Here is a 115,343-nt window from a genome sequence, read left to right as displayed (position 1 = left end):
ATATGGAACCCGCCTTTCCTATTCGTTTCCTCAATTATACTTCTCTTTTCCCATATGTATCGAACTCAATCCTCAGGAACCGGCTGAAGATGGCAGAAACCAAGTGTTTTTGCTACTATGAATGTAGTATGTCAAACTGAGGGGATACCATATGTCAAAACAACTCTTTTATTTGAAACAAGACCGAGACGTGCAACGATTCACGCTTCATGGCGTGACGTTGAACGATGTGACGGATGCACTTTCGATTACGAGACCGATGATTATTTGTAGAACGGATGTAAAAGGGATGAGGCAGTCCTCGCGGTCCCGCTTCCGTTATATCGAAGCGCATGAACTCTCTTCGTTCTCGTCTAAATATTTGAATAACCAAACAACATTCACAGCAATCGACTTTCCTGATCACAATACGCTCGAAACCTTGTCCGATCATGAGATTGCAGAAATTTTGTTTTTAAGTCATATGGAGCGTGGTCTTAAAAAGCCATTTCTTGATTCGCTCGATAATGAGATTGCCTTTTTTAACGAAGCGAATGATCGGCACAGCAGTCTCTATATCCGAGACTGGTCGACCATCAACCGTTTCGTTCAAAATATGCTGCAAAGTAAGCTTGACCGAGACATTCGCAATATCAGTTTTGTCCCAATTCCACTTCCTGTCATTGACGAATTACTCGATTTAGCTCCTCAAGGCCTCATCATCGACTTTGATCACACGAAACGTAATCTATTTAATCGACAAATTGTGATTTCCTTCTATGTCGCGGGTCGTTACGAAGATATGTCAGTCCTTGAAGAAGATTTTGATGCAAAAAAAGAGTCCATCGCCTTAAAAGGACAACTGTTGTATCGTCGTCGCACTTGGCAAATCGAACGATTATAAGGTCATACATGTAAGAAACACGTCAGAACCTCTTAACACGAGGTTCTTTTTTGTTATTTTCAATCCCATGATTACACGTGAATTCCCTTCATTAAGGGACATGAACGCTATTCTTAAAAATTGATAACAAATTGTCTTAATTTTTTGTTAAATTAACACTTTTCTTTTTCGAGCGAGGCGTTATACTAGGAATAACCTTCTGGAGGAATGGAAGGCAATATAGAGAAAGCGAGGTGAAAATCTATTCATCACGCGATGGATAGATACACGAAATGGAACAACTGAAAGTACAAGGAGTCTCATCGTTCACCAAGTTTGCGACGAATGGAAAAATGCTGAAACTAAAAGATGCTCACGCAGGGGAACAAAGCATCGCATTACAAGATGCGACCGACATTCAAGTCTCCCTGCTCGACGAAGACCATTCGCGCTTCACTATATTTGGTCATGCCCATCCACTTGTGGAGCTGACCCTTCCTCACAATTCTTGTGAAGTCCTCTATGCATGGTTACTACACAAGATGAAAAGACAAAAAATCAAATTGGCCTCTAACGCCTAAAAAACAGGTCTCACCTCCACTTGGGGGGCGAGACCTGTTTTTATGAGAATAATGAAACGAGCCAACTGACCAGTATACCAACGATGGCGAAATCTGAGTCTCCGAATGTCGTGCTCTCAAACCCTAAGTTTCCTAACAGTGGCAACAGTAGTGCAGGTAAGAAACTGATTAAAATCCCGTTAGCAATTGAACCAAAGATTGCACCCCTGCGCCCACCGGTGGCGTTTCCAAATACTCCAGCCGTCGCTCCCGTAAAGAAGTGTGGTACAAGTCCTGGTACAATAACTGCCAATCCGAATAACGGTAACAGAAACATTGAAAATAACCCCGCTGCAAAACTTGCTAAAAATCCAATGATGACAGCATTTGGCGCAAACGGGAAAACCGTCGGGCAATCGAGTGCCGGTTTTGCGTTTGGAACCATCTTATCGGCAATCCCTTTAAAAGCAGGTACAATCTCTGCAATCAACATGCGAACCCCAGCGAGGACGATATATACACCGGCTGCAAATGTGATCGCTTGGATCACAGAGAAAACGATATAATTCGATCCATCTGATAATTCTGTTTCAATGAAAGCCGGTCCAGCAAAAATGGCGACGACCACAAAGAGTAGTGTCATCGTTAACGAGACAGCAACGGACGTATCACGTAAAAAACCAAGTTGTTTCGGCACTTGAATCTGTTCAGTCGAATGTTCCTTATTTCCAACATATTTTCCGATTGTTCCCGAAATAAAATATCCAAATGATCCGAAGTGTCCAACTGCAAAATCATCAGAGCCCGTAATTTGACGAACGAATGGTTGAAGCATTGCAGGGAATAAAACCATGCAAAGTCCAAGCAAGACGGACCCAATAATCACTAATAATGTGCCTTCTAATCCTGATACAGAAAGAATCGCCGCTAACAAACTCGCCATGAATAGCGTGTGATGACCGGTCAGAAAAATGTACTTAAACGGCGTAATTCGAGCAAGTACAATGTTCATGACCATCCCAAACACCATAATCATCGCTGTTTCGACGCCAAACGCATCCTGCGCAACGGCGACAATCGCTTCGTTGTTTGGAATGACTCCTCGAATGCTAAACGCCTCGTCAAACATTTGTCCGAAAATATCAAGCGCTGCAATAATTACTCCCGCACCAGCACCAATAATGACAAATCCCATAATGGTTTTTAGTGTACCCGATACAATCGATGCGATATCTTTTTTCTGCAAGATAAGCCCGATCAATGCGAATAGTCCGACTAATATGGCAGGCGTCCCCAGTATATCTCGCATAATCAAATCAAGCATACGCGTTCCCCCTTAAACGATTTATTCTATTTATACTTTTCCTTCAAGTTTTGATTTAATTTCCTCGATATTCATCACGTTCTCAAGTGCAACTATTTCTTTCGCCCCATCGTCTAACGTTCCGATAATATCTTGCGCACCGAGGTAAATGTCAGCAGGTTCCGTCCGTGCTGTCGCGATATCTGTGTGAGAGACATCTGCCTCTTTCCCCATTTGTTCGAGTGCTTTCTTAACATTCAATTCCATAATAAAGCTCGAGCCCAATCCGTTACCACATACTACTAAAATCTTTTTCATCATTTTTCCTCCTCTGAATATCGATCGAGTACTTTCATAATTTCATCTACTGTACCTGCCTCTAAGACAAGAGTTAGGTCCTGTTCATTCCCTAAAAGCTCCGTCAACTGTGCGAGTGCTTTTAAATGGGTTGTTTGATCAATTGCCGCGAGTACAAAAAATGCTCGTACCGGTTTATCCCCAGGGAATAAGACCGGTTCGTTCAATTTCATCACACTCATTCCCAGTTGGTTCACACCGTCTTCCGGTCGTGCGTGAGGAATGGCGATATGCGGCATAAGAACGATATACGGACCATGTTCGATTACGTTTTCAATCATCGTTTCAATATAACGGGCTTCAATTGACCCATTATTTAATAGTGGTTCGGCCGCGAGACGAATGGACTCCTGCCAATTCGAAACGTGATGTTGAAGTTGAATTTCTTTTTCTGTTACGAGTTGATTTAGCATGGGTTGTCCCCCTTTCCATTCATCTTTCGTAAAATCATCTTTTAAAAGATGGTTCAGTTCTTTTCTCAATTGCGACTCTTGGTGAATCGTCGCATATTTTTTTACTACTTCTAGAATGTCGTTCACTCCCATCCGTGCGAACGACCCGTTTGCGATAAATCGTTGATGAATTTGACGCTTCAAGGCAAGTTGTTCTAGTCTTGTCGGAAGTGTCGGAACAAGCGTCACATGTGCTTGTTGTTGAACTTTTAAAGGCAATGGTACTGTTGTAAAAATCAAATCGACGAGCGGCGCGAACTCTAATACATCGCGTTGCGAGATTGGTGGAAGAAATACAAAGTCCGGAAATTGATTTTTTAAAATGTGGTCTAACATATGCGAAACGCTAATCCCGCTTGGACATACGACAATCGCTTTCATCTTCTCATCTAGACGCTGACCTTGCTGATGAAGGTGAGCCGCAAAGTGCAAAGTGAAATACATGATTTCCGATTCAGGTATAACTGCTTGGATTTGCTCTCGCATCGGATCAAGTGAACGATTGACAATCACATTTAATACACGATGTTCTTTCATGACATATCGCTTTAATTCTTCAGGTGGCAATACTTCGGTATGGACCCGTTTGATTGTCGCTTTTGCATGAAGAACTAACTTCTCGCACAATGCCTCTCGCTCGATGACGCGTGTACAACTTAAAACTTCAAAGCGTTCAATCACCTGAGCCATCGTGGAAGCCAATTTTCTTTGAACCGTTTCATCCATTTCTTCCGATACTTTCTGACCACTTTGAATAAGCATGATAAGCGTGTCCCATAATTGAGGAATATCCTCAAAATGCTTCCGAACAGACTGTTCCACTTGATCGACTACCCAAGTTTTCTCGTCTTGAACGTATGCACTCGGTGCCAGTCTAGAACCAATCATGATAAAATACGCCATTCTCTCACGATGACTTTCTACAAATTGAAACTGTTTAAGACTTTCAAATTGCTCAATTTGTAGAATTCTTTTTACAAAATCGTCCTGCCAATCTTCAAAACACAGATCAAGTATTTGAGAAAATGTTGACTTATCAAGCAATTCCTCAATTGCGCGGTAAAGATATAGCGTGATTGTTTGAAAATGCCCATTAAATCGATAGCCATCTTTTCTCGTATAGGAAAAATCAATTCCAAATTTCGCAGCTTTTCTCTTAACTGCATTTAAACTTTCTTGAGCGGTATATTTAGATACACCTAGCAAGTGTTGAAAATGGAAACTCGAAAGAAATTCATCTCGAGTCATCCCATAAATGGCGATAACTAATTCTCGTTCTTCATCTGACCAAACTAATTCAGCACGCTCAACTTGATCAATCAATACTTCCGTCACAGTCAATGTAATTTTAGTTCCGTCTATCGTCATGTTCGATAAACCTTGATCGACGAGCCATTCCTGTATCCGCTCCAATTCGTACTCAACTGTCCGCCGAGAATAAGGGAGCATCATAGTCAATGTATCCAGCGTCATCTGCTTTTCATGCAGAATGACATTCAGAATTCGTTTACTTTTTTCATTCAGTTGCATAGTAGAGGCCTCCTACATCTGTAGTATAAAACGAAATCGAACAATAAATGTAAGCGGTTACGACTGACTTTTCGGATAGACTTATACAAACTTCAGTCTCAAGCATAAAGGCAAAAAAAAGAGACGAGTGAATCGAATCATTCTTCGTCTCTTCGTACATTATGAAGTCGGTGCAACTGGATTTTTTCGATAAATCGTGATTCCACCGTGTTTAGCTTCTCCTACGACCTCAAATAGCCAACCTTTTTCGATGAGTAACGTTCGAACGGACAGAAAATCCTCTCGTGGCACCTTTACCTCATCCATTTGACCATCTAACAATTGTTGAAACGTATTTTCCCAATCCGTCATCTTAATTCCCCTTACTTTTTGCTTCTTCGTTCATCCATTCAAATAGACGGAGTCCTGATTGTAAACGGTCAGTCGGATCCAACAAGTCATTTGGGACGACACGGGATGCTTTAATTTTTCCATCCCCAGCAAATAGAACAGGTTCATGCATCGTTTGTTCGATATAGTCGATGGCAAACGCTACAATCGACTCTTCCGTTTGATGTCCACTTTCTCGTAATGCGATATCGAACGACTCATCCCGTTGATTGTTGATGACTAACGTACGTCCTCCGTTAAGTAAAGCCATCGGCGGTACCGCATCGACATGAAATACTTCATACGCACGGTAACCGGATTCCTCACATGACAAGAGAGGAACAAACTGTTGTTGGCTCGTCCACTTTTTTAGTTGAAATAGAATTCTCATCGAAGTAAACCATGTTGCGCCTTCGATGTCTTTTTCCACTAAAATTGTAGGTACGGGCGCTTCATCAGCCTCTTTCTTTTGGACGAATAACCATTTCTCTACGTCTACGACGACAATCAATTCATTTTCCTCCTTATGATCCATTCAGAGAGCGCGATGACAGTCAAGGCGACAAGCCATCCTCCAATGACGTCACTGAAATAATGTACGTTTAAGATGACTCGACTGAGTGATACCGCAAGGACAAGACATACGAGCACGATGATAGCGAGTTTCGACTCTCGTCTTTTATAAAGCACGTAAGCCATCAACCCATATAACGCAAGTGAACCTGAAGAATGACCACTTGGGAAGCTATAGGTCGTCGCATCAAGAGATGCATCGATTAGTGGCCGGTCGATTCCATAGACGAGCTTTAAAACTTGTGTCAACAAAAGGGTCCCGACTCCGACAAGTACGAGTCGCCACGCTTCCACGCGTTCGCCTCGCCACAACCAAAACAGTAAACCTAAAACAGAAAGTCCGACAATGACTTGTGCACTCCCGAGTTCGGTCACGTACGCAAAGACTCGATCCGGCAAGGGCTGTAACCATTCATACACGAGTGTATTCATGGGATCAACTGCGCCCATAACGACAAACACCGACACGATCACATACGCGACCGTCCCGGTGAGAACCACCTTCTGCGGTGTCCAGTTCATCAATACAATCCTTTTCTTTCTCGCATTTCTTCTTCACCAAAATCAATCATATCGCGGAGACGATGCGCCAATCGACCTGAAGCGTTCGCAGCAATGGCACCGACGAGGTCGTCCATGAACGTATGCACTTGACCATCATCCATCTTCGTGTCGAGTTGTTTGATAATGCCGATTTTTGCCTTGTCTAAGTATCCGAAAGTCGTCACGGCAATCGAACCATATGTGTTGACGGCCCCGATTGCAATCGTCTCATCCACACCAAACAACCCTTCATCGGATGCGATAATCGATAGGAGCGGTTCAGATAATTGACCTTTTTCAGCTAGCATATCGAGTTCTGAGCCTACAAGAATCGCATGTTGCAACTCTCGCTTGTCAAGAACCGCCTCGACAGAATCTTTGCAATCTTTTAATGAGAGGTGCGGCGAATATGGGGCCTGCATCTGATAGACGATTTCCGCAATTGATTCAATCGTGACACCGCGCTCGAGCAAGCGAGCTCGAGCCGCTTCCCGGACGTCTCTTGAGTGTGGTACATGTTTCATCGTTGGCGCAGGATCGAAATCCCGCTTCACATCCCTTCGTTCTGAGAGTCATCCTCTCTCTATGATATAACCATTATACTGAAAAATCGAAAAAAGACGAACCCTGCTTTGACTTCCCACATTAAATCGTTCATCATAAATATGTAGGTTAAACGATTAAAGGGGGAAGAGGAATGAAGATCGGGGTAGTCTTATTTCCGTCAAAACAAGTGCAAGATTTTGCGAACTCTTATCGAAAACGGTACGACACAAAATATGCGTTAATTTCACCTCACGTGACAATCAAAGAGCGGACCGAGGTGTCAGAAGATGACTTGCCGAAAATACTTGAGTATTTACAACAAGTCGCGGATTCGACAAAACCGATTCAGTTAAAAGTCGATGGCGTGCGGTCTTTCGCACCGACAAACAATGTCTTGTATTTGAAGGTATTGCCGACACGCGAGTTGTCCACTCTTCAACAACGTCTGCACGAAGACGTACTTAGTCAATCATCAAAGTATGAATTTTTACCACACATCACAATCGGCCAAGATTTGACAGATGCCGAGCTGTTCGATGTTCTCGAACGCCTACGTATGGAACAGGTTCACTTTGAGGAGACGATTACACGAATGGCCGTCATGTACGAACTTGAAAATGAAACATGGAACGTCTATGAGACGTTCCGTTTCAAAGGTTAATCTTATATGCTCCGGTCGACATAGCGACCGGGGTTTTTTTCTTGCTCTTCTTCTAACCATTCTTCCCGTCGAGGTCGGATTCGTTGGACACGTTTGATTCGTGTCACTGGTTCGATACTCGCCCGACCGGATGGCTGAACTTGTCTGTTAACATACTGAACGACGGTAAAATCAATCTGATAAGGACCCATGATCTGACCTCCTTCATAGGTCCTTACCCGATTTTTTCATGCGATAATACAAAAATGGCGCATCGCTGCGCCATTCCCCAAACTTATAAAATATGGAACCCGCTATCGACGTGAATGACTTCTCCGGTCACGCCACTTCCCATCCCTGAGAGAAGGAAGAGTCCTGTGGAAGCGACTTCCTCAGCAGAAACGTTTCGGCGTAAAGGTGCTTTCTGTTCGAGTTCAGAAAGGATACTGTTAAAGTCACCGACACCTTTTGCCGACAATGTGCGAATCGGTCCTGCTGAAATCGCGTTGACTCGAATACCGTGTGGTCCGTACTCGTTCGCCAAGTATTTGACGCTCGAATCAAGGGCGGCTTTGGCGACACCCATCAAGTTATAGTTCGGAACGACGCGTTCTCCACCAAGATATGTGAGCGTGATGACCGAGGCATCCGATGCAAAATATGGTTTCGCCGCTTTCACAACCGCTGTCAAACTATAGGCGGAGATATCTAATGCTTGCGCAAATTGTCCACGTGTCATTTCTGAGAACTCACCGCGCAACGCTTCTTTATCTGCGAATGCAATCGAGTGTGCAATCCCTTGAATTTCCCCTGCTTGGTCATGGATCGAACGGAACGTTGTATCAATCGCCTCGTCGTTCGTCACGTCGCACTCAAGTAAAATCGCTTCCTGTTTCAATTCGCTCGCAAGTGATTCAAGTCCTGATTTGAATCGTTCTGCCGCATACGTCAATACGAGTTTCGCACCGGCTTCATCAAGTGTTTTTGCGATGGCCCATGCAATCGATCGTTTGTTCGCGATTCCCATGACGACATACGTCTTATTCGTTAATGTTGGAAAAATTGACATCTTAAGCTCCCCTTTTTAGTACCTGGTAATAATATCTGTCCTCAGATTACAGAAAGGTTTCTGTTTTGTCAACTGACTCATAACGTATTGCGATTTTTTTAAGTTACGGTAAGATAAAATACGTATAGAAAGGGTGACACGACTCCATTATGAATCGCATTCAATCATATTTTAAAAGTTTAGATACGACGTTACTGACGATTGTGTTTATGCTGATGATCATTAGTCTCGGTGCCATCTACACGGCACAACCGATGTTACCGACACGACTTCAGCACATAAACTTCGCTCTTGAACAAGGTATCCGTTATGTGATCGGCTTTTTTGCCATGTTCGCCATCATGACGATCGAATATGAGCAACTCCGAAAAATTCATTGGTACTTATATGCTTTCGGTTTGCTACTGCTTGTCGGTCTCATCCCACTTCGCGATACGTCGCTCGTTCCGAATATTAACGGAGCGTACGGATGGTATAACGTTCCGGGGTTCAGCTTTCAGCCGGCAGAGTTCATGAAACTATTTTTACTCATTTCGATGTCGACGATTGTGTATGAGCACAATAAACGATACGGCTCTTCTCAACTCGATACGTGGCTCCTCGTAAAATTAGTATTAGTCGCCATTCCTCCACTCGGACTGATTGTGACGCAACCTGACTTAGGGACAGGACTCGTCTTGATGACGATGCTCGGCGCCATCATCATTGTCTCAGGAATTGGGTGGAAGTGGTTGCTTGGTCTTTTCAGTGCCGCAGCATTGACGATTGGTACCTTTATGTATCTGTTTTTCACTCATTTCGAGATTCTTCAAGCTGTCGTACCAGGACATGCACTAAACCGATTCCAGGCTTGGATTTATCCATACGAGTACTCGGATGACCTGGCGTTCCAATTGATTAAATCATTACAGGCAATCGGTTCTGGTCAAATGTTTGGGGCAGGATACGGTCAAGGACTCGTCTATTTGCCAGAATCTCAAACCGACTTCATTTTTGCAGTTATTGCCGAACACTATGGTTTTATCGGTGCCGCCCTTGTCATTATCGTCTTCTTCTTGTTTCTCTATCGCATGATTCATATCGCGTTAGAGTCAAGTAGTGCGTTCGGAAGTTACATCGTTACCGGCGTCATTGCCATGTTCACATTCCAAGTGTTCCAAAATATCGGCATGACCATCGGTGTGTTGCCGATCACTGGACTCACCCTTCCATTCGTCAGTTACGGAGGAACCGGAATCATTATGAACATGATTGCCATTGGTCTCGTCATGAACGTAGCTTCTAAATCAAAAACTTACATGTTTGATGATGATTGATTAGACTAACGATGCAAAGGATCAAAGCACAGTTGCTTTGATCCTTTTTAGTAAGCGTCACTCCGCTTTATACTGCGACGCCCTTTTTCGTCCTGTATCCTTGTCATCTCCAAGCTTTTTAGAATCGTAGCATACATCCTCCTCCTCACTTTTCATTTCTCGAATATTCACCGAACAACATGATTTAGCCGCTGGTTTCGTAAGTCGTTTTTTTAAGAAGTTCAACATCTCTCTCACCTCCTTAAGACATCACATTCATACGAGATAAAATATGATTCCTGATATCATCGACATCGACAGAACAGACAATACGAATGCGATAATAAGTTGTTTCTTAAAAATGGCTTTCATCAAGATGATTTCCGGTAAACTGGCTCCAGCCGAACTGATCATCATGGCCATCACAGGACCGAGCGCCATGCCTTTCATAATCAATACTTGAGAAATCGGGATCATGCTTGATAAACGAATATATAAAGGGATACCAATGACTGCGGCAATGGGAATCAGCCACCAGGCATCGTGCCCGAACCACCGCACCACCCATTCAGTCGGCACAACACCGTGAATCAGGGAACCGATCGCAGCCCCCATAATCAAATAAGGGTACACATTTTTAATCAGTTGCCAGGTTTCATTCCAAGCATCTAACCAATTGAACGTATGGCTAGATGGATTGAAACCTGTCATCGTGACGCGTTTGACATACTTCTCAAAACCGAAACGGTCCAAGGTGAAGCCGATGAATATTGAACAAATCGCCGTGATCAACGTGTAGAGAACCGTGATTTCCCATCCCATCACGACTCCCATCACCGTCATGATTGTCGGATCAAGTACGGGTGAGGCAAATAGAAAAACCATCACGATAGAAAACGGAATTTTATTCTTTAATAAATTCACGACGATGGGGATTGTCGTACAAGAGCAAAAAGGAGTGATGAAAGCAAAGACAAGCGCAATCATGCTCGCTGCCATCCGGTTGTTCCCACTCAGTTTCTTTTCAATCGTTCCGTATGGGATGTACGCTTGTAATACTTGAATCACAAAGGAAATAGCGACAAATAAAACGGTCAATTCAAGTGCAATGATGCTAAAACTTTTGAGTAGTTCTATCATTTTGCTTCCCTCCAATTCCATGAGATGAATTCACATTCGACCAATTGAACGCAATTAAATCAAATTATATTGATTTATAAATCAAAAAAAATTGATGTATAAATCATTGGATAGACCTAACAAACATCGTTAGGTCTGAACAAACAACATAATTCTGGAGACAGGAGGTGATTGACTTCCTGTTCGTTGATTTGATAATAACTCCATGTACCTTTCGTTTCTTTCGTGATCAAGTTCGCCGTCAGCAAAACTTTTAAGTGGTACGACAATTTGGATTGTGGCATATCAAAGATTTCTGACAAATCAACCACGTTGATTGGGCCGGCACACAATTGATTCAATATGAGCAGTCGTTTTTGATCGGCCAACGCTTTGAATTTCGCTTCGTAGTGGGCAAACGTATCCTCTAATGGCAAATCATTAAATGCTTTGGTTGAATCGTTCATACCCTCACCTCTTTCATCAACTTTTATTGATTAATAAAATCGTACTTCACCCTGCTAAGAAAAGCAATCTTTTATATCAAAAAAAATTGATTTATCATTCATACATGTGCCTTTATAAAAAAATGTCGAGCAGGTGCCAAATTGCATTGGTCACACCCGCTCGAACATCCGCGTTAGTTAATTGTTGGTCACGTTGAAGAAGTCTTCCGGAATCGGTGCCTCAATCTGAACCTCTTCCCCTGTCATCGGATGAATGAATCGCGCAGACGCACTGTGAAGGGCGTGACGGTCCATACGAGTTGCCCCCCCATACATGGAGTCTCCAATCAGTGGATGACCGATATGGCGCAAATGCACGCGAATCTGATGGGTTCGCCCCGTCTCGAGTCGAATCGTCAATAATGAGCCGCTCCCAAATGGCTGGCATGAGAGGATATGTGTGATGGCGCGTTGTCCCTCAGTTGTCACGACTCGCTCCATAATCGAGTTCTCGGCACGCCCGATCGGTGCATCTATCGTTTGTGGCGTCACTTCTTCTTCAATTAACGCTTTATACGTACGCATCAATCCATTCGCTTTCTGAAGTTCGCTCAATCGATGGTGAACGTAGCCGTACTTGGCAAATAAGACGACACCGCTCGTATCGCGATCGAGCCGATTAACGACATGGATTGCAGATGATAGACCAATTTTTTGATAATAACCGAGTACAGCGTTCGCAAGCGTATCGGTCGGATGTAGACGTGATGGAATCGTGGCAATCCCAGCCGGTTTATCGACCGCCAACAGCGTATCGTCCTCATACAGAATTCGAATGGGCCGCTCTGAAACGACCATATCTAGTGATGGGACTTCGGGTGGGAATCGCACCACCACTTCATCTCCAGGTACAAGTTCATGACGTACGGTGCGGTGCATACCATTCACTTCAATATCCCCTTCATGCTTCACGAGCGTAAGCATCTTTCGAGAAATACCCATATCTTGCATTAAAAAGTCGCGAAGTGGGATGGCTTTCTCCACAACGCGACGAATCGTAAACCCTTGCATTCGTTACTTTCCTTCCTCGATGAACGATTCGCGAACCCGGCGCCAAAATGGGAATGGCCGGAAACGAGCGAACGTCACTTTTTCTTTTGCGACCGCACACCGAATGGAGACGACATCTGACCAAGACAGCGCTTCTTGATGATCAAACGCCAATTCAAACTCAGTTTTCGTATGCGGTTGGATCTTCACTTGATGATGTTTCGGCAAAAGGAGCGGTGCCCCAATCGTCCGATACACTAGGTTGTTGATCGATGCCATCTCGGTCACTTGAATGGCTTCGATCGATGGATGAACAATCGCCCCTCCAAGTGCCTTGTTGTAGGCGGTCGATCCAGATGGGGTCGAAATGCATAGTCCATCTCCACGGAACGTTTCAAAGTAATCATCTCGAATCGATAAATCGCAGACGAGCGTTCGCTTGTAATTCTTAATCGTACAGTCATTCATCGCCAACTGACGGTCCGTCTTTCCGTTCTCATAATCAATGAGCACTTCGACGAGCGGATACGATACTGGTTCAAATGATTCACTCGTGATCATCTCCGTCAGCTCATCCAACTCATCCGGTTGCCAATCGGCATAAAAGCCGAGGTGTCCGGTATGAATTCCGACAAGAAGGGTTTCATCCAGACGGTCAATGTATTTATGAAACGCCTGCAACATCGTCCCATCCCCTCCGACCGAAACCACAATGCGTGGTTCCTCAGAAAGCGTATGCCCCGCCGCTTCAAGTTTTTCAGTCAGTTCTTGGGTAATCTCCGCTGATCGCGCATCTCCCCTCGATACAATCGCAAACTGCATACCGGTTCCCCCTAGTTCTCGTCTGTTTTCACGTTCATTTCTTTATCTCGAAACACTTGCTGCGCGTCTTGAATCTCGACACGGAGTTGACTCATCTCGGCATCAAGGAGAAAGGCCGCCTCCGCTGCACGTCTTAATCGTTCTTGTACTTCAAGAGGCATGTCGCCATCATATTTATAATTTAAAGAATGTTCGATTGTCGCCCAAAAGTTCATTGCGAGCGTGCGGATTTGTACTTCGACAAGCGTCGGAATCTCGCCATGAATCGTCTGGACCGGATATTTGATAATCACATGATACGATCGATAGCCCGAATCTTTCTGATGGGTAATATAATTTCGTTCTTCCACTATTTTAAAATCTGTTCTCCGATGAAGCAAATCCAAAACGTGAACGATATCATCGACAAACTGACACATGATTCGTAATCCCGCAATATCCTGCATGTCGGTCGCCAGTTCATGCTCGGCAATATTCTTTCGCTTTGCTTTCTCGAGGATGCTACCGACCGGTTTCACTCGACCTGTGACAAACTCAATCGGAGAATGGTCATTTTGCGACTTAAATTGCTTCCGAACGGCTTTTAATTTGACTTTTAACTCGTCTACCGCAATTTGATACGGTACTAAAAACTGATCCCAGTTCACTGATTGCATACGCTGTCACCACTTTCGTTCTTTTCCGGAAAAAACGTGTCCTTTCCGTATGTATCCGTTTGTATGGTATCATAAACGAACAATTGTTCATAGAATGGAGCGATGATTCATGACCCAAGAAGTGGAAATTGAATTTAAATCAATGTTGACGAAAGAAGAATACGAGACGCTTCTTCAAGCCTATCAACTTAAAGACCAAGTTCGTTGGCAAGCAAATGACTATTTCGACACACCATCTTTTCAGTTAAAGGAAAACGGGGCAGCGCTTCGAATCCGCGAAAAGAAACAAGGCCAAGTGTTAACATTAAAACAGCCGAACGAGGTCGGGCTACTTGAGACACACGCCATGATCACCGAAGAAGAGGCAGAAGATTTATTTAAATATGGGATTATCCATGACGTTCAAATGAAACAAGCACTTGCTCCGTTTCAACTGAATGCACCACTTGAACATCTTGGGCGACTCGAGACGAACCGGGCAGAGCTTCAGACAGAAGACGGTCTCCTCGTATTGGACGAAAGCCATTATTTGGAGACAACTGACTATGAAATAGAATTTGAAGTGACAAATGAGGAAGCCGGTCAACGCGCGTTTGAACAACTCCTAGCGGAACACAAATTACCTTATCGTCCTGCAAAAAATAAAATTGTTCGATTCATGGAATTAAAAATGAGTCGTTCTGAAGGTTGAGCAGATACATTGCCAACCTTTTTTTTAGGTTGCTACAATGAGTTTACAACGTTAAATGATTTTTTTGACGAGAGGAGGCGACACAAATGGAACTTGAACAATGTAATGGGTCATCCTGTTCATTGGAAGAAACTCCTATTCAAGTAACGTATAAACCATTGGAGTTATTCTATTTCATGGACATCTCGAGTCCTGAGAATTTCCACGTGATGACACTGATTAAAAAATTGGAGATTGAATACGGACATGTGATTCGATTCCGCATGGTCTCTACGGTTCCTAGCTGTGTTGGCGGATGTCAGGAAGAAGTTCGCCTTCTCACCATGATTAAAGCACTGGAATTGCAAGGGAAACGACATGCGATGCGCTTCTTACGTCATTTACATGTAAATGATTTATTCTCTTCGAAACAACCCGACCCGATTGATTTATGGGAAATCGCACGCTCTTTTGAAGAGTACGGTCTTGATTTAAGTGAACTCGAAGCCGATCTTCAATCGAATCAGCTCTTGAACGCACTAGCTGTCGACCATCAAGTGTTGAAAGATTGGGAGATTGATTCATTGCCTGCACTAACGTTCGTAACGCGCGATGAGGCATTGAAGATTGAAGGGGTTTACCCTTATGACGTTTATCAATCGGTCATGACAGAATTGCTAGGATATAGTCCTATCCGTTCGACCGACTGGGACGTAGCGAAAGTATTGGCACGATACGATGCCTCCACGATCACAGAACTTTCGTATATTCTTGACTTGGACAAAACGGTGATTGAACGTGAACTGAAAAAGCTTTCCCTACAGCAACGCTGCCGTCCTGTACCAGGATGTAGCGGTGAGGCGTGGGCTCAAACAAAATAAAAAGAACCCCACGGCCGGGGAGCCGTGGGGTTTTTGACGTCTCAAGCGGGGACAAGAGTCGTCGAACCTTGTGGCCCGGGGAAGGCCTACAAGATGGGAGAAAGTTTACGGTCAATAAAGGGGTTTGTGATTGATTTCACACTTATAATATACCTAGTGTGCAATCATCTGACAACTACTTTGTGTACATTGTCACATATTGTTCACGAGAACAATAATGATTCCATTTCATCGAGAACCGCTTCGAACTGATCGAGTGCTTTCAGTACCGGTTCTTTCGTCGTCATGTCGACGCCAGCTGCTTTTAATACTTCAATCGGATAGTCACTAGAACCCGCCTTCAAGAAGTTATCGATGTAACGACGAACGGCTGGCTCCCCTTCTTCTAAAATCTGTTGCGACAACGCGGCAGATGCTGAGATCCCTGTCGCATATTGATAGACATAGTAGTTGTAATAGAAGTGTGGGATTCGTGCCCATTCGTATGAAATTTCTTCATCGACGACAATCTCATCTCCGAAATAGCGTTTATTCAACTCGAGGTAAGTTTCATTTAAGTACTCCGGGGTGAGCGATACGCCTTCTTGAGCAGCTTGATGAATCATGTGTTCAAATTCAGCGAACATCGTTTGACGGAACAATGTACCACGGAACGTTTCAAGCTGATTGTTCAGCAAGTAGAGACGCTCCTCTTTCGCTGTTCTTGTTTTCAAGAGATGGTCGTTCAACAACGCTTCGTTCGTCGTCGATGCGACTTCTGCCACAAAGATTGAGTAGTCCCCGTACGGATATGGTTGTGATGTACGTGTGTAATGGCTGTGGACAGAGTGCCCGAACTCGTGTGCGAGCGTGAAGAGGTTGTTGACGTTATCCTGCCAGTTCATAAGAATGAACGGCTGTGTATCATATGCCCCTGACGAGTAAGCGCCGCTACGTTTGCCGCGCGTTTCTCGAACGTCGACCCAACGTGACGAAAGACCGTCTTTTATGATTTGGACGTACTCCTCACCAAGTGGTGCCAAGCCATCCACCATCCATTGTTTCGCTTCCTCATACGATACTTTCATCTCGACATCTTTGACGAGCGGTGTGTAGAGGTCATACATATGAAGCTCATCTAATCCGAGCGCACGCTTCCGTAGCGCGACATAGCGATGTAGCAAGTCAAGTCGTTCGTTCACCGCTTCCACGAGGCCGTCGTATACAGACTCTGGAATCGCATTCTGATGGAGTGCTGACTGTCTCGCACTTTCAAACTTGCGCACAGTCGCATAGAAGTTATCTTTCTTCACACTTCCTGACAATGTTGAGGCGAACGTGTTCAAATATTGCGCATACGTTCCATACATTGCTTTAAATGCGCCTTCACGAACGCTACGGTCCGCCGATTCGAGGAACGTGATATATCGACCGTGCGTCAACTCTACCTCTTCGCCTTTTTCATTTTTCACTTTCGGGAATTTCAAATCTGCATTGTTGAGCATACCGAACGTCGAACTCGATTGACCGAGCACATCTCCCGCTTGTGCAAGAATCGCTTCCTCTGCTTCCGTCAATACGTGCGGACGTTCTTGCGCCAACTCGTCGAATGCATGACGGTATACACGAAGTGCGTCATTCTGTTCCATAAAGGCTTCGATTTGCGCTTCTTCGATGGATAAAAGTTCAGGCGTCATGAATGCGAGTTGGGCTGAGATTTGTGATGCGAGTGACCCAGCACGATCATTCAGTGCCTGATAGTGGCTGTTCGCCGTATCTTCGTCATAACGCATATGTGCATACGTGTATAGCTTATGTAGCATGCGAGAAAGTTCGTCCCGAAGCTGTAACGCATCGTATAGCGTTTCCGCCGACTCACCAAGTTTTCCTTTAAATCCGATTAACGCCGGTACTTTCTCTTTGAGTGCTTGAAAATCCGATTCCCAAGCTTCATCATTGCTATAGATCGTCTCTAGGTTCCACGTTTCTTCCACTGGAACTTGTTGTCTAGTCAATACGTCTGACATACGTACACTCCCCTTGTGCTAGTTAAGTCGATTGATCAATCAATCGCTGAAGTCCTTGAAACATGCGTGTATCTTGATATCTCGCTTCTTCATATGAATGTGGAAGCGGCCATGACCTGACGTCACAAGATAGACGACATGCATTCAAGAGTTGTTTCCATTGTACATGAAACGACTGGGAAAAGTCGCTTGTCGGTGTCACTCCAAACTGACGACATGTCTTTTCAATACTCCATTCGACTGAATCCTTTGGTGACTCGTACCGATTCAAATACAGGACGGTCTGAAACGCGATCGGATGAATCCGAACTCCCCATAGCGATGTGAGCGGGAGATAACAGCCAGATGGTAAAAGTGATGGAAGTAGACCGAGTGGATAGAGTCGATTTAAGATCAGATTCCGATTCTGAGGAGAAGGATAGAGTGGCGTCATCCGGTTACGACGAATCATCTCCATCCACTCGTGCGCGTGAAATCGATAGTATGCCTCAAATGGCATCGTCTTCACAGAAGAGGTGACATTCCAATTCCCTTGTCCATATTTAATCGAAGTGGGGAAACCATTAAAACGTACTAACGAACCATTGTTTACAGTCAGAAGCATGTGCCTTCTTGAGAGTTCAAGGCGCATCCACGGTTGAAAAGATTGATTCATTTTCAAATCCATTCCGCTTGCGAGCCAAATCACGTCTAGCCCCGCGCGTCTATAATCAATCGTTCGTTCGTTATACTCTTCCGGTCGTAATGGGGACGCCTGAATCTCAAATACGGTGGTCTTCCCATCTATCGTGGTGATAACGTCTGCTCGACGATTCCCAATCGTCACCTCTTGCTCGACAGGATACCCCCTCTCTTGAAGCCACTGGCATACTGCCCATTTATCCTGATGATGCGGGACGGATTCAGCTCTTCCGCAAGTGTGAAGATGCGCAAAATGTAGCCGTCGCTTCGCTCCTTGCTTCATAATCAACATTTCCTGACAAGTCGGACATCGAAAAGGAGCAAGTTGCTCTGCTCGCATCCGATTTAATGTAAAGGAATCAATGATATCCCCTTCCCGATCGATTGCAAACCGCAACTTGCTCCCCCCTCACAATAGTGGTGAAAACATTCTAGCCAATGATTCTACGAGTTTGATAAAGAATGAGCGCTTGGCGAATTCGTCTAAGACGAGTTCGTGAGACCCTTCAAAATCATGATATAAGTCTTGTTTCAACTGATGAACGGAATTCGTATTATAAAGAAGTGCATTGACCTCAAAGTTCAAATGGAAGCTTCGGAAGTCCATGTTTGCCGTCCCGATTGTAGCCAATCCATCGTCGACGACGATGACTTTTGAATGCATGAATCCTTTCTCGTAGAGATAGATTTTCACCCCAGCGAGTAACAGCTCTTCGTAATAGGATCGACTCGCGTAGAAAACAATCTTATGATCCGGATAGCTCGGCAAGACGATGCGGACATCAATTCCTGATAATGACGCCGTCTTTAAGGCACTCATGATGTCTTCATCTGGAATCAAATAAGGCGACGAAATATAGACGGACTTTTTCGCAGCATTGATGAGCGAAAAGTATATGGATTTCATCGTCTCATATGGTTCATCCGGTCCACTCGCTACGATTTGAACACCTCCGCTCGCGCTTCGTACCGTTTCAAGCGGTTCTAAATAAAACGGAGTGAACAGGCGTTCTCCCGTCATGTAGTACCAATCTTGCAAGAAGATCAATTGTAGCTCAGACACCCCTTCTCCTCTGACGTAAAGGTGGGTATCTCGCCAAAAACCAAACTTAGAGTGTTCGCCTAAATATTCATCTCCGACGTTCAAGCCACCCGTGAATGCCTCCGTGCCATCAATCACGACGATCTTACGATGATTTCGATAGTTCGTCTTACTCGACACGAGCGGAAGGACGACCGGAAAGAACGCCTTCACTTGAACTCCTGCCTGCTTCATCTCTTCAAAGAAAGAACCGCTCGTGTGAATCGAACCGACCGCATCATATAAAAATCGGACCTCGACCCCGGACTTCGCTTTTTCAATTAAGATTTGCTGAATTTCCCGAGAAATACGATCTTCTCGAAAGATATAATATTCAAGATGGATATGACGCGATGCTCCTTTTAAAGCAGGGATTAGCTTCGAAAACTTCTCTCGGCCGTTCGTTAATATCTGCGTATACGTATTGGACGAGACAGGTAGCTGGTTCAAGGAAGACGTGAGATGCAGCAACTTCTCATAGTCGTCATGTGCGAACATGAGTGAAGGAGACAATGTCATCGCCTTTTGGCGATAGGCCAAGTACGTCTCTTCATCGAGCATCGCTTTTTCTTTAAACATTCGCTTCCGGCGATAATTCTGACCGAATACGAAATAGGCGAATAATCCGATGACGGGAAATCCAATCATGACGATTGCCCAAATGAGCGTTCGCTGTGGATTCCGATTTTCAAGTAAAATCACCAACAAAATGCTGAACGTAGTCAAAAAGACGAGAATCGAGAAGAGCCCGATCACTTGTGAGCTCCAGTAATACGATAATATCGCAATGAGTCCTGCGAGCAAAATAAGGGAAAAGAGTACTTGTATGCGTCGCAACATATTATAACCTGACCTCGTTTCTGTCATGTATTATCATTAATTATACATCTTAACGCCAACTTTTTGAGGGGAGCGAATGAATTATGGGGACTTTTCTAATAACAGGTGCGACAAGCGGGATTGGACGCGCCGTCGCCTTACAGTTATCCGAAAAAGGACATCATGTCTTTGGAATCGGTCGTGATGAGGCTCGAGGCGCAGCACTCGAGGCTGATTCAAATGGACAAGCGACGTTCGTTCGATGTGACCTCACATCATCAGAAGACATCGACCGTCTCTTTATCCATTTAAAAGAACAAGGCGCGACGTTGAACGGATTGTTCAACAATGCCGCCACGTTTGGTAGACCGGGCACTCCTGAACGGCTGACACATGAGAGTTATACGGAAGTATTTGACGTCAACCTTTATGCCCTTAACACGGTCACACAGCGCGCCATCCCTTTGTTTGACCACGGTGCAAGCGTCGTCAACAACGCCGCCATCGTGGGACATGTTAAATTCCCACCGATGCTCGCTCATTATGCCGCTTCTAAGGCAGCTGTCATCGCACTGACTAAAACGTTCGCACATCGTATGAAAGGAAAAGTTCGATTCAACGCCGTTTGTTTCGGTCCGATCGATACACCGCTCAGTCACAAGCTCTACGGGGGCGAAGCAAAATTCAAGGAAGCCATGAATCATCATTTCCGGGGACATGCCGCTCTTCCTGAAGAGGTCGCACCCGTCGTTGAATTTTTATTGACCGATGCCTCCACCTATATTAACGGACAAGCCATTACCGTCGATGGCGGATACACCCTCTCTTGAATAGAGACCACCTCTTCTTCATTGAAAAGGTGGTCTCTATTTATGCCTTCAATTGTTTTGCTCGATTCATCTTATTTTGTAAATAGCGCTTTTCTTTCGAGTGTAAATCATCCCACGCGATCACATCTTCAAAATAATCAATCATCTCATTGAATGTTGAATCTAATGTTTCATGTGCTTTTAGACGGGCCATTCGGATCGCCTCGAACACAGCTCCCATCACGAAGATATCTCGACTCGCATATGTCTGCATAGGTGACAAGGATTCAAACAGAATCGTTTCAAGCGCTTTACGTTTCACATGCCAATCTGACGTCCCGTTTGAATAGAGAAAATCGCCATCCGGCAATTCACAAAGTTCCCGCAAAATGTCGCCGATGTAATGAATGGCATGAATCGCTGTATTCGGATCATTAATTCCAGGTGAAATTCCTCGTAGTGCGATCTCACTTAATTTTTCAATCGCGAAAGACGGATCTTGCATCGAAGAGCGGACTTCCCCAATCTCAAACAGTTCAATATCCGGCGCGTCTTCGCCTTTCCAATATCCGAGCAAATCACCTTTGGCGACGAAATCTCCGACAGCTACGATGGATTCGAAGTCCGTTTCACAGTCGCCTTGCTTTTCTCGCAAGAACAAGCGGACATACCCTGTCTGAGGAGCCATAAGTGCTTTTCCTTCGAACGAATGAACCGTTCGAGGTAATACGAGATGAACGTCATCTGACTCGATGGCATCTTTTTGCTCGCTAATCACCGATAAGGCCTCTTTATGTAATGTTGATAACAGACGTTCCGCCTGAATTGATATACTGATCGTCTGGATAAATTTCACGAATGCCCAAATGGAACCGATGACCAAGAGTACGCTGATTCCCGAAGACAAGACGACCCCTTCATCAGCCGTACGAACAAGAAATAAATTGGAGATTCCATATACCGTCGTCATGATAAAAAGACCAAGCGTGTGCTTAGCGGCTGTGTTTGTTAAAAAATTATTGATGGTTCTCGGAGAAAATTGGGAAGAATACGTCGTCAAGACGACTAAGATTGTAGAAAAACTGAATGTCATCATCGTCATGAGACTTGTGAACGTAGAAGATAATACAGATGCAGCGGAATCTAAATCTAGATAAATAAAGTCCGGTAGCAAATCACGGAAGAAATCACCGAATAATTGCGTCAAAGCTGTAAGCACGATTCCCCCTGCACCATATAGGAACGGAACAAACCATGCACTCTCATCAAGTAATAATCGAATTCGTCTCACCATACCAACACCTCTTTACCCTTCGTTTTTGAAAAAATCGCCTGTCCGATTGAACAGGCGATGAATCATTAGAAATAGTGACGCACTTTCGCAAACACGTCGCCATCGAGAATGAGTTTCCCATACTCTTCAAGCATTGGTTGCGTCTGTGTACTAAACGATAAATATTCTGCCAAGAGACTAAGTGCGTTCTCCTCGTCTTCAGGTTCCATTTCGTCCGGGAACTCCACCCACAAGTAATAACGGTCTTGATAATGATATAGTTTCAAATCCAAATCACTGTACGTGTCACCTGCACGTTTGCTCAGTGAAATGATTGCTTCAAAATCATTTGTTTCCATTGCGAGTGGTGCCCAAGCGTCCGCTTCCGCTTCGAGTTCGTCTAGTTCGCTCAATTGGTCGAGTACTGATTGTTGATCCCGTGCTTCATCAATCGCTGAGCGAAGAAGCGAACCGAGTTCAGAATCATCTTCATTATCCATCACATTTTTCGCAATAGTAACGGTTACTTCTAAACCTTTTTCAAAAGCTTGGACTTGAATCCATAGTGGACCATCAAACGAGATATCTTCACGTTCGTGAGCCTCGTCCATCATTTGCCAGAACAGTTGCTCGCCACGTTCTCGGTTGTACCATATTTCATCACGTGCGAAACCACGTTTTTCGATATCTACATACGTAATGAAAAATTTGACGGTATTGTCATTGATGCGCTCAATTTTCACGATTGTCCACTCCCTTCTCACCTCGCTCCCAATTCACATAAGGAGGAGAGGGGAAAATGTCTTGTTATCTTAGTACCCTTTTTGAAATCGTTCAATCTAAAGGAAGGGTTATATCTTTATTTTATAGGAAATAATCGATAATAAAAAGCACACTGCTTAGACAGTATGCTTTCATTCATTCACAAGTCGCTGTGCTTCTTGTAATTGGAATGTCCGAACTTTGCGTGGCAAGAATCGACGAATCTCATCTTCGTTATATCCAACTTGTAACCGTTTCTCATCTATGAGAATCGGACGGCGTAAAAGCCCTGGATATTCTTGAATCAAATCATACAATTGTTGAAGTGAAAGAGCATCAACTGACACATCGATTTTAGAAAAGACTTTAGAACGAGTCGAAATAATCTCATCTGTGCCATCTTCTGTCATGCGTAAAATTTGTTTAATCTCATTCAATGAGAGCGGTTCTGAAAATATGTTTCGTTCTGTAAACGGGATATCATGTTCTTCGAGCCAAGCTCGAGCCTTTCGGCAAGATGTACAGCTTGGAGACGTATATAGTGTGACCATTTTTCTTCCTCCCTGACCGAGTATGCGTCCATCTTTTTAGTGACTCTATTTGTATACCCAAAATCGCATCCACTTAATTATAATAATTCTTAATTATTGAAACTTCAATGATATTCTTTATCAATCGGATAAGAAAAGAGGACGCATTCTTCGTTGAATGCGACCTTGAACGACCTAACTTAAGACGCAGGGATTCGAGAAACCGGTTGAGACACCGTCTCTTTCCCTGGCTTAACTTGTAAGTCTTTCAACTTTTTCTTCAACACTTCTTTTAAAAGTCTCTTCTTCTCTCGTAGAACCTTATCACGTTCTTTCATGGCCTCTCACCCCCATAAAGCGTAAAGAACCACCCGAGCATTACCGATTCTGAAAATCTTGAAGTTGCACTATATCTACAACTAAATTATAGCACATCCGTTTGTGAAATGTGAATCATTCTTACATGTACTTTTTTCATTTTCACATATATCATTTGCAATGATTCAAAAAAAACTGTATAGTTTATAGAAATAACCTTTTTATTTTTAAGGAGGAGAGCGATGATGAGAATCACATTAGAAACCATTATGAAACACCCAGTAACCCAAAAATATTTGACTCGATCTGGCTTAAAGCATGCAGTCGATGTATGTGAACGCGCTCTCGAAATGGCAACGAAACGTGGTCTCGATACGGATTTAGCGACGAAAGCTGCGCTACTTCATGATATTGGCCACTATGAATGGTATACAGAAGGTAAATGGAATTATGATTTGTATCGCCAAAACGATATCCATGCAATTAAAGGTGCGGAACGGGCACATAAATTACTCATTCGTCTCGGGGAAGACCCTGCTCGTGCCAAAGAGATTTCTGTCATGATTCTCTTGCATACTGATTCGTATCTACCACCAAGCCGAATTCAACGGACGCCACTTCAACAACTCGTTCACGATGCGGATACGTATGTTGAACAACCAGGTGGATTGCATCACTATGAAACAATGGAGATTGAAGATGCTTTGGCTCGTGTTCGTCAAATCGATGCCATTGTCGAACGACTCTCGAACTTGCCACGTATTTCGAACGCTTAATTCGTCACCTATTACACTTGGTGATTTTTTTGTACAAAAAATCCTGACCCAGTTATGGGATCAGGATTTTTTACGTTTATACGAGTTGTGCTTTATACGCTTCGTACTCTTCGTCCGTGAGCGAAACAAAATGTCCTGGCTCGACTTCGCGAAGTGGCGGAATGCTTGAATCTTCATCTGAACGTCCAACTGGACCTTTCGACGTAGATTCATATACAATCCGTTTACGTGTACGTTCATGCTCCGGGTCTGGAAGCGGAATCGCTGAAAGAAGCGATTTCGTATACGCATGAATCGGGTTTTCGTAAAGACGATCTGCTGTCGCAAGCTCAACAAGGTGACCTTGATACATTACACCGATACGGTCAGAGATGTATTTAACCATCGACAAGTCATGGGCGATGAACAAATACGTCAAATCGCGATCACGTTGCAATTCTTTCATCAAGTTGACGACCTGTGCTTGAATCGAGACATCAAGTGCCGAGATTGGCTCATCGGCGATGATGAAGTCCGGTTCAACCGCAAGGGCACGGGCAATCCCGATACGCTGACGTTGACCACCTGAGAATTCGTGTGGGTAACGGCTAGCGTGCTCTTTCGTCAAACCGACAGTTTCAAGAAGGTCGTATACGCGGTTCATGCGATCTTCTTTCGTTTTCGCAAGACCATGAATATCGATTCCTTCAGCGATGATATCGGCAACCGTCATACGCGGGTTAAGCGATGCGTATGGGTCTTGGAAGATCATTTGCATAGCACGATTGAATTTCAACTTGTCTGCTTTCGACTTTTTGTCGTGTACGTTTTCGCCTTTGAACACGACATCGCCATCAGTCGCATCGTAAAGACCGATGATGGTACGTCCTGTCGTCGACTTCCCACAACCAGACTCACCTACAAGTCCGAGCACTTCACCTTTGTAAATATCAAATGTGATTCCGTCTACCGCTTTGACGACACGGCCACGGCCAATTTTAAAGTGCTGCTTCAGGTTTTTTACCTCGAGTAATTTCTCGCGTTCCATTATTCAGCACCACCTTTCGTAAACGATTTAGCGAACGCACTGTCCGGACGATATTTGAGAGCGAGTTCACGAATCGCACGTGGCGGATTCACTACTGGTGCTTGCGGGTGCAATAACCAACTTGAAGCAAAGTGTGTATCACTTACCTGGAACATCGGTGGCTCCTTCTCAAAATCAATCTTCATCGCGTAAGGGTTACGCGGTGCAAACGCATCTCCTTTCGGAGGGTCAAGCAAGTTTGGAGGCGTACCCGGGATTGCCGGTAACGCTTCATTGCGGTCATCTGTCGGACGCGGCATCGATCCGAGGAGTCCCCATGTATACGGATGACGTGGCTCATAGAAAATCTCATCTACCGTCCCTTTTTCAACAAGACGCCCAGCATACATAACTGCAACACGGTCAGCCATGTTCGCAACAACACCAAGGTCATGCGTGATGAAGATAATCGCTGTACCCGTCTTTTGTTGAATGTCTTTCAACAATTCAAGAATCTGCGCTTGAATCGTAACATCAAGTGCCGTTGTCGGTTCATCGGCAATCAATACTTTTGGATTACACGCAAGTGCAATCGCGATAACGATCCGTTGACGCATCCCACCAGAAAGTTGGTGTGGATATTGTTTTAAACGCGCTTCTGGGTTTGGAATCCCTACAAGCGTGAGAAGTTCGAGCGTACGTTTCTTCGCATCTTCACCAGTCAATCCTTGGTGCTGTTTCAACCCTTCTGCGATTTGTTTATAAATCGTCATCGTTGGGTTAAGTGATGTCATTGGATCTTGGAAGATCATTGCGATATCGCGACCACGAATTTTTAACATTTCTTTTTCCGAAAGCTTCGCCAAGTCTTTTCCTTCGAACATGATTTCTCCGTTCGTGATTTCACCTGGAGGGTTCGGAATGAGACGCATGATTGCCTTCGACGTAACGGATTTACCTGAACCCGATTCTCCTACGATGGCAAGCGTCTCGCCTTTTTTTAAATCAAACGAAACACCGCGGACGGCTTGAACCGTTCCGGCATATGTGTGGAACGAGACCTCTAAGTCTCGGACTGATAAAATCGTTTCCATGCACGAGTCCCCCTCTGTTTATATTATTTACGCATTTTCGGATCGAACGCATCACGCAAGCCATCGGCAAGCAAGTTGAAGCTGACCATGAGCAAGACGATGATGACCGATGGGATGACAAGAAGGAACGGGAATGTCCGTAGTTCTTTGTATCCATCGTTAATCAACGTACCAAGTGATGCCTGTGGCGGTTGAAGCCCGATCCCGATAAAGCTGAGGAATGCCTCGAAGAAGATGGCAGATGGAATCGTGAACATAAGTGTGATGATGATGGCACCTAATGTGTTTGGAATCAAGTGCTTGAAAATCAAACGCATGCTTGAAGCACCGAGTGTACGTGCAGCCAAAACGAATTCTTGGTTTTTGAGTTTCAAAATCTGACCACGAACGAGTCGGCTCATCCCAATCCACCCTGTGATGGCCATCGCCAAGATGATCGTAAAGACACCTGGGTCAAAGATCAAGATGAAGAGAATGATGAGAATCAAGTTTGGTACACCCGTTAAAATCTCAACAATCCGTTGCATGATGTTATCTGTACGACCACCGAAGTAAGCCGAGATTCCACCATATGCGACCCCAATCAATGTATCGATGATCGCAGCCATTAACCCGATGAAGAGTGAAATACGTGTCCCTTCCCAAATACGTGACCAAAGATCACGACCGAGATAGTCAGTACCGAACCAGAAGTTTTCTTCTACACTTTTCTGTTCGTAAAAATCGATCTCTTTTCCACCGAGTGTTGCCATTCCGTCAAATCCAGCCCATTCGAGACCTGTGACTTTAGGCGGAAGTTTTGCTTGTGAAATATTTTGTTCGTATGCGTCACGTCCCGAGAGCATAGGTCCAAAGAGCGAGAGCAATACGAGAATTAAAATAATCGAAAGCGAGACGATCGCTGCTTTGTTTTTCTTTAAGCGCAACCATGCATCTTGCCAAAAGTTTAAGCTTTTTCCTGCAATGCGTTCGCCAAGCTGTTCATTCATTTTTACAGGTGTGAACATGTCTTGGTCAAACTGTTCGAAATTCTTTTTGTTTTCAATCATCAGTTATTCCCCCCAAGACGAATACGTGGGTCAACAACGCCGTATAGCAAGTCGACTAGTAAGATAATCAAGATGAAGACAGCCGAGAAGAAGAGTGTCGTACCCATGATCACGGTATAGTCATTCAATGTAATTGACGTGACAAACAATTCTCCGAGGCCCGGTACGGCAAAGATTTTCTCGATGACGAATGTACCTGTCAAAAGAGCGGCCGTCAACGGTCCTAAGATCGTGATTGCCGGAATCATCGCGTTACGCACCATGTGCTTCCATACGATTGCGTTTCCACTAAGTCCTTTTGCCTTGGCCAAAGTCACGTAGTCTTGTCCGGTAACCTCAAGCATCTCAGTACGTACAAAACGGGCAATCGATGCGGTTACACCGAGAGAAAGCGAGATTGTCGGTAAAATGGTATGTGCTGGTGAATCCCAGAATGCTACCGGGAGCAACTGCAATTTGACACCTACATAGTACTGTAGAAGGGCTGCAAATACGAACGATGGGACAGAAATCCCGATTACAGATACGAACATCGCACCATAGTCAACGGCTGTATTGTGACGAATCGCTGCCACAACACCCAACAATACACCTAATAGCGTTCCAAGAACTAATGCCTGGAGCCCTAATTGTGCCGATGGACCAATACGTTCCAAAATCAAATCAGTTACTGGACGGTTCGCAGTACGGAATGACACTCCAAGGTCACCTTGTAGCATGTTTCCGATGTACGTGGCATAACGGACCGGAAGCGGATCATTGAGTCCGTAACGGTCATTCAATAATTGAATTTGTGATTCTGTCAGTTTTTCCTGGTTTTGATATGGCGAACCTGGGAGCAGGTCCATCAGGAAGAACGTGAACGTGGCAATCAAGAAGAACGTGATGAGGCCGTAAGTCAGCCGTTGTAGGATATAACGTCCCATGAATAAAAACCCCCTGTTTTTTGTCTAATTCTTTCTACTACTTGCACCAACAGCTTTACTATGACATATGACCTATTTTTCAAATTCACAAAATGAAAGGAATTTTCTGAAAGATAAAGATATACGTCATCTCAAGGCTCTTAGTACAGCGGCTGAAAACAAAGAATATTCTTTTCAAAGATTATTCTGAATTTTCACTGTTACTACATTATACTTTACCAACAAAACATTTGAACAGTACTTTCTCTTACTTCTAGAGAATTTTTTAGAAAATTGGGGACATGCAGTTCGCATGCCCCCTCATTCCATTACTTGATATCAACGTATTTGTACTGGTAATCAGCACCGAACAATTGACGGTTAAAGTTTTCGATGTTTGGACGGATCAAGTACGCCACACCAGCCTGGTAGATTGGCATGATTGCTTGATCTTGTTCAATCAAGAGAGATTCTGCTTCTTTGAACTTGTCGTAACGTGCATCTACGTTCGTTTCAGCAGATGCTTCGTCAATCAACTTGTCATAAGCATCTGATTTGTAGTTAATATCGTTTTGACCATTGTTTGACGTGAAGATCCCGAGGTTTGTAAGCGGATCTTGGTAGTCAGGTCCCCAAAGTGCGAATGACATTTGGTAGTCACCTTTTGCTTCGCGATCAAGTTTGTTGTTGAAAGGTTGTTGAGCGATTTCGACCGTTACGTTCGGCAAGTTCGACTCAATTTGTCCTTTCATGTACTCAGAGATTTGTTTCGATACTTCACTATCAAATGAGAGAAGTTCGATTGTTGTCGCTTTACCACCTGTTGCTTTTTCCCAAAGTGAAGAAGCTTCAGCAGCATCAGTTTTGAAATATTCAGCGCCTTCAGTGTAATCCGTTCCGTCTTCATACTTGATGAATTCTTTCGGGATGAATGAAGTCGTTGCTACAGAACCGTTGTTCAAGAGTTGGTCGATGATCCCTGATGGGTCAACCGCACGAGCGATTGCTTTACGAGCATCAACATTTTTGAAGATTTCATCTTCGTGGTTGAACTTGAAGTATCCGATTGCAGAACGAAGTCCTGTGTTATAGTCCTCGTCTTCTTGGAAGGCTGCAACTTGTTCTGACGCGAGACCTGCGTAATCTACGTCTCCTGCTTCGTACAAGTTAACGACTGTCGATGTTTCTTTTACAACTTTCACATCAACTGAATCGAGGGCAACATTTTCAGCATCCCAATAAGATTCGTTCTTTGTTAAGACATAACCTTGTTCACGATCCCATTTAGTCCATGTGAACGGACCGTTGTAGAGAAGATTTTCAGGACCTGTCGTGAAGTCTTCCCCTTTTTCCGTAGCGAATGCTTCATTGATCGGTGTGAATGTACCGAATGAAGTAAGTGAAAGGAATGATGGGTCTGGACGCTCAAGCGTTACTTCAAGTGTCTTTTCATCAACCGCTTTTACACCAAGCTCTTCTTTCGGTGTATCACCTGTGTTGATGGCTTCAGCGTTTTTAATTGTGTTCATGATGTATGCATACTGTGATCCCGTCGCAGGATCGACTGCACGTTGCCAAGCGTAAACGAAGTCGTTCGCTGTTACTGGTTCACCGTTTGACCATTCAGCATCACGAAGTGTGAACGTATAAACCGTTTCATCTTCGTTTACTTCTGGTTCGCCTTCAGCGAGAGCCGGTACGGCATTCCCATCTTTATCAAGACGGTAAAGACCTTCCATTGTGTTGGCGATCAAGTTGAATGCGACCGCATCTGTAGCGAGTGCCGGATCGGCTGTTGTGATGTCTGACGTATCTGTCAAGCGAAGAACTTTTTCTCCGTTTGAAGAACCGCCGCCATCAGAGTCTCCGCCTGTCGAACAAGCCGCGAGAACTGAACCGAGTGCCAAGATGATTGTCATCATGAGCAAAATCGATTTTTTCTTCATTGCGATTTCCCCTTTCGTATTGAAAAGCTAGCCGATCGTCGAATGAACATCTTACTTTTTCTTTAATTTTCTGAATATTTCATAAAGTATTCGACGAAAGAACGTTAGGGCTATTGTAAGAAATTTTTAATCAAATTGTCAACTGCTGAATAAAACGCTATCATTCATCCACATTTCTTACTCGCTTTCTCCCCTAGCTTCCTAGTATCATAGAAGAAACACGGGATGGTAAACCATTCCTTCTCAAAGTTCGAAAGGAGATTACACCGTTGAAAAAGTTTCGAAATATATTAATTGTTTGGGGGATTGTTACCCTTCTTTATACCGTTTGGTCGATTTTTTCGTATTACCGAAGCGAGACCGTCCTGTTTCATTTAAGCGGCGGCTTATTTGTTTCAGGTATCCTGACCTTTGCGATTGGAATGTTTTCGCATATGAGTGCGACGGGTTTATTTGATGGAATCATGTATGGATTTAAGCGAAGTCGACGAGCGCGTTTAAAAGAAATCGATGCAGATTACGAAGAAGACGAAGAGGAAGATCCGGAAGATCGTCAACACCGAAAGAAAGAGGCATGGAATTGGGTGTATGTCGGAACTGGGAGTGTCATTCTTTCCTTTCTCGTCGCATTGATTTAATCTTTTCGTGATTCAAAACCTATGCTAAACTAGATTCAGAATAAGAACACAATGAAGAAGACAAGTAGTTCGATATCCCTTTTCCCCAGAGAGTCTACGGTGCTGCGAGTAGATGATAAGGTCTTGAACGAATGGACTTCGGAGTGGCTCGCTTGAACAGTAGTATGGCGAGACGGTTCACGCCCGTTATAGCGTTCAAGTGGCATAGTTTATGCAAATTTGGGTGGCACCGCGGTTATTCGTCCCGATTTTTTTCGGGAGGACGACTGCGGTTTTTTTATATTTTTCGGAGGTGTATACACATGGCAACGATTTTTTCTGGTATCAAACCGACCGGCGTCGTGACGCTCGGTAACTATCTTGGCGCGATGAAACAATTCGTCGACTTGCAAGACGACAACAATGCCTATTACTGTATCGTCGATTTACATTCAATTACCGTTCAACTCGATCGAGTTGAGCTCATGAACAACACACGAAAATTAGCGGCACTCTATCTTGCTTCTGGCCTCGATCCTAAAAAAGCAACAATCTTCGTTCAATCTGAAGTAAAAGCGCACGCTCAACTCGGCTGGATGTTGACTTGTATCGCTGGAATGGGCGAACTCGGCCGCATGACGCAATATAAGGACAAGTCTCAAGGGAGTGAGAACGTTGGCGCAGGGCTGTTCGTTTACCCGACGCTCATGGCCTCCGATATTTTGTTATACAATACAGAACTCGTTCCAGTCGGGGACGACCAAAAGCAACATATCGAGTTGACTCGTGATTTGGCGGAACGTTTCAATAAACGATATTATGAGACATTCACGATGCCAGAGCCACTCATTCAAAAAGAAGGCGCACGGATCATGTCGCTCACCAATCCAGTGAAAAAGATGTCGAAATCGGATTCGAACGCCAAAGGATATATCTCGATGCTCGATGAGCCGGATGTCATCCGTAAGAAAATCAAGAGTGCCGTCACGGACTCGAGCGGCATCATCACGTTCGATCGTGATAACAAACCAGGCATCTCGAACTTATTGGAAATTTACTCTCTCTCTACCGGGACATCGATTGACGACCTCGTCAAACAGTATGAGAACTCAAACTACGGAATGTTCAAACAAGATGTCGCAGAAGCGGTCGTTGCGTTGCTCGAACCGATTCAAACTCGCTATCACGAATTGATCGATTCACCAGAACTAGATGAAATCCTCGATGCTGGCCGTGAAAAGGCAGAGGCCGTGGCGAATAAAAATCTCGCCAAAATTGAAAAAGCGATGGGACTCAGTCGCAAGCGTGCCAAAGTGAAAAAGTAATGTTTTCAAGAGAACTCTCCACGTGAGAGTTCTTTTTTCACACAAAAAAGAGAGACAGGCGTCCCTGTCTCTCTTTTTGAAAACTAAATGGATTATTGTTTGCCTTCGATGTAAGCCCACTTGTAAGAGTAGTCCGCACCGAATGCGTGCTCAACGATTCCTTTAACATATGGCTTCGTGAGGCGAGCTGAACCACGTTGGTAAACTGGTGAGATCGCGTTCTCATCAAGAACGATTTTCTCTGCATCTTGCATTTGCTTCCAACGCTCAGCTGGGTCTGTGCTTGCTTTCGCATCAGCAATGAGTTTATCGAACTCTTCGTTCGACCATTTACCACGGTTGTATGGTCCGTCTGTGACGAAGAGGTCAACGAATGTCATTGGATCTTGATAGTCAGGACCCCAACCAGCGAACGTAAACTCGAAGTCCCCTTTGTTTTCAAGGTCAAGTTTGTTGTTGAACGGTTGTTGCTTGATTGAAACGCTCATACCTGGAAGGTTCTTCTCAAGTTCACCTTTGATGAACTCACCGATTTGCTTCGCAGACTCTGAGTCGTAGTTGAGAAGTTCAAGTTCAACTTTGTCTGTTCCGAGCTCTTTGAGCCCTTCTTCCCAAAGTTTTTGTGCTTCTTCTACGTTGTAGCCACCGATGTCGCCATTGCCTTCACGGAAGTCTTTTCCGTCTGGACCTGTAGCGAAATCTTTTGGTACGAAGAAGTTTGCAGGGATTGAACCGTTCGCAAGAAGAGTTTCTGCGATCGCTGTTTTGTCATAAGCGCGGTCAATCGCGTTACGGATTTTTTGGTTGTCGAGTTCTTTCACTTTCGTGTTGAACTGGAGGTAGAAGATTGTTGGTTCAACTACAGTTGAGAAGTCTTCGTTGTCTTGGTATTGAGCAACGAGTTCAGAAGTCAAGCCTGTACGGTCCACGTCACCGTTTTCATACAAGTTAACACCTGTTGATACTTCTTTAACGACTTTGACGTTGATTTCGTCAAGTTTGACTGCATCCGCATCCCAATAGTCGTCGTTCTTAACCATCTTCCAGCCTTGCTCGCGCTCCCAGCTTTCGAGTTTGAACGGTCCGTTGTAGAGAGTTGTCTCTGCAGATGTACCGAAGTTCTCGCCTTGCTCTGTATCGAATGATTCAAGTTTAGGCATGAAGACACCAAAGCTTGTCAATCCGAGGAAGTAGTCAGCAGGTGCTGTCAATTTAACTTCAAGAGTTTGATCGTCGATTGCTTTAACGCCTACAGCATCGCGCTCGCCTTCGCCAGTGTTGTACGCTTCTGCGCCTTCAATGACTGACATAACGTATGCATATTGTGAAGCGTTGTCTGGGTTGAGTACTTCTTTCCAAGCGTATTCGAAGTCGTTCGCTGTGACAGGCTCCCCGTTTGACCAAGTCGCACCTTCACGGATTTTGAACGTGTATGTTTTCCCGTCTTCAGAAACTTCGTGAGATTCAGCGACACCAGGAGTTGGCTCGTCGTTCTCATCCATACGGTAAAGACCTTCGTTTACGTTGTTCAAAACGTTGAACGAAACGGCATCCGTTGCGAGTGTTGGGTTAAGTGAAGGAATGTCTGAGCTGTCGAGCAAGTTGAGGACTTGCTCTTCATCTGCATTACCTTGATTCGAGTCTGTTGATGCGTTTTCGTCGTCCCCTGTCGAACATGCAGCTAGGAATGCACTTGATAGAAGTGTAACCGAAGTTGCTAAAGCAAAACCTTTTTTCTTATTCATTGCGATGACCCCCTGATTTTTTCGTTTTAACGAAGTGAATGATGGTAGAAAATTCAGTCATTTCTTCTGACAGTATTTGTTACCAAAATCCCGTTGATGCAATAATACAATATTCTGATAATTTTGCAAAGTGTTTATTTTGATTTTTCTAAAAAATTTTATCTATAGTCTAAAAGCCCACCTACAGCGGTGGGCTTTTAGCTCAATTTTCGTATTTTTTTAAAAAGGTTAGGACGTACGAAGGACCAATGACCGGATAACCGATTTTGTCATAGCTTTTTTCAATCAAATAGGATCGACCAGCTTGATAGATTGGCATAACAACCGCCTCTTCTAACAGCTGTGCTTCCGCTTTTCGCAAGATTTCATTTCGCTCTTCTAACCGATCCGTTGAACGAGCCTGATTCATCAATTTGTCATATGATTCACTCGCATATCGACTTGAATTCAGCACATCGTTTGTTTCAAATTGAGTTAAATAGGCGGACAACATCGGATAATCGGGTTGCCAACCTGATAAAGAGAAAACATAGTCTCCTGAGACTTCTTTCCTAACTTTTTCTCCGAGAGGTAGTTCGAGGACCTTGACGGTCAAACCATCCAACTGTTCCAAATTCTTCTTTAAATTTGTGGAGATTTGACGCGCTTCATCATCAACAAAGCTAAGAAGTTCGATTTCGATTTCGTCTTTCTTCAGACGTTTCTTCACTGATTCAAACAATTGGTCAGCGTCCCCTTCTAATTGTGCAACAGTATCTTTTTGATCGATGACGAGTAACCGTTCGGTTGGTTGTTCTGCTCGGGCAAGGGAATCTTCGATTGCTGATCGTTCAAGCGTCAACGCGAGTGCTTGACGAAACGCCATGTCATTAAACGGTGCTTTTTCAACATTCGGTTTTAAATAAAAGACGCCACTTCGCGGACTGTCTTTTACTGACATGACTTCTTCATCAACAGATGAGACATCAAAATCATATGGGACGGGTTGCATCCCTTTTGCCTCCGTCAAGTTCGGTTCATTCTTGATCGTAATCGTTTCAAGCGTAACCTTCTCAGCTTCACGATACGTTTCGTTTTTATGTAACGAGACTTTCGTATCACCGATTGTCCCCATTTTAAATGGACCGTTTGTTTCTAATTCTTCCCATGCCTTCACCGAAGACTGCGGTAAAAATGCAGGCATTGCTAGAACCTGTTCGAATCCTTCCATCGGTCGAATCAGTGTCAATTCAAGCGTTTGATCATCAATTGCTTTGACACCTAACGATTCCGGTTCCTCTTGACCGAGTCCAATTTCTTTTGCGGCTTTGACATCGGCGAGCAAGAAGCTGAACGGAGAATTGGTTTCATCATCGACAAGTTTACGGAAATGGTCGACAAACGTTTGGGCAGTAATCGCATTCCCTTCTGTCGTCACACTTTCTTTCAATGTGAATGTATAGACCGTTCCGTCTTCAGATCGTTCTAACTTCTCGACGAGTCCCGGTTCAATCTCCCCATCTGCGCCGAACCGATAGAGTCCTTCATATAGATGTGACAATACCGTTTGGGATGCCGGGTCAATCGCGAGCATGACGTCCGGTTGAGTCGGAAGGGATTCCCCATGAATCGTAATGGTTTGTTCTTCTGGTGGTAATAGTTTGCGCGACTGCTCTCGTTGTTCGTTCCAAATAAATAAAAAAAGGATAAGGACTGAACCTAACAAGGCGGCCACGATGAATAATTTCTTTTTCATTCGTTGCGCTCCTTTCTGTTAGACCAACCCTTATACCCTAACCTTTTTTGAATGATATTTCTACCGTCAGTTCGTCACTTTCGCAAATGCAAGCGTCGCATTGTGGCCCCCGAAGCCTAGTGAGTTACTGAGTGCATACTGAATGTCAAGTTCCCGATTTCCTTCACGAACATAATCTAAATCACAATCTTCCGCTGGTGACTCACAGTTGATTGTCGGATGAATCTTTCCTTCATGAATCGAAAGTGCCGTGATGACAGCTTCAACTCCCCCGGCTCCACCGAGAAGGTGACCGATCATCGATTTCGATGAGTTGACGGCAAGCTTGTCGGCATGTTCCCCGAACACACGACGAATCGCTTTCGTCTCGAGCATATCATTGAGTGGTGTGCTCGTTCCATGTGCGTTGATATATTGAACATCTTCCGGCGTGATTCCGGCATCCCGAATCGCTTCATGCATCGCTTTTGAACCGCCTTCCGCTTCTGGTGACGGTGCCGTGATATGGTAAGCATCCGAACTCATCCCATACCCGACGACTTCAGCGTACATTTTCGCACCACGTGCTTTCGCATGTTCATACTCCTCTAAGACGAGTACCCCGGCTCCTTCACCCATGACAAACCCGTCACGGTTTTCATCGAACGGACGGCACGCCGTGTTCGGGTCCGGATTGGTCGAAAGGGCTTTGTTCGAGCAGAATCCCGCGAATGAGAGTGGTGTGATTGGTGCTTCCGCTCCACCGGCGAACATCGCAATGGCATCGCCTCGTTGAATGACTCGGAATGCTTCTCCGATGGAGTTCGTCCCTGACGCACAAGCTGTCACAGAACAGTTGCTCGGTCCTTTTGCTCCGAGATAAATAGAAACTTGTCCACTTGCCATGTTCGGAATCATCATGGGAATAAAGAACGGACTGACGCGACGTGGCCCACGTTCATGGAGAACAACGGATTGTTTGTCGATCGTCTCGACCCCACCAATCCCGCTCCCAATCCATGTTCCGACTTTGTCGGCGATTGCTTTTACATCAAGACCACTATCTTTGTGCGCAGCATCTGCGGCAAGAAGTGAGTATTGAATGAACGAGTCCATCTTGCGTGCTTCCTTAGGCTCGACCAAATGTTCGATACTCCACTCCTTCACTTCCGCCCCGACTTTGGCCGGGTATTGGCTGATGTCAATTTTCGTCAACGTATCGATGGCGTTATCCCCTTTTAACAGGCGATCCCACATTGTTGAAACATCGTTCCCTAATGGCGATACGACTCCTAATCCTGTCACTACTACTCGTTTCATAAATGATTCCCCTCCGTAATGGTTGCGTGATTCCATGTCAGACAGCTAGCCCCCCAAGTGAGCCCGGCACCAAACCCTGCGATGACGACCGTTTGTCCATCTTGGATTTTGCCAGACTTGACCGCTTCGGCCAAAGCCAGTGGAATGGATGCTGCTGATGTATTCGCATGGTCTTGAATGGTCATGACCACTTTCTCTTCTTCTAAGTGTAAACGTTCCATTGCGGCATCGATGATTCGACGGTTCGCCTGGTGTGGAACGAGGACGTCAAGGTCTTCCAACGTCTTATCGGCTTTGTCTAACGCCTCAAGCACGATTTCCGGCATTTTTCGAACCGCGAACTTGAAAACTTCGCGACCGTTCATGACAATTTTACCTTCATCATTTTCATACAAATGTTTTCCACCCGTTCCGTCACTTCCGAGTACGAACGAGTCAAGCGATGCGATGTCATCTTCCCCAAGTACGACAGCTCCTGCCCCGTCTCCGAAGAGGACGGCCGTCGACCGGTCCTCCCAATCAATCAGGCTACCCATCTTCTCAGCTCCAATGACAAGCGTCTTCTTGAACCCTTTTGAATCCATTAAACTCTTGGCAGTGTCCATCGCGAAGATAAACCCGCTACATGCAGCGCTCACATCAAAGGCGACAGCGGCTTTCGCACCCAGATTCGCTTGAACCACACATGCGGTTGCCGGGAAGGCCGGCGCCGTAGCTGTTGCACAGACAATCGCTTCAATCTCATCGATTGTGACGCCCGCGCTCAGTAAAGCCCGTTCTGCGGCACGTGTCGCCATATCTGCGACGGTTACATCACCTTCAGCCAAATGACGTGCCTCGATGCCCGTACGTGTACGAATCCATTCATCGCTCGTATCCATTCGTTTTTCTAAATCGATATTTGTCACCCGATTGTCCGGTAAGAACGATCCGATGCCGATGATTCCAATATTCATATCGTCGACCCCTATTCTTAGTATCTGGTACTAATATAAGGGAATAAAAAGAGGATGTCAATGCATCCTCCTCGGTATGACTTGGTCAAGATTGTTCTAAACGCTTTGTGACGGCCATGACCATCTTCGCAGAATTAATCGAGGCCGTCTCTAAGAACTCATCAAACGATAAGTTCGCTTCTTCATCCGCACTGTCTGAAATCGAACGGGTGACAACGAATGGGACGCCAAATTGATAGCACGTTTGGGCGATCGGTGCAGCCTCCATTTCAACTGCAGCGACACCATCAAAATGCCCAAGAATTTCGGACACGCGTCTCGAATCGTTAATGAATGAATCACCTGTCACAATCAATCCTTGGTGAACGTTCACATCCGGTAGATTTTCAATCACGTCTTTACAGACACTGATTAGTTTTGCATCCGCCTCATAGGCAGGTGGCATGCCTGGTACTTGACCATATTCATATCCGAACGCCGTCACATCGACGTCGTGGTGGCGAACTTCTGTCGAGACGACGACGTCCCCGACTTTCATTCCTTTTTTGAACCCACCTGCAGAACCGGTATTGATGACTACATCCGGCTTAAATTTATCGATCAACAATGTCGTCCCGATGGCGGCATTGACTTTGCCGATGCCTGACTTCAAGATGACGACTTGCATGTTGCCCAGGTACCCTTCATAAAAGTGATAGTTAGCGATCTCTGTGTCTACCCGTTCTGTCAACTCGTTCCGAAGCAAGTTCACTTCTTCTTCCATCGCACCGATAATTCCAACCTTCATTCCGATTCCTCCTCAGAAAGAGAGCGACTTCCAAAAAGGAAATCGCTCTTCGCATTATTTGATTTCTTTGATTTCGACAATCATGTCGCCGCCCGGTGTTTGTACCGTGACGACATCTCCGATCGTACGTCCAAGAAGCGCCTTCGCGATTGGTGATTCGTTCGAAATTTTCCCTGTGAACGGATCGGCCTCTGCGCCACCGACGATTGTGTACGTTTCATCTTCATTGTCTTCTTGAATGAAGAATGTGACCGTTTTCCCGATTGAGACAATCGAGTTGTCGCCTGCATCATCTTGGATGATGACCGCATTGCGGAGCATTTCTTCTAATTGAGCGATTCGTCCTTCGACCATCGCTTGTTCTTCTTTCGCCGCGTCATATTCCGCGTTTTCTGACAAGTCACCGAAATCACGAGCAATCTTAATATTTTCCACGACTTCTTTACGGCGTACCGTCTTCAGTTCGTTTAATTCATTCTCGATTTTCGCTTTTCCGTCTAACGTCATATAGTGTTGTTTTTCAGCCATTTCTGTCACTCCTTCATTGTCTCCTAGTATATTACAGCTAGGGTTGAATTGAAAACGATTTATTTCCTCACGCGCGATTGCGCTCAGTGAGCACCCAACGGATTTTTGTCACAAGTAGGTCAATGGCAACAAAGTTCTCTCCGCCTTCAGGAACGATAATGTCTGCATAACGCTTCGTCGGTTCGCAGAACTGCAAATGCATCGGGCGGACGACATTCGTGTACTGCGCCACGACCGAGTCGATTGAACGTCCACGTTCATTGATATCACGCTGCATGCGTCGTAAAATTCGAACGTCAGCATCGGTATCCACGAACACTTTAATATCCATCAATTCACGCAAACGGGCATCCTCAAGTGCCAAAATCCCCTCTACGATGACGACATCGACCGGTTCGATCAAAATCGTCTCATCTGACCGTGTATGGGCGGCATAATCATATACCGGCTTTTCGACAGCTTGATGCTGTTGTAATTGTTGGATATGTTCAATTAGCAAATCGTTATCAAAGGCGAAGGGGTGGTCGTAATTCGTTTTGTACCGTTCCTCCATCGTCATCTCTGATTGATCTTTATAATACGCGTCTTGTTCGATCATGACGACCGATTGACCTTGAAACGCATCAACGAGCGCGCGGGCCACGGTCGTTTTTCCTGATCCGGTACCCCCGGCCACGCCAATAATGACGGGTTTATGTTGCATCAAAGTTAAGTCCTCCTCATCGTAATTTACGACTGATTGCTAGGCCATCACCAAGGGGCAAAATTGCAGTATGATAATCGGTCCGTGCCATCAATTGCTCAGTAAACTGTTTTACGAGACGAACGAGCCTGCGTCGGCGTCGGTCAAGTACTGACACATCCTCAAGCAAGACGTCCCCTCGTAAAAACAAATTATCGCTGTAAATCGTACCACCAATTGGTACTAAAGCGCCATACCCATCAAAAAATTTTTGATATTGTCCTTTTGCCGCATCAATAAATACGGCATCGAACTCACCTTCAATCGTTCCAATCAGCTCGACGGCATCGCCATGGATAAGCGTAATCCGATCGTGTACATCCGATCGACCGATGAACCCAGTCGCCTCTTCGAATCGTCGCGCATTTCGTTCAATCGTGACGATTTCCGCCTCTGGTAACAACTCCGCCATGCGAATGGCACTATAACCGATAGCCGTCCCCACTTCAAGGATACGGGCCGGCCGTTGCATCGCCAATAAGGAGAGCAACACTTCCGATCCGGTCAAATCCATGATTGGAACATGATGCACACGTGCGAACGCCTCCATCTCCATCAACAGCGGGGAGCGGTCATTGATCAATTGTTCTACATATCCTTCATAGGATGCATGGTCCACTCGTTCCACCTCTTAATTCTCTTCATTCAAACGACCGGAAGCATCCGCTTCCGGTCGTCCCATCAATTACTGTTTGCTTCTTCAAACGCTTCCCATTCGGAACGGTATTTATTGACGTTTTGTTGGTGAGCCTCATAATCGACTTCGAACAAGACTTCCCCATTCGGGAACCCTTCACGTGGAGGGCGTGCGTAGAAGTAGATGTTCTCTGTATCATTTGGGTTCAACACCGCCTCGAACGCGTCACGGCTAACAGCCGCGATTGGCCCGATTGGAATACCTTCATAACGATACGTATTGTATAGCGAGTCGTTCTCAAGGTCAGCAAATGAAGTGAAAATCGATGACTCCCCAGTACCGTACCAAACGGTCGGGTCAGATTGTAATTTCATCCCGTCGTTCAAGCGATTCTCGAATACACCGGCAATTTCTTTTCGGTCTTCCGTCGACACGGCCTCTTTCTCGACAACAGATGCGAGCGAGAGTGTTTCATGGAACGTGCGTCCGGAATCGGCTAGACGATCTTTGTATTCTTGGTACATACTTTCTGTCGGTTTCAACATCTCATCGATAATCTCGTTGAGTGTGACCCCTTTATTAAACTCATAGGTGGCTGGGAACAGGTATCCTTCAAGCGGATGATAAATCCCGTCCTGCAATACTTCATCCGTCAACATCTCATGCTCATTCACGAGAGACTGAATGTATTCACGGTCGCTCAACTGCTCAGAAATCTCTTCTTTCGGGATTTCGGCAACCTTAGCGAGTCGCGTGATCACCTGATCGATTGTGAATCCTTCCGGAATGACGAGCTTGATATCTGGGACCACTATGACTTTACCTGTTTGCAACGTTTCAATCAATTCATCGATTGATTGTGACGGAGACAACGTATACGTCCCCGCCTGGAACGATGATTCGTTCTTAAAGCGTGTGTAGAAACGGAAAATCGTGCTATTCCTTACAAGCCCGTTCTCTTCAAGTAATTCACCAATATATCCCGAACCGGCACCGAGCGGGATTTCGACCTCGACCGTTTCAGTTGAAGTGGGGTCAATCGGTTCGACAGAGCGCTTCACAAAGACGTAAGCGAGCGCCGACCCTGTGGCGATGACGAGAAGGAAGATGGCAAGGATGACAACCGTAATGCGACGGACGATCCGGTTGCGGGCACGTTTCTCATCTGACATAGATGGATGATTCATGCATTTCTCCCCTGTTCTTTTTATAAAGAGAGGCGACGAGGGATGTTCCCTAGCCGCCCGTCCCCTATTTAGTCTAGACCGACTTCGTCATTGACGATATCGAATGCTTCCATCACTTCGTCAAAGTCTTCATCGTCTTCGACGAGCTTCAAGATGAATTCGCCATCTTCAAGTTCTTCAATTTCAAATGCATACACTTCAATTGTATCTTCATCTTCTGTTTCTGGAGCGCCGACCGGCTCGAGGACAACGAATGTCTTCTTCGTACGGTCACTTGTCATACGGAAAATTTCTGCAAATAAATGTTCGTCTCCATTTTCGTCTGGAATACGGTACATTTCTTCTTCACGACGGATTTCTGCCATGAGAGATTCCTCCTTATTTCCCGGAACGATCCAGGTAGTTTTGTAAAATCATCACGGCCGCCATTTTGTCGATGACCGCTTTTCTCTTTTTGCGGCTGACATCTGCTGAAATGAGCATCCGTTCCGCTTGCATCGTCGTCAATCGTTCATCCACCAACACGCACGGTAACCCTGTCTGTTCCGTAAAGGCCTCGGCAAACGCCTCGGACGCCTCACCACGCGGACCGACCGTCCCATTCATGTTTTTCGGGTGACCGACGACAACTTCTTTCACATCGTACTGCTCGATGAACGGACGAAGGAGACGGACAGCTTCGTCAAAGTCGGGTTCAGTCCAGTAGACCGTCTCCACACCTTGTGCTGTCCATCCCATCAGGTCACTTACCGCGACACCAATCGTCTTCGAACCGACATCGAGTCCCATGACTCGCTTCATATTAATCCTCTCTACGATCGTTCAAATACGATTTGACCAACTCTTCGAGAAGTTCATCCCGCTCAATTTTGCGAATCAAGTTTCGCGCATCATTATGACGTGGGATGTAGGCGGGGTCACCTGACAATAAGTATCCCACGATTTGATTGATCGGTTGATAACCTTTTTCCTCGAGTGCTTGATATACCGTAATCAGCGTCTCACGTGTGTTGGCACGTTGATCATCTTCTGGAAAATTGAATTGCATCGTGCGATCCATTTGGCTCACAAGAATCCACCTCTTTCCGTTTGCACTTCACAGTCTATTATGCCAGTGATTCGACGTAATGTGAAGCAAACTTCAATGCTTCGTCCAGTTTTGTTGCGTCACGGCCACCTGCTTGTGCCATGTCTGGACGACCGCCACCGCCACCACCGCAGCGTGTCGCGACTTCTTTAATGAGTTTTCCGGCATGGAAGCCACGGTCGTTCAAGTCTTTCGTCACACCTGCGACGAGGTTGACCTTCTCCCCATTTGCCGACCCGAGGATAATCACGGCAGAACCGAGTTTCCCTTTCAAATCATCGACCATGCTACGGAGGGCATCCATGTCTTGTCCATCGACGCGTTTTGCAATCAATTGAACGCCAGCGATTGTTTCGATTGAATCCGTCAATGAAGAGGCTTCGATATTAGCAAGCTTCGCTTTGAGCGACTCTGAAGCACGTTCGACTTCTTTGATTTCAGCTTGAAGTGCTTGCACGCGTGCAGGAACTTCAAGTGGTTTCGTCTTCAACAACTTCGCTGTCGCTTCAAGCGTTTCGATTTGCTGGTTCATCACTTCATATGCGCCAGCTCCCGTGACCGCTTCAATTCGACGCGTCCCAGCGCCAATCCCTGATTCAGACAAGATTTTAAAGAGTCCGATTTCAGCCGTGTTGGAGACGTGAATCCCACCACAAAGCTCTACTGAGTAATCCCCTGCTGATACGACACGAACGACATCCCCATACTTCTCACCAAAGAGTGCCATCGCTCCTTTTGCTTTCGCATCCGCAATGTTCATCTCTTCGATGTCGACACCAATCGATGCCCAAATCTTCTCATTCACTTGACGCTCAATGGATTGAAGCTCTTCAGGTGTCACTTGACCAAAGTGAGAGAAGTCAAAACGAAGACGGTCTGGCGTCACGAGTGAACCGGCCTGGTTGACGTGCTCACCGAGCGTATCTTTCAGTGCGCGGTGCAAGAGGTGCGTCGCCGTGTGGTTCTTGACGATGGCTTGACGCGATGCTTGGTCGACAGTAGCCGTGACGGCTACTTCCGCTTTCGCCACACCTGACTCGACTGTGACCGTGTGCAAGTTCTGTCCGTTCGGTGCTTTCGACACATCTTTCACGCGAAGAAGGAAGTCTTCTCCGACGATTTGTCCTTTATCACCGATTTGACCGCCGCTCTCAGCGTAGAATGGCGTCTGATCAAGAATCACTTGTGCTTCTTCTCCGGCAGCGACGACGTCAGCGAGTTCACCGTTGTGAATCAAGCTGATGATTTTTGCGTTCGTTTCAAGATTGTTGTAACCGAGGAACGTCGATGGCATCGTGATGTCCGCGAGTACACCTGACTGAATCTGCATCGATTCCACATCAGCGCGCGCTTGACGTGCACGTTCACGCTGCTCATTCATCGCTTCTTTGAATCCATCTTCGTCGACCGTCATCTGATGGTCTTCTGCGTATTCGATTGTCAATTCGAGTGGGAAACCGTACGTGTCATAGAGACGGAATGCATCTTGACCGCTGATGATGTTTGACCCAGCTGCTTTTTGTGCTTTCGCCACTTCGTTTAAAATCGCGAGTCCGTCGTTCAACGTCTCATGGAAACGCTCTTCCTCGTTCTTGATGACTTTTTTGATGAAGTCTTTCTTCTCGTTCACTTGTGGGTAGAAGTCGACCATGATGTCACCAACAACGTCGACGAGCTCATACATGAACGGACGTTCGATGCCGAGCATCTTCGCATAACGGACAGCACGACGGAGAAGACGACGGAGGACATAGCCACGTCCTTCGTTCGACGGGAGTGCCCCGTCACCGATTGCGAACGATACGGTACGGATGTGGTCCGCGATGACTTTGAAGGCAACGTCTTTGCTGCTGTCTTGACGGTATACGTCGCCACTGATTTTTTCAGTTTCACGAATGATCGGCATGAAGAGGTCGGTATCGAAGTTTGTCGGTACGTCTTGAAGGACGCTCGCCATCCGTTCGAGTCCCATCCCTGTATCAATGTTTTTACGTGGAAGTTCTGTATAGTTCCCGTGCCCGTCATGGTTATATTGGCTGAACACGATGTTCCAGATTTCAAGGTAGCGCTCGTTCTCCCCACCCGGATAAAGTTCAGGGTCTGTCGGGTCGTCTCCAAACGCCGGTCCACGATCAAAGAAGATCTCCGTGTTCGGACCAGATGGGCCTTCCCCGATTTCCCAGAAGTTATCTTCAAGTGGGATGATGCGGTCAGCCGGCATGCCGAGATTCAACCAGATTTGTTTTGATTCTTCATCGTCCGGGTGAATCGTGACCGAGAGACGGTCCGGGTCAAGTCCGTACCACTCGTCGCTCGTCAACAGTTCCCAGCCCCATGTGATCGCTTCTTCACGGAAGTATTCACCGACGGAGAAGTTCCCGAGCATTTCGAAGAACGTATGGTGACGTGCTGTCTTCCCGACGTTCTCGATATCGTTCGTCCGAATCGATTTTTGTGCGTTGACGATCCGCGGATTCGCAGGGATGACGCGTCCATCAAAGTATTTTTTCAATGTCGCGACACCAGAGTTGATCCACAACAAAGTCGGATCTTCAACCGGTACGAGTGAAGCACTCGGCTCCACGCTGTGCCCTTTTGATTTGAAGAAATCTAAGTACATTTGGCGAATCTGTGCGCCAGTCAATGATTTGAGCGGTTTCATGAACAATTCCTCCTTATTTCTGAACGAAACGAAAAAAAGCGATGCCTGCCCCTGTGGAAAGGGACGAAAGCATCGCTTCGTGGTACCACCCTCGTTCGCACGGTAAACACCGTGCCTCGAACATCCGTTAACGTGGATGAGGCGCCCAGGTTGAGTGGGGACTCCAGAATAGCTTCGGTCGGCCGACCTCCATCTTCTCGCAGCCTAGGAAGATGTCTCTGTAGAGGTGGTGACGACGTACTCATTTCCTTCATCGTCTGTATCGTTTCAGTTGTCTATTCGTCATTATCACACGCGCTTATGAAGACGTCAAGACTTCCCGCCTAACCGTTCTACCAATTTCGTCCGTCGTACGGGTTCCTCTTCACGTGTCGCCGCCTCGAGTGCCCGTACGTCCCCGAACAACAGTAAACTTTTCTTCGCCCGGGTCACGGCTGTATAAATCAAGTTACGCGACGACCGGAAGCCACCGTTAAAGAAGACCGGCATGAGCACGATCGGAAACTCGGATCCTTGTGACTTATGGATTGTAATGGCGTATGCGTGGGTGAACTGGTCCCAATCACTACGGTTGTACTCGACCTCTGTCTGGTCGAATCGGATATAAATCTTGTCGACTTTATCGACGTTTTCCTTCGCGTAGAAGATGTTCGTGATTTCCCCGATGTCCCCGTTATAGACGTTCTCCTCGGCGTTGTTGACGAGCTGAAGCACCTTATCGCCATTTCGGTAAATGCGTGTCCCATGCTTCACTTCACGGGCACTCGATTTTGGATTGAATACGTTTTGGAGTGCTTCATTCAGTCCGTCAATTCCACACACCCCTCGATATGTCGGTGCGAGCACTTGGATATCAAATGGTGAATACCCTTTCCGAAGGGCCGCTCCCGCCATCTGACAAATCGCTTGAAGCGCCGTCTCTTGGTTCGCAGTATAGAAACGTCGGTCCGGTAGCGCCGCCAACAAATCGTCTGGCATTTTCTTCGCGTTCAAGGAATGGGCGAGACGAAGGATGCTCGACTCCGACGCCTGACGGTGGACGACGTCAAGGCGGACGACCGGAATCCCGTCCGTCGCCATCAAATCGGCAAGTACTTGCCCCGGTCCGACAGACGGGAGCTGATCGCGGTCTCCAACGAACAAAATCTTCATGCCGTTTGGTACTGCTTTGAGCAAACTTCGGAACAAGAAGATGTCAATCATCGACGCCTCATCGACGATGAGCACTTTCCCGACAAGCGGATTCGTCTCATCGACTTGGAACGAACTTCCGTCGAACTTCAACAGACGGTGGATTGTCGAGGCCGGTAACCCTGTCGACTCACTGAGGCGTTTCGCTGCTCGACCCGTTGGTGCGGCCAAGACGAACGGGAACGGCTGGTTCGGAACGGGGTCTAATTTCCAATCAAAGACGTCACTGAGTGCATGAATGATGCCTCGGACGACCGTCGTCTTCCCGGTACCCGGCCCTCCAGTCAGAACCATGAGTGGTGATTTGAGCGCGAGTTCGATGGCTTCTCGTTGTTGAGTCGCATATTCAATCGAGAACATCTCCTCGACACGTCCAATCGCGTCAAAGATGGTCGTCATGTCCACGTCTTCAGTCGTCGACGTCGCCATGATGCGTGCCAATTCCTCTGCCGCCTTCCGCTCAGCACGGAACACACGAGGGTGATAGACGACCCCGTCATCGATGACGACCCGTTCTTCTTTGGCGAGCGACTCTAATGCCGTGACGAGCGCATCACCCGGATCGGCCCCGATGATTCGAGGCATCTCCGCTTCAAGTTGCTCCGCCGTTACATAAAGATGACCGTTCCCTTGTTCAAGTTCTAATACGTAAAGCACCGCTGCCGCAATGCGTTCGGGATGAATGCCTTGAATTCCGAAGTGCGCCGCAATCGCATCCGCCGTCTTGAAGCCGATTCCCTGTACATCGTACATGAGCGCATACGGATTTTTCTCAATCGTCTCCATCGCCCGTCCTTCGTACTCTTTATGGATTTTTGAGGCAAGACGTGGTGTCACGTCGAACGGAGCGAGAAATAAAAGCAACTGATCGACCCCGTATAAGACGTTCAGGCGCTCGGTGATGACACGCGCCTGCTTTTCTTTCAATCCGTCGACTTCGGACAGGATGCTCGGATGTCTCACGATTTGATCGATACAATCGTCGCCGAGTGAATCCGCAATCTTCTGTGCCGTCTTTTGACCGATTCCAGGGAAAGACCCGTTCGTCAAAAAGCGGACGGCAGCTCGTTTCGTCATCGGGACGACACGGCGAATCCAATCCGCCTTCATCTGTTTCCCGAATCGAGGATGATCAACGAGACGACCGTGCGCCTTATACGTCTCGCCTTTCTCGATGCCAACCCCGACGCCTGCGATGACCATCTCGGTCTCGTCCGTCTCAAAATTCTTTTCTTTTATACGTACGAGCGCAATCGTATGCGCCTCTTCTTCTGATTGAAACAGGACTCGAATGACTTTTCCAGTCAACTCATAAGGTGCTGCCATCATATCCGACACCTCCAGCTATTTTTCCACCATCCATTATAGCCCGAGATGAATCGATTGAACAAATACCCTAGTCGAACAGACTCAAGATTTGCTCGATTCGGTCGAGATCGACGACTTCCAAAATACGAATGAGTTGTTCAAGGTCTACTCGGTCCAAGATGCGTTCGACTTGTTCTAGGTCCACTTCTTCCATTAAACGCTGAATCCTATCCAAGTCCCCAGACGCCTGATATGCCTCGAGTTTTGTGAAAAGCTCGGTCTTTTCAATGCGAATCGAGTCCTCAAGCATCCCCCTCGCCCCAAACAAGACGAGTCCGATGACCATTAGTTGAATCAACCAGTTCGTCACGACTTTCCAAAATGGGACGGTCTGATGGATGAATGGGATGAGCGGGATGAACGTCAATTGTAAAAGTAACATCCCGACTTGGACGTATACGTTCGGAATAAGGAATCCGAGTACTGCAAGAATCAATGGAACGACCCACCCCACACCGACATGTTCAGACGTATCCTGCCAAGACTTCTGTTCACTGTACACATAATGAACAATCCATCCGACAATGAGGAGCGCCACAAACAAAAGGAGTAATAACGTTAAGAGTCCTCGTGGTTCAACGACCACTTGATATAAAATCGTGTTCGTCCATTTCCCGTTCGCTAATCGTTCATTTACCGATTCAAATAATTGATTCAACCACACAAATTCGACAATAAAAAATAGGATCACACTGACCATGCTGAATTTTCGCAAGCCACTCGACCTCCTTCTATAGGTTGTCATTCCCCCCCTTTAACACAGCTAGTCGCGTTTTTGATTTAATGAAACGGGGAACTGTTCGAATGACACATTGAAGGAGGAATCATCTATGGGCAATCGAATTCCAGTCAGCGGATTATGCGAACTCGTGTTAGAAGTGACAGACATGAACGAAGCCGTAGCCTTTTGGCATGGAAAATTAGGTCTTCCTGTCGTCGAACAATGGGTCGGAGACGATGCCGAACCGAGCGAGTCACAAGAACAGGCGAACGAACCGTGGGCAACGTGGCTCTATATTGGAGGTAATACACGACTAGGGCTTTGGTTAAAACGGAACTTCACAGAAGAAGAGGATGCGAACCGGAAACAAGACGTGACGGAATGGGACACGCTCTACGATGAAGGTGGCGTCCATGTTCACTGCGCATTTTTCGTTCCGATGGAGTCGTTTGAACAGGCACTCGAAATTCTAGATGAAACGGATGTCCCTGTAAAACTTCGGACGTGGGACGAGGATGAGACGAAGAACGGAAAAGAACGCTCGGCGTACTTTAAAGACCCGAGTCGTAACATCATCGAACTGTATACGAAAAATATGGACGAGGCATACGGCGAGTTTGCCGGAGAACCCGTTAAAATCACGACGAAACAACTTTGATTTCGATCCCTAAAAAAGTGCCATCGCTCTATTGCGATGGCACTTTCGTCTTCATACGTTTCAGTTTCCAAGCAGTGCATCCATCTTCGCGATGGCGTCACGTGCGAGTTCATGGTCTGGTTGCATCTCAAGGACGCGTTGTAGCTCGGAATACGTCCGTTCCTGGTCACCCAAGAAAGCATACGCGATTGCCAAGTTGTAACGAGCATCCGTATGACTCGCATCGAGGTCGAGTGTCTCTTCTAACGCGACGACCGCCTCTTCGAGCTGTTCACTTTGTGCGAGGGCAAGTCCGTATTGGAACGTGATTTCCACGTCTTCCGGCGATTGCTTCTTCGCTTCACGTAGGCGTGGCATCGCGCGGACGAAGTCACCCATCGCCTTGTACGTCAAACCGAGCATGAAATGAAGATCGGCATCGTCCATCCCTGAAAGAAGCGCTTGGCGAAGCGACGCCTCTGCTGACTCCAATTGCTCAAGTTCATAGGCAAGGGCACCTTTCGCATAGTGCGCGGCACCGAACGATCCATCGAGTTCAATCGCTTTGTCATAGAAGATGACGGCACGATCGTAATCGTTGATCGCCTGAAGCAACGTCCCCATGTTGACGAAACCAGTCGGGTCCGTCGGGTTCGCTTCAATCGCCTCGTTGAAATGTTTGGCTGCCTGTTCGAATTCACCTTGCTGCATCGCTTGGATGCCTTGTTCGTTTGCGTTCATATCAATCACCTCATCCGATATAGTCGAGTCGTTTTCCGTTTCGGTACGCTTCGTCAATCGTTGCCCCACCGAGACAGACGTCGCCGTCATAGAAGACGACCGCTTGTCCTGGCGTGATGGCACGTTGTGGCTCATCGAACTTGACGAGGACTTCGCCATTTTCGAGCGGAGCGACCGTGACCGGGACATCTTGTTGACGATAACGGAACTTCGCCGTTGCCCGGAACTCTCCTGCAGGAGCAGCTCCCGTCCATGAAAGTTTCGAAGCGAGGAGCGCATCTGAATAGAGCGCATCGTGATGGAAGCCTTGTCCAACGAACAAGACATTGTTCTCGACATCTTTCCCGACGACGAACCAAGGGTCCCCGTCGCCACCGATGCCGAGACCATGACGTTGTCCGAGCGTGTAATACATCAACCCGTCATGACGTCCTTTGACGACACCGTCGAGCGTCCGCATTTCACCAGGTTGTGACGGAAGGTATTCCGACAGGAACTCTTTAAAGTTCCGCTCACCGATAAAGCAGATTCCCGTCGAATCTTTTTTCTTCGCTGTCGCGAGTCCTGCTTCTTCAGCAATGACACGTACATCTTTCTTGTCCATATGACCGATCGGGAACATCGTCCGCGCGAGTTGATCTTGCGACAACTGATTCAAGAAATACGTTTGGTCTTTGTTGTCGTCTTTCCCGCGCAACAAGCGGTGTTCGCCATCGACGTATTCCACTTGTGCATAGTGTCCGGTTGCGACAAAGTCGGCACCGAGTCGAAGCGCATGGTCAAGGAACGCCTTGAATTTAATTTCTTTGTTACACATGACGTCCGGGTTCGGTGTACGACCGAGACGATATTCTGCCAAGAAATATTCAAAGACACGGTCCCAATATTCTTTTTCAAAGTTGACCGCGTAATACGGAATCCCGATTTGGTTCGCGACGGCGATGACGTCTTCATAGTCCTCTGTCGCCGTACATACACCGTTTTCGTCCGTGTCATCCCAGTTTTTCATAAAAATCCCGATGACGTTATACCCTTGTTCTTTCAACACATGGGCCGTCACCGATGAATCGACGCCACCTGACATGCCGACGACGACCGTCGTCTCTTCAGGGGCTTTCGTGCGTAAATTCATCTATCTCACTCCGTTCATAAATGTCGAGACGACTTCTTGAAGTCGCTCCGCGAGCCGTTTCGCGTCCTCGACCGAGTTGCCGTGGCCAAAACTGATTCGAACAGACTGACGTGTCCGCTCAGAATCCCCGTACATCGCCGACAATACGTGGGACGGTTCGACCGACCCTGCCGTGCAGGCACTTCCGCTTGAAATCGCCATGCCCCGCATATCCATCATGATGAGGAAGGGTTCAAGGTCAATTCCAGGAAGGTATAAGTTCACGATGTGAGGTAAACGATTTGACCCGTTCACCTCATAAGTGACGCCTAGTTCGTCAAGGCGTTGACGCAGTGCGAGATCGAGCGACTCATAGAGAGCCACTCGGTCTTCACGCTCTGTCATGACGAGTTCAGCTGCTTTTTGGAATCCGACGGCACCCGGAACATTTTCCGTGCCGGCTCGACGTTTACGTTCTTGTTGTCCACCAAAAGAACGTGACGCTAATTTTACACCTGTTTTCATGAAAAGAAAACCGATACCTTTTGGTCCATTCACTTTATGTGCGGACGCCGACAATAAATCGACATGAATCGCCTTCACATCAATTTCTTCTGTACCGAGCGCTTGTACCGCATCGGTATGGAAGAGAGCCTGATGGTCTTGTAACAACTCCCCGATTTCTTGAATCGGCTGGCGTGTCCCGACCTCATTGTTTCCGTACATAATCGATACGAGAATCGTGTCATCTCGTAACGCGGCCCGGAACGCTTCTATATCGACCGCTCCTGAAACATCGACATCAAGATATGTGACGTCGAAACCTTCACGCTCGAGCTGTTCCATTGCATGAAGGACGGCATGGTGCTCGACTTTTGTCGTGATGATGTGTGTGCCCTTTTCTTTGTGGGCATATGCCGCACCGAATAAGGCATAGTTATCCGACTCCGTCCCACCTGATGTGAAGACGATTTCGTTCGGTGAAGCACCAATCCATTTGGCAAGGACGCGACGAGACGAATCGAGTGCCGCCCGAGCGTTACGCCCGATTCCGTGGATGCTCGATGCGTTCCCGTATGTTTCTAAAAAGTACGGTGTCATCGCTTCGAGGACTTCCGGTCGCATCGGCGTCGTCGCAGCGTGATCAAAATAGTTCATCTAAGGTCACCTCGTTCTTAAATATAAAACATGTAGCCATCTGACTCTTCTTCAGCGAGATCCGCAAGTGTCGTTTCGTCAAGGACGGTATCGATGGCATCTTTGATTTTATCCCATAGCTTTCGTTTCACCGCATCATCTGCTTCAGAATCTTCGACGATGGCTAAAGGTCCCTCGAGCAACCGAATGATTTCACCCGCCGTCACATCTTCTGCCGGTTTGACGAGCTGATAGCCGCCGTACGCACCGCGTACACTCTTGACGAGTCCCCCATTACGGAGAGGGCCGATCAACTGCTCCAAATAATGCTCCGGCAACTCATGGCGTGCCGCAATCTTCTTTAAGCTGAGCGGCTTGTTGTCTGTCTCACGCGCCAATGCAATCATGATCGTTAAGCCATAGCGGCCCTTTGTAGATATTTTCATCTTCAAGTCTCCTTCTGTTATACTAATCGAACAAACGTTTGTCGAAAGGAATGGTTACGTATGCCTGATTTGTTTCATCAATCGAATGGCGGACCGCTCGCCAACCGCATGCGCCCCGAAACGTTAGATGACGTCATCGGTCAGCGCCATATCATCGGCGAGGGCAAGCTGCTTCGCCGTGCCATCGAAGCCGACCGACTCGGTACGATTATCTTATATGGTCCACCGGGCACCGGGAAGACGACACTCGCCCGTGTCATTTCGAATTACACGAAAGCGACATTCGTCCAATTGAACGCCGTCACGGCCAAACTCGATGAATTGCGGAACGTCATTCGTGAAGCGGAGTCCCGGTATGATTATGAGGACGAACGGACGATTCTCTTTTTAGATGAGATTCACCGGTTCAATAAGCTCCAGCAGGATGCGCTCCTCCCGGCCCTTGAGTCCGGCAAGCTCGTCCTCATCGGAGCGACGACCGAAAACCCGAGTTTTGAAGTGAACGCCGCTCTCTTATCACGGGCGACCGTATTTCGACTTGAGCCACCAGGTGCTGAGGAGTTACGTATCGTCCTTGAGCGGGCGCTACACGACTCACGTGGTCTCGGAAATTATCCCGTCAAGATGGATGAAGCTGCTGCAGACCATTATATCAAAATGGCGGATGGTGACTACCGTGTCCTATTGAACGCACTCGAACTCGCCGTCTTGACCACGCCAGAAATGGAAGGACAGATTCACATCACACTTGAGGTAGCGGAAGAGTCGATTCAACAGAAGTCGATCAAATACGATAAGACGGGTGACCGACACTATGACGTCATCTCGGCGTTCATCAAATCGATTCGTGGGTCTGACCCGGATGCGGCGCTTTACTGGCTCGCCGTCATGATCGAGGCTGGCGAATCGCCACGCTTCATCATGCGTCGCCTTTACGTCCATGCCGCCGAAGATATCGGAATGAGCGATCCGAACGCGCTACTCATCGTCGATGCGGCGGCTCGTGCGAGCGAATATATCGGTTTCCCGGAAGCCCGCATCCCGATCGCAGAAGCTGTTCTCTATTTGGCGACCGCACCGAAATCGAACGCGGTTATCACCGCGATTGACAAGGCGCTCCATCACGTCCGGACAGTTGAGGGTGGACCTGTACCCGTACACCTGCGTGACGCCCATAGTCCAGGAGCACGTGAACTTGGAAACGGGGTCGGATACAAATATCCACATGACGAAAAAGACGGGTTCGTTCCTCAAAACTACTGGCCAGAGAATTTGGCTAGAAAACGACCAAATTACTATAAACCGACGCCACGTGGATTTGAGCAACAAATTCAAAAGCGGCTCGACTATTGGGAAAAACGACGCGACTCGAAATGAGCCCGCGTCGTTTTATTTTTGGATGCGATTGATTTCGACGCCAGCTTTTTCAAGCAAGTCGTTAATGACATAGCCGGCAGCGACAAGCCCTGCAACCGATGGAACGAACGCGTTCGAGCTCGGTGGCATCTTCGCTTTGCGGATCGGCGCGTCTTTCTTCCCGACGACTTCATTCACGTCTTCGCGTGTAACAATCGGAGACTCATCCGAGAAGACGACGGGGACGCCTTTGTAGATTTTTTCTTTACGTAGACGGGTACGGACCATCTTCGCGATTGGATCATATGACGTATCCTTAATGTCGACGACTTTAATACGTGTCGGGTCCATTTTGTTCGCCATCCCCATACTCGAGATGACCGGGATACCGCGACGCTTACACTCTACGATTAAATGAATCTTATAAATGATCGTGTCTGATGCATCGATGACGTAGTCGATGTTTTGTGCGAAGAACTCTTCGTATGTCTCTTCTGTATAAAACATTTTCAATTGGACGAGGTCTAAGTCCGGGTTGATGTCGAGGAGACGCTTGCCCATCGCTTCGACTTTCGGTTGACCGACCGTCGACAACAGTGCATGGATCTGACGGTTGACGTTCGTGATGTCGATGTCGTCTTTATCGACGAGGACGATGCGTCCGACGCCGCTACGGGCAAGTGCCTCTGCGGCGAACGATCCGACGCCACCGACTCCTAAAATTGCGACCGTTTTATTCTTTAATGCATCAAGACCTTCTGAACCGATGGCCAATTCATTACGTGAAAACTGGTGTAACATATTTCTTCCTCCAACTAATCCTATTTTCTCATACTATTTTACTCGGAATTATATTCAAAAAAAAGACGTCTCGCGACGTATTTTAAAAAAAATCGATGGGGCCCGGAGTGCCGTGACGATGCCCTGCTTTTGAACCTGCGTATGCAGGTGGGTGACCTAGCGTTTCCTTCACAAGTCCTCCTGCACGTGATGAGGCAGTTGATCTGGTTAGCAGTTCGGTCTCCCGTATTCAAAGTGTTGGCTCAAAATAACGAAGGCGGCTCTCGTACACCTCAGGTATCCCATCTGTTGATTTAACTATAGCGCTTCTGTAAAAAGAAGTCAATGAGAAACGCCGACTTCTCGTGACAGTTTGGTCACAACCATTTGTTACGAAACGCACGGTCCGGATCATACGTGAACTGTTGACGCTCGATGTTGAAACGGCGGTCCCTTGAGTCGTTTCCGACACCCGCTTGGTACGCCCAATTCCCCCAATTGCTCGCCACGTCGTAATCGATCAATTTTGATTCAAAGTAGGCAGCCCCGTAGCGCCAGTCTTGCTCTAACTCTTTGGCGAAATAATTGGCAACGATTTGTCGTCCCCGATTGGACATCCATCCCGTCGCATTCAGTTCACGCATGAACGCATCGACGAAATCGACGCCCGTCTCTCCTCGTCGCCATGTTTCTACGACATCCGGATCGACTCGCCAGTCTTTTCGTTTCGAGCGGATGCCTTGTGACCGAAACAGTTTTTTCCCTTGTACGAGCGCGACCCATTGGAAAAATTCACGCCATAGTAGTTCAAAGTAGAGCCAATAAGTCGATTCGTTCACCCCATGTGTACGTTCATGCGCTTCAAGTTCAAAAAATATCCGTCGTGGCGATAATGATCCGTTCGCTAAATACGCAGATAGCTTCGTCGAGTCATCGACCCCAAACCCATTTCTCGTCTCCTTATACGTTCGAATCGGCACGGACAAATAGTCATTTAATCGACGCTTCGCTGCCAGTTCGCCACCTTTAAATGGAAATGCTGTCCTTGGATCTTTCTCAACTTCTTGAATCGGAAACGAAAACGGCACCTCGCGCGTGGCAGCCGTCGCCTTCCGGGAGATCAGTTCGCGAGGACGGACATCATATTCGACCGCTTTTCGGAACTCTGTGAAGAGAAACGGCATCTTCTCGAACGGGATGTATTCTTCATCAAATAATGTGAAGCCTTCAAACGTTTTGTACTCCCCCTTCCACTTTTTCATTACCTCCTCTTCACGTCGGCGCTCATTGTATCCGATGGCCCGTTGAAACAAGAGACGATCTGTCGGTTCGAGCGTCTCGAGCGGATGACCGACATGCACGTGAAATGGGATTCCGAGCGCATCGAGTGAACCGGCCACATCCTCTAATGATTCTTTCAGGAAATGGAGTCGTTCGTTCCCGAGCGGAATGACACCATAACGATTTTCAATGAACTGATTCGGACTGATGAAAAAATGACCTTCAATCGGGTCGTCATGGCGAAGTGCTTCCTCAAGCGGCAAATGATCGTCGACACGTAAATCGTTTTGGTACCAAATGATTGTCTTCATGAATAGACCTCCTCCACTCCTTAGTATGATGCGTTATGATTCCATTCATGAGGTTGGAATGTGCTCGAGATATGTTTTTAAAATCAAATTGTGTGGAATATATTGTTTTAGAAGAGAAAGGGGTGCAACATTATGGCTAAGAAAGGCAAAATGGGAACATTAATCAAAATCGCGACGGCGGTCGCACCGTTCGTCTACGATTACTATAAAAAGAACAAAGCAAAGAAATCACCTAAGAAATAAATCCAGCGTCTCAGCCAACAAGCTGAGACGTTTTTTTCATGTTTTTCCATCGCCTATGCTAAGATAAATCAATCATTCTTTTGAAACGAGGCGATGTTCGTGCACGTTCGATCCATCCACTTTTTACGTATTCTCTTCAAATGGGGTCTTTTCATGACCGGGTTGTTCTTACTCGCACTTGGGTCATCCATCATGATTACAGCAGATCTCGGTGTGTCCACGTGGGACGTCCTCCATATCGGGATTGCCCACCATCTCCCGATTTCAATCGGAACGGTCATCCTATGCGTCGGACTTCTACTCGTCCTATTCAAATACATACTCGACCGCGTCCGTCCTCAGTTCGGCACGCTCGTCAACGCGGTGTTTGTCGGGGTATTTATGAACTTGATTTTAAACGAGCAATGGCTCCCTGTTTTTGAAGGGATGATGGTGAATATCATTTGGCTCACGTTCGGTATATTTGTCATGGGAATGGGGGCCGGGCTATATGTTGCTGTCGGATACGGGGCTGGTCCACGCGACGGATTGACGCTCGCCTTAGCAGATCGTTTCAACACGTCTGTCCGTGCCATGCGGACATGGATGGAACTGACTGCTTGCCTCATCGGTTGGGCACTCGGAGGACCACTTTTCTTCGGTACCGTCTTGTCGATCTTCCTCATCGGTCCATTCTTCCAGTTCTGGTTAGAGCGATTCCGTCTGTTTATCGCCTACGTCGATCGTCTCAAAGTAAAATTCGCATGAAAAAGAGAGGGATTGCTCCCCTCTCTTTTTATGTGTTCGGAATCAGGACAATCTTTCCGAACTTGCCCGATTGTTTAAAATACGTCTGCGCCTCACGAGCCTCTTCGAGCGTGAAGGTCCGGTCAATGACCGGTTTGAGCTTCCCATCTGCGATCGACCGCAACATCTCCGCGAACTCATGTCGAGTCCCGAGCACAGACCCGTACATGGCGATATGCTTCAAATAGAGTGTCCGAAAATCGAGATGGGTCGTCTGTCCTCCAGCAGAACCGGATATACAGAACTTCCCACCCTTCTTCAAGACTTGAAGAGACACATCAAACAATGCATCCCCAACGACATCAAGCACCGCATCGACCGGTCCACCATTTGCAGCGATGATGTCATCAGCGAGCGTCTCAGAACGATAAGAGAACACTTCGGTCGCCCCGAACGCTTTCAACGCTTGCTCATTTTTCAAATCACCGACGATGGCGAACACCTTCGCACCAAAAACGTTCGCCGCAATTTGAACGTTGAGTGAGCCGACCCCACCGCTCGCACCCGTGACGACAATCGTCTCACCGGAACGAATGTGTAACTGTTCGTTCATATGCCACGCTGTGAGCCCGCTCACGGAAAAGACCGCACTTTCGACGAAATCATCAAGTGGCATATCAAAACAAAGGTCAGCCGGCCAGGCGACATATTCTGCATACCCTCCGTCATACTCTGATCCAATAAAGGACATATCGTCCGACAAATGTTCTTTCCGCTCAGGTCCGCTCGAAGTGAACGGGAACAAGACGACATGTCGACCCATCATTCCTTGGTCGACCCCATCTCCGAGCTCGACGACCTCACCTGTGATGTCTGAACCGGGAATGCGTGGGAACTGGACGCCTTCCGGACGCCAACCTGACTTCTCGCCAGTTCCATACGCCCCTTCTCGCATCCAAATTTCTGTATTGTTAATCGCGCAGGCGCGTACCTTGATCAGCACTTCTCCCGCTTTTAGTGTCGGTTTTGGGATATCGACGACTTGGAGTTGATCGACATCCCCATATCCTACGACTTGTACAGCTTTCATGGTGTATCTTCCTCCTTCTCTTTCGCTCATCCATATGTATTTACCCACGAAATGCTGTTATCACGCCAAAAAGGGCCACCCTCTACCAGGCAGCCCTTGATTTATAGTTGTTGACGTTGTAACAAGTTCGTGAAGACGCCGCCTTTTTGGCTAAGTTCTTCATGCGTTCCGTCTTCTACGATTCCTTCCGCCGTCACAACGAGAATCCGATCGGCATTCTTTACTGTCGCTAAACGGTGGGCGATGATGAGCGTCGTTCGATTCGCCGCCAGTTCATTTAATGAATCTTGAATGATCGCCTCGGTCTCCGTATCGAGCGCCGAGGTCGCCTCATCGAGAATTAAAATCGGTGGATTCTTCAAGAACATGCGCGCAATGGCGATGCGTTGTTTTTGACCACCCGAAAGCTTCAATCCACGTTCCCCGATCTGTGTGTCGAGGCCGTGCTCGAGTTCTTCGACGAGCGTCCCGAGATGTGCTTTCTCGACCGCATGCATGATGTCGGTATCGGTCGCATCGAGCTTTCCGTACGCAATATTTTCCCGTAGCGTTCCCGCAAACAAGAAGACGTCTTGTTGCACGATTCCGATTTGGCGACGTAAGCTCTCTTTCGTCATGTCCCGGATGTCCAACCCGTCAATCGAGATGGCACCCTTCGTGACATCGTAAAAGCGAGGAATGAGTGAACAGATGGTCGTCTTCCCTGCCCCGCTCGTTCCGACCAAGGCCACGGTTGTCCCTGCCTTGATCGACAAGTCAATATCCGTCAACACTTGGCGGTAGTCCGAGTAGCCAAACGAGACGTCGTCAAAGACGATATCGCCCTTCAACATCTCGACTTCAATCGCATTCGCACTGTTCTCGATGTCTGGCTCTTCATCGAGCAACTGCGTGAAACGTTTGAACCCGGCCATCCCTTTCGGATACATCTCGAGAAGCGCCGTGATCTTTTCGATCGGCTTGATGAGTAAGTTCATGTACAAGATGAACCCGACGAGTTGTCCGTACGATAATTGTCCTTCGTACGTTAAGTACGCCCCGTAGACGAGGACGAGCAACGTCATGAGACGCGTCGTGATATAGATACCTGCGAGTGACGTACTCATGACGCGATACGCTTCAATCTTTGAGCCGCGATAGAAGTTGTTGTCTTTTTGGAAACGTCCAATCTCGAACGCCTCGTTCGTAAACGATTGGACAACGCGTGCCCCGGACACACTGTCCTCGACGCGCGCGTTCACTTCCCCGATGTTCGTGTACATCTTTTGCCACGCCTTGTTCATGTTCTTATTCGCATACGTGATCATGATGATCAGGAACGGTACCGCGACAACGGTGACGAGTGCGAGTTCCGGGTCAATCGAGAACATGATCCCGAACGCCCCGAGCAACGTCATGATGGCGATAAAGAAGTCTTCGGGTCCGTGGTGCGCCACTTCCCCGATATCGAACAAGTCGTTCGTGACCCGGCTCATCAAATGTCCGGTCTTATGATTATCAAAGAAGCGGAACGACTGTTTATGGATATGCGTGAACAACTCTTCCCGCATGTCCGTCTCGATGTTGATCCCGAGCTTATGTCCCCAGTAGTTGACGACGTACTGCATCATCATGGCCAGTATGTATAGAATCAATAGACCAATGCTGACGATGATAATCCAGTTCCATTCCCCACCCGGCAACAAGTCGTCGATGAACCATTGAACGGCGAGCGGAAATCCGAGTTCAAGCAATCCGACGAGAATTGCGAATGAAAAATCGAGGATAAATAGCTTTTTATGTGGCCGATAATAACTAAAAAAACGTGAAATCATTCTCTTTCCCCCTTCTCAACACTCTAAGTGTACGCTTTTTTCCGAAAGGTGGAAAACAGGATGCATCCCTTTTTCATTCTTTTTTCAATCGGCGTATAATGAAGATAAGGAGTGATACACATGCATGTACACATTACAGAACGCGCGCTCGAACGAATCGAGTCATTGAAAGGCGAACGAAAGGGACAGATGCACCTTTTCTATGAGACGGAAGGTTGCGGCTGTGGGAACAGTGGAATCTTTGAAATTCGATACGTCACAGAGACGACTCCAGAAGACGTCGAAATCGACTCGAATCTTGGGCCAATCTTAATCAAAAACTGGACGAAAGTGTTTTTAGACGAACAGATGAAAATCGACTTCCTCGAAGACCGTCGTACGCTCGTCTTGAAAAGTGACGGGCAAGTGTTCAATTCGAATCTTCTCGTGACGGACGGCACGGGTTGCCAGTTGAACGTCCCGAGCCGATGAAACAGACGTTGAAACAACATCCGAGACTACTCATTCTCTTCTTATTGAGTTTCGGTCTTGGACTGTTCGGAATCTATCTGGCATTCATCGATTCGGTCTATTCGATGTCCGCCGTCATCGCCTCGCTGTTTGCCTTCGGATTTGCGTTGCAGCGGACAGCAAAATATATGCAACGAGAAGAGGATAAACGTTAATAAGTGGATGTGTTCCAATTAAATTTCTACCATCGTGTTGAATCCAAAATCCGTTTCACACATACAAAAAACGAGGATTGCCATGGCAACCCTCGTTTTTTTGTGCTTATTTCTTCTCTTTTACTGCCGTACGAATCGATAACTCTTCAAGTTGTGCGTCCGCGACCGGGCTCGGTGCTTGCGTGAGCAAGTCGCTTGCCGAAGCCGTTTTCGGGAAGGCAATCGTGTCACGAAGGTTCGAACGACCTGCAAGAATCATGACGAGACGGTCGAGACCGAGTGCGATTCCCGCGTGCGGTGGTGTACCGTATTCGAACGCTTCGAGTAAGAATCCGAACTGTTCAACTGCTTCTTCTTGCGTGAAGCCGAGCAATTTGAACATACGCTCCTGGATGTCACGCTCGTAAATACGCTGTGAACCGCCACCGAGCTCGTAACCGTTCAAGACGAGGTCATACGCGATGGCGCGTACGCTTGCCGGGTCTGTTTCGAGCAGGTGAAGGTCTTCACGGTTTGGCATCGTGAACGGGTGGTGGTTCGCATAGAAGCGACCATCTTCTTCTTCAAACGTCACGAGTGGGAAGTCTGTCACCCATAGGAAGTTGAACTTCGTCTCATCGATGAGACCAAGTTCGTGTCCGAGTTTGACGCGGAGTGCGCCAAGGCTGTCGGCGACGACAGTTGGTTTTGATGCGACGAAGAGGAGAAGGTCACCTGCTTCTGCATTCGTTGCTTCGATCAACTTCTGTGCGTACGTTTCGTCGAAGAATTTCGCGATTGGACCGTTCAAGCCTTCCGCTGTCACTTTGAGCCATGCGAGACCTTTCGCACCGTAAACCGCTGTGAATTCTTGAAGCTTATCGATGTCTTTACGTGAGAAGTTGTCCGCCTCACCTTTAACGTTGATCGCTTTGACTTGTCCGTTTGATTCGAGTGCGGCGTCAAACACTTTGAATCCGGCTCCTTTCACAGCATCAGCCACGTCGATGAGTTCGAGGCCGAAACGCGTGTCCGGTTTATCTGAACCGAAACGACGCATCGCTTCCGCGTGTGTCATACGCTCGAATTTCGCTGGTGTGTCCGTACGACCGAGCGTCGATTCCATGACTTGTCCCATCATCGATTCCATCATCGCCATCAAGTCTTCGATGTCCATGAAGCTCGTCTCGATGTCGACTTGCGTGAATTCAGGTTGACGGTCTGCACGAAGGTCTTCGTCACGGAAGCAGCGCGCGATTTGGAAGTAACGGTCAAATCCTGCGACCATGAGCAACTGTTTGAAGAGCTGTGGTGATTGCGGAAGTGCGTAGAACTCACCACCATGAACACGGCTCGGGACGAGATAGTCACGTGCGCCTTCTGGTGTCGACTTTGTCAAAATCGGCGTTTCGACTTCGAGGAACTCCTGCTCCGTCAAGAAGTTACGGATTGTGTTTGACGTCTTCGAGCGGAGACGGAACGTCTCTTGAAGCGCTGGACGACGAAGGTCGAGGTAACGGTACTTGAGGCGAAGGTCTTCTGAGACGTTTTCCGCTTCATCACCAATCGGGATTGGTGTCATCTTCGCCGTGTTCAAGATGTTGATTTCTGAAGCGATGACTTCGATGTTTCCTGTCGGCATGTTCGGGTTCTTGTTCTCACGCTCGAGAACCGTTCCTTTCACGTCGAGGACATACTCGCTCCGAATCGTTTCTGCGAGCTTGTGGACTGCTTCATTTTCTGGGCGAACGACGACTTGGACGATCCCAGTGCGGTCACGAAGGTCGATGAAGATGAGTCCACCGAGGTCACGACGTTTTTGTACCCATCCTTTTAATTGTACTTCTTGGCCGATGAGTGACTCTGTCACGCGGCCGTTCATATGTGTGCGTCCGATCATTGTCCTGCTCCTTCCGATAGTTCACGAATTTTGTCTGCGACGGCCGAGAGTGGCACATCGACTTGTTCACCAGTCGTCATATCTTTCAAGGCGGCTGCCCCACGTTCGACTTCGTCATCCCCCAAGATGACTGTGAATTTGGCTTTCAGGCGGTCCGCCTGTTTGAATTGTCCTTTGAACTTGCGTCCTTGGTAATCACGATCAGCCTTGAACCCTTCCATGCGAAGGAGTTGCAAGAGGCGTGTCGCCGTCAATTCGACTTCTTTCTCGCCTTGCGCGACGATGAAGACATCAAGTCCTGTCTCGAGTTCAGGTAAGACTCCTTCATTCTCCAATGCGAGGATGAGGCGCTCCAACCCGATCCCAAAACCGATTCCCGGCATGTCCGGTCCACCGATATCCTGTACGAGACCGTTGTAGCGTCCACCGCCACAAAGTGTCGTGATGGCTCCGAACCCTTCTGCCTCGGACATGATTTCAAACGCCGTGTGCGTATAGTAATCGAGTCCACGAACGAGTGTCGGATCGACTTCGTAGGCGACGCCGAGTGCATCGAGTTGTGCGAGCACTTGGTCGAAGTAGGCTTTCGACTCTTCGTTCAAATATTCAAGGATCGACGGCGCTGTCTTCATCGACGGGTGATCGCGGTCGACCTTACAATCCAAGATGCGAAGCGGATTCTTGTAAAGACGTGATTGGCAATCTTGGCAAAGTTCGCCTGCCACCGGCTCGAAGTGACGGATGAGCGCATCGCGGTGGGCGTTGCGGCTTTCCGCGTCCCCAAGCGAGTTGACGACGACTTTGATTTTCTGAAGTCCAAACGACTTGTAGATCGAGTAGGCGAGGCTGATGACCTCAGCGTCAACGGCCGGGTCGCTACTGCCGATCGCTTCGACACCGTATTGGTGAAGCTGACGGAAGCGGCCTTTTTGTGGGCGCTCGTAGCGGAACATCGGTCCCATATAGTAGAGCTTCGTCGGTTGGTCCGGATTTCCGAACAGTTTGTTCGTCACGAACGCACGAACGACAGATGCCGTCCCTTCTGGGCGAAGCGTGTACTCGTCTTTCCCTTTCTTCACGAGCGTGAACATCTCTTTTTGTACGATGTCTGTCGTTTCCCCGACACTGCGTGTGAACAGGTTCGTCGTTTCAAAGATTGGTGTGCGGATCTCTTTATAGTTGTAACGGGCGCTCATGTCGCGAAGTTTTTCTTCGACATATTGCCACGTCTCGACCGTGCCCGGAAGCAGGTCTTGTGTACCGCGTGGTGCTTTCATCATCACATTTCCCTCCTTAAAAAAATACAAAAAGACCCTCGTCCGCAAAGGGACGAGAGCCTGTGTAAGTTTCCCGTGGTACCACCCTCGTTGCAGAGCCATTACTTGAAACTCTGCCACTCGAAATCGGTTAACGCCCGATGAGACGGCTCCCCCTACTCATTTTCAAGGGAGCACCTCCAAAGTGTCGTTCGGGTCATCATCCAGTCGATGCTTTCAGCCAAGGCATCGCTCTCTTTGCTGGTGGGTTGACCGTACTCTTCTTTATCATAGGTGTTTGACTATATGCTTCATGATGCCGAATCAAGCCGGCATCTGTCAAGCGTTTTTTTCGAGCATGAGTGTGACCGGTCCGTCATTGACGAGTGCGACGTCCATCATCGCACCGAAGCGCCCCGTCTCGACAACGAGTCCATTCGACCGCAACCGCTCGTTGAATTTTTCATAGAGCGTCTCGGCCATGTCCGGTTTTGCGGCCTTTGTGAAAGCGGGTCGCCGTCCTTTCATCGTGTCCCCATAGAGCGTGAATTGAGAAACAGACAAAATTTGACCGGACACATCTTGAATCGATAAGTTCATCTTTTCTTGATCGTCCTCGAAGACGCGAAGCCCGGTCACCTTGTCGGCGAGCCAGTTCACTTCCTCTTCTGTGTCTTCATGTGTCACACCGACGAGAAGCAAGTATCCGGCGTTGATTGCCCCGACGACTTCTTCCTCGACTGTGACTGATGCTTCTTTCACTCGTTGCAATAATACACGCACGTTCCTCTTCCTTTCGTCACGTCATCATGACTCGGCTGACCGAATACACGTCTGAGATTTGTTTGATGCGCTCGACGACTTTCTGTAAGTGATTCACGTTCGGAATCGAGATCGTCATCGAGATGCGAGCTTGTTTGTTTTGGTCGCCCCGACCACTGACGGCCACGATATTCGTATTCGTCGCCGATACCGCTTGAAGGACGTCGTTCAAGAGACCTGAACGATCATATCCCGTAATCTCGATATCGACGTTATAGTTCTTCTCTTTCGCCTGTCCAACTTCCCATTCGACATCAAGAAGACGCTCCGGGTGTTGTTCGTTGACGATGTTCAAGCAGTCTTTCCGGTGAATCGAGACGCCACGTCCACGGGTGATATACCCGACGATTTCGTCTCCCGGGACCGGGTTACAGCAACGGCTCATGCGAACGAGCATATTGTCGATCCCTTTGACCGTCACACCCGCTTCCGTCGTTTTCTTCTTCGGTGCCTGACTGACTTTTAATTCGCTGATGGCTTCAGACAGTTCGAGCTTCGGTTCTTTCCGCTGCTTCTCCGTCAATTTATGTGCGACTTGAGCGGCTGTGATACCTTGGTAACCGACAGCGGCATACATCTCTTCCTCGTTCCCGAAGTTGAACTTCTCGACGACGATACTGAGTGCCGGCTCATCGATAATCTCTTTCGGTTCGAAACCTAGTTTCTTGATTTCTGCCTCGACGAGATCTTTCCCTTTCTCGACGTTCTCTTCACGCTGTTGACGTTTGAACCATTGACGAATCTTGTTCTTCGCCTGACTCGAAACAGCGAGTTTCAACCAGTCCTTGCTCGGACCATAACTGTGCTTCGACGTAATGATTTCAATGATGTCACCCGTCTCGAGTTTGTAGTCGAGCGGCACCATTCGACCGTTCACTTTTGCCCCCGTCATCCGATGGCCGATCTCCGTATGGATCCGGTACGCGTAATCGATCGGGACAGAGCCTTTCGGCAATTCGAATACGTCCCCTTTTGGTGTGAACACATACAACATGTCGCTAAAGAAATCGACTTTAAGCGACTCCATGAATTCCTCGGCATCGGTCGTATCTTTTTGAAGTTCAAGGATTTCGCGAAGATGAGCGATTTTCTCGTCAAATCCGTTCGTCGAAACGTTCTTCCCTTCTTTATACGCCCAGTGTGCCGCGATCCCGAATTCGGCGATGAAATGCATGTCTTTCGTTCGAATCTGGACTTCGAGCGGTTCACCTTTCGGACCGATCACGGTCGTATGGAGCGACTGGTACATGTTCGGTTTCGGCATAGCGATATAATCTTTGAAGCGTCCTGGCATCGGCTTGTATTGCGTGTGGATGATGCCAAGCACCGCATAACAATCACGAATCGAGTCGACGATAATGCGGACCGCCATCAAATCGTAAATTTCATTGAATTCTTTTTTATGCTTCACCATCTTGTTGTAGATGGAATAGATATGTTTCGGTCGGCCGTTCACATCGGCATCGATATGCACATCTTCGAGCACTTCGTTCACTTCCGTGATGACAGAGGTAACGAGTGCTTCCCGTTCCGTTCGTTTCTGTTTCATCATCGAGACGATTTTGTAGTATTGCTGCGGGTTGATATAACGTAATGAAATATCTTCGAGCTCCCACTTAATCGTCGAAATCCCCATCCGGTGTGCGAGTGGGGCGAAGATTTCAAGCGTTTCTTCTGCCTTTTGAACTTGCTTCTCTTTCGGCATATGCTGAAGGGTCCGCATGTTATGGAGGCGGTCAGCGAGTTTAATCAAGATGACGCGCACATCTTCCGCCATGGCGATAATCATCTTCCGATGATTCTCGGCGAGTTCTTCTTTTTTCGATTTATATTTGATCTTACCAAGTTTCGTAACCCCATCGACGAGCATGGCCACTTCCGGACCGAAGTCTTCCGTCAATTGCTGTAACGAAATATCCGTATCTTCGACAACGTCATGTAAGAGCGCTCCGATAATCGTCGTGGCATCTAAGCCGATGTCAACGAGAATGCCGGCCACTTGGACCGGATGGAGGATATAGGGCTCGCCCGAACGTCGGAACTGACCGGTATGATGAAGTTTTGCGTATTCGTAAGCGCGTTTCACTTCGGCAATATCGTCGTCACCCATATACTCCCCGAGCGCGTCGAGAAGATCCTCAATACTTACGATTTGTTTTTTGGTCATAACATTCGACACCCTTTTTCTTACCGCTCCAATCGACTCAGATTCGTCGCAGCATGGTAGTAGTTTATGTTCAAGATTCTCTAATTTTTATAACCATTATCGAAAAAATCTGACGACCTGTCAAAGGTTGTCGGTTATTTTCCTTAAAAACTATTCAAAAACGGGAAGCATGTCGCTTCCCGTTCGAAAATCAGTCTTCGTATCGGATGAGTGAGAACACGTCATATCCTTCGAGACGTTCACGTCCGCCGAGTCCGTCGAGTTCGATCAAGAACCCGATTCCTGCCACAACTCCGCCGAGTTGCTCAATCATTTTGATGGTCGCTTCAATCGTACCACCTGTCGCGAGCAAATCATCTAAGATGACGACTTGTTGGCCAGGTTGGATTGAATCTTTGTGCATCGTTAAGATGTCCGTTCCGTACTCGAGACCATATGATACACGAACTGTCTCACGTGGTAACTTTCCTTCTTTACGTACAGGCACAAATCCGAGTTCGAGTGCGTACGCTGCCGGACAACCGACGACGAATCCGCGCGCTTCCGGTCCAGCGATTAACTCTGCTCCACGCTCACGTGCGTAAGCGACGAGCTCATCTACCGACTTCTTGTAGACTTCGCCATTTTGCATAAGTGACGTGATGTCCTTGAAGCTAATGCCTTCCTTCGGATAATCTGCTACTTCTTTAATATGCTGTTTGAAATCCATTTTATGTGTATGCCTCCTGCATCTTGTTCGATCGCAACGATTGTAACCGCTCTTTGAGCTCCGCCAATGACGCGTATACGAAACGCTCTTCGAGTTGTTGGCGCCCAATCCGGCGTTGATAGCACGGCGCTTCGGTCAAATCGCGTTTCGGTGCTTCTGGATTGACTCCAGGCAGTCCGTCTTCCATTGTAACAAGAAATTCGAGTTCAGAGAATACTTGATGCATAAATTGAATCGTATTTTTTGACCATTTTCGCTCTTTCGATAGGCGAATCAAGTTCTCACGTAGATTTTTCCGTTCGCATGTCGCCATATGGACATAATACGTTCGGAAATCCTCACGAGACGGGAGACGTTCAAAGAATGAGTCTCCTTGTCCGAAAGCGCAATAAATTCGCTCGATTCCTTCATGAAGTTTTTCCGCAAGCACTTCTTCATCGTCAGGCAAATCGAGCAAGACGACAAATCGGTTGAGCGGTTCATCCCCTTCATGTAGCGGGAACTCCTCATCTGTCCCTTGGAACGATAAGAACGACGTCTGTTCTTTTGGCAAATCTTTCAGCTCTTGTAGCGACTTTTTCTTTCCTCGATAGTCGAATACTTGGAAATCATCGACGCGTAAATCTTGAATCATAAGCTGGGGCTTACGCATCCCGTTCCATTCATTCACTTGGAGACTCCCCATCACTGAGATGTGGGCCATCTGTGAGATTTCTGAGACGACATGTCCGAACCCGAACCCAATGCAGTCGAGTTCACGCTTGTCTCCGGCGAGCTGTACTTTCAAATGTGTCGCATCCCGTCCGATTTGACGAATGTCACGCAGTTTCGCATCAGCGACGACGACACGTGGAGACGGGTTGCCCATCCCGAACGGTGCCAGTTTCGCGATTTCAGAAATCAGGTCGAGTGAAACGTCATTGACCGAGAGTTTTAAGTCGACGTTGACCCGGGGCACGAATACGTCATCTGGAATCACTTCCGCTTGGCGATTCAGTCGTTCACGCAATTCGGCGACATTCTCGGACTGGAGCGTCATCCCGGCAGCGGCCGGATGCCCTCCGAAGTGCGGCAAGATGTCTTCATTTTTTGAGAGTTCTTTAAATAAGTCAAACCCATCAATCGAGCGACCCGACCCCTTCGCCTTGCCCGTCTCCGGGTCGTGGCAAAGGAGAATGACCGGACGATAATACGCTTCGACGAGACGAGAGGCAACAATTCCAACGACACCCGGGTTCCATTTCTCACTTGCGACGACGAGTACACGATCCTCTGTCATCGATGCTTCAACGAGTTCTTTCGCTTCAGCCGTAATCGTTTTGACGATATCTTGTCGTTCCTTATTTTGCTTATCGAGCTGTTTCGCAAGTTCGAGTGCTTCCTCGACGTGTTCAGCAAGGAGCATCTGAAGGGCTGGCATCGCCGAATCGAGACGACCCGCCGCATTGATGCGTGGACCGAACGCGAAACCGACCGATTCTTCGTTCAACACGCTGTCACTAAGACCACACACTTCACGTAACGCTAAAATACCCGGTCGCTTCGACGCTTCGAGCGCAGCGATCCCTTTCTTCGCGAGCAACCGGTTTTCGCCGTCTAACGGGACGAGGTCAGCGATTGTTCCGAGTACTGCCAAATCAAGGAGTTCTTCTGGCATTCTTCCTAAAACGGCGTGTGCCACTTTGAGGGCGACCCCCGCACCGGCGAGTTTATCGTATGGATATCTCGGGTCGATGTGCGGGTGAATGATCGCATACGCGTCCGGCAATGTTTCTTTCGGCTCGTGGTGGTCGGTGATGATCAAATCGACACCGAGGTCTTTTAAGAGTGTCGCTTCTTCAATCCCTGAAATCCCACAGTCCACTGTGATGACCAAGGTGAACCCTTCGTTCGCCGCCCATTGGAACGCTTCCTTGTTCGGTCCATATCCTTCCGTGAAGCGGTTCGGGATATAACACTCGGCCATGACACCGATTTCGGTTAACGCATGCCACATGACGGATGAGGCACTGACCCCATCGACATCGTAGTCGCCATAGATGAGCACCATCTCACCCTCGTCTGCCGCCTGCTTGATGCGGGATACGACTGTTTCCATCTGTTCAAACAAATACGGGTCATGAAAGACGAGTTCTTCCTCGGCATATAAAAATGCCTTGGCCGCTTCTACATCTTGATGTCCACGCTGTACGAGCAACGTCGCGAGTTGTGCTGATATATTTAATTCGTTTTGTAAACGTGTGACGTCGTCCGGATTTGTTTCCGGATAGAGCCACTGTTTCTTCGAATGGTACATGTCCTTCACTCCAATCAATTGTAGATTATAGCAGACCGCGTGAAAGATGTGCCGTCTTGACATTTGAAAAGGTCTCCCGTTTGAAGGGAGACCCACTCGTTACGCCTCTGTGACCGGCGTATCTTTTTTCTTGTTGATGGTCGTGCGTTTGATGAGGAGCCACAAGTACGATGCGATGAAGATCGAAGAGTACATCCCCATAAAGAGTCCCACGATGAGTGCAATCGAGAAGCTACGAATCGATTCGGCACCGAAGACGTACAAGGCGATGGCTGTCACGAGTACCGTGATGACGGTGTTGACCGACCGCACAATCGTCTCTTGAATCGATTTGTTGATAATCGACTCGTAGACGTCCATCGACTTGATTTTCCGTTCCTTTTCATACGACGTGATGTTCTCGCGGACCCGGTCGAACGTTACGATCGTATCGTTGACTGAGTAACCGATGATGGTCAAGACCGCGGCGATGAAGTACAAGTTGACCTCTATCCCAAAGAGCGAGAACGCGACAATCATGAAGAAGGCATCGTGGAGCATGGCAACCACGGTCGCGACCGCATAGGAGAATTGGAAACGGACCGTGATGTAGAGAATGATCCCGATTGAGGCGACGGCTACCGCATACAAAGCATTTTTCGCCAAGTCACGACCAACTTGAGCCGAGACGGTGCTGATATTCGGGTCGTTCCCGAACTGTTCAGTGAACGCCGTCTTGACGTTCGCAACTTCTTCTTGCCCTAGTTGACCGACGAACGTCACGTATGCTAAGCGACCTTCATCTGCATATTGGACGTTCGAGATTTCTTGATCGACCCCAGCGTCATTGAACGCTTTCGTGAACTCTTCTTGAGAGACACGTTCTTCGGTTTGAACCTCTACGCGTGTACCTGAAGCGAAGTCGATCCCGAGGTTCAATCCTCGGAAGAACAAGAGACCGATTCCGAGAACGACGATGGCCGTTGAAATCAAGAACATCGTACGCATATGTTTGACGTAATTCCATTCAGTAAGCTTAAAGTTCACGGATTTCACTCTCCTTCACACCAAACCATCCTTTACGTTTGTCGAACAGGCGACTTGAAACGAGGAGGTGCATCAAATAACGTGAGATGAATACGTTCGAAATGAACGTCATCCCGATTGAGATCATGAGCATGATGGCGAACCCTTTGACTGAGCTTTGTCCAAAATAGAACAAGACTGCAGCTGAAATGAGCGTCGTCAAGTTGGCATCAATGATCGTACTGAGCGAGCGACGGTTACCGGCACGGAACGCGGATAATACCGACTTTCCAGATCGTAACTCGTCCTTGATCCGTTCAGCGGTAATGATGTTCGCATCGACCGCCATACCGACCCCGAGAACAAGTGCCGCGATTCCCGGTAGTGTCAAGACCGCATTGATTCCATTGAAGAACAACATGATCAAGTTGATGTACAGAATGAGCGTGATGATCGATACGAGTCCTGGTAAACGGTAGAAGAACAACATGAAGAGGAATACAGCGATAATCCCAATTGTTGCGGCAAATACCGTTTCTTCAAGTGCATCTTGACCGAACTGTGCCGATACCGACGTCGAGTAAATCTCATCGAGTTTAACCGGGAGCGCCCCTGCGTTTAGGATATCCGCGAGACGTTGCCCGCTCTCCGCGTCGATTCCACCACCAGAAATGATCGCTTTATCAGATAAAATCGGTCCATTTACAGAAGCATCTGACACGATTTTCGAGTTTTCTTTTTGAATCTCTTCTTCGTAAGTGTCACCTTCTTCGTAATCGAGCCAGATGACGAGACGATTTTCAGGAGCTGGACGCTGTGAAATTTCAGACGTCACTTCCCCGAACTGATCGGCTGATTGAAGCGTCAACTCTACGACAGGTTGTCCTTGTTGGTTGTAACTGAGAGACGCGCCACGAGGAGCTAAGTCTTTCCCATCGAGCAGGACGTTGTCATTCACGTCACGGAACGTCAATTGTGCCGTAGACGAGATGACTTCGCGCGCTTCGTTTTGGTTCGACACGCCTGCAAGTTGCACGCGAATGCGATTGTTTTCTTCGATTCGAACGTCCGGTTCTGATACCCCAAGGACGTTGATTCGGTTGTTGATGGCGCGAACGGTTGCATTCATCGCCGACTCGTCGATGACGTCGCCGTCTTCGAGCGGTTGTACTTCATACAAAACTTCGAATCCACCTTTTAAGTCGAGTCCGAGGTTCGTGTTCTTGACGACCCAAGGTGTCGTGAACACAGCGAGCAGGATTGTCGCAATCATGATAATCGCGAAAATCGCAATATTGCCTTTTTTGTACATACGACTATTTCCTTTCTAAACCACTGTTCTTTATAAAAACTTCTCTCGTTAACATTACAAATTTTCTAAACATTTATCAATCATTTTCCTAAAATTGTAACGACCATTCGTGGATATCTAGACTTATTTTGCATGCAAGACTAAAAGTTGCGCTAGGGCAAAACCTGATGTATGATGTAGCTAACATTAAAAACTCAAAGGAGTCTAACGATATGGACAGCACGATTATGTATGCGTTTCTTCTTACCTTGTTCGCAGGACTCGCGACAGGGATCGGAAGCATGATCGCATTTTTCGCAAAACGAACGAATACAGCCTTTCTATCCATCTCACTCGGTTTTTCTGGTGGTGTCATGATTTACGTATCATTCATCGAGATTTTTCCGAAAGCACTCGATGAACTCGTCAGTGCGCATGGGGAATATACGGGAACGATTTATACCGTCCTCGCTTTCTTCGGTGGTATGTTCTTGATCGGCTTGATTGACAAGTTCATCCCGAAAATGGAGAACCCACATGAGGTCAAGTTCGTTGAATCGATGCAAAACGACCCGACCTCAAAAGAATTGGCGATGGCATCCACACATGAGGCGACAACGATCAGTCATCCCGAGACACAAAACCGCTTAAAGAAAATGGGGATCTTCATGGCACTCGCCATTGGAATTCACAACTTTCCAGAAGGACTCGCCACCTTTGTCTCGGCATTAGATGATCCGACTGTAGGTTTAGCGATTGCCATCGCCATCGCCCTTCACAATATTCCGGAAGGGATTGCCGTATCAGTTCCGATTTATTATGCGACCGGTTCACGCAAAAAAGCATTTAAGCTCTCATTATTATCAGGTCTCGCTGAGCCGGCAGGTGCCGCTATCGGATTTTTACTCCTTATGCCGTTCTTAAGTGACACGGTCTTCGGACTTTTGTTCGCGGCAGTCGGGGGAATCATGGTCTTCATTTCGCTTGACGAGTTGCTCCCTGCTGCTCGAGAGTATGGTCGTGCCCATCATTCGATGTATGGGATGGTCGCAGGTATGATCGTCATGGCGACAAGTTTGATTTTATTAATGTAACGAGTAATGCCCTGACGCACGCGTCAGGGCATTTATTATGTGGTCTTAAACACATGGACTACATCTTTTAATTCAGAGGACATGTGACTCATCGTTTCAGCAATTCCATTGATTTCTTGAATGGCCGCAAGCTGTTCTTCAACGTTCGCTCCCGCCTCTTCGACGCTACGCTGTGTCGAGACAGCATTCGTCGACATGTCTTCGACCGATACGGCAACTTCTGTCGTGTTGGCACTGACTTCTTCTGTCGCTGCCGCAATCTCACTCATCTGACGCGACGTCTCTTCAATGACCGATACAATCTCTCGGAACGCCTCGGCCACTTCTCCCATTTGCGATACTCCATTTTCAACATGGACGCTCGACTCTTCAAACGCTGACTCGACTTGCTTCGTATCACGTTGAATGTCACGTACGACGGTTTGGATTTGAATGGCTGACTGTTTGGACTCCTCGGCAAGTTTTCGCACTTCTGCCGCGACGACCGCAAACCCTTTTCCATGTTCACCTGCGCGCGCCGCCTCGATGGCTGCATTAAGGGCAAGCAGGTTCGTCTGTTCTGTGATGGCCGTGATCGAACGAGTGATTTTTTCAATCTCTAGTGATTGATTCGAGAGACGTGTCACCATTTGTTCTGTGAGTTCATTGGCACGACGAATTTCTTGCATGCGCTCCTCAGCCAATTGAATCGTTTCGAGTCCGCCGTTTGCCGCTTCAAGCGTGTGAATCGTCTGTTCATTCACACCTTGTGACGCTGCGGCGATTTGGTTCAATCCGACCACCGCTTGATTGACCCCAATTGTTCCTTCTTCCGCACGTTTCGACGATCCTTGTGCCGCCACGTTCATCTCTTCAAATAGACGGGATACCCCTTGGGTCGTCGTCGCCACATGATCTGTACTCGCATAAAGTTCTTCCGAATACGCCGTCACTTTGTCCGACGCCTCTCCAACCCGACGAATCAAGCCGACCAGATTGTGTTTCATCTCGTTAAATGCCGTGACAAGGTCTCCGAGCTCGTCGTTTGAGGCGACCTCGATATCTTCGCCGGTCAAATCCCCTTCCGCCATAATGCGAGCTTGACGACCAAGACGATTAATTGGTTTCAAGAACAGGCGCTGCAAGGCAAATAACGAAAGAATCCCAATCACGACACCACCAACGCTGATGATGAGCATCCAAAGGATTGAACTCTCCGCGTCTGCTTGCACCGCTTTCGTTTCGGAAGCAAGGAGCTCCCCTTTATATTCGACAAGGTCCGTCACGGTCATGCGCACGCGGTCCGTCGTCGGTGTCACACTCGTGTTGAGCACAGTCTTATATCCGATTTCATCTTGCTGCTGTCGAAGTTCGATGGCACGATTCATCTCACGGTCTAATAGCTCGTTGAATTTCTCCAAGTCGCCTAACCAAGATAAGATTTTATCGTCCGTTGACGAAGCTTTCAATTCCCCCATTAACTCGTCACGTTGTTCCTGTGTACTCTGTAAACTGATCAATGTCTTCGGATTAGCGACGAGCATATAATAGTTCAAATAACGTTCGGCATCTGTCACTGCAAGAGACAAGTTTTCTGCAAGAAGCATCTCCTGCATCCCATCACTAATAACTCGGTCATAAGCGGCAGTCGATTGTCTTAGTTGATAAGAGCCGAGTGCCCCAACCATAACAAGGGCAACGATCGTTGGAATCAGAGCAATCGACATACGTCGTCTCAAGGAAGATCGTCCTTTTTTCCTCTTCCCAGATCGTTTCCGTGTCCATCCTTTCCAATTTTTGAATGGGTTTAATCGTTTCACGTCCATTTTATTCGTTCTCCTTCATCTCGGATTTCATCTCACTTTGACATTAATGCAAACGTTTTCACGATTCAAATCGTTTTTTCGAAATAAGGGGGATGAATCATCAAATTGACATACTTTGTCAATAATCAGACGTTTTTCATAAAAAAAAGCATCTGACCGTTTTGGTCAGATGCTTAACTGGCTTATTCCTCGAACGAGGCATTCGCTTTTTTCACGACTTCCGCAACCGCGCTTCGGTTGAAGCGGAGAAGCGATTGATCGCATTTCAACACGACATGTGTGTCTTCGATTTGATGAACGACGCCGTGTAAACCACCGATTGTGACAACGCTGTCGCCACGCTCGAGGGCGTTTTGCATCGATTGAACTTCTTTTTGGCGTTTCGTCTGTGGACGAATCAAAAGGAAGTAAAATACGACGAAAATCAGGATCATTGGTAATAACGCAACGAGAGTATCCATGTGTAACATTCACCCTTTCATTCAATATCAGGTTCATTATACCGTGAAATTGAATAGATGTCACACAATGTCCTGTACGTTTTCTTAGAAATTCTTAGCGTTCGGCTTGTTGTAGCCGTATTCTTCGAAGAATTCTTCCTTGAAGTCGAGCAAACGGTCTTCGCGAATCGCTTGACGAACCTGTTCCATCAACTTCACTAAGAAATGAAGGTTGTGTGTCGTACATAAGTGAAGACCGAACATCTCATCCGCACGAATCAAGTGGTGGACGTACGCACGCGAGTAGTTCTTACACGTGTTACAGTCACACTTCTCATCGATTGGACCGAAGTCTGTCTTATATTTCGCTTGCTTGATCGTGACGCGACCTTTCGACGTCATGAGTGTCCCGTTTCGTGCGATGCGTGTCGGAAGAACGCAGTCGAACATATCGATTCCACGAATCGACCCTTCGATTAACGCATCCGGTGAGCCGACACCCATCAAATAACGCGGCTTGTTTTCCGGCATGAGTGGTGTCGTGAATTCGAGCGCACGATACATGACGTCTTTCGGTTCACCGACCGAGAGACCTCCGACCGCATATCCCGGGAAATCAAGCGACACGAGGTCAGCGGCACTTTGACGACGAAGGTCCTCATATTCTCCACCTTGGATGATCCCAAAGAGCGCTTGGTCTTCTGGACGTTCGTGTGCCTCGAGGCAACGTTCCGCCCAGCGACTCGTACGCTCAACTGATTTCTTCATGTACTCATGCGTCGCCGGATAAGGCGGGCACTCATCAAATGCCATCATGATGTCCGAACCGAGCGCGTTCTGAATCTCCATCGCCTTTTCGGGTGACAAGAACAATTTGTCGCCATTCAAATGGTTGCGGAAATGAACGCCTTCCTCTTGGATGTTTCGGAGGTCAGCAAGTGAGAACACCTGGAAACCACCCGAGTCCGTGAGGATTGCCCCGTCCCAGTTCATGAACTTATGAAGGCCACCCGCTTGTTTGATGACCTCATGACCTGGACGAACCCAAAGATGATACGTGTTCGACAAGATAATATTCGCGCCCATCGCCTTGACCTGTTCCGGTGCCATCGTCTTGACGCTCGCTTGCGTCCCGACTGGCATGAAGACCGGGGTCTCGAACGACCCGTGCGGCGTATGGACGATTCCGTGCCGCGCTCCGGTCTGTTTACATGTGTGGATGTGTTCGTATGTGACTGCATGTTTTGTCATTTTGTTACTTCCTTCCTCGTGATGAGCATCGCGTCTCCAAAGCTGAAGAAGCGGTATCGTTCTGCGACCGCAGTCCGATAAGCATGTAAGATGATGTCGCGCGTCGCGAATGCCGAGACGAGCATGACGAGCGTTGATTTAGGCAAGTGGAAGTTCGTGATCAATCCATCAATCGCCTTCAACTCGACACCAGGGTAAATAAAGATGTCCGTCCAGCCCGATGACTCGACGAAGTCCCCATGGTCTCGCATGATCGTTTCGAGCGTCCGTGTCGATGTCGTCCCGACCGCAAAGATACGACCGCCGTTCGCTCGGATTTCTCGAAGCGCAGCTGCAGATTCAACCGACAACTCGAAATACTCACTGTGCATCGTATGTTCTTCAATCGAATCAGCTGTCACCGGACGGAACGTACCGAGCCCGACGTGAAGTGTGAGCGGAATCAACCGAACTCCTTTCGCCTTCGCCGCTTCAAGTAGTTCCTCGGTAAAATGAAGACCGGCTGTCGGAGCGGCCGCACTACCACGCTCACGAGCATAGACCGTCTGATAGCGGTCCTGGTCATCGAGTTGTTCGCGAATGTACGGCGGGAGCGGCATCGTTCCGAGTTCGTCTAAAATCTCATAGAAGATGCCGTCGTAGTCAAACTTGAAACGACGTCCGCCTTCTGGGAGTTCCTCGACGCATTCGGCACGGAGAAGACCGTCTCCGAACTCGACGATGGAACCGACACGAACTTTTTTCGCCGGTTTGACGAGCGCTTCCCACACGTCATCTTCCGTCTGTTTCAACAAGAGAAGTTCGACTTTCCCGCCTGTTTCTTGCTTCGCCCCAAAGAGACGTGCCGGTAAGACGCGTGAGTCGTTGACGACGAGCGCATCCCCTTCGTTCAAGTAATCGAGCACGTCACGGAAATGACGATGCTCGATGTCCCCTGTCTCGCGATCCAATACGAGTAGGCGTGAGCTCGTCCGATCGAGCAATGGGACTTGGGCGATCAACTCTTCTGGTAACTCAAAATCATAATCGTTTACGTTTAATTGAATGTCTTGCATACCTTACTCCTCTTCCTCTTCATAACCAAAATGCGACTTGGCAAACTGTGTAATCATCCGTCCTCGCGGCGTACGCTGCAAGAATCCTTGTTGCAATAAATAGGGCTCATAGACATCCTCGATCGTCTGAGCATCCTCACCGATGGTTGCGGCAAGCGTCTCAAGCCCGACCGGTCCACCTCCGAACCGCTCCACCATGGCCCGAAGCAATCGATGGTCGACTTCATCGAGTCCGAGTGCATCGACGTGTAGACGGTCGAGCGCATCAGACGCGAGCACCGGATCGATTTCTTTCGTACCAGCCACTTGCGCGAAATCACGGACTCGTCGCAAGAGACGGTTTGCGATTCGTGGCGTCCCTCGTGAGCGTTTCGCAATCGCGCCACTCGCCTCAGGTGAGATCGAGAGACGGAACAGCTGGGCCGTCCGACTGACGATGGCCGCTAACTCATGTGCTTCGTAATATTCGAGCTTCAACGTGACCCCGAAACGGTCACGTAAAGGCGCCGACAACATCCCGGCCCGTGTCGTCGCCCCGACGAGCGTGAACGGTGGTAAGTCGATGCGGACGCTTCGTGCCATCTCCCCTTGCCCATAGACGATGTCGAGACAGTAATCTTCCATGGCCGGATAGAGAATTTCTTCAATCGTTCGACTCAATCGATGGATCTCGTCGATGAACAAGACATCTCCCGGCTCGAGGGTCGAGAGGATTGCGGCCAAATCACCCGGTCGTTCAATTGCGGGCCCGGCGGTCGTTTTAATCCCGACACCCATCTCGTTGGCGATGATTTGGGCGAGCGTCGTCTTCCCGAGTCCCGGTGGTCCATATAACAGGACGTGATCGAGCGTCTCACTGCGAAGTTTGGCGGCCTGAATGAAGACTGACAAATTACCTTTCGCTTTTTCTTGCCCGATATATTGCTCGAAGCGCTGCGGACGTAAGCTCCACTCTTCAGAGTCTTCATATTGCTGATGAGATTGTGACAACAATCGTTCGTCCATAGCTTCCTCCTTATTTCAATAACAGCTGTAGCGCGCGTTTTATGTACGCGTCGGTCGTCAAGATTTCCCCGCTCAATGCACTGCGGACTTTTGCGATTTCCCGTTCGGAGTAGCCGAGTGCGACGAGCGCCTCACACGCCTCGTCTAGTTCTGATGCACCTTGTGCGAACAACCCTTCGTTCGGAACGTAATCCGGTGCAAGCTCGGATAACTTCCCTTTCAAGTCGAGTGCCATCTGTTTGGCTGTCTTCTTCCCGACTCCCGGGAATTTCGTTAAATATTTTTCATTCTCGGTTTCAATCGCATCGATCAATGCGTCGATATCGCCGGACGCGACGATGGCAAGCGCACCCTTTGGTCCGATGCCGCTTACGCTAAGGAGTTTATTAAACAGCTCGCGCTCGCGTCGTGACCGGAAACCATATAGCGTCTGTTGGTCTTCACGCACGTAATGATGCGTAAACACGATTACATGTTCGTCTTGTTCACGATAAAAAAACGGGTTAGGCACATGTACTTTGTAGCCGACGCCCGAGACATCTAACGTTATATATTCCGCACACACATAGGCGACGGGTCCTTTTACGAATTCAATCACGGTGTACTCTCCTTTTCGGTCGGAAAAACTGCATTTATTGTACCATAATGGGCGACACGAAAAAAGGACAGGCGTTTACCTGTCCTCAGCTTGTTGACAAATAACATGTTCGAACTCGTCCTTCCGGCGCCCACGCTTTCCGCAGGCAATCCCGGAGCCGCATCGCGACTCAAGTCGCTGCTGGGTCTCCGTCGGATTGCTTTCCTGCAGGAGTCGGGGCGCCGTCGGGCGAGCAACGCAAACGGTCGTCATCTGGCGGCCGTTTGTCTTTTTCTAAGGCCACGACGGCCGAAGAAAAAGCTCGGTATTTACTTTGAATCGATGTTTTAGGGGAAAGGGAAGGTAAACGCCGAGATCATCCTCCTCGGGCCGCTGTTCAACATCCGTTCCGTTCGTCAGACCGTGAAGGATGGATGGTGTCGACTTGTTGATCATTAGATCCGCCCCCTGTGTGTTCTTCTCACACCATTATATGGGACGGAGGACAAAAGGTGACCAAGAACGGGCAGGCGAGACTCCTGAGGGGATAGCAAGCAAAGGGAGACCCAGCAGTGACGCAGTCGCGATGCGGCTCCCTGCTTGCCCCTAGGAAAGCGAGCCGTGTCCGGATTGGGCATAAGACCTATACTTTGTCTACAGTCTGAGGACAGGCGTTTGCCTGTCCTGAAGCGATTATCGCGCGAGCATACGTTCAAGCGCACGTTTCGAATATTCTGTCGTGTCCGCATCTACCCGAATCACATTCACAGGGTCCGTCTCAAGCGACTCGAGCGCCCAAAGTAGATGGGATAAGTCGATTCGGTTCATCGTGAGGCACGGACACATGAACGGGTTCAATGAAACGATATCGAGATGTGGGTACGTCGCCGCTAGACGGTTGACGAGGTTCATCTCCGTTCCGACCGCCCATTTCGTCCCCGGTGCGCTCCCGTCAATCTTGTCGATGATATATGACGTCGATCCCGCCTCGTCCGCTGCCTGGACGACGTCAAACGTACACTCCGGATGGACAATGATGCGACGATCCGGCTCACGCTCACGAAACGCCTGGATTTGCGAGACCGTAAACTTCTCATGGACAGAACAGTGTCCCTTCCACAAGATGACTTTTACTTGTTCGTCGTCCTCTGCTACCAATTCTTCACGGAGTGGATCCCAAACGGCCATCGCCTCGAGCGGAACGCCGAGATCGAACGCCGTGTTCCGCCCGAGGTGCTGGTCAGGAAGGAACAAAATACGCTCGCCTGTCTCAAGCGCCCACCGAACAATCTCATGGGCGTTCGACGATGTGACGGTCGCCCCGCCGTGACGCCCAACGAACGCTTTAATTGCCGCTGTTGAATTGACGTATGTAATCGGGATGATGTCCTCTCCAAATCGTTCCGTCAGTTCTTCCCAAGCAATCTCCGTCTGATCGATATCAGCCATGTCTGCCATCGAACAGCCGGCACGCATATCAGGTAAGACGACAATCTGGTCGTCCCGCGTCAACATGTCCGCCGTCTCTGCCATGAAGTGGACGCCACAAAAGACGATGAATTCGGCTTCGCTCATCTGTTCTGCGAGTCGTGCGAGCTGGAGCGAATCTCCTGTCGCGTCCGCGAATTGAACGACCTCGTCTTTTTGATAATGATGAGCCGGTAAAAAGAGACGCGTCCCGAGTCGGTCTTTGACCGCCTGAATCCGAGTCTCCATCTCCTCCACCGACAAGTTAGCGTACGTCGGCGGAAGTGTTCCAAGTAGTTGCATCTTTCATTCCTCCTTGTAAATTCAAACTGCAATCGAACGCTCGTACCGAATGAGTCAATTGCCCGAGCGAGATGACATCGATGCGAATGCCTCGATAATTATCGACCGTGTCGAGCGTGATGCCACCAGACACTTCAATTTTGATGTGCGTTGGTATATGACGAACCCATTCTCTCAATTCATCTGGCGTCCGATTATCAAGCATCACGATGTCCGGTTTCGCCACAATCGCCTCCATCAGTTGTTCGAACGACTCGACCTCGACTTCAATCGGAGTCGTATGACCGACACGACCACGCGCGACTTGAATCGCATTCGTTACGCCACCAAGTGCGACGATATGATTGTCTTTGATCATGACGGCATCATCGAGTCTTAGACGATGATTGTATCCCCCTCCGACACGTACGGCATACTTCTCAATCATCCGCAGTCCCGGGGTCGTCTTACGCGTATCGGTCACGTGAATCGCGTCATCTCGTAGCGCCTCCACGCACTGACGCGTCATCGTCGCGATCCCACTCGCGTGTTGAATGACATTCAACAGCACACGCTCCGTCTCTAAAATCCTGCGCGTCTTTCCTCTCAAGACGACGAGTTCATCTCCAGGGACAACCGCTCTCCCGTCTTCTTGGCAAGAGACCAATTCAAGCCGCTGCATGGTTGCCAGCTCTTCTACGATAGGCTTCCCACAGAAAATGCCCTGTTCTTTGGCGACGATTGTTGCGACCGACTCGTCTTGTCCATCAATCAGCTCACTGGATACATCGCCATATCCGATATCCTCAATCAAGAACTGTCGCAGCTGTTCGCGTAGATAAATCGTGTTCATCATACCTCTCCATTTCAAGGATGCTTTGCGCGATGAGTCGCGCCGCATCAATTTGTAAAGTTTGTTCACTTAATTGTCTTGTCACGTGTTTCGTCACGGTCAACGATTGGGTATTTTGTAAGAAACCTTTCAATTCATCAAGACTTGGTGAAATCGTCAACCATCTTCCGATTTGAGCACGTAACGCTTGAAACGCCACAGGTGAGATGTCGTACACCAACATCTCCTTCGTCGCCGTGGCCGTCTTATTCAATCGCATCGCTCGCGCGACTCGTTTTCCAAACACCCAACATTCCAAAAGTGAGTTCGAGGCCAAACGATTCATCCCATGTATGCCCGCATCCGCCACTTCACCGACGGCATATAATCCGTCAACGTCTGTCCGTCCCATATCATCCACTTCGATTCCACCCATATGAAAATGGAGACCTGGACGTACCGGGATGCGACGAAGATCAATCCCAAGCTTGTCACATGTCAACGCAAGCTTCGGAAACCGTTCACGAAGTCGTATCACGTTTGTCGTATCGAGATAGACTGGTCCCGTTCGTTCCGTCAGAACCTTCGCCACGTCATCACGAGGCGCGAGACTCCCGAGCGGATGATTGGCCATCACATGGTTTCCTTCGTCATCAACGAGCGTCGCCCCGGCTCCTCTAAGCGCCTCGGTCACGAGATGAGGCTCGTCGGTCGCCAGTAACGTAGGGTGAAATTGAATGCGCTGTAAGTGTGTCAGCTTGGCCCCACATCGATTTGCCAAAACGAGACCATCGCCAGTCACGGTACGCGCGTTTGAAGTCCAATCAATCAGTCCCCCGATGCCACCTGTCGCCAATACGACAGCCCCGGCTTCAATCTGAATGGGCACTTCATCACGAAATGCCATCGCACCGACGACTTTTCCGTCTCTCATGATGAGATCGTGCACGAGCGCCCGTTCCAACACGTTCACGTTATCAGGTAACGACTGACGTAATTGCCCCATAATATGACGTCCCGTCTCATCGCCACCGACATGAAAGATCCGATTCAATCGGTGTGCACCTTCTCGTCCGAGGGCATAGTCACCCTCTTCACGGTCGAAGCGGACACCGAACCGTTCCATTTCTTCAATCACTTGACGACCTTCTTCGACGAGAATGTCGACGCGCTCAGCGCACGATGTCCTTTTAGAAGCGAGCATCGTGTCTTCTTTATGACTCGCACTCGATTTCTCCAGATACGCGCTCGCAATACCGCCTTGTGCCAAATCGGAGTTGCCCTCTGTCATCTCGCCTTTTGAGACGAGAAGAACGGAGAATGATTTTTGTAGATGCAAGGCCGTCGCGACAGCGGCAAGTCCCGTACCGATAATCAAAATGTCAGTTTTCTCTATATGTAAAGACACCTGTATATCACCTGTTTTTCATATGTAATGTTGACTTGTAAACTAGTTTCGCATAATTTTGTGTAGAAGACAACATGAGAAAAGGGGAGTCCATCATGAACCGCTACTTCGACTACGCCGCTACACACCCGATGACACATGCAGCATTAGACCATTACGTGGCGATGGCCAAAAACGTTTATGGGAACCCATCATCACTCCATACCCAAGGTTATATGGCAGAAGATTATTTAACGGAGGCCCGTCGTCTATTTAAACAAGCTCTCGGGGTCGACGTTTTTAAAGGGAAATTATTATTCACAGGTAGTGGTTCCGAAAGCAACTATATTGCGTTGACGAGTTTACGGAAACGAATGAAAGGAAAAGAAGTGATTACAACTTGGCATGAACATGACTCGGTCGCTCTCTTACTTGAGGAATGGGAGCGTGAAGGTGTGATCGTCCATCGGTTAAAGCTGAAAGATGGTAAATTTGATATAGAGGCGTTCACCCAGTTATTAGATCGTGATATCGGACTCGTCACTTTCCAACATGTCAATTCCGACACAGGTTGGGTACTACCGCTTCACCATATTCAATGCCTGATCAAATATAAAAAGATTCTCTTCCATGTGGACGGGGTACAGGCGCTCGGCAAAATCCCGATTTCTGTCGAAGGAATTGACGCCTATTCATTCAGCGCCCATAAGGTCGGTGGACCGAAAGGGGTCGGTGCGCTTTACATGGATCGATTGATTCCTCCACCTTATTACCCGGGTCATCATCAATATGGGATTCGTCCAGGAACAATTGATGTGCCTGGGATCAGTGCTTTCGTGAAAGCTCTCGGAGAGCGTCAAGAACAACTGACACGTTTTCAGAGAAATTTCATGGCATTTCGTGCTATCTTGAAAGAGAAGACGTCAGCGTATGTCAAATGGCTCGAGTTTGACGAACAAAGTCCCGCCATTTTTTCCTTCGTATCCCATCAGCGCGATGGACAATGGTGGATGACGGAGCTCGATGACCTCGGATTCCAAGTATCGGCCGGGTCGGCCTGTCGTGCCGGACAAAATGGACCAAACCGCATGCTTGAAGCACTTGGCTATGAAACGAGTGCCTGCCACGGACTCGTCCGCATTTCTTTCGGCGCGCAAACGACCATCGAAGACACATCGGCCCTCGCCGATGCCATCGTCACTTTAGCAAGGAGAGTCGAACATCATGAACAAACGTTTAGCCGGTGAAGAACGTCGCCGTACTTTACTTCACCTCATCGAATCGAGTAATGAACCAATCACCGGATCTGAACTGGCACGACACGTCTCTGTCAGCCGTCAGGTCATCGTCCAAGATTTGTCGCTATTAAAGGCGAAAGGTCATCAAATCGTCGCGACCGCTCGAGGGTATGTCTATTTGCAAGGAGACCTCAGTCCCTCTACTTATTCCAAGAAGGTAGCTTGTCGTCATACGGCTGATGAAATGGAAGCGGAAATGAACGCCGTCGTTGACGAAGGCGTGACCATTAAAGACGTCATCATCGACCATCCGGTATACGGCTCCATCACTGGACAACTGATGGTGAAGAGCCGTCGGGACGTCCGCGCTTTCCTCGAACGGGTGAAGACTCACGGAGCAGCGCCACTCTCTCAATTGACGGGTGGCCTTCATATCCATACGCTTGAATCGGATCATAAAGAGGCGATTGATGCGGCAGTCAAAGAACTGGACCGACTCGGCATTCTCGTATCCGAATTAGATTGAAGAGACGTCACGAATATGTGACATCTCTTCTTTTTCTTTTAGATGATGTCCGTTATACTGAGGGATGGAACAACTTTCCTGAAATCTAGTTGAAAGGAGGACTCGTCATGAATGTCCTCGAGCATTTGCTCGCCGCATGCGGGGTCTTTAGCATTCCCATCGGTATTTTGGTTCAATTCATCCCGAACGAACTCGTTCTCGCATATGGTGGCTTCCTCGTTGACTCGCATGATGCGCCTTTTTTTCTCATGTTCCTACTCGCGTGGGTTTCCTTCACGCTCAGTCAGATTGGACTTTACTGGATCGGACGCTTTGGGGGGCGCCCTGTTGCCTTGAAACTCTATCGCTATTTTAGAATTCGGCAAGAGAAACAACTTCGCGCCGAGCGTTGGTTTGAGAAGTATGGCGCATGGATTGTCTGCCTCAGTCTGTTTTGGCGACAACTCTTTGCTGTCAGCGCCGGTGTGATGCGCCTTTCCTTCCGTAAATTCTTGACGGTCACGACACTCATTTTTGCGGTTTGGTCATTCCTCTTCATCCATTTAGGAATGATGTTCGGAAGCAACTGGCGGATGATCGGTCATGTGACAAATGATCTCCTTCCCTTCCTAGCTCTCGGAGTCGGCATCGTACTCGTCGTTCGCCACCTTCGTCATCAACCAAAACGTGTGAAAGAATCAGCTTAACTGACGCTGATTCTTTTTTTGTTGGAAAGGGAAACGCTCTCATCTGTCGAATAAGTACGATGTAAGCGAATCGCGGTCACATAAAAGATACCGCACAACGAAAAAGGAGGAATCACCATGTTCCATCGCCGTAAAACGTATACGATTCGACCTGAACGCCTGCAAGAATTCACCGACTTCTTCCATACATACATCTACCCCATTCAAGCGTCCCACGGCGCTCGTCTCGTCGGACGTTGGGTGACCGAAGACCAGTCTGAGGTCATGGCCTTATGGGAATATCGGGACCGGGAACACTATGAACAAGTAGAGCGGGATTACCGTGGTAGCACGTTACGACGAGAAGCGATGAAAAAGCGGGCCCGCCTCGGAAAAGACTTGTACATCAGATCGAGCGAAGAGTTCATGGTACCAACAGGGCACTACACACCACCCCGGACGATTGTATCCGTGACGGCTTACATCACGAACGAATCAGGTGAAGTCCTCCTCGTCAAGAATATGCATCGGAACGACTCATTCGAAATGCCTGGGGGACAGGTCGAAGAGCATGAGTCCATCGCAGACGCCATTCATCGCGAAGTGCTCGAAGAGACAGGAGCCGAGATCAAAGTCGAAGGCATCACCGGAATTTATCAAAACGTCTCATCCCGCGTCCTCTGTGTCACGTTCCGCGCCAAATATGTATCCGGCGACCTCAAACCACAAGCAGGAGAAACACAAGAAGTCGGATTCTATAAAGTCGACGCGAGTAACGTCGATGACTACATCAAACGAGAGCATTTCCAAATGCGCTTCCTCGACGCCATTGACCCGACCTATTTGCCATATGCCATTTACAAAGTACGTCCATACGAATTGATGGAGCGCATCGAGCGCCAATCCGTCTAACGCAAAAAAGGGATGATCCGCTATGAGCGAATCATCCCTTTTCTTTATGCTTCCTGCATATCATCTTGCTGCGATTGTCCAGTCTCCACTAACAGTTTCCGGACACGGCGTTTCTCCACGTGGAGAACGGTGAACGTCATGTCTTGATATGTGACTTGTGCACCTTTCTCCGGGATATCACCGAGCAATTCTACGAACCAACCGCCCATCGTGTTCGAATCGACGTCTGGTTCTGCAATCCCCATCTCTTCGGCGAATTCATCGACGTCCATGTCAGCCATACACTCGTAGACCCCTTCACGGAGACGTCTGAGGTAGACGACGGATTCGTCGTGCTCATCCCAGATATCGCCGACGAGTTCTTCGAGCATGTCTTCTAACGTGACGAGACCCGCCGTGCCCCCGAACTCATCGAGGACGACAGCCATGTGAGATTGTTTCTGCTGGAGAATCGGAAGTAGTTCAATCAATTTTGTCTGCGGCGACACGAAAGTGAGTGGACGAATGAGCGAACGAATATCGGTCACTTCATCTCCCATCATCGAACGTAAGAAGTCACGTTCCGACAAGACACCGATGACGTTATCGATCGAGTCTTTATACACCGGTAAACGGGAATGACCTCCACTGAAAATCGTATCTTTGATTTCATCGAGCGAGTCGTCGATGTCGACGGCCAGAATATCGATTCGTGGCGTCAACACATCATCGACCGTGATATCGTTGAAGGCGAAGGCGCTGTGGACGAGCTCTGCTTCCGTCTCTCCGAGCACGCCTTCCTCTTCTCCCATATCGACGAGTACTTTCAACTCTTCTTCCGTGACAGATGGTTCCTTGTCTTTCATCCCGATCATTCGGAGCGTCAACTTCTTCAATCCGGTAAAAATCAACGTCACCGGTTTGAGGACTTTGACGAGGAACACGAGAATGCCACTGATGAGTAGCGAATACTTCTCCGCAAACTCTTTCGCGAGCGATTTCGGCAAAATCTCACCGAAGATCAAGATGATGACCGTCGTTGCGAATGTCGACACAAGAAGCCCGGTACCGCCACTAAAAATCGATGTGGCGATGGCGGTCGACACCGTGGCAGAACCGATATTGACGATGTTGTTCCCGACGAGGATCGTCGAGAGTGTATCATCAAAACGGTCGACGAGACTAAGGACACGTTTTGCGGCTTTGTCACCATCTTCTGCCATCCGAATCATCCGGACCCGGTTCACACTCGAGAGCGCCGTTTCGGCTGATGAGAAAAACGCTGACAACATGACGAGAACTACATATAGAATTAAACTTGACGAGGGCACAGGGTCCACGTTAGCTTCACACTCCGTTTCTTCTTAACAAATAATTTTTTATTCCACAAACTCGAATTCGAAGTCGAGAATCGCGACGACACTGCCGTCCTCGGCACCGAGCTTACGAAGATCGTCATCGACGCCCATCTGACGCATTTGACGAGCGAATCGTTTGATTGACTCATCATGGTCAAAGTTCGTCATCTTGAAGAGCTTCTCGATACGAGGGCCCGTGATCACGAAGCGATCGTATTCATCGATGTGGATTTGATAGCCTTTCTCTTCCTTCTCATAACGATACACGACACGAGGCGTCGCTGTCTTCTCTTCGAGCTCATCGAGTGGAAATTCAGGTGTTGTATCGACAAAGTTCGCCACTTCGATTAACAAGTTACGAAGACCATCTTGTGCGAGTGCTGAGATCGGGAAGACTTTGACATCGTCCCCTACCTTCTTCTTGAACTCTTCGAGATGTCCCTCCGCGTCCGGCATATCCATTTTGTTCGCCACGACAACTTGTGGGCGTTCGAGAAGACGTAAATTGTACGACTCGAGCTCACGGTTGATCGTCGTGTAGTCTTCGAACGGGTCGCGTCCTTCCATGCCACTCATATCGATCATGTGAACGATCACTTTCGTCCGTTCGATATGACGAAGGAACTGGTGACCGAGACCGACGCCTTGGCTCGCCCCTTCGATTAGACCTGGAAGGTCGGCCATGACGAAGCTGCGGTCGTCCGCTGTCTTGACGACACCGAGGTTCGGTGTGATCGTCGTGAAGTGGTACGCACCGATTTTCGGACGTGCCGACGAGACGACCGAGAGAAGCGTTGATTTCCCGACAGACGGGAATCCGACGAGACCGACGTCTGCGAGGAGTTTCAACTCGAGACGGAGTTCACGTTCTTGACCTGGTTCCCCGTTCTCTGCGATTTCCGGAGCCGGGTTGGCAGGTGTCGCAAAACGACAGTTCCCACGTCCACCACGACCACCTTTTGCGATCGTCGCTTGTTGACCATGTTCCGTCAAGTCCGCGATGACAGTATCTGTCTCCGCATCGAAGACGATGGTACCAGGTGGCACTTTGACGATGAGCGGCTTCGCTTTTCGTCCGTGCATCCCTTTCGACATTCCTTTTTCCCCATCATGGGCAATAAACTTTTTCGAATAACGGAAATCAACGAGCGTCCGTAATCCTTCTTCTACTTCGAAGACGACATCCCCACCGTGACCACCGTCACCACCTGCAGGACCACCGTCTGGAACGTATTTTTCGCGACGGAAAGCGACCATTCCTTTTCCGCCGTCTCCAGCTTTTACAAAAATATTAACCTGATCGACAAACATTTATTTCCCCTCCTTTATGTGAAACGTAGTAGTATCTACGTTCTGTTCGTACACATCGGCTGACGCGATCACGTCGTCCGGGACAGCGCCCGTGACGCGAACCATCAGTCCGTCCGTGAACGTCACATGAATCGGCTCGTCCGTATATTCTAACAAGCGGACAAGCATCTCTGCCACTCGCGCGTCATCGATGACGAGTTGGTCGGTCAAAATCGTATACGTCATCCGACCTTCCCAATTCGCTTGAATCACGACCAGGCTCGTCTGTGGCATGTTCAGACGAACGAGCGCACTCTCCTCGTCGGCCTGTTTCCGATAGCGTTCGTAAAGTTCCTCGAGCTTAGTCGGATCGAGAGCCGCATAAAGCGAGATCAATTGAAGCCGATTCATCCATTCGTGACGGACGGTCGATAAGAGCTCGAGTGTCTGTTCTGAATCCATTTGATCCTCTCCTAGAAAAAAAGACTCTAACCAAATAAGTGGCTAGAGTCTTCTGCGTCGTTCAACTTACGCGACTGGGTAAACGCTCACTTGTTTCTTGTCGCGACCAAGACGCTCATAGCGTACTACGCCGTCAACTTTCGCAAACAAAGTGTCGTCGCCACCACGGCCAACGTTTTCACCTGGGTGAATCTTTGTACCGCGTTGGCGGTAAAGGATTGATCCAGCTGAAACTGTTTGTCCGTCAGCGCGTTTTGCACCGAGACGTTTCGAAATTGAGTCACGACCGTTTTTAGTCGAACCAACTCCCTTTTTCGAAGCGAAGAACTGAAGGTTCAATTGTAACATGAGGTCCACCTCCTATTGTTCAATTTGGATATATTCACCGTAGCTTTGGGCGATCGTGTCTAACTGCACGAGCATCCCTTCTAATAACAGTTGGGTGCGTTCCATATCCTGCGGTGATAAGTCAGGATACGTCTCGACATAAAAGTAACCACCCTCTGTTTGATCTGCCATTTCTACAAGAAGCGATTGACCCGCAAGCGTTTCGACGGCGTTATAGGCACCAAAGATGATGGCTGAAACACCGGCGCACACCAAGTCAGAACCAGGTTCTGCAAAATTGGCATGACCAGTCACTTCAACGGAGCGAATCGACTTCGCCTCGTCTCGTCTTACCTTGACCCGAATCATAGCTTACGCTTCGATTTTCTCGATGCGAACTTTCGTGTAAGGCTGACGGTGACCTTGCTTACGACGGTAGTTTTTCTTAGCTTTCATTTTGAAGACAGTGATCTTCTTAGCGCGGCCGTGTTTTACCACTGTACCGACAACTTTAGCGCCTTCTACGAGTGGAGCGCCGACTTTAACATCGTCACCACCAACGAAAAGAACCTCACCGAATTCTACAGTACCTTCGACATCAGCATCGAGTTTTTCGATGTAGATCTCTTGACCTGCTTCAACTTTGATTTGCTTACCACCAGTTTTGATGATTGCGTACATATACGTGCACCTCCTTGTTAAACTCAGACTCGCCATCCTGGGCAGGGCAAATACCTTTAAAACCCGTTCTGTGCGGTTGTAGCCATTTGGGTGCTTCCAAACGAACTAACGTTATAGATAATACCATTCTCAAATATTCATTGTCAACGCCGAGATAAGAAATTCTGACATTCCTCAGACGTTCCGTAAAAGAGGAACTCCGGCTCTCCTTCGACGAGATATACATCGATGTCAAATTCATGCCATGAAGCCTCGTGCCACTTCTTAGGAAGGGAGAGGACGACCGCCTCATACTGTCCGATCAAATCAAGGAGCGCTCGTTCGAGCTGCGAGAAAATCGCAAGTTTCGAAGGCTTCCCCTCATAGATCATACGGTCTTGGATCGAGCGACCCGTCCGTTCACGTGATAACTCGAATAAACCCATGCGCGTAAAGCCATACACTTCGACCCGTCGTGGGTCACGTGCCCCGAGTTCTTTCATCTTTTTGAGGAGACGCGTCTGTCCTTCCTTTGAACCTCGTAAGAAATCGATGACGATCATGCCGCCGATATTTCGCAGACGCAACTGCTCCATGATTGAATAGAGAGCGGCTTCATTGATGGTATCGGCCGCACGCCCCTTATCTTTGACGGCGACATTCTTTCCGCTATTCACGTCGATGACGGTCATCGTCTCGACTTGTTCAATCAAGACGAACGCCCCACCATCCAACCAGACGGCACGGCTCTCGAGCTTCTCAATCGTGCTGTCGAGACGTTTTGCCTCGGGCATCCGCCCTTTCCCAATATGACTTTGTACCGGGACTTCCAATCGCTCTAGTCTCGCTTGCCCTTCCTTGTCGTTCAGGAGGACGGATTCGACCGCATGGCGTCGCACGAAATGTTCACACAATAACTCATCTTGTCCGTAGCGTTGTTCGATCACCGTCTTTGAACGGTCACGCAAAAGATGAAGTTCTTCCTGTAACGCCTCTGGTGACACTTGTCCGGCTTCCGTTCGAAATAGGACTCCTTCCTCTTCCGTAAGGTCGAGCGCTTTGGAGAGGCGATCCTGCGTGACGAGGTCGAGCTTCCGGCTGAACAGTTGTCGACGGCCAAATGGGAAATACACAAGATATCGTCCACCGAAGCGGATGTTCTCTGTCACTTTATGATGCTTGCCGTTGATGCCTTCTTTCGTCACTTGGACGAGTCGCTTCTCCCCGACGACTGCCGCTTGCCCGATGGCCGGTACTTCCGGATACGAGGCGAGCGCACGGAGCGTCTCCGCGATCGGGAGAAAGAACGTCGTCTCCCCGTCTGTTAAAAACGCCGCTCCGAGCGACGGATGAATTCGTTCGATTGCGGCTTCCACAATGGTCCCGACCGACAGTTGGTCGACGAACCGTTCTTCGACTTCAAGCAACCGTTCTCCATCCACGAGCATCGCCCGTTCGATGGACGGGGTTCGTTCATAGATTAACTTCATGTGCATCACTCCTTCCGACAGAAAAAGGCAACTTTCGTTGCCTTTACGCTTTTTTCATTCCAAATTTCATCATGAGTCGTGCCCAGAAGCCGACCGGTGTCGTATCTGTCTGAATCGACATCAGTGGAACGGATTCACCGAGAATACGACGCGTGATGTTTCGATACGCCTGTCCGGCATAGTTATCCGGGTTCATCGTGACCGGAACCCCGCGGTTCGCAGCCGCGATGACTTCCTCGTCATCGATGACGACGCCGAGTAAGTCGATTGACAAGATGCGCATGATGTCATCAATGTCGAGCATATCTCCTGATTCGACGAGATGATTTTTCACCCGGTTGACAATCAGTTTCGGCGCCTCGATATGTTCCGCTTGCTCGAGCATCCCGATGATTCGGTCTGCATCTTGAACAGCTGCCTTTTCAGGTGTCGTGACGACGATCGCCTCATCCGCACCAGCGATGGCGTTCATAAATCCTTGCTCGATTCCAGCAGGACAGTCGATCAAAACGAAATCATATTCCGTCTTCAACTGGTCGACGATTTCTTTCACTTGTTCAGGATTGACCGACGTCTTGTCTTTTGACTGTGCGGCCGGAAGTAAGTACATCTCCTCGAACCGTTTGTCGCGAACGAGCGCTTGATTCAACTTACATTGTCCCGTGATGACATCGACGAGATTATAAATGCTCCGGTTGTCGAGACCGAGAATGATATCGAGGTTACGCAATCCGATATCTGTATCGACGAGACAGACCGAGTGTCCAGACAAAGCGAGCCCCGTCCCGATGTTAGCGGTCGTCGTTGTCTTGCCGACGCCCCCTTTTCCTGATGTCACGACGATGGCTCTGCCGTTTTTCACTACTTTTTCTGTATGTACAGGCTCTACTACTTGTTCCATTCCACTCACCCTCTCTGTAATTCCATTGCATATGCGTCTTTCAGACCCGTCATGACGTGACGGAGACGTGTCATCTCAATCCCGTCATTTGTCTGATACGCACAACCCATCTCAATCTCAGGAAGTTCTTCCTCGTCACCGGCTGTGAGAACATGGTCACCGATTGCCAAAAACTTTGGATGGAGCAGGCTCGCGGTAATGACCGCTTCTTCCCATCCTTCGACACCCGCGCGCACATTTCCTCGTATCGTCCCTAAACAATAAATACTTCCTGTCGTTCGAACTTCCGCACCGGGATTGATGTCCCCGATCACGAGCACCGAACCGTCAAACGTCAAGACCTGACCGCTACGGATTGTTCCACTATGATAATGGAACGTCTTTCTGCCGTAAGTTGCTTTCGCCTCTTCCGTCAACATGACATCGCTCGACAAGTCTTCAATATAAAAAACGCCATGACGAGCGACGACCTCACGAATTTGACGTGACAGCTCCTCGTCAATATAACGAGTACCCGCGTGCAACTTCAGGGCAATCTTTCCGGACGGCGGCTCCATTTCTTGTAATGTCGCTTCTAAGTCCGTAAGCACCTCGTCGATGCCACTCTTCGGATTGAAGTGAATGGCAATGCCGTTGCGATGTCCTTTAATCGTAATGTGTCGTTTACGCTCCATCATGGCTACCCTCTTTTCGCAACAGGGCGTGTCGTCACATAGCGCGTCATCGGATAATAAAGAATCACGATGGCGATGGCATTGACGAGCATCGTCCCTGGAATCTGTTCAACTAATAGTGTTTGAATCGTCATCAATGTCCCACCAATCGCCGCCATAATCCCGTAAATGGAAAAGGTGAAAACGAGAATCATAAACGTGAACGTGATGGTGACAGAGAAGAAGTTCTCACCTATATATTTTAACACGAAGCTGGCTAAGAGAGGAATGAGTGAAAAAGTAAATACGTAAATTCCAATCAGGTCGGTGTAGACGATATCATACAGTAATCCGAATACAAGACCGAATCCGAGTGCCGTCTCCCATCGACCGTACAGACTGACAAACATCAGTCCGATCAGTGTCAACAAAAGATATGGTGTGGCATAGTGCCAAGAAAAAATCGATGCCCACGTTCCTTCAATAAGAAAAAGGAGGAACAGGGCGATGAACACTTTCATGTTACTCACCCGCTGCTCCTCCTTCCTCGGGACCCGTTAAAAACGGTTCGTCTAGTGTCCGATCAATCACGTACATTTGTGAGAACTCATTGAAGTCGGCCTCCGGTTTAATCCGGGCGACTTGTGAGACGCCGTATTCATCCGTCTCGATCGACTCGATCGTACCGATGACGAGCCCGGCCGGATATCGTCCACCGAGTCCGGACGTCGATACAATTTCTCCTTCTTTCAACTTGACGCTATTCGATACTTTCGTGAAGAACAATTCGTTCGTCTCCGTGTCGAATCCGTCAACTGTCCCGTACGTCGGTTTGCCGTCCGCATCTTTGACGACAGCCGAGACGTTGTTCGTCCGGTTGTTGTCACTGAGCAGTTGGACTTGCGACGTATAGGCACTTGTCTGAATGACACGACCGACCATCCCGCTCGCCGCGGTCACGGCCATGCCCTTCTCAACGCCGCGTTCTGAACCGACGTTGATGGTGACGTAGCGTTGCCAATCGTTCGGTGTCCGACCGATGACTTCCGCGGGAATGAGGTCAAAGTCGCGTAACGACTTATCTTTCGCTTCGACCATCTTTCGAAGCTCCTCATTCTCACGACGTAAATCATCCGCTTCAACCGATACCTCGGCGTACTTCGCCAAATGTTCTTTCAGCTGGCGGTTCTCTTCGTAGATATCGCGGACGTCTGAGATGGATGAGACCGTTGAGTCCATCCATCCGATCGGTACCGCGAACACTCGCTGGAACGTGCCGACCACATCACGCGTGACATCTTGGTACCAGGCTGATTCCGATCGTCCTCGAATCGAAACCCCTAAAATGACGAAAAACAAGATCAGTACAATTAGCGTGATGATGAGCTTTTTATTACGTACGAATCGGCTCATCGTGTCTCACCTCTCATCGACGTGACGAGATGCCTGATTTCGAACGGAGGACGTCCATCATTTCAAGAGATTTCCCTGTACCGACCGCTACGCAGTCGAGTGGCTCATCCGCAACGAGTGTCGGGATGTGCGTCTCGTCTGAGATCACATCGTCCAAGTTTTTGAGGAGCGCGCCGCCGCCTGTCAAGACGATTCCGCGGTCCATGACGTCAGCCGCAAGTTCAGGTGGCGTTTGCTCAAGCGTTTGCTTGACCCCTGCCAAAATCGCTTCAACTGTATCCGAAAGAGCTTCACACACTTCTGCAGACGTGACTTCGATTTGTTTTGGGAGTCCTGTTACGAGGTCGCGACCACGGATTTCCATCTTCTCTGCTTCGTTCGATGCGTCGATGCGCGCCGAACCGACTTCCATTTTGAGCGTCTCGGCCGTACGTTCCCCGATCATGAGGTTGTACTTGTTCTTGATGTAACGAATAATGGCATCATCCATTTCGTCACCACCGACACGAATCGATTGGCTTGTCACGATGCCGCCGAGTGAGATCACTGCGACTTCGGTCGTACCGCCACCGATATCGACGACCATCGAGCCAGTCGGTTCCCAAACCGGGAGACCTGCACCGATTGCTGCCGCGAACGGTTCTTCAATTGTGTATGCTTCACGAGCGCCCGCTTGTTTCGCAGCATCTTCCACGGCACGTTTTTCAACAGACGTGATACCGCTTGGGACACAAATCATGACGTTCGTCTTCGATGAGAACAAACCGCCTTTTGATTTTTGAGCTTGCTCCATGAAGTATTTGATCATCGTTGCTGTCGTTTCAAAGTCAGCAATGACGCCATCTTTCATCGGACGACGTGCAGAGACGTTACCTGGAGTACGTCCAATCATATCTTTGGCCTGGTTACCAACGGCCTCAATTCTACCTGTATCTGTGCGGAACGCCACGACGGACGGCTCACGTACAACAATTCCTTGACCTTTTACATAAACGAGCGTATTAGCTGTTCCAAGGTCGATTCCGATTTCTCGGTTAAAACTACGAAACATAGGTGTTGCTCCTCTCTTCGTTACACTATTTTTTATTATAACGGAAAAATCATGTTTGAAAACGTTCATTCGATTACAGGTTATTTACAATAACCGCATCTCAGTCCTGTCTCACCGTCTATTAGTTTGCCTTCTTTTCAGCAAAAAGGCAAATCAAAAAAGCAGACGCAAGTGAGCGTCTGCCTAGGAAGAGAACGGTTACAATCCTGGTTGAAGTGGAAGCAGTAACAACGCTCCGTAGAAAAATACCGAGAAAATCAACACCGGGCGAAAGAAGCGGGACGGTTTCACGCGCGTCGCTCCAGATAAAAAGCTTGAAGTCGTCACGACGAAAAGATAGATGCCGACATACATCAGGAGTAAGCGGACGAGCACCGTCCATATACCGAGTTGGTCGAGTTCATTGAAAGAGAGCACAAGCAGACCAATATAAGCGATGAGCGAGAGAACCCCTATGCCAACACCAACGAGCGGTGAAACGCGATTGAGCCAATGGTCCTCTTGAAACCGAAGGAATAGCGCTGTGCTCACGAATACAAATAGCATGAACACAACAATCGAGAAGATGGTAGGTTCTAAATGTATGTAACTCACAAATAGCGATACTATGACCATCAGAATCCAAATTATTTTTTCCATAAAATCACCTCGTTTGATTTTAAATCAAATTTCATATCCCAATTAGGAAAGTATGTTGTATTTATAACATCACAACTTTTTCAGTATGACGAGAATAGATTGTTGGATCAGGTCATGCCGCTGCTCTTCGTTTAAACGGACATATAGACTCTTCAAGAATGTTTTCACATTATGGACGACGTACCAATATTTTTCCTCATCAAGATGTTGCTTACGTTCCTCTAAGAGATGTGGAAGTTGCTCTACATGGCGAAGAATGACTTCGGAATCCATCCCTCGTTCGAGTAAACGCAGGAGCGGATTGATGAGACGTTCATCTTCATCATGCGCCAATATGTCGGTACGCATGACTTGTACGATGATGATATTGAAAAGTTCCGGAAATGACTTCGGATTTAGTTTGGGATTTGCAATCAGCTCGTCCAACGCGTCTGCCGCGTGGGCAATCGAATGGGCCCACCCCTTACCATTCACATAACCTCTTGCATCTCTCTCGAGCTGAAGATATCGAATCAAACCATCTGCTGCCTGCTGGAATTGGTCTTCTGTCAAAAAGTTCGTTTCTACATCTCGATGCAGAATCAAAGCCATCAATAAAGTTGTGAAAGCTCTCGTGAAGACAGCATCTGACTGTGTTTCCTCAATTCTATGAAACAAGAGAGCATGCAAGGACGTCTCAAGGAGTTCACTCATCTTGTCGAAATCGATGTCTTTTTGTTCAATGATAAGGCGATAGAACATCGTGTATATAAGGCGATCACGGAGTTCGCCGTCCGTTGACCCGATATGCTGAACCATACTTGTGAGAATGGCTTCTTTGTTTTTTTCGTAATACGTCAAATCTCCATCTTTCATCACCTGGAGGACTTCTTTTAATTCATTTTCCGACAATACATTCATATGCGTACACCGCTCTTCTCAATTTGATTCTTTATCTACTCTTTAGCCAAAGGACAGTCTAGATAGCGCTGTTCATTCAGACCTTTCATTCGGATGTTGTGACGACTTTTCTTCTCCGGAATAAATCATCCATAAACTCAACATCAAACAAATCAATCCGCCCAGCCCAGTCGTGATCAAGGACAATTGCTCATCAAAAAATGCTTTACTGACTGCTAAGAAAAGGAGAAACAGCCAACCGATCACATTCCATATCGTGATTCGCGACATTCGGTAACCTCCTATGTACAAACTCATGCATCATTATTTCTACGCTCTTCAAATTTTACACTTCCATTTATCATTTTCCAACTATATCCAAAATTTAATGAGGTTATACGCATTATCCAAAATCGGTACAATTGAATAGTGAAGGAAGATGACTTGTTTTTAATCTATTTGAAACTCAACTGTAGATGAATAACCCTGAGCAATAAGGAATCGTCAATAATGATGATCAACACTTTTTCCAAAGGAGGATTTATAGTGAAAAAGAGAATTTACACGACTTTAACTATATTTGTCATCATAATCATTGGAGGATGGTTTCTCTATATTGATTCGAAGAAGGAACAGTTAGAAGAAATGATATACGAACATTTAGTGGAAGATAAGCAAGTCCCTAAAAATGAAATCATGAGTGTTACTGCGTTTAATGCAAACCTTCCAAAAGATAAAAATTACTTAGTAAGTGTCAAATTAATGAATGACCCCAACACCTATTACTACTACCGAGTATCGAACGGCTCCATAGCTCTAGAATCTTATACGGACGAGAACAAAGAAGAACATGTATCACCTTAGTCCATCAGAGTTTTTCTATTCATTATATTCTAGACTTCTATGAAAAAGTGAATGAAATCAATCAAAAAGCAGACATCGCGATGCCTGCTCTCTACTTCTTACCCATTCATATATCCCCGCTGCTTCATGCTGACGTAATGGTCTTCCCCGATGATGACGTGGTCGAGACAGGCGATGCCGACGATATTGCCTGCTTCGACCAAGCGTTCGGACACCTCGATGTCTTCCCGACTCGGGGTCGCGTCCCCGCTCGGATGATTGTGCACGGCGATAAAGCATGCCGCCGACAACTTGAGCGCCTCACGAAACACATCGCGCGGGTGGACGATTGACGAGTTGAGCCCTCCGACAAAGAGCGTCTTCCGAGCAATTAGTTGGTTCTTCGTATTCAAATACAAACAGACGAAATGCTCCTGATTCAACAGTCTCAACTCATCCCGCAACAACTCATAGGCGTCTTGCGGCGAACGAATCGTCGGCATACTCGCTTTCGGTTCCTCGACGTATCGAATCCCGATCGTGAATGCGGCGAGGAGTTGCTCTGCCTTCTTCTTCGTCATCCCTTCAATTTTGCATAAATCACTGACGGACGCTTGCGACAGCGCCCGTAACGTCGGGTAGACGTCCGAGATACGACGGGCCGTCTCCATCGGGTCCGGTCCCCGTCCTCCGATTTGAAGCAATCTGGCGATGGCGGTCTCTACACTACGGTCAAGCACCATGGTCATTCCTTCACCTACTTTCAAGTTCACAGGAAGCGAGGCGTCACCCCATGCCGGTCGAGTGTCTTGACGAGCGGATGGATTGGTAATCCGACGACATTATAAAAATCTCCCTTGATTCTTTCGACGAACAGACCACCCGACCCTTGAATCCCATACGCCCCCGCCTTATCGTAGGGCTCTGTGGAATCCAGGTAATCCGCTAGCCAGGTTTCAGGAATCTCAGTGAAGGTCACATGCGTCGTCGTGACGAACAAATCTTGGGTCGTACCGATGACACTCACACCCGTCAGCACTTCATGGGTCGTACCGGATAATCGTTCAAGCATCCGTTTCGCATCCTCCCGGTCTGTCGGTTTCTCTAATATGACCCCATTCAAGACGACGACCGTGTCAGCGCCGATGACGATGGCATCACGGTGTTGCCTTGCCACATCCATCGCTTTCTCCCTGGCCAGACGAGCGACATAATCACTCGGTGTCTCCCGACCGTCCGTCCCTTCCGTCACGGTTGATGGGATGACCTCATGCTTGATTCCAGCTTTCGTCAATAGCTCGGTACGTCGTGGTGACATCGAGGCGAGAATGACACGCTTCTGTGTTGAATTCATTGTATCGACTCCTTCTCTTCTTCCAAAACGGCGTTCCTTCCCGTTTCAGTCTTCACTGTTGATTGTAGGCAACGTGCCTCATGAACACAATCACCTGAGACGAAAAACACGTCCCTTCAATTGCGAAAGGACGTGCCGACTCATGGTGTCGTATAGTCGTATACCGGGATATCCTTTTGCTCGAAGGCCGGTTCCGGAATGTAACGGTCCGGGACGAGTTGGTCGAGATCCGGACGATAGAAGGCATCAAGCTCGACTGTAAACTCGAGCGACTGCACTTCTTCGACCGTATTTGGTCCCGTCTCAGCAGGTCCCGTGAATTGAACTGTCCGCAATACGTGAATCCGGTTCATCGATTCGATCGACTCCAAGAACGAGACGAGCGCTTCATACGTCTCTGCTTGAAGATTGACCGTCGAACGAACCGTCGAGGCATTGACGGGTGCGACATCCGTCGGTTCAGCCGGTTCATTCGTTGCGCTCACATCAGCCGGATTGAACGGCTCGACCGTTTCCGGTACTTCTGACTCAGCCACAACGCCATCCGCAAATGCGATACTTGTCACATTGACACCCGCAAGAAGACTTGCCTGTGACAACGCCTCGACGACCGTGTCGAGGGCAGGAACTGTTGGAACTCGTGTCTGAAGCGTCTGAGAGTCCGCTACATCAACGGCTTTCCCTTCCTGACGTAATAACTCTAATTTTGTCTGTTCAAGTGAGAGGTCACGCTCAAGCGTATTGACTTCTCCTTGTTTGACGTAATACGTATATCCAAAGTATGCCGGAGCAATGATTGCGGCAAGGAGGCAAATCGCAAATAACGCATAAATTGTCGAACGTTTCATTGACTCACCACCTCCGCATCAGCTTTCTCTTCCTCTGTCAACTCGTCTTCGACGTCCTGGAACATGAATGTGAATTCGCCGATGTATCGTGGAAGCGGCTCCTCTTCAAACGAGTCCTCCTCTTCAGAGTCCACATCCGCTTTCAACTCCGTCGTCACACCGAGAAGTTTGACGTCAAGGAACCGTTCGTCGGTCATGAGCGAGCGTTGGAAGGCGTTCAAATCTTCTAACGTCTCGAACTGGGTCCGGACGCTCATGATGGAGCCGTCCGCATAGTTATACGTCAAGACGTAGCCTGTCGGCGGCAACTGTTCAGTCAATGCGCGCAATGCCGGTACCGCGTCTTTTTCCATATCCGTCAATGCCGTCACGGTCTGGTCGAGCGAGAGCACTTGTTGCGCTTTCGAATTCACTTGTTCCGTTTGATAAATTTGTACGAGCTGTAACTCTTCTTCAATTTGTGTCTGTTCTGCTTCAAGTTGACCGACCTCATAGTACAAGTATCCGGCCGCCCCACCTCCGAGAAGAAGGGCGACGAGACCTGTCACGATTGGCCAACGGAGCGTCACGTCTGTCGAGTTGATGAAGTTCGTATCCCGATCGCGTTGAAGCGTCGCCATCCCGAGGAGTGGCAACATTTGATGCGATAACGGTGTTCCGTGAGCGATGGCGAGGGGTTGTTCGACTCGCGTCACAGAAACAATCGATTCGGACTCAATCATACGGACGAGATCATCCACCTCCGGGACAGTACCCGACACGTATAACTCATCGATGGCTCGACCATCCGTACGCAGTGAATAGCGATAGAAGTCAAGGAACCGGGCGAGTTCGTTCAACCAGTCATCTAACTGATTGGCTTTCATCGCGTCTGTCCCATCATATGTATAGGTGACGACCCCATCCTTTGTTCCAACTTGATATGGGAGGTCCACTTCAATGGAACGAATGAAACGGATTTGCCCTTCTTCTAACACAAGCAATTGATGCGAGAACGGCGTGATATGCCAGAGGAGCGTCGACTGAAGCGGGTCGATGTCCGATAAGCGCATGACCCCATTGGCGACTGCGACCGACCGTGGCGTGATTTTCTTCAAGGCGAGACCACGTTTTTTCATATACGTACGAAGTGACTTCGTCAATTCAATCGAAACGGCATGCAACATGACGTCCGTTTTGACCCCGTCTTCTCCTAACACTTCATAGTCGAACGACACGTCATCGAACGGCAAGATGATCGAGCTCCCGATTTCCATGAAGAGGTAGCCGCGAATCTCGTCCTTTGGAATCGAAGATGGAATCTCGACTTTTCGTGACAACACTTCGGTCTCGTCCAACGCGACCGCACATGTCATCCCACGACGAACTTTCAACTTGCGACAGAGTTCATCGAACGCAAGCGTAAATGACGTCTCATCGAGAATCTTTCCTTCTCCATATGCATCTTTTGCTAATTGAACCGAGGCGCTTCGCTTGAACACCCCTTGTTTGATAACGGCCCCGTGGATGCTGAGCGCATCAAACGAAAAATACGTGACCGTCCCTTTCTCTATCCCACGACTCATGATCGTTTCCCCCTACATCAACTCAAAATACCAATCAAAAAAACTATCACTAAACCAAAACGTCAACATCGTCCCGAGCGCAATCGACGGGACGAACGGAATCGGTTGTTTTCGTCCGATTTTCTTTGTCATCATCAACCCAATCCCGACGATCGCCCCAATCAAGCTCGATAAAAACAAGGCAACGAGCACGTCACGCGGACCGAGCACAAGACCAATCATAGTAAACAATTTGACGTCGCCTGCCCCAAGTCCCCCTTTTGACATGAAAAAGACGGTCGCGAGGAGCGAAAATCCGAGCAACGCCCCTACAAGCGGGTTCCACCAAGATGCTCCTGTGAGATAGGTGAGGAGAAGTAATAACGGTGCCGTGAATTTCAAGATGACGTTCGGCACGAGCATCGTCGATAAATCAGACATCGCAAGCGCCAACAACGTGGACAAGAAAGCGAATGCGAGCAGCGTCGTCATACTGAATCCGTAAAGTGAAAAGCTATAGCCATATCCAATGGCTCCGAGCAATTCAAAGATCGGATACGTCGGCGCGATCCGCTCGCCACACCCGTGACATCTACCTCTTAAGGCAAGATAGCCGAAAATCGGGATGAGTTCCCACGGTGACAATTCGTGACCGCAAGACGGACAGTGTGAGCGTGGTGTCACGATGGATTGTTGACGTGGCACGCGGAGCCCGACGACGTTGGTGAACGACGTGATGACCGCCCCGAGGACGATGCTATATAAGAATCCAATCAATTCAATCAAGGAAGGATCCTCCTTTTGTCAGTATATGCCAAAAATAGAAAACCGGCTAGGCTGAGCGAGTGCCCAGCGCCAGCCGGAATTTAATTCATATCAGTTAACAGAATCTTTGTTCAAACTACCACTCGCTACCGTACCAGTAGAAGTTGCCTCTGTTCCAATATCTTTCGTGCCATCAAGCCATACTTTGTATGTGTACTTGTTACTTGCTTTTGTAACATAAACAACACCATTAGTATAAGTCGAACCGAATGGGTCCTTCATTGTGTCAATCATATTTGAAGCGTCTACTTCCGTAGTAGCTTTTGTTCCCACGAACCGAATTACTGTTCCATCAGCAACATCATTTGAAGCAACATACAATTTCGCCGCACTCACCATCTGCTTCGCATCGGCTACCATTGCATCTTTCTTCGAGTTCTCGATGATCCCACCAATCGCAACGACTGCGATGGCTGCGATAATCCCTAAAATAACGACGACGACGAGTAACTCGACGAGTGTAAGTCCACGCTCATCTTTTAACTGTTTGGCATCTTGCCAAATCATTTTTAACTTCTCTACCATAATCCATTCTCCCCTTTTGTGTAATGTGCTGTGATTAAACTAAATAAATTACTTAAGACCTAATATAGAAGTAGAACAATTTTACTATACCTTCTAAATATAGTATTGAAAAGGTATATTTTCAAAAGATTACATATTCTTTTACTGATTCTGAATATCACCATAGATTTGGAACATCGGGACGACAATCGAGATGACGATGACCCCGACGACGCTTGCCAATACGACGATGAGAAGCGGCTCAATAATCGACTTCAAGCGGTCAGTTGTCGTCTCGACCTCTGTCTCATAAAACTCAGCAACTTCGTTCAACATCGAGTCCAAATCTCCACTCTCTTCCCCGACAGCGATCATCTGTGTCATGAGCGCCGGGAAGTTTGAGTTTCGCATAAGTGGCTCGTGGAGGGGTACCCCCTGCGCCATCATTTCACGCGCTTCGGTCAATCCTTTTCGAATGACGCGGTTCGATACGATTCTTTCCGTAATCTCAATCGCCGTCAAAATCGGGACGGCTGCCTGTAGAAGGACCGCTAAACTTCGAGTTAACAATGCAATCTGAGACTTCATCACAATCGTTCCGAAAATCGGCATTTTTAGTAGCAAACCATCGATGACGAACCGTTCCCGGTCACGCTTCAACATCCAGATGAAGGTGAGAACTCCGAGAATCGCGAGTCCGAGTAACAACCACCAAAAAGCTGCAATGAAATCGGAGACTGCGACGACAATCCGCGTGATCAGTGGAAGCTCCCCCCCTAGTTGACCGAATATGCTCGCAAACGTCGGGACGACATTCACCATCAAAAAGGCGACCACACCGACGGCAACGATGGAGACGACCAACGGATACGTGAGGGCAGAGATGACTTTCCGCTTCACATCATATTGCTTTTGGAGTTGAAGCCCGATTTGGTCGAGCGCCTCCTCCAAGTTCCCACTCGTTTCACCTGCAAGCGCCATCGAACTGAAGAAGTTCGAAAACACACGCGGATGTTTCTTGATTGCCTCGGAGTAGGCAATTCCTTCTTTCAAATCATCTTCGACCTGACTTAATGCTTTCTTCAATACTTTTGATTCGGTTTGCACACGTAAGATTGAAGTCGCTCGAACGATTGGGACGCCGGCACGGATGAGCGTCGCGAACTGTCGGGTGTACATGATCAAATGTTCGATTTTGACCCGTTCCGGTAACAAGTTGACTTCTTTATTCAGTCCAGTCGATTCGAGTTCAGACAAGTCTGTCACAAGAATCGATTCTTGACGCAGTTTATCTTTCGCCTCCCGAAGTGAGACGGCTGTGATGCGTCCTTTCTTACGTTTACCATTCAGGAGCTTTCCTTCATACTGAAAGATTGCCATCACTCATCACCTCATTTCTTCTGTCGGGACGGCGTTCGGATTGATAATTCCCTGCCGAACGAGTTGTTCAATCGCCGAATCCATCGACTGCATGCCATGCTGGCGACTTGTTTGAATGACGGTCGGCAACTGGAACTCTTTCTCGTTCCGAATCAAGTTGGCGACAGCCGGATTGCCTAACATAATTTCCATGGCGGCGACGCGCCCTTTCGGTACATCAATCCTCGGAAATAGTCGTTGACTCACAACGCCAAGTAGGACGTTGGCGAGTTGCGTCCGAATTTGGTCTTGTTGCTCGGCAGGGAACGCATCGATAATCCGGCTCACCGTCGACATCGCACTCGACGTATGGAGTGTCGCCATGACGAGATGCCCCGTCTCTGCCGCTGTCATCGCCGTCGAAATGGTCTCTAAGTCACGCATCTCCCCAAGCAAAATGACGTCAGGATCCTGTCGTAACGCAGCCCGTAGACCACTTACGAACTTCATGACATCCGAGCCAATTTCTCGTTGGTCGACGATACTTTGATCATGGGAATGCAAATACTCAATCGGATCTTCTAACGTGATGATCCGCTTTCGTTGCGTGCGGTTAATCTCATGAATCATCGCGGCAAGCGTCGTCGATTTTCCTGACCCCGTTGGCCCCGTGACCAAGATGAGACCATGCGGCTTCTCAATCAATCGCTTCAACACCGTCGGGAGATTGAGCTCGTTCAATGTCGGGATTTCCCCGGAAATGGAACGGAATGCGATGGCAATCGTACCTCGTTGATAGTAGGCGTTGACCCGAAAACGGGAAACGCGTGGGACACCGAACGAGAAATCGAGATCCCGATCATGCTCAAGACGTTCGCGCATGTCTTCGGTCATGATTTCTTTTAAAAATCCCTCGAGATGGTGAGGCAATACCTTCTCCTCGCCCATCGTGATGAGGCTTCCATCTACTCGTATAATCGGTGGAGAACCTGCCGTCAAATGAATATCTGAGGCACGTTTCTCGACTGCATTCGTCAAAATGACTTCAATCGATTCATTAATCATAAACATTCTCCGTAATGACCGTTCGTAATATTTCTTCTGTCGTTGTCAGACCGGCGGCGACTTTTTCTAATCCGTCCGAAAGGAGGAACGTCGCCCCTTGTGACTTGGCATACTCGACCATTTCAGACTCGGTCGCCTGATTCATAATCATCCGACGTAACCCTTCATCAATCGGAATGACCTCATGAATAGCAAGACGTCCGCGATACCCTGTAGCATTACAAGAAGTGCAACCTTTCCCACGCACAATCCGGTCGATGTGAACACCTTCCGCCTCAAATAGGCTACGTTCACTCTTCGAAACCGGTTCGACTTGTCCACAGTCACGACAGACGCGACGAACGAGACGTTGAGCGACGAGTCCAGTCGTCGAGGCGGCGACGAGGAATGGTTCGACACCCATGTCGACGAGACGCGTGATAGAGCTGATGGCTGAATTCGTATGTAGCGTTGACAAGACAAGATGACCCGTGAGTGAGGCACGAATGGCAATCTCAGCCGTCTCCGTGTCCCGGATTTCTCCGACCATAACGATGTTCGGGTCTTGTCGTAAGATTGAGCGGAGTCCTGATGCGAACGTCAAGCCGACTTTCGAGTTGACCTGAACTTGGTTGATGCCGTCAAGTTGATACTCGACCGGGTCTTCCACCGTGATGATATTTTTCGTCTCATCACTTAGCTCCTTCAATGAAGCGTATAGTGTCGAAGACTTCCCTGAACCGGTCGGACCGGTGATCAGGATAATCCCATTCGGGCGTTTCAACATCTCCCGATACGCCTGCTCGTTTCGTTCACCGAATCCGAGTTTCGTCAAATCGGTCAGCCCCTGCGATGAATCGAGGACCCGAATAACGATTTTCTCTCCATACATCGTCGGAAGCGTCGATACCCGAAAATCATAAGCTCGATTGCGTAGTGTATATTTGATTCGTCCATCCTGTGGCAACCGGCTCTCGGTGATGTCGAGGTTACTCATGACTTTGAGACGCGTCAGCATCACACTTTGGATCTTCTTCGGGTAAACGGTTTCTGTGCGCAAATCACCATCAATCCGAAAGCGGACGTGTAGGTGTTTCTCATGCGGATCGAAGTGAATATCCGAAGCGCGTTGGTCGATGGCACTTAAGAACAGCTGGTTCACGAGTCGAATAATCGGTGCATCGTCTCGACTGACAGATTCCTGCCGCTCGATCTCCGGGGCATCCTCTTTTAAAATTTCGATGAGCGAGTGATCCATCTCATAATATCGACTGATCGTCTTTCGAATCTGCTCCCTTGTCGCAATCCCGATTTCGATGTTCATTCCCGTCTGCAGACGGACGTCATCGATGGCAATCAAATCGAGTGGGTCGGCTGTCGCCACATGTAACGTATTGCCGTTCAACTCAAACGGCATGATGTCATGTTTTTGCGCCAACGCTTTCGGAACGAGTTTCGTGACCGTCACATTGATATCATAGGAGTACAACTCGATGATCGGCACATGCAACTGTTCATGAATCATTTGAATCAATTGTGTTTCGGTAATATGGTTCAGGCGAATTAACGCGTCTCCGAGTTTCTCGCCCGGACGTTTTTGTTCAAGCGCTTCATCAAGTTGTTCGTTCGTAATGAGTCTCGCTTCAATGAGCATCTCACCTAATCGTCTTTTCGTACGTCTCACGTTACTTCACCATCCTTTGAGGAGCCTCCATTTGCTTGTCCTTGTCAACACGTTCTTCGACGAAGACGCTCGCAACTACCCCTCCAATCAACAATACAACGAGAACAAGCCAAGCCCACCACGTTTGTACGAGCGATTCCTCTACCATCACGTAGATGGCGCCAGATAAGAGTGCCGTCCAAAGACTGATGATGATTTTTGTTTCTCGTTTTTGCATCATCGGTACGGACAAGGCAAACAATGTCAGTGTGGCGAGCACCCAAAAGCCTAGTAAAATCAAATAGCCAATCATCCGACAGCCTCCTCCTCTGTAGGGACTTCTTCTAATACCGGTGGTTCGGATTCGAACGGACTATCGTTCGAGTCATTGGTTGACGGTTCCTCTTCCACATCCTCATCCGGGAATGTCGGAATGATCGGTTCGACCGGGTCCGGCGGCGGAAGCGGCACGGAACTCTTCGTCACAATCTCTGGTGTCGGTTCATAAAAGTCAAATCCAAGCAACTCTAACGTTTCACCATTTTCCGTCACCGTGACACGATACAGCTTACCTGACTGTCCATCTTGACCGGATTGCGTGACCGATGAGCTGCCAGATGGGAGCGATGAGGAGAATCGGACGACTTTTTGATGAGGCACCGTTTTCACTTCTTCCACTCTTGCTTCAAAAGCGGCTTCAAACGGTTGCCCGAGTAACTGAACGGTCACTGAATCCCCTTCATTCAAGACGAGAATCGCATAAGAGGAATCCTCACGGTTTTGAACAGCAAAATTCGACCGCTCATCGATTTTTGTGTCATATCCTAACTCCACACCGGGTGGGAGCGTCTCATGTGGCACCCGTTCGAGAATAGCAAACGGTGTCGCCGCAAACAGGCGATAGAACGAAGAACCGAGCGTCGTGAGCGCCTCGTAGTCTTCCCCGAACGCTTTAAGACTGAAGATGTCGCCCGCAGCCATCTCAAAACCGTTCATTCGATCAAGTGCTAATTGCATGGCCGGTGTCGGGCTAACGGTGAATGAAGCGACGACCTCGCTTTCCGCCGCGACTTGCTCTAGCGTCACGTTCGATTCAAGGTTTGACGCCGCATCCATCAACGCGGGTGCAATCATCGTCAACGTCACAGGCTGCCCTTCAAGATAAGGCTCGACTTTCGACTCGTCTATCGTTGTCAGAAGAGGATATGCGCCCGCATCCTTGATCGACTCAAGCGTATTCGAGACATCGAACGTCACGACCTCTTTGCCGATTTCCATGACCGTTCCATCCATCAAATTGATTGTAAAGGGGATTGTATTAAAATCTTTAATCGCATTGTCAAGACGAACGTTCGCTTCTTCCTTCGTCATCCCTGACACGTCGATACCTGCGACCGTCGTATCTGTATATGTAGCACTCGACTCAGCGGACGCGTCTAAATAATTGACGAGACCGATTGTCGGTAATGTCACGAGTACGACGAGTCCAATCAAAATGAAAAGATGCATCCCATACCGCTTCATGTAAAATTCCCCCCCGTGTATAATCCGACTTCTATTCTATGTATCCGTTTAGTGTGTAACTTTAGTATAATATGTATTGTACAAAAAATAACATTTAATTCAGTATTTCATACGTTATTTACCGATTGTTTTACTTTTTTTGAATAGGAGGTCAATGTCTTGTCGCATTCTGAAAAAGGGTTCACGCTCGTTGAAGTACTCGTCTCGATCGTTGTTCTTTCCATTGTCTCATTTTCTCTACTTACCATTTTCAGTCAGAGCTTGAAGACGACCCACGACAGTCTCAATCAGACGATTGCAAACCAAGTGGCACAAAACACGCTACATACATTAAATCGACGAGCCGCCTCCGTCGAAAAACCGCTGGAATTACGGCAATTGTTAAATCGGGACGGAATCAGCCCGACATGCGACTTTTGCGAAGATACCCGAATTCATGGGGACATGTATATCGCAACCATTCAATCGCTGTCCACCTTACCTGGGCATACCATTGAAGTTGAAATCTCGGTGACGACCGACCGTTTGCAAACCCCCGTCACCTTGAAAGGAGTCATATCGAATGCGACATTGCGCGAACCGTTCCCTGAAACGGCTGTCCCGACAACTGATTGAGATGAAGAAACGAGAAGATGGGTTCACGCTCGTCGAGTTGCTCGTCACGGTCGTCGTCGCTTCGATTTTAAGCGGCGTCATCATTACAGCCTTCATCACAGGAACACTCGGATTCCAGATGACGAATGAGACGAGTGAACTTCGAAGCGAGGCCGACTATTTAATTGCTTCCGTGCTCTCTGACGTGAACCGTACCGAATTCGATGCCGTGACGGAAGTGGACGGCACGTTTCAATTTTATCGGTTGTCCACGCCTGCCATCTCGGATGCCGGCATGATTTACCGAGAAGCGGGATACGTTCCGGCGGAGTTAGTTCTCTCATCCGATTCGTTCATTCCGTCGAACCCACAGATCACGGTCGAGCGAATGACCATTGAAGTCAAAGATCCCGTGTATGACCCTAGACGTCCTGGTTATATGACAGGAGGTTTGATTGAAATCGAGATGGATCTAGCTCAAACAAACGCCTCTGATTCTGTCACTACATTTGAAAGTTCCATTCCATTTTAACGAAAGGAGGCACCTTGATGCGAAAACGTGAAGAGGGATATGTCCTCGTACTCGTGCTCGTGACGATGGCGGCGCTCGCCGTTCTGTCACTCGCGGCCATGCAAGTCAACTTGGCGACGAATAAACTGACGGTCATCCGAACAGAAGATACTCAACTGAATGAAGATGCGAAAAGTGCACTTCGTCTGATCGCTGACCAAGTTCGCACTGAGTTTCCCCTCCATGGCAAAACAGAAGTTCCGGCGCATATGGAGTCAGAAGCAGCATTTCAAACCGCAGTACAATCCCTACTTGTCAGTGACGAACCATTTACGGATTTGACGACAGACAGTGAGGTCCGCTACTCCATCGACTTGAAGAAAGATGCGCTGGATACCACGATTCAAACGGCACCGTTCACGACGATTCTCCAAGTGAACGTCACGGCGTCCCGACAAGTGAACCCGGAACAACCGGAGCTCACCGTTGAATACACGCAAGATTTGTACTTGACGGCTCTCCCGTCCTTCCTATACTACGTCCTCGGGTCCGATCAACAATTGAATGTGAACGGTATGCCGACAATTCAGGGAAATATTTATTCAGGTGGCCCTCTCGCTTTCAAACGCGAAGCTAACTTCCAGCTTGATGGTCAAGCCAAAACCATTGCGAACTTGAACTCCAGTTGGTTACATCTCGATGGGCGAATCGATTTATCAGAAGTTGCAACGTGTACCACTTGTCAGCAAGAAAATTACTTTACAGTTGGTACAGAGCGTGCTGGTGAAAAAGCGGATGTCGGGGTGTCTCCGAGTAGCTTCTCGCCGTTCCAATATGACTATTCCATCATCGAGTTCTTGAATCGTCGTCTTGACACACCACTCGCCTACACCAACAATGTCGACTCAAAAATCTTTGAAGAAGGATTAATTCCTTCCAGCGATCAAGTATTCGAGCTCGAGCGAGTCCTATCGGAAGACGGATCCTCCATTGTCGAACGCCCAACCTCCTATCTTCGGGCGGATGCTTATAACGCACTCACCGACCCGACCATCTTGACGTTACCGGATACCATTTCCGATCGTGCTATGTACGTCACCGAGTCGATTACCGAATCAACGTCTCCACTCCTGTTTGACGGAGATGTCGTCATTGAATCGCTCGATAAACTGATGATCTCGCGACCGTTGATTGTACGTGGCGACTTGACGATTAAAGGGAACGTATCCTTCAGTTCAACGGTCTACACGTTAGGCGATACGTTCATCGATCGTGCGAATATCCTTCCGATTGATGCAGACAAAGGGAACTCGCTCATCCTCTTATCCAAAGGAAAGATCCTGTTGAACCGAATCAACGAGTTTGACGATACGCCGACGACGCTCCAGGCATTCATGTATAGTGACTCGAACGAACCGACCTATGTGTATGCGGTCGGCTCTATCCTCGAAGTCAATGGGGGGCTCTACAGTAAGGGACCACTCGAAGTGAATGTCTTCAGAGGGGAATTTACTGGGGGCAACGGCTTGAGCCCAGCTGAAAACTTTGACCGTCAAGTTCCAGCTCACGATGCCGAAAAGTCTCGATTGAAACTGACGTATAACGATTCCGTGTTCAATCAATTGGAAACACTCCCTGTCACGAATCAACTGCAATTCTTCGTCAGTCATCCCGTTCAATTGAAATGAATTCAAAAAATCGGCTTCCTCTCTGATTGAGAAGAAGCCGATTTTTTTAGTTCCTCATCTTTAGAATGAGGTCCGAGTTGTAGTCTTTGGCCGTTTGTTCCATTTCCTTCGTCCATTGCGCGCCGTGATCAAGAAGCAGTTGCGTCAACTCGACCTGATTGTGACGGACCGGTTGCAACAGAATCGATTCAGGATCTTGAATCGTATAGCCTTGCCCGAGAAGTTCTTTGACCGCCTCGAAATTCAACGAGTCGACCGCAATGCCAAGTAGTCTTTCATCTTCAACGTAACGCATCGCTAGTTTCCATTGATCCGGACTACCGTTCGCACTGAACAACGGTGTGATGACGGGCATCCCTTCCACTGCTTCAAATGAGTCAATCCCTTGCTCGAAGTATGCTTCAATCACGTCTAGAGGTGCGAGCGTCACTGCTGTGGCGAATTGCTCGGCTGTCGGCACAACTTTTTGATCTTCTAGAACAAGTCGGACGGCCTCCCATTCCTCCCTTTCCTGTAAATCTGTCAATTCTTCTTCTGTCACCGAAGAGCGTTGACTCACTTCTTTTACTAAATCGTCACCGGATAACTGCGAGAGCTCGGGTTGGGATTGACTCCAGTACAGGAGCCCTCCCAATCCGATCACGAGAATCAATCCGGTGATGCCAATCATCATTCGCTTGCGATTCATCATTCGCCAACTTTCTGCCATTCACTTAATAACGGTCATCATCCTGTCCTGAGGCATTCGTTTGGATGATGCGTACATAAAACGAGTCCTTCACGGCTTCAAACGGTTTTCCAGCCGGAAGCGTCGTGTAGACTTCCACTTTCGCCACACCCGGTTTCACTGGAATCAACTCTTTTCCTGATCCACTCACTTGAACATATTCTTCGCCGGATACAATCTCCATGCGATAGTCACGCCAAGTCGAAGTCGTTGGCCAGTACTCAAGGAGCGGTGGTCGTGGTGCCGTCCCTTCCCCGATATTGATTGTCATGTCTTTTGACATCAATTGGTTCGGGTATTCGTTGACGCGGACAACCGACGTGTTGGAACGAATGTTTCGTAACGCATTGTCATCGAATGTCGTCTGAATCGGAATGTCTGTCACGACTCCATTATTTCCGTAGCCATGGTTGGCACGTAATTCATATCCTGTCGCACTCTGTGTCACCGTCAGAGCGGATGGGATGGACCCGATTCGTTCAAACGGTATGGATACGGTTGGTGTTGAGGTCACTTGAATCGAGGCGACTTCGTTCACACGTTTTTCTTCGTCCAAACTATCCCATACCCAAAGGTCGAGTTGGTTCGGCGTTTGGCTCAAGGATGGTGCCTTGACTTGGATGGTAAAGACGGTGCTCGGAGTAGCGATATTCAAGCCACCGAAGAGGTCACCGACATCCACTGTCGCCTTAAACTGAGTCGTACCAGGTTTCAGTCCAATGATGTTCAAGTTGTTTCCAACTTGTTCAAACTTCACACTATCCCCGGATTCGACGACATAGCGAACCGACTTGTATTGAGCCGTTTCAGGCATGACTTTTGGTGTGACGGTAGTCGTTTGACCGACATATAGCTCTGTCGACGGGATAGTAAGTTGCTCAGGCGGACTGATGACATTGACTTTCGACTCTGCTACGACAAGGGGTTTCTTATCGCCCGGATCGATTGTCAATCGTAGTTTCGCTGTTCCTGTTTTCAAACCGGTCACAATCGCATTGTTTCCTTGGGTGACGAGTCTCGCGACACCGTTCGCATCAACGATTTCCCACTTCAAGCTACTCCATTTCGGGTTCGTAAAGGTGTTGCCTTTCGCATCCGTGATGGTCGGACTCACAATCTGCTGTGCCCCGATTTGTAAGGTGACGTCAGGAATTTTCGCTTCGTACGCGTACGGCGCCCCGATATTGATCAGCAAGTCTGCGAATGACGATTGAACCTCTAGTTCCTTATCCCAGTCGTTGTGCTTATCTAAAATGTGATCTTGCTTCTTCGAATACTCAATCAACGTCGTCAATTGGTTATCCGCTTTTTTCAATTGGATGAGTGAAGCAGAAGGCTCGATGGCTCGAATGACTACTTCAAACTTCACGGTTCGATTTCCACTATCGTTCGGGAGGAAAATGTTCGTGTTCCCGTTTCGTTCATAGTACAAGTCTGGTTTCAACTGTAACTTGATTTCATTCGGGTTCGTGACAGGGTATTCGTTTCCGTTCGCATCACGCATCGCCACCACTTCGAATTGGCTTGGT

General features: G+C 48.0%; 117 protein-coding genes, 1 other RNA gene, 1 pseudogene and 3 other annotated features (2 of these 122 only partly in view). Of the genes and pseudogenes, 24 read left to right on the top strand and 95 right to left on the bottom strand.

What is annotated here, in order from left to right; translation table 11 throughout:
* Positions 1–2 carry a 2-nt sliver of a GNAT family N-acetyltransferase gene (locus KNO66_RS01760; RefSeq protein WP_214739860.1) on the bottom strand. It extends 574 nt beyond the left edge of the window, so only 2 of the gene's 576 nt are visible here; its start codon straddles the left edge of the window (only 2 of its three bases are visible, at positions 1–2); the stop codon falls past the left edge of the window.
* 149 nt (positions 3–151) lie between these two features.
* On the opposite strand from KNO66_RS01760, the gene KNO66_RS01755 reads away from it, so the two are divergent.
* Together KNO66_RS01755 and KNO66_RS01750 are read left to right on the top strand one after the other, a co-directional pair.
* Positions 152–883: a hypothetical protein gene (locus KNO66_RS01755; RefSeq protein WP_214739858.1), complete on the top strand. Its 732-nt coding sequence runs from the start codon at positions 152–154 to the stop codon at positions 881–883.
* A 272-nt stretch (positions 884–1,155) separates the two neighbouring features.
* Positions 1,156–1,443, top strand: coding sequence for a hypothetical protein (locus KNO66_RS01750; RefSeq protein WP_214739855.1), 288 nt, complete (start codon positions 1,156–1,158; stop codon positions 1,441–1,443).
* A gap of 40 nt (positions 1,444–1,483) precedes the next feature.
* Here the strand turns inward: KNO66_RS01750 and KNO66_RS01745 are convergent, their stop codons facing one another.
* From KNO66_RS01745 to KNO66_RS01715, 7 genes are all read right to left on the bottom strand, one after another.
* Positions 1,484–2,746 (bottom strand): PTS ascorbate transporter subunit IIC, encoded by a 1,263-nt coding sequence (locus KNO66_RS01745; protein WP_214739854.1) that lies wholly within the window; start codon positions 2,744–2,746, stop codon positions 1,484–1,486.
* 30 nt (positions 2,747–2,776) lie between these two features.
* Positions 2,777–3,043 carry a PTS sugar transporter subunit IIB gene (locus tag KNO66_RS01740; RefSeq protein ID WP_214739852.1) on the bottom strand — a complete coding sequence of 89 codons (267 nt, stop codon included), beginning with the start codon at positions 3,041–3,043 and terminating at the stop codon, positions 2,777–2,779.
* Positions 3,043–5,064: a BglG family transcription antiterminator gene (locus KNO66_RS01735; RefSeq protein WP_214739850.1), complete on the bottom strand. Its 2,022-nt coding sequence runs from the start codon at positions 5,062–5,064 to the stop codon at positions 3,043–3,045. Before KNO66_RS01735 ends, KNO66_RS01740 begins: the two co-directional genes overlap by 1 nt.
* Before the next feature lie 159 nt (positions 5,065–5,223).
* Positions 5,224–5,415: a hypothetical protein gene (locus KNO66_RS01730; RefSeq protein ID WP_214739848.1), complete on the bottom strand. Its 192-nt coding sequence runs from the start codon at positions 5,413–5,415 to the stop codon at positions 5,224–5,226.
* 1 nt (position 5,416) lies between these two features.
* Positions 5,417–5,944, bottom strand: a complete 528-nt coding sequence (locus KNO66_RS01725) for a hypothetical protein (protein WP_214739846.1) — start codon at positions 5,942–5,944, stop codon at positions 5,417–5,419.
* The gene (locus KNO66_RS01720; protein ID WP_214739844.1) at positions 5,941–6,528 is read right to left on the bottom strand and encodes a phosphatase PAP2 family protein; all 588 of its coding nucleotides are present in this window, start codon (positions 6,526–6,528) and stop codon (positions 5,941–5,943) included. The genes KNO66_RS01725 and KNO66_RS01720 overlap by 4 nt, the downstream gene beginning before the upstream one ends.
* Positions 6,528–7,073 (bottom strand): phosphatidylglycerophosphatase A family protein, encoded by a 546-nt coding sequence (locus KNO66_RS01715; RefSeq protein ID WP_214739842.1) that lies wholly within the window; start codon positions 7,071–7,073, stop codon positions 6,528–6,530. The genes KNO66_RS01720 and KNO66_RS01715 overlap by 1 nt, the downstream gene beginning before the upstream one ends.
* A 173-nt stretch (positions 7,074–7,246) precedes the next feature.
* Between KNO66_RS01715 and KNO66_RS01710 the strand changes: the two genes are divergently transcribed.
* Positions 7,247–7,756, top strand: coding sequence for a YjcG family protein (locus KNO66_RS01710; protein WP_214739840.1), 510 nt, complete (start codon positions 7,247–7,249; stop codon positions 7,754–7,756).
* 2 nt (positions 7,757–7,758) lie between these two features.
* Here the strand turns inward: KNO66_RS01710 and KNO66_RS01705 are convergent, their stop codons facing one another.
* Positions 7,759–7,947: a hypothetical protein gene (locus KNO66_RS01705; RefSeq protein WP_015881231.1), complete on the bottom strand. Its 189-nt coding sequence runs from the start codon at positions 7,945–7,947 to the stop codon at positions 7,759–7,761.
* A gap of 83 nt (positions 7,948–8,030) precedes the next feature.
* Entirely contained in the window at positions 8,031–8,804 is a 774-nt protein-coding gene (gene fabI, locus KNO66_RS01700; protein WP_214739838.1) for an enoyl-ACP reductase FabI, read from the bottom strand.
* A gap of 149 nt (positions 8,805–8,953) precedes the next feature.
* On the opposite strand from fabI, the gene KNO66_RS01695 reads away from it, so the two are divergent.
* Entirely contained in the window at positions 8,954–10,120 is a 1,167-nt protein-coding gene (locus tag KNO66_RS01695) for an FtsW/RodA/SpoVE family cell cycle protein (RefSeq protein ID WP_214739836.1), read from the top strand.
* 255 nt (positions 10,121–10,375) lie between these two features.
* Here the strand turns inward: KNO66_RS01695 and KNO66_RS01690 are convergent, their stop codons facing one another.
* The 5 genes from KNO66_RS01690 to yjbM form a co-directional block, all read right to left on the bottom strand.
* On the bottom strand, positions 10,376–11,239 hold the full coding sequence (locus KNO66_RS01690; RefSeq protein ID WP_214739834.1) for a permease: 864 nt from the start codon (positions 11,237–11,239) through the stop codon (positions 10,376–10,378).
* Positions 11,240–11,355: 116 nt separating this feature from the next.
* Positions 11,356–11,685: an ArsR/SmtB family transcription factor gene (locus tag KNO66_RS01685; protein WP_214739832.1), complete on the bottom strand. Its 330-nt coding sequence runs from the start codon at positions 11,683–11,685 to the stop codon at positions 11,356–11,358.
* Between the two features lie 177 nt (positions 11,686–11,862).
* Positions 11,863–12,735, bottom strand: a complete 873-nt coding sequence (locus KNO66_RS01680) for an RluA family pseudouridine synthase (protein ID WP_214739830.1) — start codon at positions 12,733–12,735, stop codon at positions 11,863–11,865.
* A gap of 3 nt (positions 12,736–12,738) precedes the next feature.
* Positions 12,739–13,536, bottom strand: coding sequence for an NAD kinase (locus tag KNO66_RS01675; RefSeq protein ID WP_214739828.1), 798 nt, complete (start codon positions 13,534–13,536; stop codon positions 12,739–12,741).
* An 11-nt stretch (positions 13,537–13,547) separates the two neighbouring features.
* Entirely contained in the window at positions 13,548–14,192 is a 645-nt protein-coding gene (gene yjbM / locus KNO66_RS01670) for a GTP diphosphokinase (protein WP_214739826.1), read from the bottom strand.
* A 109-nt stretch (positions 14,193–14,301) separates the two neighbouring features.
* Between yjbM and KNO66_RS01665 the strand changes: the two genes are divergently transcribed.
* Both KNO66_RS01665 and KNO66_RS01660 read left to right on the top strand, forming a co-directional pair.
* The gene (locus KNO66_RS01665) at positions 14,302–14,883 is read left to right on the top strand and encodes a CYTH domain-containing protein (protein WP_214739824.1); all 582 of its coding nucleotides are present in this window, start codon (positions 14,302–14,304) and stop codon (positions 14,881–14,883) included.
* Between the two features lie 86 nt (positions 14,884–14,969).
* Entirely contained in the window at positions 14,970–15,743 is a 774-nt protein-coding gene (locus KNO66_RS01660; protein WP_214739822.1) for a DsbA family protein, read from the top strand.
* Between the two features lie 203 nt (positions 15,744–15,946).
* Here the strand turns inward: KNO66_RS01660 and pepF are convergent, their stop codons facing one another.
* From pepF to cls, 3 genes are read right to left on the bottom strand one after another with little or no spacing between them, the layout of a single operon-like run.
* Positions 15,947–17,749 carry an oligoendopeptidase F gene (gene pepF, locus KNO66_RS01655; protein ID WP_214739820.1) on the bottom strand — a complete coding sequence of 601 codons (1,803 nt, stop codon included), beginning with the start codon at positions 17,747–17,749 and terminating at the stop codon, positions 15,947–15,949.
* A gap of 22 nt (positions 17,750–17,771) precedes the next feature.
* Positions 17,772–18,827, bottom strand: a complete 1,056-nt coding sequence (locus tag KNO66_RS01650) for a competence protein CoiA (RefSeq protein WP_214739818.1) — start codon at positions 18,825–18,827, stop codon at positions 17,772–17,774.
* A gap of 12 nt (positions 18,828–18,839) precedes the next feature.
* The gene (gene cls / locus KNO66_RS01645; protein WP_214739816.1) at positions 18,840–20,351 is read right to left on the bottom strand and encodes a cardiolipin synthase; all 1,512 of its coding nucleotides are present in this window, start codon (positions 20,349–20,351) and stop codon (positions 18,840–18,842) included.
* 83 nt (positions 20,352–20,434) lie between these two features.
* Here cls and KNO66_RS01640 point away from each other — a divergent pair, with 83 nt between their 5' ends.
* Positions 20,435–21,160, top strand: coding sequence for an SDR family NAD(P)-dependent oxidoreductase (locus KNO66_RS01640; RefSeq protein WP_214739814.1), 726 nt, complete (start codon positions 20,435–20,437; stop codon positions 21,158–21,160).
* A 40-nt stretch (positions 21,161–21,200) separates the two neighbouring features.
* Here the strand turns inward: KNO66_RS01640 and KNO66_RS01635 are convergent, their stop codons facing one another.
* The 4 genes from KNO66_RS01635 to KNO66_RS01620 form a co-directional block, all read right to left on the bottom strand.
* Positions 21,201–22,433, bottom strand: a complete 1,233-nt coding sequence (locus KNO66_RS01635) for a DUF2254 domain-containing protein (RefSeq protein ID WP_214739812.1) — start codon at positions 22,431–22,433, stop codon at positions 21,201–21,203.
* A gap of 65 nt (positions 22,434–22,498) precedes the next feature.
* On the bottom strand, positions 22,499–23,155 hold the full coding sequence (gene mecA / locus KNO66_RS01630; protein WP_214739810.1) for an adaptor protein MecA: 657 nt from the start codon (positions 23,153–23,155) through the stop codon (positions 22,499–22,501).
* A 171-nt stretch (positions 23,156–23,326) separates the two neighbouring features.
* Complete coding sequence (gene spxA, locus KNO66_RS01625; protein ID WP_015881217.1) at positions 23,327–23,725, bottom strand: transcriptional regulator SpxA; 399 nt, start codon at positions 23,723–23,725, stop codon at positions 23,327–23,329.
* A 179-nt stretch (positions 23,726–23,904) separates the two neighbouring features.
* On the bottom strand, positions 23,905–24,042 hold the full coding sequence (locus tag KNO66_RS01620) for a hypothetical protein (RefSeq protein ID WP_015881216.1): 138 nt from the start codon (positions 24,040–24,042) through the stop codon (positions 23,905–23,907).
* A gap of 222 nt (positions 24,043–24,264) precedes the next feature.
* On the opposite strand from KNO66_RS01620, the gene KNO66_RS01615 reads away from it, so the two are divergent.
* Entirely contained in the window at positions 24,265–24,798 is a 534-nt protein-coding gene (locus KNO66_RS01615; RefSeq protein ID WP_214739807.1) for an HD domain-containing protein, read from the top strand.
* A 76-nt stretch (positions 24,799–24,874) separates the two neighbouring features.
* On the opposite strand, the gene KNO66_RS01610 is transcribed toward KNO66_RS01615, so the two are convergent.
* From KNO66_RS01610 to KNO66_RS01590, 5 genes are all read right to left on the bottom strand, one after another.
* Positions 24,875–25,825 carry an ABC transporter ATP-binding protein gene (locus tag KNO66_RS01610; protein ID WP_214739805.1) on the bottom strand — a complete coding sequence of 317 codons (951 nt, stop codon included), beginning with the start codon at positions 25,823–25,825 and terminating at the stop codon, positions 24,875–24,877.
* Entirely contained in the window at positions 25,825–26,898 is a 1,074-nt protein-coding gene (locus tag KNO66_RS01605) for an ABC transporter ATP-binding protein (RefSeq protein ID WP_026826410.1), read from the bottom strand. Before KNO66_RS01605 ends, KNO66_RS01610 begins: the two co-directional genes overlap by 1 nt.
* A 23-nt stretch (positions 26,899–26,921) precedes the next feature.
* Positions 26,922–27,947, bottom strand: a complete 1,026-nt coding sequence (gene opp3C, locus KNO66_RS01600; RefSeq protein WP_483299180.1) for an oligopeptide ABC transporter permease — start codon at positions 27,945–27,947, stop codon at positions 26,922–26,924.
* Positions 27,947–28,873 (bottom strand): oligopeptide ABC transporter permease, encoded by a 927-nt coding sequence (opp3b, locus tag KNO66_RS01595; protein WP_214739803.1) that lies wholly within the window; start codon positions 28,871–28,873, stop codon positions 27,947–27,949. The genes opp3C and opp3b overlap by 1 nt, the downstream gene beginning before the upstream one ends.
* 308 nt (positions 28,874–29,181) lie before the next feature.
* On the bottom strand, positions 29,182–30,798 hold the full coding sequence (locus KNO66_RS01590; RefSeq protein WP_214739801.1) for a peptide ABC transporter substrate-binding protein: 1,617 nt from the start codon (positions 30,796–30,798) through the stop codon (positions 29,182–29,184).
* A gap of 269 nt (positions 30,799–31,067) precedes the next feature.
* On the opposite strand from KNO66_RS01590, the gene KNO66_RS01585 reads away from it, so the two are divergent.
* Positions 31,068–31,436, top strand: coding sequence for a DUF3899 domain-containing protein (locus KNO66_RS01585; protein WP_214739799.1), 369 nt, complete (start codon positions 31,068–31,070; stop codon positions 31,434–31,436).
* 42 nt (positions 31,437–31,478) lie between these two features.
* Positions 31,479–31,686: a binding site (T-box leader), on the top strand.
* A 52-nt stretch (positions 31,687–31,738) separates the two neighbouring features.
* Complete coding sequence (trpS, locus tag KNO66_RS01580; RefSeq protein WP_214739797.1) at positions 31,739–32,740, top strand: tryptophan--tRNA ligase; 1,002 nt, start codon at positions 31,739–31,741, stop codon at positions 32,738–32,740.
* A gap of 92 nt (positions 32,741–32,832) precedes the next feature.
* On the opposite strand, the gene KNO66_RS01575 is transcribed toward trpS, so the two are convergent.
* The 15 genes from KNO66_RS01575 to KNO66_RS01505 form a co-directional block, all read right to left on the bottom strand.
* Complete coding sequence (locus KNO66_RS01575) at positions 32,833–34,485, bottom strand: peptide ABC transporter substrate-binding protein (protein ID WP_214739794.1); 1,653 nt, start codon at positions 34,483–34,485, stop codon at positions 32,833–32,835.
* Between the two features lie 202 nt (positions 34,486–34,687).
* A complete protein-coding gene (locus KNO66_RS01570) occupies positions 34,688–36,220 on the bottom strand; it encodes a peptide ABC transporter substrate-binding protein (RefSeq protein ID WP_214739792.1) in 1,533 nt (510 codons plus the stop codon).
* A gap of 66 nt (positions 36,221–36,286) precedes the next feature.
* Positions 36,287–37,519 (bottom strand): beta-ketoacyl-ACP synthase II, encoded by a 1,233-nt coding sequence (gene fabF, locus KNO66_RS01565; protein WP_214739790.1) that lies wholly within the window; start codon positions 37,517–37,519, stop codon positions 36,287–36,289.
* The gene (locus KNO66_RS01560; RefSeq protein ID WP_214739788.1) at positions 37,516–38,475 is read right to left on the bottom strand and encodes a beta-ketoacyl-ACP synthase III; all 960 of its coding nucleotides are present in this window, start codon (positions 38,473–38,475) and stop codon (positions 37,516–37,518) included. The genes fabF and KNO66_RS01560 overlap by 4 nt, the downstream gene beginning before the upstream one ends.
* Before the next feature lie 85 nt (positions 38,476–38,560).
* Complete coding sequence (gene mtnN / locus KNO66_RS01555) at positions 38,561–39,262, bottom strand: 5'-methylthioadenosine/S-adenosylhomocysteine nucleosidase (RefSeq protein WP_214739786.1); 702 nt, start codon at positions 39,260–39,262, stop codon at positions 38,561–38,563.
* A 54-nt stretch (positions 39,263–39,316) separates the two neighbouring features.
* Complete coding sequence (gene greA / locus KNO66_RS01550; protein WP_214739784.1) at positions 39,317–39,790, bottom strand: transcription elongation factor GreA; 474 nt, start codon at positions 39,788–39,790, stop codon at positions 39,317–39,319.
* 67 nt (positions 39,791–39,857) lie between these two features.
* Positions 39,858–40,493 (bottom strand): uridine kinase, encoded by a 636-nt coding sequence (gene udk / locus KNO66_RS01545; RefSeq protein ID WP_214739782.1) that lies wholly within the window; start codon positions 40,491–40,493, stop codon positions 39,858–39,860.
* A gap of 16 nt (positions 40,494–40,509) precedes the next feature.
* Entirely contained in the window at positions 40,510–41,151 is a 642-nt protein-coding gene (locus KNO66_RS01540; protein WP_214742353.1) for an O-methyltransferase, read from the bottom strand.
* Between the two features lie 62 nt (positions 41,152–41,213).
* Entirely contained in the window at positions 41,214–42,356 is a 1,143-nt protein-coding gene (gene mltG, locus KNO66_RS01535) for an endolytic transglycosylase MltG (protein WP_214739780.1), read from the bottom strand.
* A 68-nt stretch (positions 42,357–42,424) separates the two neighbouring features.
* Positions 42,425–42,721: a DUF1292 domain-containing protein gene (locus tag KNO66_RS01530; RefSeq protein WP_214739778.1), complete on the bottom strand. Its 297-nt coding sequence runs from the start codon at positions 42,719–42,721 to the stop codon at positions 42,425–42,427.
* Positions 42,722–42,734: 13 nt separating this feature from the next.
* A complete protein-coding gene (gene ruvX, locus KNO66_RS01525; RefSeq protein ID WP_015881197.1) occupies positions 42,735–43,157 on the bottom strand; it encodes a Holliday junction resolvase RuvX in 423 nt (140 codons plus the stop codon).
* 1 nt (position 43,158) lies between these two features.
* A complete protein-coding gene (locus KNO66_RS01520) occupies positions 43,159–43,425 on the bottom strand; it encodes an IreB family regulatory phosphoprotein (protein ID WP_015881196.1) in 267 nt (88 codons plus the stop codon).
* A gap of 37 nt (positions 43,426–43,462) precedes the next feature.
* Positions 43,463–46,105: an alanine--tRNA ligase gene (alaS, locus tag KNO66_RS01515; RefSeq protein ID WP_214739776.1), complete on the bottom strand. Its 2,643-nt coding sequence runs from the start codon at positions 46,103–46,105 to the stop codon at positions 43,463–43,465.
* Positions 46,106–46,414: 309 nt separating this feature from the next.
* The gene (gene recD2 / locus KNO66_RS01510) at positions 46,415–48,622 is read right to left on the bottom strand and encodes an SF1B family DNA helicase RecD2 (protein WP_251128042.1); all 2,208 of its coding nucleotides are present in this window, start codon (positions 48,620–48,622) and stop codon (positions 46,415–46,417) included.
* 70 nt (positions 48,623–48,692) lie between these two features.
* Complete coding sequence (locus tag KNO66_RS01505) at positions 48,693–49,379, bottom strand: hypothetical protein (RefSeq protein WP_214739772.1); 687 nt, start codon at positions 49,377–49,379, stop codon at positions 48,693–48,695.
* Positions 49,380–49,494: 115 nt separating this feature from the next.
* Here KNO66_RS01505 and KNO66_RS01500 point away from each other — a divergent pair, with 115 nt between their 5' ends.
* Positions 49,495–50,043, top strand: a complete 549-nt coding sequence (locus tag KNO66_RS01500) for a VOC family protein (protein ID WP_214739770.1) — start codon at positions 49,495–49,497, stop codon at positions 50,041–50,043.
* Between the two features lie 60 nt (positions 50,044–50,103).
* On the opposite strand, the gene KNO66_RS01495 is transcribed toward KNO66_RS01500, so the two are convergent.
* Genes KNO66_RS01495 through cymR form a run of 4 tightly spaced genes read right to left on the bottom strand, consistent with a single transcriptional unit; the run spans position 50,104 to position 53,457 of the window.
* Positions 50,104–50,763 (bottom strand): tetratricopeptide repeat protein, encoded by a 660-nt coding sequence (locus tag KNO66_RS01495; RefSeq protein WP_214739768.1) that lies wholly within the window; start codon positions 50,761–50,763, stop codon positions 50,104–50,106.
* A gap of 10 nt (positions 50,764–50,773) precedes the next feature.
* Positions 50,774–51,895, bottom strand: a complete 1,122-nt coding sequence (mnmA, locus tag KNO66_RS01490; protein WP_214739766.1) for a tRNA 2-thiouridine(34) synthase MnmA — start codon at positions 51,893–51,895, stop codon at positions 50,774–50,776.
* Entirely contained in the window at positions 51,896–53,032 is a 1,137-nt protein-coding gene (locus KNO66_RS01485) for a cysteine desulfurase family protein (RefSeq protein ID WP_214739764.1), read from the bottom strand.
* A 17-nt stretch (positions 53,033–53,049) separates the two neighbouring features.
* On the bottom strand, positions 53,050–53,457 hold the full coding sequence (gene cymR / locus KNO66_RS01480; protein ID WP_214739762.1) for a cysteine metabolism transcriptional regulator CymR: 408 nt from the start codon (positions 53,455–53,457) through the stop codon (positions 53,050–53,052).
* Positions 53,458–53,517: 60 nt separating this feature from the next.
* Here cymR and KNO66_RS01475 point away from each other — a divergent pair, with 60 nt between their 5' ends.
* Positions 53,518–54,834, top strand: a complete 1,317-nt coding sequence (locus KNO66_RS01475) for a replication-associated recombination protein A (RefSeq protein WP_214739760.1) — start codon at positions 53,518–53,520, stop codon at positions 54,832–54,834.
* 12 nt (positions 54,835–54,846) lie between these two features.
* Here the strand turns inward: KNO66_RS01475 and KNO66_RS01470 are convergent, their stop codons facing one another.
* The 3 genes from KNO66_RS01470 to KNO66_RS01460 all read right to left on the bottom strand — a co-directional run bounded on the left by KNO66_RS01470 (position 54,847) and on the right by KNO66_RS01460 (position 57,185).
* A complete protein-coding gene (locus tag KNO66_RS01470) occupies positions 54,847–55,614 on the bottom strand; it encodes a tRNA threonylcarbamoyladenosine dehydratase (RefSeq protein ID WP_214687847.1) in 768 nt (255 codons plus the stop codon).
* A 95-nt stretch (positions 55,615–55,709) separates the two neighbouring features.
* A non-coding RNA gene (ssrS, locus tag KNO66_RS01465) (6S RNA) lies at positions 55,710–55,896 on the bottom strand.
* A gap of 74 nt (positions 55,897–55,970) precedes the next feature.
* Positions 55,971–57,185: a DASH family cryptochrome gene (locus KNO66_RS01460; RefSeq protein ID WP_214739758.1), complete on the bottom strand. Its 1,215-nt coding sequence runs from the start codon at positions 57,183–57,185 to the stop codon at positions 55,971–55,973.
* 336 nt (positions 57,186–57,521) lie between these two features.
* On the opposite strand from KNO66_RS01460, the gene KNO66_RS01455 reads away from it, so the two are divergent.
* Positions 57,522–58,175, top strand: coding sequence for a DUF6198 family protein (locus KNO66_RS01455; protein ID WP_214737579.1), 654 nt, complete (start codon positions 57,522–57,524; stop codon positions 58,173–58,175).
* A 28-nt stretch (positions 58,176–58,203) separates the two neighbouring features.
* Here KNO66_RS01455 and KNO66_RS01450 read toward each other — a convergent pair whose 3' ends face one another.
* Both KNO66_RS01450 and KNO66_RS01445 read right to left on the bottom strand, forming a co-directional pair.
* A complete protein-coding gene (locus KNO66_RS01450; protein WP_214739756.1) occupies positions 58,204–59,244 on the bottom strand; it encodes an alcohol dehydrogenase family protein in 1,041 nt (346 codons plus the stop codon).
* Positions 59,245–59,345: 101 nt separating this feature from the next.
* Positions 59,346–61,058: an ABC transporter ATP-binding protein gene (locus tag KNO66_RS01445; RefSeq protein WP_214739754.1), complete on the bottom strand. Its 1,713-nt coding sequence runs from the start codon at positions 61,056–61,058 to the stop codon at positions 59,346–59,348.
* A gap of 120 nt (positions 61,059–61,178) precedes the next feature.
* Here KNO66_RS01445 and KNO66_RS01440 point away from each other — a divergent pair, with 120 nt between their 5' ends.
* Entirely contained in the window at positions 61,179–61,529 is a 351-nt protein-coding gene (locus tag KNO66_RS01440) for an iron-sulfur cluster biosynthesis family protein (RefSeq protein ID WP_214739752.1), read from the top strand.
* Positions 61,526–61,723 carry a hypothetical protein gene (locus tag KNO66_RS01435; protein WP_214739751.1) on the top strand — a complete coding sequence of 66 codons (198 nt, stop codon included), beginning with the start codon at positions 61,526–61,528 and terminating at the stop codon, positions 61,721–61,723. Before KNO66_RS01440 ends, KNO66_RS01435 begins: the two co-directional genes overlap by 4 nt.
* A gap of 106 nt (positions 61,724–61,829) precedes the next feature.
* Here the strand turns inward: KNO66_RS01435 and aspS are convergent, their stop codons facing one another.
* The 7 genes and pseudogenes from aspS to secD all read right to left on the bottom strand — a co-directional run bounded on the left by aspS (position 61,830) and on the right by secD (position 73,169).
* The gene (aspS, locus tag KNO66_RS01430; RefSeq protein WP_214739749.1) at positions 61,830–63,602 is read right to left on the bottom strand and encodes an aspartate--tRNA ligase; all 1,773 of its coding nucleotides are present in this window, start codon (positions 63,600–63,602) and stop codon (positions 61,830–61,832) included.
* The gene (gene hisS, locus KNO66_RS01425) at positions 63,599–64,879 is read right to left on the bottom strand and encodes a histidine--tRNA ligase (protein WP_214794588.1); all 1,281 of its coding nucleotides are present in this window, start codon (positions 64,877–64,879) and stop codon (positions 63,599–63,601) included. Before hisS ends, aspS begins: the two co-directional genes overlap by 4 nt.
* 45 nt (positions 64,880–64,924) lie before the next feature.
* Positions 64,925–65,159 (bottom strand) — a binding site (T-box leader).
* A 38-nt stretch (positions 65,160–65,197) separates the two neighbouring features.
* Positions 65,198–65,641: a D-aminoacyl-tRNA deacylase gene (dtd, locus tag KNO66_RS01420; protein ID WP_031421442.1), complete on the bottom strand. Its 444-nt coding sequence runs from the start codon at positions 65,639–65,641 to the stop codon at positions 65,198–65,200.
* Between the two features lie 16 nt (positions 65,642–65,657).
* Complete coding sequence (locus KNO66_RS01415) at positions 65,658–67,847, bottom strand: RelA/SpoT family protein (protein WP_214739747.1); 2,190 nt, start codon at positions 67,845–67,847, stop codon at positions 65,658–65,660.
* A gap of 190 nt (positions 67,848–68,037) precedes the next feature.
* A complete protein-coding gene (locus KNO66_RS01410; protein WP_015881175.1) occupies positions 68,038–68,556 on the bottom strand; it encodes an adenine phosphoribosyltransferase in 519 nt (172 codons plus the stop codon).
* 1 nt (position 68,557) lies between these two features.
* Complete coding sequence (gene recJ, locus KNO66_RS01405) at positions 68,558–70,852, bottom strand: single-stranded-DNA-specific exonuclease RecJ (RefSeq protein WP_214739745.1); 2,295 nt, start codon at positions 70,850–70,852, stop codon at positions 68,558–68,560.
* Between the two features lie 99 nt (positions 70,853–70,951).
* Positions 70,952–73,169: pseudogene (gene secD, locus KNO66_RS14990) on the bottom strand (protein translocase subunit SecD).
* Between the two features lie 212 nt (positions 73,170–73,381).
* On the opposite strand from secD, the gene zupT reads away from it, so the two are divergent.
* Positions 73,382–74,242, top strand: a complete 861-nt coding sequence (gene zupT, locus KNO66_RS01390; RefSeq protein ID WP_214739740.1) for a zinc transporter ZupT — start codon at positions 73,382–73,384, stop codon at positions 74,240–74,242.
* A gap of 35 nt (positions 74,243–74,277) precedes the next feature.
* On the opposite strand, the gene KNO66_RS01385 is transcribed toward zupT, so the two are convergent.
* From KNO66_RS01385 to KNO66_RS01345, 9 genes are all read right to left on the bottom strand, one after another.
* Positions 74,278–75,960: a methyl-accepting chemotaxis protein gene (locus KNO66_RS01385; protein WP_251128041.1), complete on the bottom strand. Its 1,683-nt coding sequence runs from the start codon at positions 75,958–75,960 to the stop codon at positions 74,278–74,280.
* Between the two features lie 269 nt (positions 75,961–76,229).
* Positions 76,230–76,508 (bottom strand): preprotein translocase subunit YajC, encoded by a 279-nt coding sequence (gene yajC, locus KNO66_RS01380; RefSeq protein ID WP_214739736.1) that lies wholly within the window; start codon positions 76,506–76,508, stop codon positions 76,230–76,232.
* Positions 76,509–76,592: 84 nt separating this feature from the next.
* A complete protein-coding gene (gene tgt / locus KNO66_RS01375) occupies positions 76,593–77,738 on the bottom strand; it encodes a tRNA guanosine(34) transglycosylase Tgt (protein WP_214739734.1) in 1,146 nt (381 codons plus the stop codon).
* Positions 77,735–78,793 carry a tRNA preQ1(34) S-adenosylmethionine ribosyltransferase-isomerase QueA gene (queA, locus tag KNO66_RS01370; RefSeq protein WP_214739732.1) on the bottom strand — a complete coding sequence of 353 codons (1,059 nt, stop codon included), beginning with the start codon at positions 78,791–78,793 and terminating at the stop codon, positions 77,735–77,737. The genes tgt and queA overlap by 4 nt, the downstream gene beginning before the upstream one ends.
* Positions 78,794–78,796: 3 nt before the next feature.
* Positions 78,797–79,798 carry a Holliday junction branch migration DNA helicase RuvB gene (gene ruvB / locus KNO66_RS01365; RefSeq protein WP_214739730.1) on the bottom strand — a complete coding sequence of 334 codons (1,002 nt, stop codon included), beginning with the start codon at positions 79,796–79,798 and terminating at the stop codon, positions 78,797–78,799.
* A 10-nt stretch (positions 79,799–79,808) separates the two neighbouring features.
* The gene (gene ruvA, locus KNO66_RS01360; RefSeq protein WP_047795491.1) at positions 79,809–80,396 is read right to left on the bottom strand and encodes a Holliday junction branch migration protein RuvA; all 588 of its coding nucleotides are present in this window, start codon (positions 80,394–80,396) and stop codon (positions 79,809–79,811) included.
* A gap of 672 nt (positions 80,397–81,068) precedes the next feature.
* On the bottom strand, positions 81,069–82,145 hold the full coding sequence (gene nadA, locus KNO66_RS01355; protein WP_214739728.1) for a quinolinate synthase NadA: 1,077 nt from the start codon (positions 82,143–82,145) through the stop codon (positions 81,069–81,071).
* Positions 82,108–82,977 carry a carboxylating nicotinate-nucleotide diphosphorylase gene (nadC, locus tag KNO66_RS01350; protein WP_214739726.1) on the bottom strand — a complete coding sequence of 290 codons (870 nt, stop codon included), beginning with the start codon at positions 82,975–82,977 and terminating at the stop codon, positions 82,108–82,110. Before nadC ends, nadA begins: the two co-directional genes overlap by 38 nt.
* On the bottom strand, positions 82,931–84,364 hold the full coding sequence (locus KNO66_RS01345; protein ID WP_214739724.1) for an L-aspartate oxidase: 1,434 nt from the start codon (positions 84,362–84,364) through the stop codon (positions 82,931–82,933). The genes nadC and KNO66_RS01345 overlap by 47 nt, the downstream gene beginning before the upstream one ends.
* Positions 84,365–84,459: 95 nt before the next feature.
* Between KNO66_RS01345 and KNO66_RS01340 the strand changes: the two genes are divergently transcribed.
* From KNO66_RS01340 to KNO66_RS01325, 4 genes are all read left to right on the top strand, one after another.
* The gene (locus KNO66_RS01340; RefSeq protein ID WP_214739722.1) at positions 84,460–85,590 is read left to right on the top strand and encodes a cysteine desulfurase family protein; all 1,131 of its coding nucleotides are present in this window, start codon (positions 84,460–84,462) and stop codon (positions 85,588–85,590) included.
* Positions 85,568–86,107 (top strand): transcription repressor NadR, encoded by a 540-nt coding sequence (locus KNO66_RS01335; protein WP_214739720.1) that lies wholly within the window; start codon positions 85,568–85,570, stop codon positions 86,105–86,107. Before KNO66_RS01340 ends, KNO66_RS01335 begins: the two co-directional genes overlap by 23 nt.
* Positions 86,108–86,214: 107 nt before the next feature.
* Positions 86,215–86,793 (top strand): DedA family protein, encoded by a 579-nt coding sequence (locus KNO66_RS01330; protein ID WP_214739718.1) that lies wholly within the window; start codon positions 86,215–86,217, stop codon positions 86,791–86,793.
* A gap of 117 nt (positions 86,794–86,910) precedes the next feature.
* A complete protein-coding gene (locus tag KNO66_RS01325; protein ID WP_214739716.1) occupies positions 86,911–87,684 on the top strand; it encodes an NUDIX domain-containing protein in 774 nt (257 codons plus the stop codon).
* Between the two features lie 44 nt (positions 87,685–87,728).
* Here KNO66_RS01325 and KNO66_RS01320 read toward each other — a convergent pair whose 3' ends face one another.
* The 15 genes from KNO66_RS01320 to KNO66_RS01250 form a co-directional block, all read right to left on the bottom strand.
* Complete coding sequence (locus KNO66_RS01320) at positions 87,729–88,994, bottom strand: hemolysin family protein (RefSeq protein ID WP_353047839.1); 1,266 nt, start codon at positions 88,992–88,994, stop codon at positions 87,729–87,731.
* A gap of 48 nt (positions 88,995–89,042) precedes the next feature.
* Positions 89,043–90,332: a GTPase ObgE gene (gene obgE, locus KNO66_RS01315; protein ID WP_214739712.1), complete on the bottom strand. Its 1,290-nt coding sequence runs from the start codon at positions 90,330–90,332 to the stop codon at positions 89,043–89,045.
* Complete coding sequence (locus KNO66_RS01310) at positions 90,333–90,773, bottom strand: Spo0B domain-containing protein (RefSeq protein ID WP_214739709.1); 441 nt, start codon at positions 90,771–90,773, stop codon at positions 90,333–90,335.
* A gap of 66 nt (positions 90,774–90,839) precedes the next feature.
* Positions 90,840–91,121: a 50S ribosomal protein L27 gene (gene rpmA / locus KNO66_RS01305; RefSeq protein WP_015881155.1), complete on the bottom strand. Its 282-nt coding sequence runs from the start codon at positions 91,119–91,121 to the stop codon at positions 90,840–90,842.
* A 12-nt stretch (positions 91,122–91,133) separates the two neighbouring features.
* Positions 91,134–91,469 carry a ribosomal-processing cysteine protease Prp gene (locus KNO66_RS01300; protein ID WP_015881154.1) on the bottom strand — a complete coding sequence of 112 codons (336 nt, stop codon included), beginning with the start codon at positions 91,467–91,469 and terminating at the stop codon, positions 91,134–91,136.
* 3 nt (positions 91,470–91,472) lie between these two features.
* Positions 91,473–91,781 (bottom strand): 50S ribosomal protein L21, encoded by a 309-nt coding sequence (gene rplU, locus KNO66_RS01295; protein ID WP_015881153.1) that lies wholly within the window; start codon positions 91,779–91,781, stop codon positions 91,473–91,475.
* Between the two features lie 15 nt (positions 91,782–91,796).
* Positions 91,797–91,869: a sequence feature (ribosomal protein L21 leader region), on the bottom strand.
* Positions 91,870–91,924: 55 nt separating this feature from the next.
* Complete coding sequence (locus KNO66_RS01290; RefSeq protein ID WP_214739708.1) at positions 91,925–93,250, bottom strand: ribonuclease E/G; 1,326 nt, start codon at positions 93,248–93,250, stop codon at positions 91,925–91,927.
* 43 nt (positions 93,251–93,293) lie between these two features.
* Positions 93,294–94,151 (bottom strand): septum site-determining protein MinD, encoded by an 858-nt coding sequence (gene minD, locus KNO66_RS01285; RefSeq protein WP_214739706.1) that lies wholly within the window; start codon positions 94,149–94,151, stop codon positions 93,294–93,296.
* 5 nt (positions 94,152–94,156) lie between these two features.
* Complete coding sequence (locus KNO66_RS01280) at positions 94,157–94,825, bottom strand: septum site-determining protein MinC (protein WP_251127408.1); 669 nt, start codon at positions 94,823–94,825, stop codon at positions 94,157–94,159.
* A 5-nt stretch (positions 94,826–94,830) separates the two neighbouring features.
* Complete coding sequence (gene mreD / locus KNO66_RS01275) at positions 94,831–95,325, bottom strand: rod shape-determining protein MreD (RefSeq protein ID WP_214742352.1); 495 nt, start codon at positions 95,323–95,325, stop codon at positions 94,831–94,833.
* Position 95,326: 1 nt separating this feature from the next.
* Positions 95,327–96,217: a rod shape-determining protein MreC gene (gene mreC, locus KNO66_RS01270; RefSeq protein WP_214739702.1), complete on the bottom strand. Its 891-nt coding sequence runs from the start codon at positions 96,215–96,217 to the stop codon at positions 95,327–95,329.
* 13 nt (positions 96,218–96,230) lie between these two features.
* Positions 96,231–97,268, bottom strand: coding sequence for a rod shape-determining protein (locus KNO66_RS01265; protein WP_214739700.1), 1,038 nt, complete (start codon positions 97,266–97,268; stop codon positions 96,231–96,233).
* A 198-nt stretch (positions 97,269–97,466) separates the two neighbouring features.
* The gene (locus KNO66_RS01260; protein ID WP_214739698.1) at positions 97,467–97,907 is read right to left on the bottom strand and encodes a hypothetical protein; all 441 of its coding nucleotides are present in this window, start codon (positions 97,905–97,907) and stop codon (positions 97,467–97,469) included.
* 69 nt (positions 97,908–97,976) lie between these two features.
* Positions 97,977–98,762: a DUF2785 domain-containing protein gene (locus tag KNO66_RS01255; protein WP_251128088.1), complete on the bottom strand. Its 786-nt coding sequence runs from the start codon at positions 98,760–98,762 to the stop codon at positions 97,977–97,979.
* Between the two features lie 117 nt (positions 98,763–98,879).
* Positions 98,880–99,077, bottom strand: a complete 198-nt coding sequence (locus KNO66_RS01250) for a hypothetical protein (protein WP_214739694.1) — start codon at positions 99,075–99,077, stop codon at positions 98,880–98,882.
* A gap of 255 nt (positions 99,078–99,332) precedes the next feature.
* Between KNO66_RS01250 and KNO66_RS01245 the strand changes: the two genes are divergently transcribed.
* On the top strand, positions 99,333–99,650 hold the full coding sequence (locus KNO66_RS01245) for a hypothetical protein (RefSeq protein WP_214739692.1): 318 nt from the start codon (positions 99,333–99,335) through the stop codon (positions 99,648–99,650).
* A gap of 98 nt (positions 99,651–99,748) precedes the next feature.
* Here the strand turns inward: KNO66_RS01245 and radC are convergent, their stop codons facing one another.
* The 11 genes from radC to KNO66_RS01190 form a co-directional block, all read right to left on the bottom strand.
* Positions 99,749–100,378, bottom strand: coding sequence for a RadC family protein (radC, locus tag KNO66_RS01240; protein ID WP_214739690.1), 630 nt, complete (start codon positions 100,376–100,378; stop codon positions 99,749–99,751).
* Positions 100,379–100,398: 20 nt separating this feature from the next.
* The gene (locus KNO66_RS01235) at positions 100,399–100,983 is read right to left on the bottom strand and encodes a Maf family protein (protein ID WP_214739688.1); all 585 of its coding nucleotides are present in this window, start codon (positions 100,981–100,983) and stop codon (positions 100,399–100,401) included.
* 140 nt (positions 100,984–101,123) lie between these two features.
* Positions 101,124–101,831 carry a hypothetical protein gene (locus tag KNO66_RS01230; protein WP_214739686.1) on the bottom strand — a complete coding sequence of 236 codons (708 nt, stop codon included), beginning with the start codon at positions 101,829–101,831 and terminating at the stop codon, positions 101,124–101,126.
* On the bottom strand, positions 101,828–103,396 hold the full coding sequence (gene pilM, locus KNO66_RS01225; RefSeq protein ID WP_214739685.1) for a pilus assembly protein PilM: 1,569 nt from the start codon (positions 103,394–103,396) through the stop codon (positions 101,828–101,830). The genes KNO66_RS01230 and pilM overlap by 4 nt, the downstream gene beginning before the upstream one ends.
* 12 nt (positions 103,397–103,408) lie before the next feature.
* The gene (locus tag KNO66_RS01220; RefSeq protein ID WP_214739683.1) at positions 103,409–104,161 is read right to left on the bottom strand and encodes a prepilin peptidase; all 753 of its coding nucleotides are present in this window, start codon (positions 104,159–104,161) and stop codon (positions 103,409–103,411) included.
* 90 nt (positions 104,162–104,251) lie between these two features.
* Positions 104,252–104,725, bottom strand: a complete 474-nt coding sequence (locus KNO66_RS01215) for a prepilin-type N-terminal cleavage/methylation domain-containing protein (RefSeq protein WP_214739681.1) — start codon at positions 104,723–104,725, stop codon at positions 104,252–104,254.
* Positions 104,726–104,866: 141 nt separating this feature from the next.
* Positions 104,867–106,084, bottom strand: coding sequence for a type II secretion system F family protein (locus tag KNO66_RS01210; protein ID WP_214739679.1), 1,218 nt, complete (start codon positions 106,082–106,084; stop codon positions 104,867–104,869).
* A gap of 6 nt (positions 106,085–106,090) precedes the next feature.
* Positions 106,091–107,128: a type IV pilus twitching motility protein PilT gene (locus KNO66_RS01205; RefSeq protein ID WP_214742351.1), complete on the bottom strand. Its 1,038-nt coding sequence runs from the start codon at positions 107,126–107,128 to the stop codon at positions 106,091–106,093.
* Positions 107,121–108,791: a GspE/PulE family protein gene (locus KNO66_RS01200; protein ID WP_214739677.1), complete on the bottom strand. Its 1,671-nt coding sequence runs from the start codon at positions 108,789–108,791 to the stop codon at positions 107,121–107,123. Before KNO66_RS01200 ends, KNO66_RS01205 begins: the two co-directional genes overlap by 8 nt.
* A gap of 1 nt (position 108,792) precedes the next feature.
* Positions 108,793–109,083 (bottom strand): hypothetical protein, encoded by a 291-nt coding sequence (locus KNO66_RS01195; protein ID WP_214739675.1) that lies wholly within the window; start codon positions 109,081–109,083, stop codon positions 108,793–108,795.
* A complete protein-coding gene (locus tag KNO66_RS01190) occupies positions 109,080–110,294 on the bottom strand; it encodes a G5 domain-containing protein (protein WP_214739673.1) in 1,215 nt (404 codons plus the stop codon). Before KNO66_RS01190 ends, KNO66_RS01195 begins: the two co-directional genes overlap by 4 nt.
* A gap of 159 nt (positions 110,295–110,453) precedes the next feature.
* Here KNO66_RS01190 and KNO66_RS01185 point away from each other — a divergent pair, with 159 nt between their 5' ends.
* From KNO66_RS01185 to KNO66_RS01175, 3 genes are read left to right on the top strand one after another with little or no spacing between them, the layout of a single operon-like run.
* Complete coding sequence (locus KNO66_RS01185; protein WP_214739671.1) at positions 110,454–110,909, top strand: type IV pilus modification PilV family protein; 456 nt, start codon at positions 110,454–110,456, stop codon at positions 110,907–110,909.
* Positions 110,857–111,420: a prepilin-type N-terminal cleavage/methylation domain-containing protein gene (locus KNO66_RS01180; protein WP_251128040.1), complete on the top strand. Its 564-nt coding sequence runs from the start codon at positions 110,857–110,859 to the stop codon at positions 111,418–111,420. The genes KNO66_RS01185 and KNO66_RS01180 overlap by 53 nt, the downstream gene beginning before the upstream one ends.
* A gap of 17 nt (positions 111,421–111,437) precedes the next feature.
* Entirely contained in the window at positions 111,438–113,087 is a 1,650-nt protein-coding gene (locus tag KNO66_RS01175) for a hypothetical protein (protein WP_214739669.1), read from the top strand.
* A 46-nt stretch (positions 113,088–113,133) separates the two neighbouring features.
* On the opposite strand, the gene KNO66_RS01170 is transcribed toward KNO66_RS01175, so the two are convergent.
* Together KNO66_RS01170 and KNO66_RS01165 are read right to left on the bottom strand one after the other, a co-directional pair.
* Entirely contained in the window at positions 113,134–113,796 is a 663-nt protein-coding gene (locus tag KNO66_RS01170; protein WP_214739667.1) for a hypothetical protein, read from the bottom strand.
* Between the two features lie 4 nt (positions 113,797–113,800).
* Positions 113,801–115,343, bottom strand: partial view of a DUF5057 domain-containing protein gene (locus tag KNO66_RS01165; RefSeq protein WP_251128039.1) — the 3' portion only. It continues 2,192 nt past the right edge of the window; only the last 1,543 of its 3,735 coding nucleotides appear in the window; its start codon lies off the right edge, out of view — the gene reads right to left on this strand; it ends in the stop codon at positions 113,801–113,803.

Source organism: Exiguobacterium sp. s48 (assembly GCF_018617395.1).
Taxonomy (GTDB): Bacteria; Bacillota; Bacilli; order Exiguobacteriales; family Exiguobacteriaceae; genus Exiguobacterium.
Note: the sequence above shows the minus strand (reverse complement) of the source record. Positions and strands in the feature narration are given on the sequence as shown.

Coding starts and splice junctions, on each gene's coding strand:
- KNO66_RS01755 (WP_214739858.1), top strand. CDS start 152: ATGTCAAAACAACTCTTTTATTTGAAACAAGACCGAGACGTGCAACGA.
- KNO66_RS01750 (WP_214739855.1), top strand. CDS start 1,156: ATGGAACAACTGAAAGTACAAGGAGTCTCATCGTTCACCAAGTTTGCG.
- KNO66_RS01745 (WP_214739854.1), bottom strand. CDS start 2,746: ATGCTTGATTTGATTATGCGAGATATACTGGGGACGCCTGCCATATTA.
- KNO66_RS01740 (WP_214739852.1), bottom strand. CDS start 3,043: ATGAAAAAGATTTTAGTAGTATGTGGTAACGGATTGGGCTCGAGCTTT.
- KNO66_RS01735 (WP_214739850.1), bottom strand. CDS start 5,064: ATGCAACTGAATGAAAAAAGTAAACGAATTCTGAATGTCATTCTGCAT.
- KNO66_RS01730 (WP_214739848.1), bottom strand. CDS start 5,415: ATGACGGATTGGGAAAATACGTTTCAACAATTGTTAGATGGTCAAATG.
- KNO66_RS01720 (WP_214739844.1), bottom strand. CDS start 6,528: ATGAACTGGACACCGCAGAAGGTGGTTCTCACCGGGACGGTCGCGTAT.
- KNO66_RS01715 (WP_214739842.1), bottom strand. CDS start 7,073: ATGAAACATGTACCACACTCAAGAGACGTCCGGGAAGCGGCTCGAGCT.
- KNO66_RS01710 (WP_214739840.1), top strand. CDS start 7,247: ATGAAGATCGGGGTAGTCTTATTTCCGTCAAAACAAGTGCAAGATTTT.
- KNO66_RS01705 (WP_015881231.1), bottom strand. CDS start 7,947: ATGGGTCCTTATCAGATTGATTTTACCGTCGTTCAGTATGTTAACAGA.
- fabI (WP_214739838.1), bottom strand. CDS start 8,804: ATGTCAATTTTTCCAACATTAACGAATAAGACGTATGTCGTCATGGGA.
- KNO66_RS01695 (WP_214739836.1), top strand. CDS start 8,954: ATGAATCGCATTCAATCATATTTTAAAAGTTTAGATACGACGTTACTG.
- KNO66_RS01690 (WP_214739834.1), bottom strand. CDS start 11,239: ATGATAGAACTACTCAAAAGTTTTAGCATCATTGCACTTGAATTGACC.
- KNO66_RS01685 (WP_214739832.1), bottom strand. CDS start 11,685: ATGAACGATTCAACCAAAGCATTTAATGATTTGCCATTAGAGGATACG.
- KNO66_RS01680 (WP_214739830.1), bottom strand. CDS start 12,735: ATGCAAGGGTTTACGATTCGTCGCGTTGTGGAGAAAGCCATCCCACTT.
- KNO66_RS01675 (WP_214739828.1), bottom strand. CDS start 13,536: ATGCAGTTTGCGATTGTATCGAGGGGAGATGCGCGATCAGCGGAGATT.
- yjbM (WP_214739826.1), bottom strand. CDS start 14,192: ATGCAATCAGTGAACTGGGATCAGTTTTTAGTACCGTATCAAATTGCG.
- KNO66_RS01665 (WP_214739824.1), top strand. CDS start 14,302: ATGACCCAAGAAGTGGAAATTGAATTTAAATCAATGTTGACGAAAGAA.
- KNO66_RS01660 (WP_214739822.1), top strand. CDS start 14,970: ATGGAACTTGAACAATGTAATGGGTCATCCTGTTCATTGGAAGAAACT.
- pepF (WP_214739820.1), bottom strand. CDS start 17,749: ATGTCAGACGTATTGACTAGACAACAAGTTCCAGTGGAAGAAACGTGG.
- cls (WP_214739816.1), bottom strand. CDS start 20,351: ATGTTGCGACGCATACAAGTACTCTTTTCCCTTATTTTGCTCGCAGGA.
- KNO66_RS01640 (WP_214739814.1), top strand. CDS start 20,435: ATGGGGACTTTTCTAATAACAGGTGCGACAAGCGGGATTGGACGCGCC.
- KNO66_RS01635 (WP_214739812.1), bottom strand. CDS start 22,433: ATGGTGAGACGAATTCGATTATTACTTGATGAGAGTGCATGGTTTGTT.
- spxA (WP_015881217.1), bottom strand. CDS start 23,725: ATGGTCACACTATATACGTCTCCAAGCTGTACATCTTGCCGAAAGGCT.
- KNO66_RS01620 (WP_015881216.1), bottom strand. CDS start 24,042: ATGAAAGAACGTGATAAGGTTCTACGAGAGAAGAAGAGACTTTTAAAA.
- KNO66_RS01615 (WP_214739807.1), top strand. CDS start 24,265: ATGATGAGAATCACATTAGAAACCATTATGAAACACCCAGTAACCCAA.
- KNO66_RS01610 (WP_214739805.1), bottom strand. CDS start 25,825: ATGGAACGCGAGAAATTACTCGAGGTAAAAAACCTGAAGCAGCACTTT.
- KNO66_RS01605 (WP_026826410.1), bottom strand. CDS start 26,898: ATGGAAACGATTTTATCAGTCCGAGACTTAGAGGTCTCGTTCCACACA.
- opp3C (WP_483299180.1), bottom strand. CDS start 27,947: ATGATTGAAAACAAAAAGAATTTCGAACAGTTTGACCAAGACATGTTC.
- opp3b (WP_214739803.1), bottom strand. CDS start 28,873: ATGGGACGTTATATCCTACAACGGCTGACTTACGGCCTCATCACGTTC.
- KNO66_RS01590 (WP_214739801.1), bottom strand. CDS start 30,798: ATGAAGAAAAAATCGATTTTGCTCATGATGACAATCATCTTGGCACTC.
- trpS (WP_214739797.1), top strand. CDS start 31,739: ATGGCAACGATTTTTTCTGGTATCAAACCGACCGGCGTCGTGACGCTC.
- KNO66_RS01575 (WP_214739794.1), bottom strand. CDS start 34,485: ATGAATAAGAAAAAAGGTTTTGCTTTAGCAACTTCGGTTACACTTCTA.
- KNO66_RS01570 (WP_214739792.1), bottom strand. CDS start 36,220: ATGAAAAAGAAATTATTCATCGTGGCCGCCTTGTTAGGTTCAGTCCTT.
- fabF (WP_214739790.1), bottom strand. CDS start 37,519: ATGAAACGAGTAGTAGTGACAGGATTAGGAGTCGTATCGCCATTAGGG.
- KNO66_RS01560 (WP_214739788.1), bottom strand. CDS start 38,475: ATGAATATTGGAATCATCGGCATCGGATCGTTCTTACCGGACAATCGG.
- mtnN (WP_214739786.1), bottom strand. CDS start 39,262: ATGAAGGTTGGAATTATCGGTGCGATGGAAGAAGAAGTGAACTTGCTT.
- greA (WP_214739784.1), bottom strand. CDS start 39,790: ATGGCTGAAAAACAACACTATATGACGTTAGACGGAAAAGCGAAAATC.
- udk (WP_214739782.1), bottom strand. CDS start 40,493: ATGCAACATAAACCCGTCATTATTGGCGTGGCCGGGGGTACCGGATCA.
- mltG (WP_214739780.1), bottom strand. CDS start 42,356: ATGAATCATCCATCTATGTCAGATGAGAAACGTGCCCGCAACCGGATC.
- KNO66_RS01530 (WP_214739778.1), bottom strand. CDS start 42,721: ATGGCAGAAATCCGTCGTGAAGAAGAAATGTACCGTATTCCAGACGAA.
- ruvX (WP_015881197.1), bottom strand. CDS start 43,157: ATGAAGCGAGTCATGGGACTCGATGTCGGTTCGAAGACGATTGGTGTC.
- alaS (WP_214739776.1), bottom strand. CDS start 46,105: ATGAAACCGCTCAAATCATTGACTGGCGCACAGATTCGCCAAATGTAC.
- recD2 (WP_251128042.1), bottom strand. CDS start 48,622: ATGGCAGCACCTTATGAGTTGACTGGAAAAGTCATTCGAGTCCTGTTT.
- KNO66_RS01500 (WP_214739770.1), top strand. CDS start 49,495: ATGGGCAATCGAATTCCAGTCAGCGGATTATGCGAACTCGTGTTAGAA.
- KNO66_RS01495 (WP_214739768.1), bottom strand. CDS start 50,763: ATGAACGCAAACGAACAAGGCATCCAAGCGATGCAGCAAGGTGAATTC.
- mnmA (WP_214739766.1), bottom strand. CDS start 51,895: ATGAATTTACGCACGAAAGCCCCTGAAGAGACGACGGTCGTCGTCGGC.
- KNO66_RS01485 (WP_214739764.1), bottom strand. CDS start 53,032: ATGAACTATTTTGATCACGCTGCGACGACGCCGATGCGACCGGAAGTC.
- cymR (WP_214739762.1), bottom strand. CDS start 53,457: ATGAAAATATCTACAAAGGGCCGCTATGGCTTAACGATCATGATTGCA.
- KNO66_RS01475 (WP_214739760.1), top strand. CDS start 53,518: ATGCCTGATTTGTTTCATCAATCGAATGGCGGACCGCTCGCCAACCGC.
- KNO66_RS01470 (WP_214687847.1), bottom strand. CDS start 55,614: ATGTTACACCAGTTTTCACGTAATGAATTGGCCATCGGTTCAGAAGGT.
- KNO66_RS01460 (WP_214739758.1), bottom strand. CDS start 57,185: ATGAAGACAATCATTTGGTACCAAAACGATTTACGTGTCGACGATCAT.
- KNO66_RS01455 (WP_214737579.1), top strand. CDS start 57,522: ATGTTCGTGCACGTTCGATCCATCCACTTTTTACGTATTCTCTTCAAA.
- KNO66_RS01450 (WP_214739756.1), bottom strand. CDS start 59,244: ATGAAAGCTGTACAAGTCGTAGGATATGGGGATGTCGATCAACTCCAA.
- KNO66_RS01445 (WP_214739754.1), bottom strand. CDS start 61,058: ATGATTTCACGTTTTTTTAGTTATTATCGGCCACATAAAAAGCTATTT.
- KNO66_RS01440 (WP_214739752.1), top strand. CDS start 61,179: ATGCATGTACACATTACAGAACGCGCGCTCGAACGAATCGAGTCATTG.
- KNO66_RS01435 (WP_214739751.1), top strand. CDS start 61,526: ATGAAACAGACGTTGAAACAACATCCGAGACTACTCATTCTCTTCTTA.
- aspS (WP_214739749.1), bottom strand. CDS start 63,602: ATGATCGGACGCACACATATGAACGGCCGCGTGACAGAGTCACTCATC.
- hisS (WP_214794588.1), bottom strand. CDS start 64,879: ATGAAAGCACCACGCGGTACACAAGACCTGCTTCCGGGCACGGTCGAG.
- KNO66_RS01415 (WP_214739747.1), bottom strand. CDS start 67,847: ATGACCAAAAAACAAATCGTAAGTATTGAGGATCTTCTCGACGCGCTC.
- KNO66_RS01410 (WP_015881175.1), bottom strand. CDS start 68,556: ATGGATTTCAAACAGCATATTAAAGAAGTAGCAGATTATCCGAAGGAA.
- recJ (WP_214739745.1), bottom strand. CDS start 70,852: ATGTACCATTCGAAGAAACAGTGGCTCTATCCGGAAACAAATCCGGAC.
- zupT (WP_214739740.1), top strand. CDS start 73,382: ATGGACAGCACGATTATGTATGCGTTTCTTCTTACCTTGTTCGCAGGA.
- yajC (WP_214739736.1), bottom strand. CDS start 76,508: ATGGATACTCTCGTTGCGTTATTACCAATGATCCTGATTTTCGTCGTA.
- tgt (WP_214739734.1), bottom strand. CDS start 77,738: ATGACAAAACATGCAGTCACATACGAACACATCCACACATGTAAACAG.
- queA (WP_214739732.1), bottom strand. CDS start 78,793: ATGCAAGACATTCAATTAAACGTAAACGATTATGATTTTGAGTTACCA.
- ruvB (WP_214739730.1), bottom strand. CDS start 79,798: ATGGACGAACGATTGTTGTCACAATCTCATCAGCAATATGAAGACTCT.
- nadA (WP_214739728.1), bottom strand. CDS start 82,145: ATGCAACTACTTGGAACACTTCCGCCGACGTACGCTAACTTGTCGGTG.
- nadC (WP_214739726.1), bottom strand. CDS start 82,977: ATGAACACGATTTATCTACGCGAACAGCTGCGACAGTTCTTGATTGAG.
- KNO66_RS01340 (WP_214739722.1), top strand. CDS start 84,460: ATGAACCGCTACTTCGACTACGCCGCTACACACCCGATGACACATGCA.
- KNO66_RS01335 (WP_214739720.1), top strand. CDS start 85,568: ATGAACAAACGTTTAGCCGGTGAAGAACGTCGCCGTACTTTACTTCAC.
- KNO66_RS01330 (WP_214739718.1), top strand. CDS start 86,215: ATGAATGTCCTCGAGCATTTGCTCGCCGCATGCGGGGTCTTTAGCATT.
- KNO66_RS01325 (WP_214739716.1), top strand. CDS start 86,911: ATGTTCCATCGCCGTAAAACGTATACGATTCGACCTGAACGCCTGCAA.
- obgE (WP_214739712.1), bottom strand. CDS start 90,332: ATGTTTGTCGATCAGGTTAATATTTTTGTAAAAGCTGGAGACGGCGGA.
- KNO66_RS01310 (WP_214739709.1), bottom strand. CDS start 90,773: ATGGATTCAGAACAGACACTCGAGCTCTTATCGACCGTCCGTCACGAA.
- rpmA (WP_015881155.1), bottom strand. CDS start 91,121: ATGTTACAATTGAACCTTCAGTTCTTCGCTTCGAAAAAGGGAGTTGGT.
- KNO66_RS01300 (WP_015881154.1), bottom strand. CDS start 91,469: ATGATTCGGGTCAAGGTAAGACGAGACGAGGCGAAGTCGATTCGCTCC.
- rplU (WP_015881153.1), bottom strand. CDS start 91,781: ATGTACGCAATCATCAAAACTGGTGGTAAGCAAATCAAAGTTGAAGCA.
- KNO66_RS01290 (WP_214739708.1), bottom strand. CDS start 93,250: ATGAAGTTAATCTATGAACGAACCCCGTCCATCGAACGGGCGATGCTC.
- minD (WP_214739706.1), bottom strand. CDS start 94,151: ATGGAACAAGTAGTAGAGCCTGTACATACAGAAAAAGTAGTGAAAAAC.
- KNO66_RS01280 (WP_251127408.1), bottom strand. CDS start 94,825: ATGGAGCGTAAACGACACATTACGATTAAAGGACATCGCAACGGCATT.
- mreD (WP_214742352.1), bottom strand. CDS start 95,325: ATGAAAGTGTTCATCGCCCTGTTCCTCCTTTTTCTTATTGAAGGAACG.
- mreC (WP_214739702.1), bottom strand. CDS start 96,217: ATGAGCCGATTCGTACGTAATAAAAAGCTCATCATCACGCTAATTGTA.
- KNO66_RS01265 (WP_214739700.1), bottom strand. CDS start 97,268: ATGTTTCGTAGTTTTAACCGAGAAATCGGAATCGACCTTGGAACAGCT.
- KNO66_RS01260 (WP_214739698.1), bottom strand. CDS start 97,907: ATGGAAAAAATAATTTGGATTCTGATGGTCATAGTATCGCTATTTGTG.
- KNO66_RS01255 (WP_251128088.1), bottom strand. CDS start 98,762: ATGAAAGATGGAGATTTGACGTATTACGAAAAAAACAAAGAAGCCATT.
- KNO66_RS01250 (WP_214739694.1), bottom strand. CDS start 99,077: ATGTCGCGAATCACGATATGGAATGTGATCGGTTGGCTGTTTCTCCTT.
- radC (WP_214739690.1), bottom strand. CDS start 100,378: ATGACCATGGTGCTTGACCGTAGTGTAGAGACCGCCATCGCCAGATTG.
- KNO66_RS01235 (WP_214739688.1), bottom strand. CDS start 100,983: ATGAATTCAACACAGAAGCGTGTCATTCTCGCCTCGATGTCACCACGA.
- KNO66_RS01230 (WP_214739686.1), bottom strand. CDS start 101,831: ATGAAACGTTCGACAATTTATGCGTTATTTGCGATTTGCCTCCTTGCC.
- pilM (WP_214739685.1), bottom strand. CDS start 103,396: ATGAGTCGTGGGATAGAGAAAGGGACGGTCACGTATTTTTCGTTTGAT.
- KNO66_RS01215 (WP_214739681.1), bottom strand. CDS start 104,725: ATGGTAGAGAAGTTAAAAATGATTTGGCAAGATGCCAAACAGTTAAAA.
- KNO66_RS01210 (WP_214739679.1), bottom strand. CDS start 106,084: ATGGCAATCTTTCAGTATGAAGGAAAGCTCCTGAATGGTAAACGTAAG.
- KNO66_RS01205 (WP_214742351.1), bottom strand. CDS start 107,128: ATGATTAATGAATCGATTGAAGTCATTTTGACGAATGCAGTCGAGAAA.
- KNO66_RS01195 (WP_214739675.1), bottom strand. CDS start 109,083: ATGATTGGCTATTTGATTTTACTAGGCTTTTGGGTGCTCGCCACACTG.
- KNO66_RS01190 (WP_214739673.1), bottom strand. CDS start 110,294: ATGAAGCGGTATGGGATGCATCTTTTCATTTTGATTGGACTCGTCGTA.
- KNO66_RS01180 (WP_251128040.1), top strand. CDS start 110,857: ATGCGACATTGCGCGAACCGTTCCCTGAAACGGCTGTCCCGACAACTG.
- KNO66_RS01175 (WP_214739669.1), top strand. CDS start 111,438: ATGCGAAAACGTGAAGAGGGATATGTCCTCGTACTCGTGCTCGTGACG.
- KNO66_RS01170 (WP_214739667.1), bottom strand. CDS start 113,796: ATGGCAGAAAGTTGGCGAATGATGAATCGCAAGCGAATGATGATTGGC.